Source organism: Alteromonas antoniana (assembly GCF_019249295.1).
Taxonomy (GTDB): domain Bacteria; phylum Pseudomonadota; class Gammaproteobacteria; order Enterobacterales; family Alteromonadaceae; genus Alteromonas; species Alteromonas antoniana.
In genome coordinates this window covers 1-115,343 of record NZ_JAESDH010000002.1, presented here as the reverse complement: position 1 = coordinate 115,343, position 115,343 = coordinate 1, and the positions used below count along the sequence as shown (strand labels likewise).

General features: G+C 49.7%; 107 protein-coding genes and 5 tRNA genes (1 of these 112 running past the window's edge). 61 read left to right on the top strand and 51 right to left on the bottom strand.

Features of this window, described 5'->3' with window-relative positions:
- The 4 genes from rplT to thrS form a co-directional block, all read right to left on the bottom strand.
- Window positions 1–68: the beginning of a 50S ribosomal protein L20 gene (rplT, locus tag JKP77_RS01795; protein ID WP_012518092.1), read on the bottom strand. It extends 289 nt beyond the left edge of the window; the window shows 68 of its 357 coding nt (coding positions 1–68); the start codon lies at window positions 66–68; its stop codon lies off the left edge, out of view.
- 19 nt (window positions 69–87) lie between these two features.
- Entirely contained in the window at window positions 88–285 is a 198-nt protein-coding gene (gene rpmI, locus JKP77_RS01790; RefSeq protein WP_189403603.1) for a 50S ribosomal protein L35, read from the bottom strand.
- Between the two features lie 113 nt (window positions 286–398).
- Entirely contained in the window at window positions 399–938 is a 540-nt protein-coding gene (gene infC / locus JKP77_RS01785) for a translation initiation factor IF-3 (protein ID WP_218309644.1), read from the bottom strand.
- Between the two features lie 81 nt (window positions 939–1,019).
- Window positions 1,020–2,933, bottom strand: a complete 1,914-nt coding sequence (thrS, locus tag JKP77_RS01780; RefSeq protein WP_218309496.1) for a threonine--tRNA ligase — start codon at window positions 2,931–2,933, stop codon at window positions 1,020–1,022.
- Between the two features lie 313 nt (window positions 2,934–3,246).
- On the opposite strand from thrS, the gene JKP77_RS01775 reads away from it, so the two are divergent.
- Genes JKP77_RS01775 through JKP77_RS01765 form a run of 3 tightly spaced genes read left to right on the top strand, consistent with a single transcriptional unit; the run spans window position 3,247 to window position 5,895 of the window.
- Window positions 3,247–4,125, top strand: a complete 879-nt coding sequence (locus tag JKP77_RS01775) for a fructosamine kinase family protein (protein ID WP_246601036.1) — start codon at window positions 3,247–3,249, stop codon at window positions 4,123–4,125.
- An 11-nt stretch (window positions 4,126–4,136) separates the two neighbouring features.
- Complete coding sequence (locus JKP77_RS01770) at window positions 4,137–4,883, top strand: pteridine reductase (protein ID WP_218309495.1); 747 nt, start codon at window positions 4,137–4,139, stop codon at window positions 4,881–4,883.
- A complete protein-coding gene (locus JKP77_RS01765) occupies window positions 4,870–5,895 on the top strand; it encodes a DUF3080 family protein (protein ID WP_218309494.1) in 1,026 nt (341 codons plus the stop codon). The genes JKP77_RS01770 and JKP77_RS01765 overlap by 14 nt, the downstream gene beginning before the upstream one ends.
- A gap of 134 nt (window positions 5,896–6,029) precedes the next feature.
- Here JKP77_RS01765 and JKP77_RS01760 read toward each other — a convergent pair whose 3' ends face one another.
- The 3 genes from JKP77_RS01760 to JKP77_RS01750 all read right to left on the bottom strand — a co-directional run bounded on the left by JKP77_RS01760 (window position 6,030) and on the right by JKP77_RS01750 (window position 10,215).
- Entirely contained in the window at window positions 6,030–7,082 is a 1,053-nt protein-coding gene (locus JKP77_RS01760; protein ID WP_218309493.1) for a mechanosensitive ion channel family protein, read from the bottom strand.
- 182 nt (window positions 7,083–7,264) lie between these two features.
- Window positions 7,265–7,897 carry a CPBP family intramembrane glutamic endopeptidase gene (locus tag JKP77_RS01755; RefSeq protein ID WP_218309492.1) on the bottom strand — a complete coding sequence of 211 codons (633 nt, stop codon included), beginning with the start codon at window positions 7,895–7,897 and terminating at the stop codon, window positions 7,265–7,267.
- Window positions 7,898–8,310: 413 nt separating this feature from the next.
- Window positions 8,311–10,215, bottom strand: a complete 1,905-nt coding sequence (locus JKP77_RS01750) for a S9 family peptidase (protein ID WP_218309491.1) — start codon at window positions 10,213–10,215, stop codon at window positions 8,311–8,313.
- Between the two features lie 580 nt (window positions 10,216–10,795).
- Between JKP77_RS01750 and JKP77_RS01745 the strand changes: the two genes are divergently transcribed.
- From JKP77_RS01745 to JKP77_RS01715, 7 genes are all read left to right on the top strand, one after another.
- A complete protein-coding gene (locus JKP77_RS01745; RefSeq protein ID WP_218309490.1) occupies window positions 10,796–11,359 on the top strand; it encodes a DUF924 family protein in 564 nt (187 codons plus the stop codon).
- 117 nt (window positions 11,360–11,476) lie between these two features.
- Window positions 11,477–12,637, top strand: coding sequence for an amidase (locus JKP77_RS01740; protein ID WP_218309489.1), 1,161 nt, complete (start codon window positions 11,477–11,479; stop codon window positions 12,635–12,637).
- Window positions 12,634–14,223 (top strand): gamma-glutamyltransferase family protein, encoded by a 1,590-nt coding sequence (locus JKP77_RS01735; RefSeq protein ID WP_218309488.1) that lies wholly within the window; start codon window positions 12,634–12,636, stop codon window positions 14,221–14,223. The genes JKP77_RS01740 and JKP77_RS01735 overlap by 4 nt, the downstream gene beginning before the upstream one ends.
- Complete coding sequence (locus JKP77_RS01730) at window positions 14,223–15,041, top strand: sulfite exporter TauE/SafE family protein (RefSeq protein WP_218309487.1); 819 nt, start codon at window positions 14,223–14,225, stop codon at window positions 15,039–15,041. Before JKP77_RS01735 ends, JKP77_RS01730 begins: the two co-directional genes overlap by 1 nt.
- A 9-nt stretch (window positions 15,042–15,050) precedes the next feature.
- Window positions 15,051–16,268: a pyridoxal-phosphate-dependent aminotransferase family protein gene (locus JKP77_RS01725; protein WP_218309486.1), complete on the top strand. Its 1,218-nt coding sequence runs from the start codon at window positions 15,051–15,053 to the stop codon at window positions 16,266–16,268.
- A gap of 1 nt (window position 16,269) precedes the next feature.
- Entirely contained in the window at window positions 16,270–17,502 is a 1,233-nt protein-coding gene (locus JKP77_RS01720; protein WP_218309485.1) for an allantoate amidohydrolase, read from the top strand.
- A 153-nt stretch (window positions 17,503–17,655) separates the two neighbouring features.
- Window positions 17,656–18,024 (top strand): cupin domain-containing protein, encoded by a 369-nt coding sequence (locus tag JKP77_RS01715; protein WP_218309484.1) that lies wholly within the window; start codon window positions 17,656–17,658, stop codon window positions 18,022–18,024.
- 163 nt (window positions 18,025–18,187) lie between these two features.
- Here JKP77_RS01715 and JKP77_RS01710 read toward each other — a convergent pair whose 3' ends face one another.
- Window positions 18,188–19,186, bottom strand: coding sequence for an adenosine deaminase (locus JKP77_RS01710; RefSeq protein ID WP_218309483.1), 999 nt, complete (start codon window positions 19,184–19,186; stop codon window positions 18,188–18,190).
- A 288-nt stretch (window positions 19,187–19,474) separates the two neighbouring features.
- Between JKP77_RS01710 and JKP77_RS01705 the strand changes: the two genes are divergently transcribed.
- Complete coding sequence (locus JKP77_RS01705) at window positions 19,475–20,806, top strand: NCS2 family permease (protein WP_218309482.1); 1,332 nt, start codon at window positions 19,475–19,477, stop codon at window positions 20,804–20,806.
- A 67-nt stretch (window positions 20,807–20,873) separates the two neighbouring features.
- On the top strand, window positions 20,874–21,008 hold the full coding sequence (locus JKP77_RS22490) for a hypothetical protein (protein WP_274608607.1): 135 nt from the start codon (window positions 20,874–20,876) through the stop codon (window positions 21,006–21,008).
- Window positions 21,009–21,816: 808 nt separating this feature from the next.
- Here the strand turns inward: JKP77_RS22490 and JKP77_RS01700 are convergent.
- The 3 genes from JKP77_RS01700 to JKP77_RS01690 all read right to left on the bottom strand — a co-directional run bounded on the left by JKP77_RS01700 (window position 21,817) and on the right by JKP77_RS01690 (window position 23,752).
- Window positions 21,817–22,071: an outer membrane protein assembly factor BamE gene (locus JKP77_RS01700; protein WP_218309481.1), complete on the bottom strand. Its 255-nt coding sequence runs from the start codon at window positions 22,069–22,071 to the stop codon at window positions 21,817–21,819.
- A gap of 102 nt (window positions 22,072–22,173) precedes the next feature.
- On the bottom strand, window positions 22,174–23,103 hold the full coding sequence (gene puuE, locus JKP77_RS01695) for an allantoinase PuuE (RefSeq protein WP_218309480.1): 930 nt from the start codon (window positions 23,101–23,103) through the stop codon (window positions 22,174–22,176).
- Entirely contained in the window at window positions 23,096–23,752 is a 657-nt protein-coding gene (locus JKP77_RS01690; RefSeq protein WP_218309479.1) for a TetR/AcrR family transcriptional regulator, read from the bottom strand. The genes puuE and JKP77_RS01690 overlap by 8 nt, the downstream gene beginning before the upstream one ends.
- 554 nt (window positions 23,753–24,306) lie before the next feature.
- Between JKP77_RS01690 and xdhA the strand changes: the two genes are divergently transcribed.
- The 7 genes from xdhA to JKP77_RS01655 are packed head-to-tail and all read left to right on the top strand — an operon-like array spanning window position 24,307 to window position 32,270.
- Window positions 24,307–25,749 carry a xanthine dehydrogenase small subunit gene (gene xdhA / locus JKP77_RS01685; RefSeq protein ID WP_218309478.1) on the top strand — a complete coding sequence of 481 codons (1,443 nt, stop codon included), beginning with the start codon at window positions 24,307–24,309 and terminating at the stop codon, window positions 25,747–25,749.
- Complete coding sequence (gene xdhB, locus JKP77_RS01680; RefSeq protein WP_218309477.1) at window positions 25,742–28,069, top strand: xanthine dehydrogenase molybdopterin binding subunit; 2,328 nt, start codon at window positions 25,742–25,744, stop codon at window positions 28,067–28,069. Before xdhA ends, xdhB begins: the two co-directional genes overlap by 8 nt.
- Window positions 28,066–28,887, top strand: coding sequence for a xanthine dehydrogenase accessory protein XdhC (xdhC, locus tag JKP77_RS01675; RefSeq protein ID WP_218309476.1), 822 nt, complete (start codon window positions 28,066–28,068; stop codon window positions 28,885–28,887). Before xdhB ends, xdhC begins: the two co-directional genes overlap by 4 nt.
- Window positions 28,884–29,402, top strand: a complete 519-nt coding sequence (uraD, locus tag JKP77_RS01670; RefSeq protein ID WP_218309475.1) for a 2-oxo-4-hydroxy-4-carboxy-5-ureidoimidazoline decarboxylase — start codon at window positions 28,884–28,886, stop codon at window positions 29,400–29,402. The genes xdhC and uraD overlap by 4 nt, the downstream gene beginning before the upstream one ends.
- Entirely contained in the window at window positions 29,399–29,722 is a 324-nt protein-coding gene (uraH, locus tag JKP77_RS01665) for a hydroxyisourate hydrolase (RefSeq protein WP_218309474.1), read from the top strand. Before uraD ends, uraH begins: the two co-directional genes overlap by 4 nt.
- Window positions 29,722–31,029, top strand: a complete 1,308-nt coding sequence (guaD, locus tag JKP77_RS01660; protein WP_218309473.1) for a guanine deaminase — start codon at window positions 29,722–29,724, stop codon at window positions 31,027–31,029. Before uraH ends, guaD begins: the two co-directional genes overlap by 1 nt.
- The gene (locus JKP77_RS01655; RefSeq protein ID WP_218309642.1) at window positions 31,026–32,270 is read left to right on the top strand and encodes a urate hydroxylase PuuD; all 1,245 of its coding nucleotides are present in this window, start codon (window positions 31,026–31,028) and stop codon (window positions 32,268–32,270) included. Before guaD ends, JKP77_RS01655 begins: the two co-directional genes overlap by 4 nt.
- Before the next feature lie 56 nt (window positions 32,271–32,326).
- Here the strand turns inward: JKP77_RS01655 and JKP77_RS01650 are convergent, their stop codons facing one another.
- Window positions 32,327–33,640: a diguanylate cyclase gene (locus JKP77_RS01650; protein WP_218309472.1), complete on the bottom strand. Its 1,314-nt coding sequence runs from the start codon at window positions 33,638–33,640 to the stop codon at window positions 32,327–32,329.
- 99 nt (window positions 33,641–33,739) lie between these two features.
- Window positions 33,740–33,816, bottom strand: a tRNA-Val gene (locus tag JKP77_RS01645).
- A 441-nt stretch (window positions 33,817–34,257) separates the two neighbouring features.
- On the opposite strand from JKP77_RS01645, the gene JKP77_RS01640 reads away from it, so the two are divergent.
- Both JKP77_RS01640 and JKP77_RS01635 read left to right on the top strand, forming a co-directional pair.
- The gene (locus tag JKP77_RS01640) at window positions 34,258–38,430 is read left to right on the top strand and encodes a response regulator (RefSeq protein ID WP_218309471.1); all 4,173 of its coding nucleotides are present in this window, start codon (window positions 34,258–34,260) and stop codon (window positions 38,428–38,430) included.
- Window positions 38,431–38,432: 2 nt separating this feature from the next.
- Complete coding sequence (locus tag JKP77_RS01635; protein ID WP_218309470.1) at window positions 38,433–40,262, top strand: two-component system response regulator; 1,830 nt, start codon at window positions 38,433–38,435, stop codon at window positions 40,260–40,262.
- On the opposite strand, the gene JKP77_RS01630 is transcribed toward JKP77_RS01635, so the two are convergent.
- Together JKP77_RS01630 and JKP77_RS01625 are read right to left on the bottom strand one after the other, a co-directional pair.
- Window positions 40,237–41,292 carry a patatin-like phospholipase family protein gene (locus tag JKP77_RS01630; protein WP_218309641.1) on the bottom strand — a complete coding sequence of 352 codons (1,056 nt, stop codon included), beginning with the start codon at window positions 41,290–41,292 and terminating at the stop codon, window positions 40,237–40,239. The two genes, JKP77_RS01635 and JKP77_RS01630, sit on opposite strands and share 26 nt — an antisense overlap.
- A 154-nt stretch (window positions 41,293–41,446) precedes the next feature.
- On the bottom strand, window positions 41,447–41,818 hold the full coding sequence (locus tag JKP77_RS01625; RefSeq protein WP_218309469.1) for a VOC family protein: 372 nt from the start codon (window positions 41,816–41,818) through the stop codon (window positions 41,447–41,449).
- Between the two features lie 302 nt (window positions 41,819–42,120).
- Here JKP77_RS01625 and JKP77_RS01620 point away from each other — a divergent pair, with 302 nt between their 5' ends.
- Window positions 42,121–42,504 (top strand): ACT domain-containing protein, encoded by a 384-nt coding sequence (locus tag JKP77_RS01620; protein WP_218309468.1) that lies wholly within the window; start codon window positions 42,121–42,123, stop codon window positions 42,502–42,504.
- A gap of 4 nt (window positions 42,505–42,508) precedes the next feature.
- A complete protein-coding gene (locus JKP77_RS01615; RefSeq protein ID WP_218309467.1) occupies window positions 42,509–43,015 on the top strand; it encodes a PTS glucose transporter subunit IIA in 507 nt (168 codons plus the stop codon).
- 48 nt (window positions 43,016–43,063) lie between these two features.
- Here the strand turns inward: JKP77_RS01615 and JKP77_RS01610 are convergent, their stop codons facing one another.
- A complete protein-coding gene (locus JKP77_RS01610; protein WP_218309466.1) occupies window positions 43,064–43,495 on the bottom strand; it encodes an OsmC family protein in 432 nt (143 codons plus the stop codon).
- A 280-nt stretch (window positions 43,496–43,775) separates the two neighbouring features.
- Between JKP77_RS01610 and JKP77_RS01605 the strand changes: the two genes are divergently transcribed.
- Genes JKP77_RS01605 through JKP77_RS01590 form a run of 4 tightly spaced genes read left to right on the top strand, consistent with a single transcriptional unit; the run spans window position 43,776 to window position 46,075 of the window.
- Complete coding sequence (locus JKP77_RS01605; protein WP_218309465.1) at window positions 43,776–44,120, top strand: ArsC family reductase; 345 nt, start codon at window positions 43,776–43,778, stop codon at window positions 44,118–44,120.
- The gene (gene dapE, locus JKP77_RS01600; protein WP_218309464.1) at window positions 44,120–45,250 is read left to right on the top strand and encodes a succinyl-diaminopimelate desuccinylase; all 1,131 of its coding nucleotides are present in this window, start codon (window positions 44,120–44,122) and stop codon (window positions 45,248–45,250) included. Before JKP77_RS01605 ends, dapE begins: the two co-directional genes overlap by 1 nt.
- Window positions 45,243–45,917, top strand: coding sequence for a M15 family metallopeptidase (locus JKP77_RS01595; RefSeq protein ID WP_218309463.1), 675 nt, complete (start codon window positions 45,243–45,245; stop codon window positions 45,915–45,917). The genes dapE and JKP77_RS01595 overlap by 8 nt, the downstream gene beginning before the upstream one ends.
- Window positions 45,914–46,075 (top strand): DUF2897 family protein, encoded by a 162-nt coding sequence (locus JKP77_RS01590; RefSeq protein WP_218309462.1) that lies wholly within the window; start codon window positions 45,914–45,916, stop codon window positions 46,073–46,075. The genes JKP77_RS01595 and JKP77_RS01590 overlap by 4 nt, the downstream gene beginning before the upstream one ends.
- 250 nt (window positions 46,076–46,325) lie before the next feature.
- Here the strand turns inward: JKP77_RS01590 and JKP77_RS01585 are convergent, their stop codons facing one another.
- The 4 genes from JKP77_RS01585 to JKP77_RS01570 all read right to left on the bottom strand — a co-directional run bounded on the left by JKP77_RS01585 (window position 46,326) and on the right by JKP77_RS01570 (window position 49,701).
- On the bottom strand, window positions 46,326–46,652 hold the full coding sequence (locus JKP77_RS01585) for a heavy metal-binding domain-containing protein (RefSeq protein ID WP_218309461.1): 327 nt from the start codon (window positions 46,650–46,652) through the stop codon (window positions 46,326–46,328).
- Between the two features lie 61 nt (window positions 46,653–46,713).
- Entirely contained in the window at window positions 46,714–47,118 is a 405-nt protein-coding gene (locus JKP77_RS01580) for an HIT domain-containing protein (protein WP_218309460.1), read from the bottom strand.
- Window positions 47,111–48,148, bottom strand: a complete 1,038-nt coding sequence (astE, locus tag JKP77_RS01575; protein WP_218309459.1) for a succinylglutamate desuccinylase — start codon at window positions 48,146–48,148, stop codon at window positions 47,111–47,113. Before astE ends, JKP77_RS01580 begins: the two co-directional genes overlap by 8 nt.
- 242 nt (window positions 48,149–48,390) lie before the next feature.
- Complete coding sequence (locus JKP77_RS01570) at window positions 48,391–49,701, bottom strand: putative bifunctional diguanylate cyclase/phosphodiesterase (protein ID WP_218309458.1); 1,311 nt, start codon at window positions 49,699–49,701, stop codon at window positions 48,391–48,393.
- Between the two features lie 326 nt (window positions 49,702–50,027).
- Here JKP77_RS01570 and betB point away from each other — a divergent pair, with 326 nt between their 5' ends.
- The 3 genes from betB (at window position 50,028) to JKP77_RS01555 (ending at window position 53,996) form a co-directional block, all read left to right on the top strand.
- Window positions 50,028–51,491: a betaine-aldehyde dehydrogenase gene (betB, locus tag JKP77_RS01565; RefSeq protein WP_218309457.1), complete on the top strand. Its 1,464-nt coding sequence runs from the start codon at window positions 50,028–50,030 to the stop codon at window positions 51,489–51,491.
- Between the two features lie 10 nt (window positions 51,492–51,501).
- Window positions 51,502–53,166, top strand: coding sequence for a choline dehydrogenase (gene betA / locus JKP77_RS01560; protein ID WP_218309456.1), 1,665 nt, complete (start codon window positions 51,502–51,504; stop codon window positions 53,164–53,166).
- Between the two features lie 128 nt (window positions 53,167–53,294).
- Window positions 53,295–53,996, top strand: coding sequence for a TorF family putative porin (locus JKP77_RS01555; protein WP_420840028.1), 702 nt, complete (start codon window positions 53,295–53,297; stop codon window positions 53,994–53,996).
- Between the two features lie 50 nt (window positions 53,997–54,046).
- On the opposite strand, the gene JKP77_RS01550 is transcribed toward JKP77_RS01555, so the two are convergent.
- The 10 genes from JKP77_RS01550 to seqA all read right to left on the bottom strand — a co-directional run bounded on the left by JKP77_RS01550 (window position 54,047) and on the right by seqA (window position 65,846).
- Entirely contained in the window at window positions 54,047–55,330 is a 1,284-nt protein-coding gene (locus tag JKP77_RS01550) for a sensor histidine kinase (protein WP_218309454.1), read from the bottom strand.
- Window positions 55,272–55,952, bottom strand: coding sequence for a response regulator transcription factor (locus JKP77_RS01545; RefSeq protein ID WP_218309453.1), 681 nt, complete (start codon window positions 55,950–55,952; stop codon window positions 55,272–55,274). Before JKP77_RS01545 ends, JKP77_RS01550 begins: the two co-directional genes overlap by 59 nt.
- A 55-nt stretch (window positions 55,953–56,007) precedes the next feature.
- The gene (locus JKP77_RS01540; RefSeq protein WP_218309452.1) at window positions 56,008–56,367 is read right to left on the bottom strand and encodes a YgiW/YdeI family stress tolerance OB fold protein; all 360 of its coding nucleotides are present in this window, start codon (window positions 56,365–56,367) and stop codon (window positions 56,008–56,010) included.
- Window positions 56,368–56,470: 103 nt separating this feature from the next.
- Window positions 56,471–57,565, bottom strand: coding sequence for a threonine aldolase family protein (locus tag JKP77_RS01535; RefSeq protein ID WP_218309451.1), 1,095 nt, complete (start codon window positions 57,563–57,565; stop codon window positions 56,471–56,473).
- Window positions 57,566–57,570: 5 nt separating this feature from the next.
- Window positions 57,571–57,822, bottom strand: coding sequence for a hypothetical protein (locus JKP77_RS01530; protein WP_218309450.1), 252 nt, complete (start codon window positions 57,820–57,822; stop codon window positions 57,571–57,573).
- Between the two features lie 157 nt (window positions 57,823–57,979).
- On the bottom strand, window positions 57,980–58,618 hold the full coding sequence (locus tag JKP77_RS01525) for a hypothetical protein (protein WP_218309449.1): 639 nt from the start codon (window positions 58,616–58,618) through the stop codon (window positions 57,980–57,982).
- Between the two features lie 169 nt (window positions 58,619–58,787).
- Window positions 58,788–60,458 (bottom strand): acyl-CoA dehydrogenase family protein, encoded by a 1,671-nt coding sequence (locus JKP77_RS01520; protein ID WP_218309448.1) that lies wholly within the window; start codon window positions 60,456–60,458, stop codon window positions 58,788–58,790.
- A gap of 349 nt (window positions 60,459–60,807) precedes the next feature.
- Entirely contained in the window at window positions 60,808–63,288 is a 2,481-nt protein-coding gene (locus JKP77_RS01515; RefSeq protein WP_218309447.1) for a glycogen/starch/alpha-glucan phosphorylase, read from the bottom strand.
- A gap of 231 nt (window positions 63,289–63,519) precedes the next feature.
- Complete coding sequence (pgm, locus tag JKP77_RS01510) at window positions 63,520–65,172, bottom strand: phosphoglucomutase (alpha-D-glucose-1,6-bisphosphate-dependent) (RefSeq protein WP_218309446.1); 1,653 nt, start codon at window positions 65,170–65,172, stop codon at window positions 63,520–63,522.
- Window positions 65,173–65,231: 59 nt separating this feature from the next.
- Entirely contained in the window at window positions 65,232–65,846 is a 615-nt protein-coding gene (gene seqA, locus JKP77_RS01505; RefSeq protein WP_218309445.1) for a replication initiation negative regulator SeqA, read from the bottom strand.
- A 183-nt stretch (window positions 65,847–66,029) separates the two neighbouring features.
- Between seqA and JKP77_RS01500 the strand changes: the two genes are divergently transcribed.
- From JKP77_RS01500 to JKP77_RS01490, 3 genes are read left to right on the top strand one after another with little or no spacing between them, the layout of a single operon-like run.
- On the top strand, window positions 66,030–66,947 hold the full coding sequence (locus JKP77_RS01500) for an AAA family ATPase (protein WP_218309444.1): 918 nt from the start codon (window positions 66,030–66,032) through the stop codon (window positions 66,945–66,947).
- 8 nt (window positions 66,948–66,955) lie between these two features.
- Window positions 66,956–67,927 carry a DUF58 domain-containing protein gene (locus JKP77_RS01495; protein WP_218309443.1) on the top strand — a complete coding sequence of 324 codons (972 nt, stop codon included), beginning with the start codon at window positions 66,956–66,958 and terminating at the stop codon, window positions 67,925–67,927.
- The gene (locus JKP77_RS01490) at window positions 67,924–69,975 is read left to right on the top strand and encodes a transglutaminase TgpA family protein (RefSeq protein ID WP_218309442.1); all 2,052 of its coding nucleotides are present in this window, start codon (window positions 67,924–67,926) and stop codon (window positions 69,973–69,975) included. Before JKP77_RS01495 ends, JKP77_RS01490 begins: the two co-directional genes overlap by 4 nt.
- Before the next feature lie 26 nt (window positions 69,976–70,001).
- Here JKP77_RS01490 and JKP77_RS01485 read toward each other — a convergent pair whose 3' ends face one another.
- The 6 genes from JKP77_RS01485 to JKP77_RS01460 all read right to left on the bottom strand — a co-directional run bounded on the left by JKP77_RS01485 (window position 70,002) and on the right by JKP77_RS01460 (window position 76,903).
- Window positions 70,002–71,297, bottom strand: a complete 1,296-nt coding sequence (locus JKP77_RS01485; protein ID WP_218309441.1) for an MFS transporter — start codon at window positions 71,295–71,297, stop codon at window positions 70,002–70,004.
- 334 nt (window positions 71,298–71,631) lie between these two features.
- Entirely contained in the window at window positions 71,632–73,716 is a 2,085-nt protein-coding gene (gene fusA, locus JKP77_RS01480) for an elongation factor G (RefSeq protein ID WP_218309440.1), read from the bottom strand.
- 201 nt (window positions 73,717–73,917) lie between these two features.
- Window positions 73,918–74,997, bottom strand: a complete 1,080-nt coding sequence (rlmM, locus tag JKP77_RS01475; RefSeq protein ID WP_218309439.1) for a 23S rRNA (cytidine(2498)-2'-O)-methyltransferase RlmM — start codon at window positions 74,995–74,997, stop codon at window positions 73,918–73,920.
- Complete coding sequence (locus JKP77_RS01470; protein ID WP_218309438.1) at window positions 74,990–75,379, bottom strand: DUF423 domain-containing protein; 390 nt, start codon at window positions 75,377–75,379, stop codon at window positions 74,990–74,992. Before JKP77_RS01470 ends, rlmM begins: the two co-directional genes overlap by 8 nt.
- On the bottom strand, window positions 75,379–76,014 hold the full coding sequence (locus JKP77_RS01465) for an alpha/beta family hydrolase (RefSeq protein ID WP_420840021.1): 636 nt from the start codon (window positions 76,012–76,014) through the stop codon (window positions 75,379–75,381). The genes JKP77_RS01470 and JKP77_RS01465 overlap by 1 nt, the downstream gene beginning before the upstream one ends.
- Window positions 76,004–76,903 (bottom strand): transcriptional regulator GcvA, encoded by a 900-nt coding sequence (locus JKP77_RS01460; protein ID WP_218309437.1) that lies wholly within the window; start codon window positions 76,901–76,903, stop codon window positions 76,004–76,006. The genes JKP77_RS01465 and JKP77_RS01460 overlap by 11 nt, the downstream gene beginning before the upstream one ends.
- A 220-nt stretch (window positions 76,904–77,123) precedes the next feature.
- On the opposite strand from JKP77_RS01460, the gene JKP77_RS01455 reads away from it, so the two are divergent.
- Window positions 77,124–77,405: a hypothetical protein gene (locus JKP77_RS01455; RefSeq protein WP_218309436.1), complete on the top strand. Its 282-nt coding sequence runs from the start codon at window positions 77,124–77,126 to the stop codon at window positions 77,403–77,405.
- A 62-nt stretch (window positions 77,406–77,467) separates the two neighbouring features.
- Here the strand turns inward: JKP77_RS01455 and kdsA are convergent, their stop codons facing one another.
- From kdsA to hemA, 6 genes are read right to left on the bottom strand one after another with little or no spacing between them, the layout of a single operon-like run.
- Entirely contained in the window at window positions 77,468–78,322 is an 855-nt protein-coding gene (gene kdsA / locus JKP77_RS01450; protein ID WP_218309435.1) for a 3-deoxy-8-phosphooctulonate synthase, read from the bottom strand.
- Between the two features lie 21 nt (window positions 78,323–78,343).
- Window positions 78,344–78,718, bottom strand: a complete 375-nt coding sequence (locus tag JKP77_RS01445) for a SirB2 family protein (RefSeq protein WP_218309434.1) — start codon at window positions 78,716–78,718, stop codon at window positions 78,344–78,346.
- Between the two features lie 26 nt (window positions 78,719–78,744).
- Window positions 78,745–80,295, bottom strand: a complete 1,551-nt coding sequence (locus JKP77_RS01440; protein WP_218309433.1) for a response regulator — start codon at window positions 80,293–80,295, stop codon at window positions 78,745–78,747.
- A 55-nt stretch (window positions 80,296–80,350) separates the two neighbouring features.
- A complete protein-coding gene (prmC, locus tag JKP77_RS01435; protein WP_218309432.1) occupies window positions 80,351–81,193 on the bottom strand; it encodes a peptide chain release factor N(5)-glutamine methyltransferase in 843 nt (280 codons plus the stop codon).
- Window positions 81,194–81,195: 2 nt separating this feature from the next.
- Window positions 81,196–82,281 carry a peptide chain release factor 1 gene (gene prfA / locus JKP77_RS01430; RefSeq protein ID WP_218309431.1) on the bottom strand — a complete coding sequence of 362 codons (1,086 nt, stop codon included), beginning with the start codon at window positions 82,279–82,281 and terminating at the stop codon, window positions 81,196–81,198.
- Window positions 82,282–82,289: 8 nt separating this feature from the next.
- Window positions 82,290–83,564, bottom strand: a complete 1,275-nt coding sequence (gene hemA, locus JKP77_RS01425) for a glutamyl-tRNA reductase (RefSeq protein ID WP_218309430.1) — start codon at window positions 83,562–83,564, stop codon at window positions 82,290–82,292.
- A 59-nt stretch (window positions 83,565–83,623) separates the two neighbouring features.
- On the opposite strand from hemA, the gene lolB reads away from it, so the two are divergent.
- From lolB to JKP77_RS01380, 9 genes are all read left to right on the top strand, one after another.
- Window positions 83,624–84,289, top strand: coding sequence for a lipoprotein insertase outer membrane protein LolB (gene lolB / locus JKP77_RS01420; protein ID WP_218309429.1), 666 nt, complete (start codon window positions 83,624–83,626; stop codon window positions 84,287–84,289).
- The gene (gene ispE / locus JKP77_RS01415) at window positions 84,274–85,155 is read left to right on the top strand and encodes a 4-(cytidine 5'-diphospho)-2-C-methyl-D-erythritol kinase (RefSeq protein WP_218309428.1); all 882 of its coding nucleotides are present in this window, start codon (window positions 84,274–84,276) and stop codon (window positions 85,153–85,155) included. The genes lolB and ispE overlap by 16 nt, the downstream gene beginning before the upstream one ends.
- A 5-nt stretch (window positions 85,156–85,160) precedes the next feature.
- Window positions 85,161–85,236: transfer RNA gene (locus tag JKP77_RS01410), tRNA-Gln, on the top strand.
- 40 nt (window positions 85,237–85,276) lie between these two features.
- Window positions 85,277–86,215: a ribose-phosphate pyrophosphokinase gene (locus JKP77_RS01405; protein ID WP_246601042.1), complete on the top strand. Its 939-nt coding sequence runs from the start codon at window positions 85,277–85,279 to the stop codon at window positions 86,213–86,215.
- A 510-nt stretch (window positions 86,216–86,725) separates the two neighbouring features.
- On the top strand, window positions 86,726–87,100 hold the full coding sequence (locus tag JKP77_RS01400) for a PadR family transcriptional regulator (RefSeq protein WP_218309426.1): 375 nt from the start codon (window positions 86,726–86,728) through the stop codon (window positions 87,098–87,100).
- Window positions 87,093–87,674: an HAAS signaling domain-containing protein gene (locus tag JKP77_RS01395; protein ID WP_218309425.1), complete on the top strand. Its 582-nt coding sequence runs from the start codon at window positions 87,093–87,095 to the stop codon at window positions 87,672–87,674. Before JKP77_RS01400 ends, JKP77_RS01395 begins: the two co-directional genes overlap by 8 nt.
- The gene (locus JKP77_RS01390; RefSeq protein ID WP_218309424.1) at window positions 87,667–88,836 is read left to right on the top strand and encodes a metallophosphoesterase; all 1,170 of its coding nucleotides are present in this window, start codon (window positions 87,667–87,669) and stop codon (window positions 88,834–88,836) included. The genes JKP77_RS01395 and JKP77_RS01390 overlap by 8 nt, the downstream gene beginning before the upstream one ends.
- Window positions 88,837–89,144: 308 nt before the next feature.
- Entirely contained in the window at window positions 89,145–89,552 is a 408-nt protein-coding gene (locus JKP77_RS01385; RefSeq protein WP_218309423.1) for a ribose-phosphate pyrophosphokinase, read from the top strand.
- Between the two features lie 66 nt (window positions 89,553–89,618).
- Window positions 89,619–90,014, top strand: a complete 396-nt coding sequence (locus JKP77_RS01380; RefSeq protein ID WP_218309422.1) for a septal ring lytic transglycosylase RlpA family protein — start codon at window positions 89,619–89,621, stop codon at window positions 90,012–90,014.
- Between the two features lie 247 nt (window positions 90,015–90,261).
- On the opposite strand, the gene JKP77_RS01375 is transcribed toward JKP77_RS01380, so the two are convergent.
- From JKP77_RS01375 to JKP77_RS01360, 4 genes are all read right to left on the bottom strand, one after another.
- A complete protein-coding gene (locus JKP77_RS01375) occupies window positions 90,262–91,842 on the bottom strand; it encodes a M48 family metalloprotease (protein ID WP_218309421.1) in 1,581 nt (526 codons plus the stop codon).
- Window position 91,843: 1 nt separating this feature from the next.
- On the bottom strand, window positions 91,844–92,221 hold the full coding sequence (locus tag JKP77_RS01370; protein ID WP_218309420.1) for a hypothetical protein: 378 nt from the start codon (window positions 92,219–92,221) through the stop codon (window positions 91,844–91,846).
- Window positions 92,218–93,573, bottom strand: a complete 1,356-nt coding sequence (locus JKP77_RS01365) for a CHASE2 domain-containing protein (RefSeq protein WP_218309419.1) — start codon at window positions 93,571–93,573, stop codon at window positions 92,218–92,220. The genes JKP77_RS01370 and JKP77_RS01365 overlap by 4 nt, the downstream gene beginning before the upstream one ends.
- Before the next feature lie 175 nt (window positions 93,574–93,748).
- Entirely contained in the window at window positions 93,749–95,134 is a 1,386-nt protein-coding gene (locus JKP77_RS01360; protein WP_218309418.1) for an amidohydrolase family protein, read from the bottom strand.
- 356 nt (window positions 95,135–95,490) lie between these two features.
- Here JKP77_RS01360 and JKP77_RS01355 point away from each other — a divergent pair, with 356 nt between their 5' ends.
- The 9 genes from JKP77_RS01355 to JKP77_RS01315 all read left to right on the top strand — a co-directional run bounded on the left by JKP77_RS01355 (window position 95,491) and on the right by JKP77_RS01315 (window position 101,398).
- On the top strand, window positions 95,491–96,174 hold the full coding sequence (locus tag JKP77_RS01355; protein WP_218309417.1) for a 50S ribosomal protein L25/general stress protein Ctc: 684 nt from the start codon (window positions 95,491–95,493) through the stop codon (window positions 96,172–96,174).
- A gap of 5 nt (window positions 96,175–96,179) precedes the next feature.
- Window positions 96,180–96,767 (top strand): aminoacyl-tRNA hydrolase, encoded by a 588-nt coding sequence (gene pth, locus JKP77_RS01350; protein ID WP_218309416.1) that lies wholly within the window; start codon window positions 96,180–96,182, stop codon window positions 96,765–96,767.
- 32 nt (window positions 96,768–96,799) lie between these two features.
- Window positions 96,800–97,891: a redox-regulated ATPase YchF gene (ychF, locus tag JKP77_RS01345; RefSeq protein ID WP_218309415.1), complete on the top strand. Its 1,092-nt coding sequence runs from the start codon at window positions 96,800–96,802 to the stop codon at window positions 97,889–97,891.
- Window positions 97,892–98,126: 235 nt separating this feature from the next.
- Entirely contained in the window at window positions 98,127–98,348 is a 222-nt protein-coding gene (locus tag JKP77_RS01340; RefSeq protein ID WP_218309414.1) for a hypothetical protein, read from the top strand.
- A 19-nt stretch (window positions 98,349–98,367) separates the two neighbouring features.
- The gene (locus JKP77_RS01335; RefSeq protein ID WP_246601035.1) at window positions 98,368–99,258 is read left to right on the top strand and encodes a peptidylprolyl isomerase; all 891 of its coding nucleotides are present in this window, start codon (window positions 98,368–98,370) and stop codon (window positions 99,256–99,258) included.
- A 152-nt stretch (window positions 99,259–99,410) separates the two neighbouring features.
- A tRNA-Met gene (locus tag JKP77_RS01330) sits at window positions 99,411–99,487 on the top strand.
- Window positions 99,488–99,534: 47 nt separating this feature from the next.
- Window positions 99,535–99,619: transfer RNA gene (locus JKP77_RS01325), tRNA-Leu, on the top strand.
- Between the two features lie 4 nt (window positions 99,620–99,623).
- Window positions 99,624–99,699 (top strand) — tRNA-Gln (locus JKP77_RS01320).
- Window positions 99,700–99,994: 295 nt separating this feature from the next.
- Window positions 99,995–101,398: an alanine/glycine:cation symporter family protein gene (locus JKP77_RS01315; RefSeq protein ID WP_218309413.1), complete on the top strand. Its 1,404-nt coding sequence runs from the start codon at window positions 99,995–99,997 to the stop codon at window positions 101,396–101,398.
- Window positions 101,399–101,705: 307 nt separating this feature from the next.
- On the opposite strand, the gene JKP77_RS01310 is transcribed toward JKP77_RS01315, so the two are convergent.
- Both JKP77_RS01310 and JKP77_RS01305 read right to left on the bottom strand, forming a co-directional pair.
- Window positions 101,706–101,885, bottom strand: coding sequence for a hypothetical protein (locus tag JKP77_RS01310; protein WP_218309412.1), 180 nt, complete (start codon window positions 101,883–101,885; stop codon window positions 101,706–101,708).
- Window positions 101,873–103,066, bottom strand: a complete 1,194-nt coding sequence (locus JKP77_RS01305; RefSeq protein ID WP_218309411.1) for an FAD-dependent monooxygenase — start codon at window positions 103,064–103,066, stop codon at window positions 101,873–101,875. Before JKP77_RS01305 ends, JKP77_RS01310 begins: the two co-directional genes overlap by 13 nt.
- 373 nt (window positions 103,067–103,439) lie before the next feature.
- On the opposite strand from JKP77_RS01305, the gene miaB reads away from it, so the two are divergent.
- The 7 genes from miaB (at window position 103,440) to JKP77_RS01270 (ending at window position 110,885) form a co-directional block, all read left to right on the top strand.
- Entirely contained in the window at window positions 103,440–104,876 is a 1,437-nt protein-coding gene (miaB, locus tag JKP77_RS01300) for a tRNA (N6-isopentenyl adenosine(37)-C2)-methylthiotransferase MiaB (RefSeq protein WP_218309410.1), read from the top strand.
- Between the two features lie 29 nt (window positions 104,877–104,905).
- Window positions 104,906–105,979 carry a PhoH family protein gene (locus tag JKP77_RS01295; RefSeq protein WP_218309409.1) on the top strand — a complete coding sequence of 358 codons (1,074 nt, stop codon included), beginning with the start codon at window positions 104,906–104,908 and terminating at the stop codon, window positions 105,977–105,979.
- On the top strand, window positions 105,976–106,437 hold the full coding sequence (gene ybeY, locus JKP77_RS01290) for an rRNA maturation RNase YbeY (protein WP_218309408.1): 462 nt from the start codon (window positions 105,976–105,978) through the stop codon (window positions 106,435–106,437). Before JKP77_RS01295 ends, ybeY begins: the two co-directional genes overlap by 4 nt.
- A 33-nt stretch (window positions 106,438–106,470) precedes the next feature.
- Window positions 106,471–107,328, top strand: coding sequence for a CNNM family magnesium/cobalt transport protein CorC (gene corC, locus JKP77_RS01285; RefSeq protein WP_218309407.1), 858 nt, complete (start codon window positions 106,471–106,473; stop codon window positions 107,326–107,328).
- Between the two features lie 6 nt (window positions 107,329–107,334).
- Window positions 107,335–108,840, top strand: a complete 1,506-nt coding sequence (lnt, locus tag JKP77_RS01280) for an apolipoprotein N-acyltransferase (protein WP_420840027.1) — start codon at window positions 107,335–107,337, stop codon at window positions 108,838–108,840.
- A 202-nt stretch (window positions 108,841–109,042) separates the two neighbouring features.
- Window positions 109,043–110,314, top strand: a complete 1,272-nt coding sequence (locus JKP77_RS01275; RefSeq protein WP_218309406.1) for a Xaa-Pro dipeptidase — start codon at window positions 109,043–109,045, stop codon at window positions 110,312–110,314.
- 142 nt (window positions 110,315–110,456) lie between these two features.
- Window positions 110,457–110,885, top strand: coding sequence for an Hsp20 family protein (locus JKP77_RS01270; RefSeq protein ID WP_218309405.1), 429 nt, complete (start codon window positions 110,457–110,459; stop codon window positions 110,883–110,885).
- 74 nt (window positions 110,886–110,959) lie between these two features.
- On the opposite strand, the gene JKP77_RS01265 is transcribed toward JKP77_RS01270, so the two are convergent.
- A complete protein-coding gene (locus JKP77_RS01265) occupies window positions 110,960–111,949 on the bottom strand; it encodes a hypothetical protein (RefSeq protein ID WP_218309404.1) in 990 nt (329 codons plus the stop codon).
- Complete coding sequence (locus tag JKP77_RS01260; protein WP_218309403.1) at window positions 111,949–112,953, bottom strand: hypothetical protein; 1,005 nt, start codon at window positions 112,951–112,953, stop codon at window positions 111,949–111,951. Before JKP77_RS01260 ends, JKP77_RS01265 begins: the two co-directional genes overlap by 1 nt.
- A gap of 303 nt (window positions 112,954–113,256) precedes the next feature.
- Between JKP77_RS01260 and JKP77_RS01255 the strand changes: the two genes are divergently transcribed.
- Together JKP77_RS01255 and tnpA are read left to right on the top strand one after the other, a co-directional pair.
- Window positions 113,257–113,706 carry an Hsp20 family protein gene (locus JKP77_RS01255; protein ID WP_218309402.1) on the top strand — a complete coding sequence of 150 codons (450 nt, stop codon included), beginning with the start codon at window positions 113,257–113,259 and terminating at the stop codon, window positions 113,704–113,706.
- A 125-nt stretch (window positions 113,707–113,831) separates the two neighbouring features.
- Window positions 113,832–114,260, top strand: coding sequence for an IS200/IS605 family transposase (gene tnpA / locus JKP77_RS22720; protein ID WP_218309401.1), 429 nt, complete (start codon window positions 113,832–113,834; stop codon window positions 114,258–114,260).
- Between the two features lie 31 nt (window positions 114,261–114,291).
- Here the strand turns inward: tnpA and JKP77_RS01245 are convergent, their stop codons facing one another.
- Window positions 114,292–114,939, bottom strand: a complete 648-nt coding sequence (locus JKP77_RS01245; RefSeq protein ID WP_218309400.1) for an RDD family protein — start codon at window positions 114,937–114,939, stop codon at window positions 114,292–114,294.
- Window positions 114,940–115,343: the final 404 nt, after the last annotated feature.

The window sequence follows — 115,343 nt, the reverse complement described above, 5'->3', positions numbered from 1 at the left end:
CCTTTTGCCTGCTTGAGGACTTTTTTGTGACGTGCACGTGCAATCGTGCCGCGTTTTACTCGAGCCATTAATCAGTCTCCCTAAGTCTTAAACGTAAGGCAACATGCGCTGAACCAATTTGGTATCGGCGTCATGAACCAGTTTTTTGCCACGAAGGTGACGTTTACGCTTAGTACTCTTCTTGGTCAGAATGTGACGCAAGTGAGACTGTTTGCTCTTAAAGCGGCCAGAACCTGTTTTCTTAAAACGTTTGGCGGCACCGCTTACAGTTTTCATTTTAGGCATTGCTAAAACTCCGCATTGTTAATATCGACCCGGGTGTGCAGCACCGTAGGCCGGTTAATGTTTGCAGCAGGGTGTTTCAAAGGTGCAGAATCTCTGAAAACTTTAGACCACTACTACTTCTTGTTTGGGGCGAGCACCATGATCATCTGACGGCCTTCCACACGACGTGGGAAAGACTCGCAAGTGGCAACGTCTTCCAAATCGCCTTTAACGCGATTCAAAAGTTCGATACCGATCTCTTGGTGCGCCATTTCACGACCGCGGAAGCGGATTGTGACTTTGGCTTTATCACCACCTTCTAGAAAGCGACGCAGGTTGCGCAGTTTTACCTGGTAATCGCCTTCATCAGTGCCAGGGCGAAATTTAATCTCCTTGACCTGAATTTGCTTCTGTTTTTTCTTCTGCTCTTTCTGAGCTTTACTTTTCTCGAAGAGGAATTTGCCATAGTCCATAACTTTACAGACTGGCGGCTCGGCATTCGGACTGATTTCTACCAGATCCAAGCTGGCAGCTTCTGCTGTTTGAATTGCTTCAGCGAGCGAGACAACACCTGCCTGTTCACCTTCAGCATCGATTAATCGAACTTCGGTGGCTTTAATTTCGTCGTTAATGCGGGCTTTACTGCCCTGAGCCTTATTGTTAGCGCCTTTAATGTGCTATTCCTCCAAAAACTAAAATCTCGTGCCTGCCCGTATCCCACCGGGCAAGCGCTGTGTGAGCGAAATCGCTCAACTTTAAATTACTTTATCGGCAACTTCTTTTTCAGCCAAAGCGATGAAGTCTTCTAGCGGCATACTGCCCATATCTTCACCACGGCGAGAGCGCACGGAAACTTGTCCGGCATCTCTTTCTTTGTCACCGACCACCAACATGTACGGAACACGCTTTAAGGTGTGCTCGCGGATTTTAAAGCCTATCTTCTCATTTCTCAAGTCAGACTTTGCTCTAAACCCTAATTCTTGCAGTTTTTGTACACATTTGTTGGCATATTCGGCCTGACTGTCGGTAATATTCATCACCACTATCTGCTGAGGCGCTAACCACAGCGGGAAGAAACCGGCATATTCTTCCGTCAGAATACCGATAAAGCGCTCCAGTGAACCCAGCACCGCACGGTGAATCATTACCGGCACTTTGCGCTCGCCGTCTTCAGCTACATAGGTAGAACCTAAGCGGCCTGGCATTGAAAAATCAGCCTGAACCGTACCGCATTGCCATGCACGATCTAAACAATCATACAGGGTAAATTCGATTTTGGGTCCATAAAATGCACCTTCACCCGGCAAATACTGGAATTCTATGCCTTTACTGTCCAGTGCATCGGCCAGCGCTTTTTCGGCCTTGTCCCAAATTTCATCACTGCCGACACGTTTTTCAGGTCGGGTTGACAGTTTTACCGCAATTTTCTCAAATCCAAATGCTTTGTAGGCATCGTAAATCATATCGATACAGCTACACACCTCATCCATCATCTGTTCTTCGGTACAGAAAATGTGGGCATCATCCTGGGTAAACCCACGCACGCGCATTAAACCGTGAAGCGCACCCGACGGCTCGTTACGGTGACAACAACCGAACTCAGCCATACGCAGAGGCAGGTCGCGATAAGATTTCAGTCCCTGATTGAAAATTTGCACATGACCCGGACAGTTCATTGGCTTAATTGCATATTCCCGCTTTTCCGATTCGGTCGTGAACATGTTCTCAGCATATTTGTCCCAGTGCCCGGAACGCTCCCACAGCACACGGTCCATCATCAGCGGGCCTTTCACTTCATCATACTGATATTTACGCAGCATCTGACGAACGAACTTTTCCAGCTCGGTATAAATCGACCAGCCGTCGTTATGCCAGAACACCATACCCGGCGCTTCTTCCTGCCAGTGAAACAGATCCAGCGTCTTACCAATTTTACGGTGATCACGCTTCTCCGCTTCTTCAAGACGGTTTAGGTAAGCTTTCAGTTGTTTCTTGTCAGCCCAGGCAGTGCCGTAAATGCGCTGCAGCATTTTGTTTTCACTGTTACCGCGCCAGTAGGCACCGGCAACTTTCATCAGTTTAAAGTGATGACAAAACTTCATGTTAGGCACGTGCGGGCCGCGACACATGTCGGTGTATTCTTCGTGATGATACAGGCCGGGCTTGTCGTCCTGGCTGATATTTTCGTCGAGGATTTCGACTTTATATGGCTCGTGACGGTCAACAAAGGTTTCCCGCGCTTCCTGCCAGCTGACTTTTTTCTTAACTACGTCGTAGTTAGTTTTCGCCAGCTCCAGCATGCGCTTTTCCAGCTTTTGTAAATCTTCCTGACTCAGGCTGTGCTCCATATCGACATCATAATAGAAGCCGTTGTCGATAGTCGGGCCAATCGCCATTTTCGCATCAGGCCATAGCTGTTTGATAGCGTGACCAATCAGGTGCGCACAGCTGTGGCGGATAATCTCCAGACCTTCCTCGTCCTTGGCAGTAATAATTTGCAGCGCTGCGTCCTGCTCGATCAGGTCTACCGCATCGACAAGTTCACCGTTCACTTTACCCGCGATGGTCGCTTTTGCGAGACCGGGACCGATGTCAGAGGCAACATCCATTACAGAGACGGCATGGTCGAAAGCGCGCTGGCTTCCGTCAGGAAGAGTAATTACAGGCATGTTCATTCCTTTACAGTGGTGACGCCTACTCTGCGCCACTTGTTTATCAAATCTATAAATGAAAAAGACACCATGGCGGTGTCCGATGGGTGAAGACAATACCAATGTCTGTCACAGGAGTCGGATTATAACGGCTATACAGTGACTTGCAATGCTCACTTTTGTGCGCTGAGTAACAATGCTACCTTTTATAACACGAGGCGTATCAGGAAAGCGGAACTGACACCGGCATGTTCAGCTAACATAATTCATCTTATGCCGCTCGCAATGCGCGAATTATTGACCATACTTCACTAAGATGAGTTTACGACATATGACGATGTGGCATTTCATCAGCGATCACATTTCTGAGGCCACCGGCAACGTATTTGTTTGCCAGCGGCGCACTGCTGCGCACGGCGGAGATACTCACGAGTGCTTTGTCATCCGCGATGACAGCCGACGTTTTTTTGTCAAAGTCAGAAAAGATGATGCTACCCGCCCCTTGCATTGTGAAATGGAGGGATTGCAGGCACTGGAATCAACCGACACGGTAATCACTCCCCATGTGGTCTGCTATGGTATCACGGAAGACAAACCTGACGGCTTCGAGTATCTGGTGCTGAATCATATCCGGTTTATCGACACCCCGTCAGACTGGCACACCATGGGTGCTCAGCTGGCCAAACTGCATCAGGTATCCCAGACGCAATTTGGCTGGTCAGCGGACAATTTTATTGGCGCCAGTGTGCAGACAAATACCTGGCATAGCGACTGGGCGACATTTTACGCTGAGTACCGCATTGGAAGCATGCTCGAGCGGCTGGCAATGAAAGGTCACAAACTGACCCAAGCCGACATTTTCGTGACCAAAGTTCAACAATTCCTTTCCTCGCACCACCCTGCCCCTTCGCTGGTTCACGGTGATCTCTGGTCCGGTAATGCCGGCTTTTGCAAAAAAGGCCCGGTGCTGTTTGATCCGGCTGTTTATGTGGGCGACCGCGAGACGGATATCTCAATGACCCGTTTATTTGGCGGCTTTGGGCCGTCTTTCTATGAAGGCTATAACGCTGTTTTTCCTCTTGATGCGTCCTACCCGACGCGAGAAAACCTCTATCAGCTTTATCACGTACTGAATCACGCATTACTTTTTACCGGGGCCTACTTGTCGCAGGCAAAATCTGCGATCATGGCACTGGAAAAACAGTTTTAACGGGACGATTCATGACTGACAAGCCGGTTGCACTGGTAACAGGTGCAGCAAAACGTATTGGTGCAGCGATTGCTCAGGCGCTGCATGCCAGTGGATACAATGTGGTGATCCACTATGGCACATCCGAACAGGATGCTTTTTCTCTGGCAGCAAAGCTTAATGCACAGCGTCCGGATTCGGCCGTTACCGTGCAAGGCGACTTGCGTAATCACAATGATATTCAGCATCTTGCAAAAACGGCGCAGGAAGCCTGGCAACGACTGGATGTTCTGGTTAACAACGCGTCGTCCTTTTACCCCACCCCGGTTGGCGATATTACGCTTGATGACTGGACATCGCTGGTTGGCAGCAACCTTCAGGGGCCGCTGTTTCTGTCACAGTCACTGGCTGACTCACTGAAACAGTCCGGTGGTTGCATCGTGAATATGGTCGATATGCACATTGCCCGGCCACTTAAGCAGCACAGTGTGTATTGCCTGGCAAAAAATGGCCTGGCGAGCCTGACAAAATCGCTGGCTGCAGAATTAGCGCCTCAAGTCCGGGTTAACGGTATCGGTCCCGGCGCCATTCTATGGCCCGAGCGGGAGCTAAGTGATGCTGATAAAAAGCAAATGCTGGACAGTATTCCGCTTAACCGGTTAGGCACGCCCGAGGATATTGCGCAAACGGCATTGTTTTTAATCAACGCCCCTTACATCACCGGCCAAATCCTGTTTGTGGATGGCGGGCGAAGTATTTACACCCATGCCAGCGCATAACCCCCTCACTTTGTGGAATGTACTCTGGCTGATGTTACTCGGTGGCTGCAGCCAGCCCGATGTGCCAGATTCCATTGAAGAGTATCAGGCGAGACTGACGCGGGTTCTGGATATTACGCCAGTAACCCTGCCCTCACCCGCGCCGCTGAACTTTCCTTCACGAGAAAGTCTGCATGTGGATGTACCGTCAATGAATATCAATCTGCGTGAGTTTTATGCGTTGCAGGACTGCGAGATTGGCACTCTGGTCGCCGAGCGTAATACCGCACTGGGGCGAACCCCTCACCCATCCCAGCGCTTTCGCTATGAAACGCGACTTATTAATGCATTAGATGCGTGCATCGACGTGCTGAACAACGAGAAGCCTGAACTGGCAGAGAAACTGGCTGAATGGAAGCAGCAAAAGCTGCAGCAACGGGATACCGTGTGGGCTAATCTAATCACAACCTCTGAGGCGATGCGACTGGCGATGACTCTACCACGGGGTTGGATCCAGCAAGATCTCAATCCGGATGCAGGTGCGGCGGTAAATGCCATTGGCTATCTTAATAAATTGAAAAGCACGCTTTCACTTTCTGTAAACGAGCTGGATGAGCAACTTAAGCAAATTGAGTCCTCCCGATTACCTGCGCGGCTGTGGATGACGCAGGATTACCTGCAGGTAACGCTGACTGAACTGACCGCATCGCTGGCCGAGCCGCTAAACGCAGTGAGCTGTCCTGAAGGGCGAGCTTCTGACGACGCTAAAATACTAAGGAATGTATTTTATTTGTTTTTTATTGAGCAAATCCAGCCGGTAGGCAGCAACATCAACCAGTACTATTATCAGATTCAACCCGTACTCACGCAGTGGCAAACCGATCCCTCACTCAGCGAATCATTTAACGTCTTTCTGAAAGAGCGCGAACTAAAATTTACGGCGTACCAGAAAGCGGTCAGTGACCACGTTACCCTCTGGCAGCGGTTTCTGAAACGCTGCAACCTCTCACCGACAGCGCCTGCCGCCAGCTAACGTTTCTGGTTTCTTATGCCTGCAGCGACATGACGAATTCAGGCGGTATATGGCGACCTGACGCCTCATGGCGAAAAGCAAACAATGGGGGAAGAGCTTAACAGCTCCCCCTCACCGCATAATGAAGCGCTAGTTCAAAGTATGTTTTCACCGGCCTCTGGGTCTCGGGATTCAGCAGCTTGTTTGCGGATGTTGTCGTTTTCGCTGGACACATCGTCATGCGCGGCATCTGACGATGTGTCAATATCAGACGCGGCAGTGCGGGGTGATGCAGCCGGTACGACTGTTTCTTTTTTCGCTTCTGGCGCATCGTCTGATGGGCTATGAATAATCGGTACTCCCTGTGGAAAAATGACTTCACGGGCGTCATCCGGCATACTGATCCCGGCTTCCGTAAACGCCGAAACGATATCCCGCATCAACACGGAGGCCATTTTTAAAACGCTTATCTGCTCTGCATTAACCCAGAAATACACTTTTAAATTCAGTGTGGACGACCCCAGCTCGTGAACCAATACCTGCGGTTCAGGATCATCCAGTACATCGGGATGAGAATCGAGACGCTGTCTGGCCAGTGACTGCGCTACCTTGGCATCGCAGTCATAGCCCACGCCGATAACAAAGTGTCCGCGCATTTTCGGGTTGGCGGTGAGGTTTTTTATCACGCCCTTGTAAATTGTCGCGTTAGGAATTTGAATATGATTGCCGTCGAAATCCACCAGCGTAGTGGCTCTGGAAGTGACTTTTTGCACCACGCCCAGGAAGTCGTTTATTTGCACAACATCTCCGAGTCGAAAAGGACGCTGTACCGTTAGCAAGAGACTGGAGATAAAATTCTCAGCGATATCACGAAACGCAAATCCCAGGATCAGTCCTATTACCCCGGTACCGCTTATGACCGCAACCGCAAACTCTGTTAGTCCAGCCAGTTTCAGAAAAACATAGACGCCAAGCAGGATAAGCAAAATACTCACACTTCTGCGACTTACTGAGCGGATAAGGTCACTTTGCGTTACATAGTTGAACGGACGGAGTATTATCCGCGATAGCGGCCCGGCCAGCAGCACCAGCGTTATCAATATAACCAGCCCCAGTCCCAATGCCGGTAACCGGGCCAGTGCGGCCTCATAAAATGCACTTACTCCCTGCGTAAGCTCGCTCACGGCCCCCGCCGTAGACTCTTCCATAACACTCTCCTGAATTTCCGTGTGTTAACCTGCCAGACTTACCTGTGCTCAATACGTTTTATAAAGCGTACCGGGTTCATTGCCGCCAGCATAATTCATCCTTAGGCCGCGCCGAGTGATGTTCTGTAGCCAATAGCGTGAAAACGCTGCGAAAAAGACGTTAATAGTGTCACCAATCAACCTCAGGCAGGTGTTGAAATCACAAGATAGGAACCTAAGCCGATGGTGAAAACAAAACTCCCCCACAGCGCGTGTTCGATAACCACTACCGGTGTAGATTGACTTTGCATGTAGCGATACCCGAAAATGCCACCGCCAATCCAGGAGATCACTACCGCTATCCAGTTCCCGTAAACCAGATGTGCAAGACCGAATACAAAGGTGCTTAACGCCCAGCGCGCATAACGCGAGGGCAATATGCGTTTATAGCGATGAAAAAAGTAAGTTCTGAAAATAATTTCCTGAGGAATAACCGATACCAGCGGATAAATTAGCAATGTCGTTACCCACATCCAGGGTTCGTTAAGCGGCCAGTGAAGAAAAATTTCGGGCTTTACCAGATAAACCAGCAACGCTAATAAGCATGCCCACGGAATAAATAACTTAAGCGCATCATTAATATGCTGACGCCAGGCTTCCCAATGCCAAAGGCGAATGCGCTTAAACTGCTTATCGGCAAGTAACAATGCCAGGCATAACAACCCGACAGCGCCAAGCAGAGGCATCAAAAAACTACCCAGCTGTTTCGCCCAAACCATGACTGCCACCGGTGCCAGAAAAAACAGCCCGATCAATTCTGCCCAAAGTTTTGCCACCCGCTACTCCACTTTCATGACTGGTATATGACATTTAGATGAATTTCATTATGAAAGTGTAGTGCCAATGTGCAAAAAACAGGCAATAAATGTAAAGCGCACATGGCTTGCACTCTGCCTGAATCGGGATGCACGCGTTCAGGAAGCGAGTGACGTCGGAGTGTCGCTAAAGGGAGAGTGTTGTCAGCTTACATAAACCGTTTGGGACGTGCGCGGGATGAAAAGCATTGCGCATATTCACATCCGCCGCGTGCATTACTGGCAAAAAATACACGTTAACGGCAACGGGGGGCACAACTTACAGACGTAAAGAGGCAGTATTACACTGTGTCCCCCATGCTGCCTGACCAGCAGGAAACCGGGAGCGCGAGGCATATGCATCTCACTCTCCCGGTTTCGCTGATTCCAGTCGATTATGGGGTGGTTTTCAGGTGCGTATTTAAGAAATCAAGGTACGCATTCTGTGCCACGATGCGATTGGATTTTTTTCGGAATCCATGTCCCTCGTCGTCAAACAGCACATACTCTACAGGCACATCATTTTCGCGTATTGCTTCTACCATTTCATCACTTTCCACTTGCAGCACGCGGGGATCATTTGCACCCTGCACTACCAGAACAGGTTGCGTTATCTTGTCAGCATGAAACAGCGGAGAGATTCGATACAAGCGCGCTTCGTCTGTTGCCGGGTCACCCATTTCCGCATACAGATATTCTCTGAAGCTCTCCCACCACGGCGGAATGCTTTTTAACGTGCGTACCCAGTTGGTCACACCAAATATATTAATACCGACGTCAAATTCCTGCGTGAAGGCCATTGCTGCCATGGTAAGGTAACCACCATAACTGCCGCCCATGACACCAATTTCGCTGGCATTGACCCACGGCAACGACGTCAGATAGCGTTTGGCATAAACGATATCCTGTAAATCATCTTCACCATGACGTTGATCGTCCAGGTGAAAAAAGGTTTTCCCATAACCTGAAGAACCACGGTTATTAACAGCGAAAATCGCATACCCGTGATTCACCAGATGCTGAATAAGCGCGCTGTAGCCTGCGCGGGACTGGCCGCCAGGTCCACCATGAATGAGGATCACGGCGGGCACCGGGTTAACCCGGTTTGCCTGATGCGGCTTATACAACAATCCCGGAATTGTGACTTCGTCAAAGCTGGAAAAGCGCACGACTTCACTGGCTACCAGGTTAGCAGGTTCGATGGCCGGGTTAAGGGTATCAGTTAACCGTTTCAGCTCACCGCCAAACTGATAGCTATATAAATTAGCAGGGGCCGTATCGGACCTGAGGTAAAACACCATCGTGTTTTCATCGGACGTAAACGTAACACCAGAAATATCACCTGCAGGTAGATTCGGTACCATCACCGGAGACTGCTGTTGTATGTCGACGATAGCGATTTCGGTGCGCGCATCGGCGTTTAGTCCGGTAACGAGGTAGCGGCCATTCTCTGAATAATTGTAAAAAGTAACGTCCCACTCATCGGAATACGCGAGTGTTTTCGTACCATCCTCAATATCATATTCCCATGCTTCGACAAATTCGGTTCCTGCGTTGGTCCCATAGATTAGCGCTGAAGAGTCGGGGGTAAAGGTATATACAGTGTGACTGGCTTGCTGCGGTTCGTCTGTCAGCAATACAGGGGTAGCATGACGACGATTCAGTTCAAGCAGGTAGAGGTCGTCATCAGTATTGCTTAATGATTTTACCAGCGTCAGGTAACGACCATCCGGGCTAACCTCCATTAGCGAGAGCGCCTCTGTATTTTCATATATGCGCGTACGTTGGTAGCTATCAACCTCATACCGATACAAATCGAAGGCTTTGGGATCGCGCTCGTTAGTGGCAATGAAGAAATGGCGGTTGTCGCGTTGCCACCCCAAAAACATGGCTTTCACCTTGTCGCCGGGGGTCAGGTCTGTCACCGTGCCGTCGGGGGTCTGAACATAAATATGCGTTAATTCGTTGCCACCCTGATCCGCGGAAAACAGAAACCTGTCATCGGCCGGAAACCAGGATAGACCGCGGTAAGCATCGGTTTCAGAAAAGGTCAATTGCGAGGGAGCGCTGCCATCAATAGGGTAACGATAAACGTTAAACACGCCGGATTTATCTGATGTCACCAGTACCGCACTGTCATCAAAGCTAATGTCATTCCCCGATACCGATTCATTATCAAAAAACGTTTCTGCGGAATATGCCGGGATGGGTTGCTCCTGTTCGAGCACAACTTCCGGTGTTGGCGCCGACTGACATGCAGCCAGCAGCACTGCTACAGCCAGTAATAATAATGCACGCATAGTTTGTCACTCCCTGAGTAATTTGCGATGGCCATCTCTTAAAAAATAAGTAAACAGCGTTTCAGTCTGATAAAAACAGTTCTGTTCACATTTTCCTTAGCGTAGCCAGTTACACAGAAAAATGCACCTGTCCGGGCATTATTTGGCAAACTACCCCCTATATTTTTGCAGGGCCCGCTGAGCAAAATGGTCATAATTTACACAGAATTGTATGTCCCGGTCTCGCCTGCAGGTTGAACTATCTTCTGAATTTGTAGTATTAATCGTTAAGTCATTCTTTTTCCTGCCGATATAGATTGAACATTTTTTCACCTGCTGAGACTATACGTAGTGTCCGACGTGAACGCTGTAACTGAGGAATGACACTGCATCACGCAAATGCCCTGACGGACAACCAGTGCGCGATGCAGATGGCGTCCCTTTATGTGAGCGTCTTCAGGCAGTCACCGGCTTCAGCTTTGACGCGTTGCTGCGATTACCAGTAATGCAAAAAGCCATGTTCGCATAACGGCACAATGTCACTGGGTCAGCCGCTTATTGACAGATTTGTGTACGAATTGGAAGAAGGAAGAAGACAGAGATGGAGAATATTCACGTTCCCATGGAAGATGCCAGCCAGGTGCTCTCATTCTGGTTTGAAGAGCTGACCGAAGAGGACTGGTTTGGTGCAGATCCGAACGTTGATGCCATGATCGCTTCTCAGTTTGGTGGGCTGCACAAAGCCGCGTCGCGCTGTGAGCTTTGGCCGTGGCGGGCAACAGCCCACGGCAGGCTTGCCGAAATTATTTTGCTTGATCAGTTTTCACGCAATATCTATCGCAACAAACCCGCGGCTTTTAAACAGGACGCCGCTGCACTTTGTCTGGCTCAGGAAGCCGTGAGCGTGAATGCAGACGCCTCCCTGACCCCCACAGAAAAAGCTTTTCTCTACATGCCTTTCATGCACAGTGAGTCAGCGGCTGTCCATGATGTAGCCATGCAGCTTTTTGCGGTCTCAGGCCTGGAAACCCAACTTGAGTTCGAGCGTCGCCATCGCGACATTATTTTACGGTTTGGGCGGTATCCTCATCGAAATGAGATTATAGGCAGAGCATCAACAGACGAAGAGCTGCAGTTTCTCGCCACGTCAGAATTTTCATTTTAAAGGCCACAAAAAGACTGACCACACGGTCAGGTTTTAACGTAATACCCCCCAGTTTTACTTGACTTGAAGGTACAACGGGTGTTTCATTGGTAAACCTGTTTTCTCCAGAGATTTGCCGTGACTTCACCTTTTATACAGCGTGAACCGTTTCCCTATGCCGTGTCCCCAAGATCGGACTCGTTGGCAGGCCTTCGGCTGGCGGTAAAAGATCTGTTTGCGATAAAAGGCATGCCGACGACGGCAGGCAACCCAACCTGGAGTCAAACACACGCGATTCCTCAGGCAACGTCCTCTGTCGTTGAAACCCTGCTTGCACATGGCGCCAGCTATGTGGGTAAAACCGTTACTGACGAGCTGGCCTACAGTCTGAATGGACAGAACAAACACTATGGTACACCGGTTAATCCGGTCACACCCGACAGGCTGCCTGGTGGTTCCTCTTCAGGCTCAGCAGTGGCCGTGGCCGCAAATGAAGCAGACATTGGCCTGGGAACTGACACCGGCGGTTCAATTCGGGTACCGGCAAGCTACAACCGCCTGTTTGGCTTACGCACTACGCACGACCTGATTGCTCGGGACAACATGGTGGCCCTGGCTCCCTCCTTTGATACGGTTGGCGTGATGACGCGGGATTTGTCAACATTAGCAAGCGTCATGCAGGTGTTATGTGACACACCGGCGCCAGAGCCACTGCAGCCACATCTGACGCTTGCAGACTCCTTGCTCGATTGCTGTGACCACGCCGACCTCATTCGGCAGTGGTCAGACAGACTGGATAGTAGTTCGCTTTTACACGACATGTCACTGGACGCTGCTGCACTGGATGTTGCCGAGACCTTTCGGATCTTGCAGGGCGCAGAAATACGCGACGAGCATGGCGAGTGGCTCAGTGTAAATCAACCCGATATTGCTGAGGATATTCAACAACGGATTGATGCCAGTATGCGCATCACAATACAACAACAACAGCGTGCGAAAAGCACGCAACAGCAAATCGCAGAAAGTCTCGAAAAGGTATTGTCGCAAACAGACGCGATCATTATACCGACGACGCCGGGCATCGCCCCGCGGCTGGATGCACCAGCGGGCTCAATGGTAGCGTACCGACAGCAACTGCTTTCGCTGACGGCGTTTGCCGGGCTAGCCGGACTCCCGCAACTGCATTTGCCACTTTTTACTCTACACAACGCCCCATGCGGCCTGTCTCTGATTGGAAAAAAAGGCAGTGATCTTGCACTAATCAGCTACGCCCGCTGGCTTATGGAATACACACAATGAAGCAACAAATTGGATTTACTGCACCTCATTACGCCGCCTCTCAGGTAGGACAGAATATATTACAACGCGGTGGCACCGCGATTGAAGCCATGGTCGCCGCCGCAGCCTCTATTGCGGTGGAATACCCGCATATGAATGGACTGGGCGGAGACGGCTTTTGGCTGATCAGTGAACCGGGTAAGACGCCGGTAACCATCGACGCTGCAGGCGTGGCAGCGAAGCAGGCAACACCAGAATTTTACGCCGGGATGGAAGCGATCCCCAGTCGCGGTGGAAAAGCCGCACTGACTATGGCAGGTGCGGTATCTGGCTGGCAAAAAGCGCTGGATATCAGTCATCGCTGGCAGTCAGGCATTCCGCTAACCGAATTACTGGACACCGCAATCAGTCAGGCGAACTGGGGAATTGAAGTTACCCAAAGCTTATCTGATGCCAGTATCAAAACCTTTGATGAACTGGGCGCACAAGACGCCTTTTCGCCTTTTCTGATCAAAGGGAAAGCACTCAAAAAAGGGAAAATTTTAAAACTACAGACGTTGTCAGCATCCCTGCAGCGGTTAGCGGAAACTGGATTAGATGATTTTTATCGCGGCGATCTCGCGACCATGCTGGCCAAAGATCTTGCGGATGCCGGGTCACCCATTACCCTGAGCGATTTTCATGATTATCAGGCCCGCGCCGGCGAACCGCTGCAAGTAACAACCGGTGCCGGGACGCTGTTTAATCTTGGCGCGCCTACTCAGGGTGTGGCATCGCTACTCATTTTGGCGCTTTACGATCGCGTTAAACATCTGGGTACGTCAGATGCCGATATGGTGCATTTGCTCATTGAGTGCACCAAACAGGCGTTTATTGCCAGAAATCAACGCGTGACGGACCCGGGGCGCTTATCAGGCCGGCTCTCGGCCTTGCTTGATGAAGATTCGCTGGATGCCATGACTGCCCATATCGCAATTGATAAGGCACAACCCTGGCCGCATGTAGCGAAACCCGGCGACACCATCTGGATGGGTGCCTGTGATGCCAAAGGCAGAATGGTCAGTTACATTCAGTCACTTTACTGGGAATTCGGCAGCGGGATTGTCAGCCCTTCCACAGGCATTGTATGGAACAACCGCGGCACCTCATTTTCCCTTGATCCGGCCGACTTACAAGCACTGGAGCCCGGGCGTGCCCCCTTCCACACACTCAACCCCGCGTTTGCGGAGCTTAGCGACGGACGTAGAATGAGTTACGGCACCATGGGGGGAGAAGGACAGCCGCAAACGCAGGCCGCCATTTTTGTCAGACATATCTATCACAACCAGCCACTGGAAAAAGCCATCACGCTCGGACGCTGGCTACTGGGCCGGACCTGGGGCGATCAAAGCCACAACCTGAAAGTAGAACGGGATCTGGCTGAATATGTTGGTGACGCACTTCGGGAGCGGGGCCACGATATGGTTGTGGTTGACCCCTGTAACGAATTAATGGGTCACGCCGGTGCGGTAGTGCGCCATCCTGACGGTGCCGTTGAAGCAGCCACCGATCCGCGTAGCGACGGTAAAGCTTTCTTCGAAAGCATTAGCAACGTGGAGGGTCGTTAATGGAGTGGATAGCCAATAATCTGACCACGGTTCTCTCTCTCATCGGAACCGGCGTGTTTGCCGGCTTGCTGGCTGGATTACTGGGCGTTGGCGGTGGGATTGTGATTGTACCGGTGCTGTACTTTCTGTTTCAGGCATTGGGAGTCTCTGCTGACACCGCCATGGTTGTCGCCACGGCTACCTCGCTGGCCACCATTGTTCCTACCTCTGTCAGCTCTATTCGTGCTCATCACAGTAAAGGGAATGTCGATTTTGCCCTGCTCAAAGCCTGGGCGCTGTTCATTCTTATTGGTGTGCTCGCAGGCAGCGTTATTGTCACCCGCATCGATGGCAACTATCTCACCATCTTATTTGGTGTTATTGCCACGTTATCTGCACTGAATATGCTGATTGGCAAAAAAGACGCCTTATTCACTTCGTTGCCCGGCAAAGTCGGGCAGCGAGTTATCGCCACTGCTATTGGCCTGTTCAGCTCGCTGGTAGGTATCGGGGGCGGCACACTTACCGTCCCCACTCTGACATTTTGTAACTATCCGGCGCACCGTGCGGTAGGCACCGCTGCCGCTGTGGGCCTGATCATTTCACTGCCAGCGGCACTGACGCTGCTGGTAGCTGGCAGCACGCCGCCAGATGCACCGCCGGGTACATACGGGTTTGTCAATCTCATCGGATTTATCTGTATTGTACCGCTAACGGTGCTCTTTGCCCCGCTTGGCGCCTCACTGGCTGCAAAGCTGGACGCGGCCATGCTGAAAAAGGTCTTTGCTGTTGTTCTTATTATCACTGGTCTGCGCATGCTTGTGCAGGCTGCACTTTAGGAGTTAATCATGTCGTCGTTATCCCCTCCACCACGCCTGCTCATGGGACCGGGTCCCATCAACTGCTATCCGCGCGTGCTGTCAGCCATGTCGACGCAATTGGTTGGCCAGTACGATCCGGTGATGACAGGTTACATGAATGAGGTAATGGCGCTGTACCGCAAGGTGTTTCATACGTCAAATCAGCAAACCCTGCTTGTCGACGGTACATCCCGCGCGGGTATTGAAGCGGTGATGGTATCTGCCATTGAGCCGGGCGATAAAGTTCTGGTACCCATTTTTGGTCGTTTCGGGCATTTGCTGGCAGAAATTGCTGAGCGTGCCGATGCGGAAGTTCACACCATTGAGGTGCCTTGGGGGGAGGTATTCGAGCCTGAGCAGATTGAACACGCAATCAAAAAAGTGCAGCCCAAACTGCTGGCCATTGTACAGGGTGATACGTCCACAACCATGCTGCAGCCATTAGCTGACATAGGTGATTTGTGCCGCAAGCATGATGTGTTGTTCTACTGCGATGCCACCGCGTCAATTGGCGGAAACCCGCTTGAAACGGACAACTGGCATCTTGATGCGGTTTCGGTTGGCCTGCAGAAGTGTCTGGGCGGTCCGTCAGGAAGTGCACCAATTACATTAAGCCAGCGGTTTGTTGATACCGTGCGACGCCGACACCATGTGGAGGCCGGCATTCGCGACGCACACCATGAGGATGCGCCGGGCCCCAGAATACGCTCTAACTATTTTGATTTGGGTATGATCATGGATTACTGGGGCGAAGAGCGCCTGAATCATCATACCGAGGCTGCCAGCATGCTTTACTGTGCAAGAGAATGCGCCATTACACTGCTGGATGAAGGCCATGACAACGTGATCCGCCGTCACAAGCTGGCCGGAGACGCCATGTTAGCGGGAGTGCAGGCAATGGGTCTCACGCCGTTTGGTGATCTCAGGTATAAAATGCACAATGTCGTGGGTGTCTATATTCCCGACAACATAGACGGTGAAGCCATACGCCATCAGCTTCTACACGACTTCAATATTGAAATTGGCACGAGCTTCGGTCCCCTTAAAGGTAAAATCTGGCGTATCGGCACCATGGGCTACAATGCCAGAAAGGATGCTGTGTACCATACCCTTCAGTCACTTGAGACTGTATTGCGACGCGCGGGGTTCGGTGTAGACGCTGGCGCGGCTGTTGACGCCGCTCTTTCCGCTTACAGTGGAGCCTGAGGTGAGCAATTATGATGATGCAGCAGCGCTCACGATGGCACGCCTGGAAATGCTTGGGTCGGTATCCCAGAGTGATAAATTTCTAGACCGGCGCTATCTGTCAGAACAGCACCGTCAGGCCAACCAGCTCACGGCAAACTGGATGAATGAGGCGGGAATGGGCACCTGGCAGGATGCGGCAGGTAATATTTGGGGACGGCTCGAATCGGCTGTACCGGAAGCGCCACGACTTATCTTTGGGAGTCATCTGGACACTGTACCCAATGGCGGTAAATATGACGGCATGCTGGGCGTACTGGCACCGGTTACCATCGCCGCATTACTGAAAGGAGAGCGCCACGCTCTCCCCTTTCACCTGGATGTGGTCGGCTTCGGTGATGAGGAAGGCACGCGCTTTGGCAGTACGCTGTTAGGCAGTCGCGCACTAACCGGTAAGTGGCCGGACGACTGGCGTCGCATGAAAGATGCAGATGGCATTGCATTGGAAGAAGCGATGCAGCAGTTTGGGCTGGATTTCGATAAGGTATCCCAGGCGGCAATTTCCGGGAATAACGTGCTGGCCTATCTGGAGCTGCATATCGAACAAGGGCCGGTTCTCGAAAAACACAACTTGCCGGTAGGAACAGTAACCGGCATTGCCGGTGCCAGACGTCTGGCGTTTGAAGTGACTGGAATGGCTGGACACGCCGGAACCGTGCCGATGGAAATGCGACAGGACGCGCTTTGCGCCGCGTCAGCGATGGTATTATGCATTCAACAAACTGTCAGGCAGTACACGGGCGTGGTGGCTACGGTTGGCAGCATGACAGTCAAACCTAATGCGGTAAACGTGATCCCCGGCCAGGCTAATTTCACACTGGATATCCGAAGCGATGACAACCACCGGCGTGATACCGCGCTTGAGCATATCCTGCATGAGCTAAACAATCTGGCAATGCAGCATGGCGTTACGCTTTCTCACCACGTTACCCATGACGCTGGCGCAGTTCAATGCGCACCGCATCTTCAGGAAGCCCTAATGGAAGCGACCAGTGCTTGTGGCATAACGCCCTTCTCTCTGCCTTCCGGCGCCGGGCATGATGCGATGGCAATGGCAGATATTGGCCCGGTAGCGATGCTTTTTACACGCTGTAAGGGAGGTATAAGTCATCACCCACTTGAGTCCATCACCCAGGACGATGTCGCAGCCAGCCTGGCAGTGCTGCATCACATGGTAAAACACTTAAGGTTTTAGAGCCTGTTTATATTTGGCCGTTATGTATGTTGGATGCTAAATCTCGTACATTGGCGATTGTCTGGCCAACACTGGGCGACGATATAAGCATTGAACAAAGATAAACAGGCTTTAGGTTGTTCAGCAAAGTTCGTTTTAATTCAGGATGCGCAATTGAAAATTCCACGTATTTATCATGACAATGATGGCAAAAGCCACTTTGGCTATGCAGACATTCCGCTTGCAGACGGTGGCCCTATCGGGCTGCTTTCAGAAAAATTTGCCGCAGACAAAATCATTTTCCGCGAAACGCCTGCAGATTACGATTTTAAATGGCACACCGCACCGGCCAGGCAATTAATGTTCATTATCAAAGGACGCGCTGAGTTTACCGTCTCTAATGGTGAGCGGCGCATTTTCGGTACTGGTGATGTCGTATTGCTTGAAGATACCGAGGGCGAAGGACATTGCTCAAAGGCACTGGATAATCAAATACGTCACTCCATTTTTGTGACGCTGGCTGCCGACACCCGGATTGCGTAACCCGGGATCTGGCGGTAGCCGCCAACCTCAAAACAGCAGGTTCGCTGCACATCAACGCCGCTGCGAGATAGTAACGCATTCACTGTCAGCGCGCGGCTGTGACTCTGCGATCAACGCTTTTTCTACTTCTTTTGTTCCCCAGCTCAACCGCCGGCGTTGAGCGTCAGATTGCCTGCACCTTGTCTATCCAGCGCTGCTTCTCGACTGCGGGTAGAAAACTGCCTTTAAACCCATTGATAACCAGCGCTTTCATTTGTGCTTCGTTCATATCAAGAGCTTGCTCTAAGGCGTGAAAGTTGTCATTCAGATAGCCGCCGAAGTAAGTGGGATCATCAGAATTCACCGTAACCAGCAATCCGGCTTCCTGCAGTTGCAGAATATTGTGGTGTTTCATGTCGTCGATAACGCAAAGTTTCAGGTTACTTAGCGGGCATACTGTTAACGGAATTTGTTGCTGCTTGATCAGCGCCATCAAAGCGTCATCTTCCTGGCAACGCACGCCGTGATCGATCCGGTCAACCTTCAGCAAATTTATTGCCTGCCAGATATATTCCGGTGGCCCTTCCTCACCCGCGTGAGCAACTACTTTGAAGCCAAGAGAACGGACTTTGTCGAATACCGCTGTGAATTTTTCCGGTGGATGACCGACCTCTGCACTATCCAGTCCAAACGCGGTAATATGCTGATACCAGGGTTCGGCCTCGTTCAGGGTCTGAAACGCCGCGTCCTGTGACATATCGCGCAAAAATGACAGGATCAGATACCCTGTGATCCCCCACTGCGCTTTTGCCTCATTTATCGCGCGCAGAAACCCTGGCATGAAGACGTCAAAACCAACCCCTCGCTCTGTATGGGTTTGCGGATCAAACATCATTTCAGTGTGCACGATGTGCTGGTCATGGCATTTTGCCAGATACGCTATCATTAACTGATAAAAATCATCTTCATCGCGAAGCACATCTGCGCCCTGATAATACAAATCCAGAAAGCTCTGAAGATCCTCAAAACGATAAGCGGCTTCAATATCTTCAACACTCTCATAGGGCAACGTAACACCGTGCTTGCTGGCAAGCTGCCACATCAGTGTCGGGCTCAGCGTTCCCTCTATATGCAGATGAAGCTCTGCTTTTGGCATCCTCGATAATAACGATTTTAGCGACATATTCCCTCTCCTGACCGCAGGTAATGCACAATAATAATGCAGAATCACCAGCGAGGTGCAATTAGTGTACTCTGGGCAGCAGACTCGAAGCAGGGTAAGCTAAGGCTTGCCGGCGTGATGCCCCTGATGACAGTAGCGGAACTACCGGTACATGGCATAAAGTACGTGGTTATCTTTGACATTGTTACAGTAATAGCACAAAACACACCAACAATCTGACTACATGGTCAGCTTATTGCTACTTTCACGCCACATAATAATAACGAAACGAGTTCTGAGACAACATCTATGCTGAATCATTATCTGGAGCGTTGGTTTAAGCTTGAGGCTCACGGCACAACAATCAAAACAGAGTGCATTGCCGGACTGACAACCTTTGCCGCCATGTCATACATATTGGTCGTCAATCCCGGTATTTTAGGCTTAAGTGGTATGCCGGTAGCAGGCTTGATCACCGTCACAGCGCTGGCGGCCTGCATCGGAACGTTGCTGATGGCGGCAATGACCAACTACCCTATCGCGCTGGCACCGGGTATGGGCCTTAACGCTTTTTTCGCCTACACCATCTGCATGACGCGGGACATACCCTGGGACGCCGCGCTGGGGATCGTTTTCTGGAATGGCGTATTGTTTCTGCTTCTGACGCTAACCGGAATAAGGACAAAAGTTGCTGAGGCGATACCGGCTGAGCTGAAAATCGGCGTTCAGTGTGGTATCGGGTTATTTATCGCGTTTATCGGGTTAAAAAATGCCGGGCTGGTTGTCGATCACCCTGCCACATTCGTGACGCTGGGGGATCTGTCTGACCCAGCGGTGCTACTGGCGCTGGCAGGTATTCTTTTTACTATTGTCATGGTGATGAAAAAAGTAACCGGAGGGATTTTGCTATCGATTGTGTTGTTAACCGCTGTCGGGGCTTTTATTCCTACTGAAAGTGGTACGCTAACCCCCACACCAGACGCGATTATAGGCATGCCTGAGCCCATTTCAGATACCTTTTTTGCCATGGATATCTGGTACCCTATCGCGCATTTTTCACAAACCTGGGACCTGATATTTGCGCTGATGTTTGTCAATATGTTCGACACTATTGGCACTCTCATTGGTGTTTCGCGCCGCGCTAACCTGCTTACGCCATCAGGCAAACTTCCCAAAATCGGTAGTGCGATGACAGCGGATGCCACTGCCAGTATCGCTGGCGCAGCATTAGGTACCTCTCCGGTTACCAGTTATGTAGAGAGCGCAGCTGGCGCATCTGCCGGGGGAAGGACAGGCCTGACAGCTATCGTGGTGGCGCTGTGTTTTGTTGCTGCACTGTTTCTGACGCCGCTGATGAAAGTGATACCCTTGATGGCAACCACGCCTGCGCTTCTGATGGTAGGGATTTTGATGATGGACTCGATCCGACAGCTTGACTTCGATGATGTTGGTGCCCTGGCCACCGCCTCTGTGGCGCTACTGGCGATGCCGCTCACATTCAGCATTTCAGAGGGTATCGCGCTGGGCTTCATCACCTATGTGGGCGTAATGATGGGGACAGGGCGCTATCGTCACGTCAGCGCTATCACCTATGCACTGGCCGTGGTATTTTTACTCAGATACATTTTTGATTTGAAGTAATCTGGCATCTGACAACTGGTCAGGGGCGATAGACTTATTTGCTTATTTCCCCCAGCTTCACGCCACTATGGCTGAAATTCACATTTATCGTTACGATGCAGGAATTGGTGAAGAAGGGTACGAGCACAGAATTATTCGCATTTATCTGAAGGAGAAAGAAAAATGGATTTATTATCAGGCGATTACAATGCGTCCGTACTAGAGAGTGTTGACCTTTGTTCATATTTCATGCAGTCGGTCAGTTTTGCATCAGACAATCGCGAATGAGCGTAGTTTAGTGGGTCTAAATAAGCGAATTTGTGAGCAGTATGATGCAAAACTGGCCACTGCCCGAAGGGTTGGGACTAAAATGGCTGCTAACTGCGTTGTCGCTGACTTATTTGGATTGCCAAACGGCGTCAACGACGCCTTGTTTTCAACCATTTTAGTCACCAACATAAATTATGAACAAAGGTCAACACTCTCTAGGTTGGTCAATGATCATCTGCGGTCTGGTCACAGGCTTGCTGAACGGTTTGATTGCCAGAAACCTGTCGGAGTCACCTCGAAAAGGTATAATACCAACCCGTGAGGGTGTGTGCTCACTCAGCGCGTGAATTTTTGCACTTTTGACAAGCCAATTTTGTGAAGGTTTAGTGGGGCTATATCGAACCAAATTGGCGCAGCTCATAAGTGTAAAAAGCCGCGCCCGAAGGGAGAAAGAGGAATGTCGCTACTCTTCGTTACATCGACTTGAAAGGCACAAGCATTCCTTCATCAATGTGCCTCGATTAGCGACATTCCTCTTCCTCTGAGCTGATCACACACCCCCACGGGTTGGTATATTTTTGGGACTGGGGGTTGGTTTTTTCTTGTCGTTACTTGCCCCGCTTTTTCTGCTATTCAGGCTCTACGTAGTCAAGCGTAAACAACACATGTAGCCTGTAGCTAAAAGCCTGAGTGTTGCTCAGGCTTTTAAACCGCAATGGGACATAACAGATAAAAAGTAACGCGTGGACAAAAGACGGGATTTACAAACCGTCGTATGAAAACCCAATCGCTTTATCCGCCATAAACACGACTTTTACGTTCTTGCCATTTTCATCACCCCACAGACAACTCACCGTGCCCATACTTTTACTGCAGTTATCAGCTGTGCCAATAACCGCTTCTACCTCGGCCTGGCTCATGCCGGTTTCCAGCTTGTCATAGTTTTCTTTGTTAAGTTTTGAACAACCCGCAAGAAGCAGTGCGCCCAGTGCCAGAGTGATAATACGATTTTTCATGCTGTCTCCTGATGTTAAACAGTTCGCCTCAGATAACACATACCTATGCAAACCCGCTGACGTTGATAAATGCTATTAACAATGTCCTTCAACCGCGACGTGTCAAAGGCTATCCCCTGCGTCAGCCGGGAAATGCGCTTTCCAGTGGCGTGCGATGTCTTCACGTGTCGCAACCCACACGTTATCAACGCCCTGAATATACTCGATAAACCGCTTTAGTGCAGCCAGCCTCGCCGGACGTCCAACAATGCGACAGTGAAGGCCGATAGAGAGCATCTTAGGCTGAGTTGCTCCTTCATCGTACAGAACATCAAAGGCATCCTTTAAATACTGAAAGAACTGCTCACCACTGTTAAACCCCTGCGGCGTGGCAAATCGCATATCGTTAGTATCCAGCGTATAGGGCACCATTAGCAGCGGCTTTCCATAATGTTTATCGTAGTAAGGTAAATCGTCAGCGTAAGAGTCAGCGCAATACAGAATGTCGTCACGCTCGGCAATGAGCTTGAGCGTATTGGGGCTGGTGCGCCCGGTATACCAGCCGGCAGGCTTGCTGCCAGTCAGTGACTGATGCAGTAAGATGGCGTCATCAATTTGTTTACGCTCTTCGTCAATCTCCATATCCTGATAATGGATCCAACGCATGGCATGACTGGCAATCTCCCAGCCAGCTTCTTTCATTGCCTGTACGGCATCAGGATGGCGCTGCATCGCCATGGTCACACCAAATACCGTCAGCGGTAACCGCTTTTCAGTGAACAGACGATGAAGTCGCCAGAACCCGGCGCGAGAACCATATTCATAAATCGACTCCATACTGAGGTGGCGGTCAGGGTACGCCTGAGCGCCAATGATCTCAGATAAGAAGATTTCCGAGTGGCTGTCACCATGCAACACGCAGTTTTCACCGCCCTCTTCAAAATTCAGCACAAACTGAACGGCGATGCGCGCACCATTAGGCCATTTTGGATCAGGCGGGGTTTCGCCATAGCCAATTAAGTCCCTTGGATAAGAAGAGGTGGATTCATGCATTGTCTGATTTCCTGTATGCCTCGGGAACCTGCAGTCCACAACCCGCCAGTACAAGATGGACCAGTTCACTGGTTGCCTCATTAAAATCGGCTTTCAGCATTTTCCCTCCGCGAAGCCGCGTTATCTGGGCAGAAAAATCCGCATAGTGCTGAGTACTGGCCCAGATAGTAAACAGCAGGTATTCCGGAGACACTGCCTTCATCTTACCGCGGTCAATCCAGGCCTGAATAATATCCGTGCGGCCGCGCATCCAGGTGGCATGATCCTGATCGAAATACCCGGTGAGATTAGGAGCCCCGTTGAGGATTTCCAGTGCAAAAATCTTTGACGCCAGAGGCCGTGTTCGTGACAACTCCATTTTCTCTGCAATGTAACTGGCCAGAACCTGTGCAGGATCATCTTCTACCGTCGCCTGATCAAAATGCGAATTCCACAGCGCCAGGGTTTCCTGTAACACCGCCATGTAGAGTTCCTGCTTGGTTTTGAAATAATACAGAATATTGGTTTTCGGTAATCCCGCTTCGTCAGCAATTTGTTGAACAGAAGTGCCTTTAAAGCCATTCTGTGCAAAAGATTTTTCAGCAGCGGATAAAATCAGCGAACGGTTTTTAGCGCCGATACCGGCGTCGGCTACGCGTTGTGTTGTCATGAGTACGTCTTATTCCTTTTTAATCACAACTCAGTCGAAATGCTCGATCATGCCTCAGGCTGTGCATGAACACGTCTGGGCAGTTTCCCTAGGCGGTCGTCGTTCTGCAGGTGGCATGACTTGCACAATTTACGCACTTCATGGCTTGCCCACTTAATGGTCCTGGCCTGCTCTGGACGTTTAATCCGCACGTTTCCGCTCTGAAAATACGGCCAGAAACGACACCTGCTTTTTTATTCTGAGTAAATAGTGCCACACTGATAGTGAGTAACAAGTGATTAATTGCATCGCGGCACACATCATCGTACACGAAGTACGCCACCCTGATGTTTTGTATCACGGTACAGTCGACATGTCGTGATGGCACCAACTATGCTGCTGACTCGACGACAGCGTGAAAAACCGGGTAGCGTTAATACCCGTGACAATAATGTCGCTGTGGCACAGTTATTTCATAGTTTACACCAAAAACCTGACCACATAGTCTACTTTTACTCAAGGATTCCAGATATAGTAATGGACAGATTTAATTTTCAGCGTTGCGAGACAATATCATGATCCGCTTTTTACTCAACCGGGAACCCGTACAGTTAACCCCGGCATCGGCCGACATGACCGTACTGCAGTTTCTGCGCGAGCACCGTCACCTGACCGGAACCAAAGAAGGTTGTGCTGCGGGTGACTGTGGCGCGTGTACGGTGGTGGTTGCACAGCCCGATGCTGAACAAAAAGCATTGACGTATCATACAATAAACAGCTGTATCGCCCTGATGTCCGCGGTCCATAACAAACAGTTGATCACCGTAGAGCACTTGTCGTCTACCTCACTGCACCCCGTACAGCAAGCCATGGTAGATAACCACGGTTCTCAATGCGGCTTTTGCACCCCTGGTTTTATCATGTCCATGTTCGCGTTGTATCACCAGAATTGCCAGCCAGAGCGTGAGGAAATTAACAACGCGTTGTCCGGTAACCTGTGTCGGTGTACTGGTTACCGCCCTATCATAGATGCAGCCAAAGCGGTCTGCAGTCAGCCACCTGCGGATGTATTCACTGAGCAGCACGATGAGGTGTTAGCCACGTTACTTGCCATGCGCAATGAAGAAAATAGCAGCAATGATTGTCCTCTGATAATGCCTGAAGACAGAAATGCCCTTGCGAAGGCCATTGCCAGGTATCCCGGGGCGCCCCTGATAGCGGGTGGAACTGACCTGTCACTGGAAATAACCCAACGCTATAAAGCCATGCCCGTCATTATCAGCCTCAGCCGGGTGAAAGAACTCACGCAGTGCACTAATAATGGGCAAACGCTGCATATCGGTGCGGCGCTCAGCCTCTCTGAAACAAAAGATGCTCTGTTAGATGCCTTCCCTGCGCTGGCTGAGTTGTTTAACCGGTTTGCCTCCGTGCCTATTCGTAACCAGGCCACGCTGGGCGGAAATGTAGCCAATGCCTCTCCCATAGGCGACATGCCTCCGGTGCTGCTGGCTCTGGACGCCACCATTCACGTAGACAACGGTGATCGCACTCGCGATATTCGCGCCAGAGACTTTTTTACCGGCTACCGACAGACTCAGCTTGAGCCCGGCGAATGGATTTCACATATTGCCATCCCGCTGTTACGCGAGTCACAGCGCATGGCGGCGTACAAAATATCCAAGCGTCATGAAGACGACATTTCCGCCGTCTGTGCCGTGTGGGTAGCCGACATTATTGAAGGGCGTATTACTTCACTTCGCTCCGGGTTTGGGGGAGTAGCTGCAACGCCTGTTTACAGCAGTACACTGGAGGACGTAATGCGGGGCCAGAAGTGGCAGAGCGCAGAAGCATTAACACTGGGAAAACAGTTACTTGAAAAAGCGTTTACGCCAATTGATGATGTCCGGGCCTCGGCGGCCTATCGCAATACGTTACTGGCCAACCTGTGGCACCGGTTCTGGCTCGAAAACCAGCCTGACGCTGCAAAAATAGCCACACGGGTGGTGACTCATGCGTAAGCTTACTGACAGGATCAAGCAGGACAACCGTAACGGTGCAGTGCATTCTCCAGCCCCACATGAAAGTGCGGTAAGGCAAGTCAGCGGCACTGCGCGTTACGTGGACGACATGCCAGAGCCCCGCGGTACCCGTTATGTCGCTATTGGTACCAGCGAATGTGCAGCCGGCCTCATTAAAAGCATTGACCTCAGCGAGGTCCGCAATGCACCGGGGGTCATCGACGTTATTACTGTCACTGACGTGCCGGGTAAGCGGGATATCGGTCCGGTTTTCGCAGGCGATCCCGTACTTGCAGACGAAGAGATCAAGTTTTTTGGCCAGCCCGTGTTCGCAGTTCTTGCCGAAAGTGTGACTCTGGCGCGGCGCGCAGCAGCAAAAGCAAAAATAACGGTAACGGAAACCACACCCCACCTTAGCGTAGCCAGTGCGTTATCCGCTGAGTCATTTGTTCGCCCGACGCACACCATGGCGCAATCACCACTGGGTGACTTACCCTCTCCCGCGCATACGCTGTCAGGTGCGCTGGATATTGGTGGACAGGAGCATATGTATCTTGAAGGACAGGTGTCTCTCGCCCTGCCCGACGAAGAAGACCGTATGCTGATATACACCTCCAGCCAGCATCCCAGTGAGGTACAAAAACTGGTGGCTGAAGTACTTGATACTACGTTGAATAAAGTCACCGTCGATATGCGCCGCATGGGCGGCGGTTTTGGCGGGAAAGAAACCCAGGCGGCACAGTGGGCCTGTATTGCGGCTATCTTTGCGGCGCGCAACGGCTGTCCGGTAAAATGTCGGTTGCCCCGCCAGCAAGATATGCACGTGACTGGTAAGCGACATCCTTTCGAAAATCGCTTTGAAGTCAGTACTGATGAAAAAGGCCGGATCCTCAACGCTTTTGTCGAAGTTAACGGCAATTGCGGGCACTCGCCGGATTTGTCTGAAGCCATCGTCGACCGGGCTATGTTTCATGCCGACAACGCTTATTTTCTCGGCAACAGTCGCATCGTCGGGCATCGCCTGAAAACCCACTTTGTCTCGCACACAGCGTACCGTGGATTTGGCGGCCCGCAAGGTATGATTATGGCTGAAGCCATAATGGATGCCATCGCCCGCAAAACGGGGCAGGATCCACTTTCCGTGAGAAAGCACAATCTTTACTCGCCCACCAATGGCACCACTACACCCTATGGTATGGAGGTGGGTAATAACTTTCTGCTGGATATGATCCCGCAACTTGAGACTGAAAGTGAGTACTGGTCACGTCGCGAGGCTATCACAGCGTTTAATCAACGCAGCCCGGTGATTAAAAAAGGGCTGGCGATGACACCAGTGAAATTCGGCATTTCTTTTACCGCCAAACATCTTAATCAGGCTGGCGCATTAGTGCATATTTATACCGATGGCACCATACAGGTGAACCACGGCGGCACAGAAATGGGTCAGGGACTGCATACGAAAGTGGCGCAAATTGTGGCCAACGAGTTTGGCGTGGGTCTGGGAAGTATTGAGGTAACATCCACTCGTACAGACAAAGTCCCGAATACCTCTCCGACTGCCGCGTCAAGCGGCACAGATTTAAACGGCAAAGCCGCACAAAATGCGTCTCAGGAAATACGCCGGCGCCTGGCAGAATTTTATGCCTCGGATGTTGGCGGCGATCCACAAAATGTCGTTTTTGCCGATGGCAAAGCCATTCAGGGTGAACACAGTATCGACTTTGTAGCGCTGGTCCAGGCTGCCTACATGAACCGGGTGTCACTGTCGGCTTCCGGTTTCTATAAAACCCCGAAAATATTTTATGACCGTGAGACGGGCACTGGCAGACCGTTTTTCTACTTTGCTTACGGGGTTGCAGCCAGCGAAGTGTCAATTGATACCCTCACCGGTGAATACACGGTCGATCGGGTAGATATATTGCACGATGTTGGCAACAGTCTGAATCCGGCTATTGATATTGGTCAGATTGAGGGTGGCTTTATTCAGGGCATGGGATGGCTGACAACAGAAGACTTGCGCTGGAACGATAAGGGCAAACTGATAAGCGAGAATATGGCCACCTATAAAATTCCGGCTATCGGTGACACGCCGGACATTTTCAATGTTTCATTATTCCAGCGTCCCAACGATGAAGATGCCATTTACCATTCTAAGGCCGTGGGAGAGCCGCCATTTATGCTTGCGATCTCCGTCTGGTGTGCACTGAAAGATGCTATTTCCAGTCTCAGCGGCTATACCGTAGACCCGGCGCTGGATACACCGGCAACACCAGAACGGGTGTTAAACGCGGTTATGGCCATGCGTCAGGAGGGACTATGAAGCCTCAACGCTGGTTTGACTCCGTCAGTGCCTGTCAGCAACGGGGAGAACGCTATGCGTTGGTTACCGTGCTCTCTGTAGCAGGGTCAGCGCCACGCGATGCTGGCACAAAAATGGTCATCACCGGCGCGGAAACCTTTGACACCATCGGTGGTGGTCACCTTGAGTATGCCGTCACCAACACGGCGCGTGAGTACTTGGCGGGCAACAACACACTTACCACCATCACAGATTATCCGCTATCGGGTAAGCTCGGTCAGTGCTGCGGTGGGGCTGTGCAAATCCTCTATGAAGTGTTTTGTGATCATGTACAGCACATCGCCGTATTTGGTGCAGGTCACGTGGCACAGTCGCTGGTCCCTATCCTTGCACAGTTACCTTTACAAATTCACTGGATTGACAGCCGGTCCGAACTGCTTGAGGGGACAGAGATGCCTCCCAATGTCCGGTGCGTAGTGGATGACGAGCCAGAGTATGTCTGCAGCACCCTGCCCAAGAATACCTGGCTGCTTATTCTTACACACAATCACCAGCTTGATTTCGCCATTGTGGAAAAAGCGCTACAGGCAAGACATTTTCCATTTGTCGGGATGATAGGTTCAGACACTAAAGCCCGGCGCTTCAACACACGCCTTGCCCGTAAAGGTTACAGCGAGGAGCAACGCGCCTGTCTGATAAGCCCTGTTGGCGACACCCGTATTCCAGGCAAGCGCCCGGTTGAGGTGGCCATTTCTATCAGTGCACAAATCGTTCAGCGCCTTCATGCACCAGAAACAGCGCCAACGGCATCAATCAGTAAAGAGCTTCAGAACGTATGACATTAACAGAATTAAACAATGCGACAGCCAGCGAGGCCTATACATTTTTTGAACAAGCCTGCGCCGCGACGGCCTGGATAAGGCAGATGGTCGAAAGCCGCCCGTTTGCCAGTGAGTCCGCTGTATCGGAATCGGCCGTTTCACACTGGAGCCGGATGAGCGAGAAAGATTATCTTGAAGCCTTCGACGCCCACCCCATGATTGGCGATGTGTCGACATTGCGTAAAAAGTTCGCCAATACACAGACCATGGCCAGCGCTGAACAGGCTGGTACCGCTCAGGCCAGTGAAGACACGTTAAAGTCGCTGCATGCCCTCAATCATGCCTATCTCAAACGCCATGGTTTTATTTTCATTATTTGCGCCAGTGGCCTCAGCGCAGAGGAAATGCTGACGGCCCTGCAAGCTCGCATTGATAACAATCGAGAGGAAGAAATCCGCATCGCTGCAGAACAACAGCTGGCGATCACGTTGCTGCGGCTTAAACGCGCTTTACCTGATAAGGATCCAGAATGAATACGCTTTCCAGTCATGTACTAGATACGACGCTGGGACGTCCCGCAAGTGGACTTCCGCTTACCCTCACGCTGCCAAACGGTGATACCTTAACCGGCATTACCGATGAGGACGGCCGGTTCAACAGCTGGGGGCAATCGTCGTTTCCTGCCGGGCAGTACCTGTTACGTTTTCATTGCGCCGGGTATCTGCAAGAAAAACACGGCAACACATTTTATCCGCATATAGATATTCATTTTGTGCTCGAACAGGACGGCGGTCACTATCATGTGCCACTGCTGATCTCGCCGTTTGGCTTTAGCAGTTATCGGGGTAGTTAGTGCACAAGCAGTTATTCAGGGCAAACGTTGCCCACTTCCCCAAGGCTACGCACTCGCCGCAAACCGACATTGTCGTTTATCATGACGGCGCACTTGTCGTTGAGGGCGAAAAAATCATCGCGATTGGTGACTACCATCAGTTGGTTGCTAAGCACAGCGACGCTTCGGTATACGATCACAAGGGCAAGTGGCTGCTTCCCGGTTTTATCGACAGTCACTTACATTACCCGCAAACTGAAGTCATGGGACGCTTTGGCGAGCAATTACTGAACTGGCTGGAGAATTACACATTTCCCACGGAAGAAAAGTTCAGTCAGCCGCCGTATGCACAACAAATGGCGAAGCTGTTTTTAGGGGAATGCCTGAAAAATGGCACGACTACCGGACTGGTTTTCTCTACAGTACATAAAGACGCTACCGATACGCTCTTTCGTACGGCCAGCGAAATTGATATGGCGCTGGTTGCGGGCAAAGTGTGTATGGACCGCAATTGTCCGCCGGCGTTACAGGATACCGCTGAGTCGGCCCAGCAAGACAGTGTTGAATTGATATCGCGCTGGCATAACAACGGCCGAAACCGCTATGCCCTCACCCCGCGCTTCGCCCCCACCTCTACTCAGGCCCAAATGGCAGCGCTTGGCGAAGTCGCAAGCGACTATCCGGACGTGTTCATCCAGACCCATTTATCTGAAAATCTCGATGAAATTGACTGGGTATTGTCCTTATATCCAGACTGTAAGGGCTATCTGGATGTGTATGATAAGTACGATATGGTGCGTCCGCGGGCAGTTTTCGGGCACTGTATTCATATGCGCGACGACGAGTGGGAGCGCATGGCACAAGCCGGTGCTACTGCTGCGTTTTGCCCCAGTTCAAACCTGTTTTTGGGAAGTGGACTGTTCGATTTGGACGCCGCTCGCCACCATGGCGTTACCGTAACACTGGCGACAGATGTCGGTGCCGGCACCAGCTTTAACATGCTAAAAACATACGGCGAAGCTTATAAAGTGTGCCAGCTGAAGCGATCCCCTTTCTCCCCGCTTGAGGGGCTCTATATGATGACTCAGGGTGCGGCCGTCGCACATCAGCTTGATGCTGATATCGGCAACCTCAACCCAGGGAGTTATGCAGATTTTGTATTACTTGAACCGCGTTATAACGAGCTTACCACCCTGCGCCTGCAGGACACTGAAAGTTTGCAGGATATGCTGTTTGCGATGAGTATTCTGGGTGATGAACGCGCTATTGAACAAACATGGATTGCGGGGCGTTGCCGCTATCATAAAGACAAAGGAGTACTGTTCTGATGTGGACGGACTGGTTATCGCTGTTTATACGCTGGTTTCATGTGATTGCCGGCGTCGCCTGGATCGGTGCCTCATTTTATTTCATCTGGCTGGATAACAATTTGCGTACCCCGCCCGACTGGAAAAAAGACAAAGGCATCAAAGGTGACTTGTGGGCCGTGCACGGTGGTGGCTTTTATGAAGTTGGCAAATACACCTATGGACCGGAAACCATTCCTGAGCCCCTTCACTGGTTTAAGTGGGAAGCCTACACCACCTGGTTGAGCGGTTTCGCTCTGTTGATACTGGTTTACTATTTTGGCGCCTCGGCTTATCTGATAGACCCTTCCGTTGCCGCCCTGACGGAATCAGAAGCCGTGATGCTTGGTCTGGGCACTATTTTTGGCGGGTTGGCTTTATACGAGCTCGCCTGCCGCAGTCCGCTGGCACGATCTCCGCTTGCTTTCGCTATTGCGCTCACGCTCATGATTTGCGTGGTGACATACCTGACAACACAGTGGTTTAGTGGCCGGGGCGCTTATATACACGTTGGCGCGCTCATCGGCACTATTATGGCAGGTAATGTGTTTTTAAATATCATTCCTGCGCAAAAGAAAATGGTGGCTGCCGTTGCCCGCAAAGAAGAGATAGACCCAGCCTGGGGCGCAGGCGCAAAATTGCGCTCGGTGCACAATAATTATTTCACCCTGCCGCTGCTGTTTATCATGATCTCAAATCATTACCCGATGACGTATCAGCACGAGATGAACTGGCTGGTACTGATTCTGATCATGGCGATATCTGCCTGGATCCGTCACTTCTTCAATTTGAAGCACACCGGCACAGTAAAACCGTCAATATTGATAAGCGGTGCGGTAGCGATGCTTGCGCTGGCCGTATGGGTGTCATGGCCACAGTCAGCCCCGGAAACCGCCGCCTCTTCTTCCGCCGCGCAATCGGATAGCGGAACATCTGCACAGCAGGCCACTGTAGAGGTGTTAACTCAACCCCAGGTTATGCAACTCATCACCACACATTGTCAGGGATGCCACTCGCGTACTCCCACTGACGACGTTTTTAAAGTGGCGCCGGTAGGTGTGGTGCTGGATACCTGGGAAGATATAGAGCGTCAGGCACCACAAATCGTACGCCGAACAGCCATTACCAAAGACATGCCGTTCATGAATAAGACAAAAATGACAAACGAAGAGCGCATGGCGCTGTATCATTGGTATCAGAGCTGGTCTGCGAAAGACGAATAAGGGTGGCGGTTTTCCCGCGGCAGCAGCAGTGGGTGCGGGAAAATATAAACGGGGCTCTATTTCTGTTTTTGCTTGTTTTGATTGTGCTGTTGATGGCGGCGCTTTTCCTCATACATTTGATTATCAGCCTCATCTATCCACTGCTGCGCATTGTGTAGCGCATCATGCCAGACTGCGAGGCCAACGCTAAACTTAAGTGTGATGCTTGTATAAGGCGTCAATTCAACCTTGAGCGGCTTTCGTAGCAGCCGCTCATGGAACCGCTCTGCTTCCTGCTCGTTAGTGTCCGACAACAACACAATAAATTCATCACCACCATAACGGCCAATTTTATCTGACGCCCGAAGCATACTTTTTACGCTCTGGGAGAATTGTAACAGCGCAGAGTCACCCGCCTGATGACCATGCTTGTCGTTAATTGTTTTGAAATCATCGAGATCGATAAACAGCAGCACTGATTGTGCCGGTTTGCGGTGTAGTCGCTTAACTTCACTTTCTATCTGGTTAATGATTTCCCGCCGGTTATACAGCTCGGTTAGCCCATCAATCCGCGATAACGTCTCCAGTCGCCGGTTTGCATCCAGCAAGGCCTGATATAACTGTTTGTCTCTGCTGATATCTTCTGCCATTCCAAGCAGGTAAAGAGCTTCGCCATGATCGTCTTTTAAAGTATTCCCCCGATCACGGATATATCTGACATCGCCATCATCCCTTACGATTCGATACTCGATGTCCCACTCGCTCAGAGTATCACTGGCATAGTGGCGTGAAACGCGCAGCCGGTCTTCCGAATGCACGTAAAAGGTAAAACTTTTCGGCTTAGTTAGCAGCTCAGACAGTGGCCTTCCCCATATCTGATGGTAACCTTCATTCACATAATGCATCTGCTCTAATTTTGGCGATGCAACCCAGATGACGGTGTGATCAGACAATGACGACACTATCTGGCGAAACAGCTTTTCTGTTTCGTACAATTGCATGACTTTTCGCTTTCGGGCATCAATATCTTCAATTACCGAAATAAAAAAATCAGGCTTACCTTCTTTGTCTCGCACCAGTGAAACCGTCAGTTTGGCCCAGATGAGCGAGCCATTTTTATGGATGTATTGCTTTTCCATAACATAGCTATCACATTCACCGGCAAGTAACCGGGTAACATTCAGAATATCTTCTGTGAGATGGCTGGAGTGAGTCAGATCCTGAAAAGTCATCCCTACCAGTTCATTCTGACTGTAGCCGACAAAGTGGCAAAATCGGTGGTTTACCCGAAGAAACCTGCCAGTCGGCCTGACGTGCGCAAGCCCGACGGCACACTGCTCAAAAGTTTCAACAAAAGGATTAATGTCTAACGCAGCTGCGTCTGATGACATGAATAATTCAACTCCTTTGAATGTTAACGTCATTTTCGTAAGTCAAGTGTAGACGCTCAACGAGAATATTTCGCGTTGATTTTCAAAGAAAAATAAAGATGGTGCGTCTACCCTGACTCGAACAGGGGACCTCTACCATGTCAAGGTAGCGCTCTAACCAACTGAGCTATAGACGCATTGAGGGGAATGCTGTGTCCTGAAGACGGCGCGTATAATAGCCGCGCAAATAGCAAGGTGCAAGAAGATTTTATCTTCCCGGTGTTTTTTGCTCACTTACTGCTCAGATACCGGGAAGTAGTCGTAATTTTGTGCAAAAACGCGCATAGTATTACTAGTTTTATCAGGGCCTGCTAATTTTTGGTGTATGCCTTTCGTGCAAACCGAGCACATTTAAAACAAGTCTCGTTGAATGTGGTTTGGTATTACCGGATGAATGACGAGCAACGCCGGGCTGCGTTTTTTCACTTTATGCCGAGGCATCGCCCGTTTAACCAGAGCAACCATACTGCGCGTACGCTGCCCTGACTGAATCGTAAACAACGCTCTGCAAAAACAAAAATTAAAGGTCAACAGGCCCTGGCAGCAGAACGCCGCCACAGGCAATGTAGTATCAGAAGATGGCTTCAGACTCAAAACCGACAAACAGTGCAATTGATACGATACCGCTCAAATCAGGTCTTATTCCTCCTGTTGTAAGTGCGCTACTGCTTATCGTTTTACTCTCTCTTTTTTGTTTGTTGGCGTTGCAACAAGTACGTGAACACACTGAGACTGAAGTAGAGCGCAGTCTGAATGCGGTCCTCGATACGACAATTCGTGAGTTTCGATCCTGGAAAGAACAGCAACACAATTTTCACTCACAGCTAGCCAATGATGATGACTTCATCTGGTCAGTAAACGCCCTGATAACCCGTGATCCTGATAATACATCTGACTCCCCCCCGAAAAACCAGATCGAACAGATTCTGGACGATACGCGAACGCCAGGTACAAGCTATACCGCCATCTCTGTTCTGTCACCCGACGGAACTGTGATTTTTTCATCAACTGAGTTGTCAGGCTGGATAAATACGCAATTGGCTTCAGTCCCAGAGCGGTATTCACAACAGACAGAAAGCTTCATTGTCAACGACACCGCCGGTCAGCGTCCGCCACTGCTGTTTTTTATGGAGCCTGTGTTTTATCGTCAGTCCGAGCTGATTGCATTTCTGGTTGTCCGGTATGAAGATCCTTTTGCCCGCTTTGCCGAGTCCGGCCAGTTCGGGCGCACAGGTAATAGTTTCTTTATTAATGCAGACGGTTTTCAACTCTCTGAGAATCGTTTTACTCAGCAACAACGTAAAATATCGCCACCTTATTCACGCCTGACAATGACCATCGATGAGAACGGCGAAAAAGCACTGACGTATGCCGTCACGTCTGCCATCGACAACAACAGCAACGGCAGTACCACACCTTATGACGGCCATCGGGGAGAGCCGGTTGTGGGAGCCTGGCGCTCTATAGATGGTATTAGCGTGTTTGTTATCAGTGAAATGGATGCAGTAGAGGCGCTGGCTCCATTTTACAGTTCCCGCTTTTATCTGATTATGCTTACCGTTGTGTCTTTGCTGTTATCACTTACGTTGGGTCTTTATGTTTGGATACTGAACCAGCGTCATACTAAAACGCTGCGGCAAGCAGCGCGAAAGCTAAAAGAAAACGTTGCTCAGCGTACTTATGAACTGCAACAGGCGAATAAGGAATATAACGATCAACAGATATTGTTACGAAGTATTCTGAATACCATCCCCGACCCGGTATTTTGCAAAAAACAGGATGGCACTTATATCGCGGTCAATGACGCTTTCGCGGTATTACACGATGTTACCCCCGACACGATAGAGGGGCGAAAGGAATCCGATTTCTACCCAGCGTCAGAATTAGAAGCGTTCTCCAGAGATGACAACGCATTGCTTGCGTCTAATGAGAAAAAGCGGGTTGAGCGCTGGTTAAAGAGCTTTTCCGGCAAAGAGCGTTATTTTGAGACGCTTAAAGTACCGGTCCGGTTTCCGGAGATGGACGAGACCGCCATTCTGGGAATTTCCCGTGACATTACCGAACTCAAGGCGCAGCAGGTGCAATTGGCTGAAGCGAAAGAGCTGGCAGAAAAAGCGTCAGAAAATGCCCGTGAGAAAGAGCAACGATTTCGCACGTTGGTGGGGAATGTGCCTGGTGTGGTTTACCGAACCCGGCTTGCTGATCACTGGCATATGGAGTTTGTTTCCGAGCACATTGAAAGACTGACAGGTTTTCCGCCATCGGATTTTATTTCGCCCGCAAAACGCGATCTTTTCTCGCTGGTCCATTCGAAAGACAAAAAACGGGTACGACAGGCAATTTCAAAGACCATTGACGGCCAGCCTTTCTTTTCCGTGCAGTATCGGATCCTGGATAAGGACAATAACCTGCACTGGGTTGAAGAAAGTGGGCAGCTGCTGAATGAGGATACTGACAACTACATTGATGGTGTAATCCTCGATATTACGGATAACAAAAACCTCGAACTGGAACTGGAAAAAGCGTCCCGTCTCGCCGAACAGGCAAACAAAGCCAAAAGCGAATTTTTAGCCAGAATGTCCCACGAGATCCGCACCCCCATGAACGGGGTTATTGGCATGTTGTCATTACTAACAGACACCTCGTTGGATGATTTGCAACGGCATCGTATTGATGTCGCACGACAAAGTGCGGATGCCTTACTTAGTGTAATAAACGATATTCTGGACTTTTCCAAAGTCGAAGCCGGTAAACTGGTGATAGAACACATCGACTTTAATCTACGCCAGCAGATCGAGGACGTGGCTCAGGCTCTGGCTATCAAAGCTGATGAAAGAGAGATAGAGCTGGTGGTGGACGTGACCGACATTAAGTCGTCTATGGTCAAAGGCGATCCCGGCCGGTTGCGCCAGATCCTGATGAACCTAATCAGCAACGCCATTAAATTTACCCATCAGGGTCAGGTCACTGTGGAAGCCAGCCTGAAGCAGGCGTGCTCAGGCCTGCGTCTGGACTGCAAGGTTTCTGATACCGGCGTCGGCATCGACACCAATAAACTCGCGACCCTGTTCGATCCGTTTTCTCAGGTTGATGCCTCGATTACCCGTCAATACGGTGGCACTGGATTAGGGCTGTCTATTTCTAAAAAGTTGTGTGAACTGATGGGCGGCGACATTGATGTCAGCAGCACTCCTGGACACGGCAGTTGCTTTGCATTCAGTATTGCGCTGCAGGAAAGTCAGAAGGCGCAGCAGGTACTTCCCGCGATCAGTATCAAAGACTGGAACATTTGTGTAGTTGACGATAACGCAACCAACCGTGAAGTATTGCAGGCACATCTCACTCAATGGGGCGCGAAGGTACAAAGCTTTGCGTCACCGCTGCAGGCACTGGAAACCTTAAAAGCGCACTCTCCCTCCCCTGACCTGCTTATTACAGATATGCACATGCCAGAACTCAGTGGTGTAGAGATCGCCACAGCGTTGAGAGATCATGGTGACCATCAGGCAATGAAAGTGCTGGTGCTGACATCGGTGTCTCAAAGCGTAAATACCAAAGCATTCAGACAGGCAGGTATCAGTGGATGCCTGATGAAGCCGGTAAAAACTCAGGACCTGTTCGACGCGCTGGCGTTAATTGACGTTCACCACCAGCACGACGCCGCGCCAGCATTCGTAAACGAAAATACGCTGATGAGTATCTCGCGTCCTGAGCAGCACAAACAGAGTTGGCCAAACTACTACCGCATCGTGGTTGTCGAAGATAACCCGGTAAATGCCATGGTTGCTGTTGGAATGCTTGAAAAGCTCGGACTTAATGCTGAAACGGCTGAAAATGGTCTGGCGCTGCTCACATTGCTAAACAGCGCGCCAGCACATCAACCTGTAACGCTGGTACTAATGGATGTACAGATGCCGGTAATGGATGGTTTCGAAACAACACGGCGGATCCGCGAGGGAGCCGCAGGAGAGCATTACCGAAAAATACCGATTGTTGCTATCACTGCCAATGCGTTAAAAGGCGACCGGGAACGCTGCCTGGCTGCAGGCATGCAAAATTATGTAGCCAAACCCATCCGAGAACCGGAGTTACTGGACGCCCTGATACATGGTTTCTCTCTGGTTCCTGAAGCATTGCTTGCCGGTGTCACCGAACCCACACGCTCACCGCATGAACATAAAGCTGCGTCACTGAACCTGCCCGCGACGTTAGCATCTATAGATTGGGAAGCGTCCCCCCCTGCACTGGCAGACCAGCCACAGCTATATCTACGCAGCCTTGCTGTGTTTGTTAAAACGTATGAAAACAGTCGTCGTCAACACTGGCAGCGCTTCCGCCAGTCTCCGGAGAATAATGACTTTGCCGACTTTGTTCACGCACTTAGAGGCAGCAGTGGCAATATGGGCTTTACTCAGCTTTATCAGTGTTTGAAACACATACCGGCTTCACCAGACAAAAACGTTGTGGATGATGTGTTTCGTCTTCTCGATGAGGCTATCGAAGACGCTGCCGCCATCATAAAGCAAAATCAAACTTCGGAACGCGACAGCCACGAGAACAGCAGAGATATCGACAGTGTAATTGCAGAAATTATTCCCATGCTTGAACAAAGTGAGTGGCTTCCTGAGGATCTTTTAAACGAATTACGCATGCACAGTAACCAAAAAGATGGGAAATCACTTAGCTCTGTTGTAGATTGTATCGAATCATTTAATTACGAACGCGCACTGGACATACTTCGAAGGCAGTAACCATGGACGATAACATACAGGCAACGATACTGGCAGTAGATGACGAACCCAGTAATTTAAATATTATTGCAGGTTATCTGAAGTCAATGCCTATCAAATTGCTGGTTGCAAACAGTGGTGAAAAAGCACTGACTGTAACCCAGTCCACAATGCCGGACATGATCCTGATGGATATTCGTATGCCCGGGATGTCTGGTATAGAAGTGTGCCGACAACTAAAATCGTCCCCCAAAACCGCTGACATTCCTGTGATTTTTCTGACCGCCAGCGACGGCGATGTGTCTGAATCGTTTGCTGCCGGTGGCGTAGACTACCTTGTTAAACCCGTGAAAAGCGAAGAGTTAATAGCCCGGGTGAATACCCATTTAAAAATTCGCAAGCTGGTAAAATCGCTGGCGCAAGCTAACAGTTTGCTGGAGGGGGTAAACGAGTCGCTTGAGGCGAAGGTTCAGGAAAGAACCCGCGAGCTGGTTGCGCTGAACCGAAATCTGCGTCGGGAAGTTGATGAACGTCGACGTTTACAGGATAAGATTACTTACCTGTCAGAACATGATTTCATTACCCGGATGCTCAACCGGAACGCTATGGAGAGCGAACTGGACATTGCGCTTGATGGCGTTGGCGAAAGTAGCAGCACCCGACACTACCTTCTGTTTATCGACCTTGATCAGTTTAAGGTTATCAACGATACCTGTGGTCACATTGCCGGCGATGAGCTGTTGCGTCAGGTAGCAGATACGCTGCGTGCCGTCACCGATAAACAAGACGTTTGCGCCCGTATGGGCGGTGACGAATTTGCCATCCTGTTTTCTTCTGAAGATATGGGCCTGGCAATCGCGAAAACACGAGCGGTTAAGACAGCACTTGAGCAACAGGAGTTTACCTGGCAGGAAGAGCAGTTTCAGCATACCGTGAGTGTGGCGCTGGTTGAAATTGATAACAGTATCGACTCGGTGTCTCATTTGCTAAGTATTGCAGAGCGGACCTGTTATTACTCGAAAATCAAGGGCGGCGGAGAGATTTCGGTATTTAATGCCTCTCGCGAGCTGATTGAAAAATCGCAGAAACAGGCAAAACAAGTTCCTATTATCCGACAGGCAATTGCAGAAAACCGGTTGGAATTGCACGCACAACGGATACTCTCACTTCACGACGCCAGCGAAAAAAAAGCAGAAATTCTGGTTCGTATGAAAAACGAAGATGGCTCTCTGAAACTTCCGGGTCAGTTTATTCCGGTCGCTGAGCGCTTTCATCTTATCGACAGTATTGATCGCTGGGTATTGAGTCATTTGTGCCAGTGGCTGGCAAAAAATCCAACAGACGCCTCTTTTTGTGTGAACCTGTCCGGCGACTTTATAGCCAAAGACAGTGCCTGTGAGTTTATCACTAACCTCCTTCGTGAATACCGCATTCCAAAGGGGCAATTGTGCTTTGAAATTACCGAAACCTCAGCAATTGCTAATATCGATACGACGGTGCGCTTCGTGAATACACTGCATCAGACAGGTTGTGAATTCGCGCTTGATGACTTTGGCACCGGCACTTCATCGTACGAATATCTCAAAAAGCTCGCCATAGACTACGTGAAAATTGATGGCATGTTTGTCAGAGACATTGATAAAGATCCGATAAACCGCAAAATGGTGGAATCCATTGCTGCTATCGCCTCAGCCAAGGGCATCAAAGTAGTTGCCGAATGTGTGGAAAACGACGCTGCAAAAGCTATTCTTTCGGATATCGGCGTTGACTATATTCAGGGGTTCTGCGAACACCGACCAGAGCCACTACCAGGGCTATGCAGTCAGTTTAAGATGCAGCAGGAACATGCATAGTCTCGAAAGGCAGAGGCTTAATTACATCCATCACTTTTCCGGTTCGCACCAGCTTGAAAAAGTAGTCGCCCAATGCGTCTGACTCCTGAAGTACGTTTTGCCAATATGCGATCCGGCTTTTATCATCGAGCACTTCGAAATCCTTTCGGTCCGGGATTTTTCCATAGGGTAATCGCGATACAAAGTCAGCCGACGGTACCAGCATAACCGTATTGTGGTAACTACTGGCATGCGGCATTCGACGTTTAAGCCCTTTATCAAACCAACCCGGAATTGGTTTTGGATAAAAATGGGGATACAGGATCAGGCCGTTTGTAGGTCCGAAGCTGAGGTCGAAATGGTAGTCAATTATTCCGCCATCCCGGTACGTTCCCCGGGGGGCATTCATCACGCGAGAAACACCTTCCAGCACCATAGGGATAGAGCCCGACCCTAACAGGGCTGACTCAAGATTGCCGATATCCAGCTCAATGTACTCTGTGCGAAGCTGATAGGGATCTTGCACTTTAAAGTTACAACACGGCGCGCTGAAGACAGAACGGGTATAAAAGTGCGACAGCCGCTTTCTTGACATCGCATTGGCGGCAGCGCTCATCGCCAGGCCACCAAGCTGTGTAAGACGATTCTCACTTTGCATTGGACCGTGACAGCGCGCCACGATAATGTGCGCCTTAAACCGTGTGTTGGTGATGATATCGACGCCCCCGGAGGGCCCGAGTAAATCTGTAATAAGCGCTTTTGCTTTCTGCGTAATTTCAAAGCGAGTTGGCTTTTTCGAATACACCATTGTCGAATAGTATTCTGCCAGCCGGTTGATTGCAGCCAGGGGATCCCGTTGTGTTGCGCATGCTGCACGGAAAGCACCGGCCGATGAGCCGATAACGTGCAAGGTATCTCGCCGGTAAGCGAACCATTCTGGGAATAATACTCTGTCGAGCCCTGCTAAGGTGAACCACTTCGGACCACCGGAAGCACCGACAAAATAGTCGAACTGTCCTTCATGAAAGCCATCTTGCCTGAGCTTTTCCATCGCGCCGGGGCCAGCGTATATTTCTAGTGGAGGGGTCAACGTTTCATACCCATGTTATTGAAATTTTTTGCTAATTTATCAGTTGCCCGGAAGATTGCAATCAGGTCTGTGAATGTCTGAACTTAAGGACAGGTAATAGGGCCGTGAAAACCGCTCAGGCAACCGGCTTTGACGAGGCGTAAAGCGCACAATGGTTTCCAGCAGGATCTTTTATCAGGCAATATTCGGCGTCACCAAATGCCCGGATCTCGCCCACCTGCTCTCCTCCTCTGGTAACCACAGCGTCTAAAGACGGTGCCAGCTCGTTCACAGTGAAATACGGTATCCAGCCTGCCGGAAGTGAGGTGTTAGGTCCTCGCCGATGGCAAATACCACCGGCTGGTGAGCCATCAGGCTTAAGCATAACGAAATCAACGTAATCCCCCATCTCAACCGTTTGACGTCGCCAGCCCATGACATCGGCGTAAAACTGACTCACTTTGTCGGCATCTTCCACAGTCATATCCAGCCACATTGCGTTTTCCACTCTCGGCTCCTTAAAAAAATCAGAATGAACCCGTTTCTGTCAATAGCCCCACAGCGGATTCTATTGATAGAATTTGATATTTCAGTGTAGACAAAAGCGCTGGAAAATGCTTGTGATTAACTTGATCTTATCCACTGACCATTGTTTAACCAAATTATTAAACCCTTATTTATCAGCAAATTAGCTGTCATCCCCAAACTACTCAACAAACTTATCCACAGATTAAGTGGATAACACGTAGCACTTACCAACAGATAGTGATTTAATGATCGAACATTGACTCATGGAACGATTTTTCGCTTATGCCAAAACAAACACTTAGCATACTGCCCCAGCAATTCGTCATTCACAGTCTGGATGCAGACGCTGATATTCCGACGTCGGTGCTCGCAAGTCCGCTTTTTTTTCTTGGCAAAACAGCGGATGAGTTATCCATTGTTGTCCCCTCTGATATTCCTGTTCGCTCACTGGAATCCGACCCGCAATGGCGGGCACTTGAATTATTAGGTCCGCTACATCTTTCCATGGTGGGAATAATGGCTCAGATTGGCGCCGTGCTGGCTGACGCCAAAGTGGCCATTTTTGTCGTCTCGACATTCGAAACCGATTTTTTTCTGGTTAAAGATAAAAAGCTGAAAGCTGCCACTGATGCGCTGCGAAAACACGGTTACACCGTAAACGACTGACATCATGCTTCCGGCTACCTTTTTACCCGATACCCCACCGGAGTCCGTGCGACTTGAGATTGCGGTAATGACACCGGTATCCGGTAAACGGGATGATTTAACATCGCATGACGACGCCCTTGTCAGCCGCGGTGTTTATGGGCCGGGGCAGCTTATTTACACGTCATCCCACCTTCTGTGCTCGCCGGTAACCGGTAAAATTAACGATTGCGATGTGTTGTCATATTCGTTTGTGGTGACCAGTAAAAAGGGGCTTAAAATTCGGGTGTGCTACGGTAGCGATATGACGCGGTACATGGGAGAGAAGTGTGAGTTTCTTAAGCGCGCTAACGACGATGTGACGGCTGGAGACCCGGTGTTGCAACTCAATACTGCCTGGCTTCGACAACAACAGGTAACGCCAGTGTGCATCGTAAGTGTAATGAATGCCTCAGCGCTGAAGGCGTTGCAACCGGCCCGGACGAGCCAGGTAACCGCGCCTCACGATATCTTGTTTACGGCTTACGCCTGATAGGCAGACTGCACAGAAACGGCAGTATGCGCATCAGGACAAAACGGGTTAATTGCTGAAATCATATTTTAACGAGATCTCTGCATTCAGCAGTTTTGAAATCGGACAATTTTCTTTGGCGTCATTCGCAATCGCGTCAAACTCCCGCTCTTCAATACCTGCGACTTTTGCATTCAGCGACAGTGCGGAAGCCGTTACGGTAAATCCATCACCGTCTTTTTCCAGCGTAACTTCAGCATCAACATTTAATTCGCCGCTGTCGTATCCCGCATCTGCCAGTGCGAATGACAGCGCCATGGCGTAACAACTGGCGTGTGCTCCGGCAATCATTTCCTCAGGGTTGGTACCGGGCTTATCTTCAAACCGGGTGTTAAATCCGTAAGGCTGCTCCGAGAGCGCACCACTGCCCAGGCTTACCTGCCCTTTGCCGTCTTTACCAAGTGGTTGATAACGTGCTGAAGCTGTTTTTACTATAGCCATTGAATATCTCCTTAGTGACTTACCTGTTTACCGGATGACTGACCAAGATAGTTAGCAAAGCACCCGAGAATAATGTGTTAACGGTAATAATAAGAACAAATGCACAAGTCATGCCTGCCCTGGATAATCGTCCACACCACGTCACTGACGGCGATCAGAGGCGTTTTTATTTCAGCACCGGTTTACTCACTGTAAGCGTTACACGTAGCCTGTACCTTTTGCATCCGTTTCCACCAAAAGATAGACTGATAACAATAATGAAGAAGGAATCAGAAATACTATGACAACGATGTACGGCATCCCAAATTGCGACACAATAAAAAAAGCCAAAAAGTGGCTGGAGGCCAATGACATTGCTTTTCAATTTCATGACTACAGAAAAGATGGCGTAGATGCAGACTGGCTCGAACAAGCTGCAGAGGCACTTGGCTGGGAGAACCTGCTGAATAAACGCGGAACCACCTACCGCCAGTTATCTGAAGAGCAGAAAGCGGGTATGGACCAGACGAAAGCCTTGGCCCTGCTTCGCGAATACCCTGCAATGATCAAACGACCAGTGCTTGAACACAACAGCTCACTTCACCTTGGCTTTAAGCCCGGGCAGTACGAGGACATTTTTTCCTGATGCAAGATGTAATTGAAATCGCAACCTATCTGATAAACCAGCGCTCAGTAACGCCAGATGACGCTGGGTGCCAGGATTTTATGAAAAACTGGCTGGGTGAGCTGGGTTTTAATAATGAAACCATGGTGTTTGAAGATACCACAAACCTCTGGTCGCGACGGGGCAAAACCGGTCCGGTATTTTGTTTTGCCGGTCATACCGATGTGGTTCCCAGCGGACCGGAAGAGGCCTGGCAAACGCCGCCTTTTACCGCCACCGAATGCAACGGTAATCTGCATGGACGTGGTGCAGCTGACATGAAGGGCTCACTCGCCGCCATGCTGGTAGCAACCAGACGCTTTGTGGAAGACTACTCGGATCACCGCGGAAGCATTGCTTTTCTTATCACCAGTGACGAGGAAGGTCCGTTTATTAACGGCACGACACGCGTGATTGATACGCTGGAAGATCGCAATGAAAAAATCACCTGGTGTGTGGTTGGCGAGCCTTCCAGTACCGATTTTGTCGGCGATATTGTGAAAAACGGGCGTCGGGGATCGTTAACCGGGGATCTTACCGTCCATGGTGTTCAGGGCCATGTCGCCTACCCTCACCTGGCTGAAAATCCGGTGCACGCAGGTGCAAGTGCGCTGGCTGAGCTTGCCGGCGCGCACTGGGATAATGGCAACGACTTTTTTCCACCTACCAGCTTTCAGATCTCCAATATCCATGCCGGCACCGGCGCAGGAAATGTGATCCCGGGGAAAATGCATGTTTGCTTTAATTTCCGTTTTTCTACCGAGGTGACCGATCAGTTACTGATTGACCGCGTTACTCACATTCTGGATTCACATCATCTTAATTACGACATCAAATGGACGTTTAACGGTCAGCCCTTTCTGACAGACAAAGGGGAATTACTGAAAGCCACCGAGGCTGCGATTGAGTCGGTGAACGGTAAGCCGACGACACTGTCGACCGCCGGCGGGACCTCCGATGGGCGGTTCATCGCCCCGACCGGCGCTGAAGTTATTGAACTGGGCCCGGTGAATGCGACTATTCATAAAGTCGATGAGCATGTTTGCATGGAAGACTTGCGAAAGCTGGAACGAATGTACTACGGCATTCTCAAAGGGCTGTTGCATGACTGATGAAGACTGGCTTGGCCAGGCGAATCATTACCTGACAGATGCCGGTAATGGCCACCGTCTGCATCCGGAAACGCTGGCAGCATTTCTCGCCATGCAGGATGCTGCCGCTGCGGCAGGTATTGATTGTCAGCTGGTCTCCGCGTATCGCAGCTTTGATCGTCAGCGTCAAATCTGGAATAAAAAGTGGCGTGGAGAAATGCCATTGTATGACGCCGACGGTCAGCTACTGAATTCGCAAACCCTCAGCGCAAAAGATAAACTGACGGCTATTCTTACCTGGTCGGCTATGCCCGGCGGGAGCAGACATCACTGGGGGACCGATATTGATGTTTATGATCGCGCCAGTGTAAAAGCCAGTAACCATTCTTTTGAACTGGTAGATAGTGAATATTGCGAAGGCGGCCCCTGTGCAACCTTGTCCGCATGGCTTGATGATAATGCAAAAAAGTTTGGCTTTTATCGCCCCTTTAGTGAATTCAGAGGCGGCGTAGCCACCGAGCGCTGGCACCTCAGCCACAACGTCAGTGCATTGCCATTCGAACAGCTGCGCAACAAAGCGGCGTTGGAAAACGCACTGGAGAGTGCCAGCCTGGAAGGCAAGCAGACGCTTATTGATGCTCTGCCACAATTGTATTCACGTTATGTACTCAATGAGGGAATATCATGAGCCTTACCTGGATAATCATTATCGTTGTCTTAGTTTTGGGTGTAATACTGAGCAATATCATGCTGCTTAAATACAGCAAAAGGTTTAAAACACCAAAAGGGTTTACGCCGAAAGACGATCCTTACAAAGACAGGGATGATGAAAAAGACGGCTGGTAAGTCTGTTTGGGGCTATAGCATTGGAAAGCCGAACGTACACCGGGTGGCCGCCCAGCTTCCTTTTGCTTAGATATGCGGGCCTTCGCCTTAGTAAAGCGATAATATTAGGCAATAACATCAGCAGATAGCTCTATTGCGCACACGCAGGCAGGTGCGCATGGCCGCCCAAGACGTTACCGGTTATTTGCTGTAGTAACGTCTTTGACAGCACTACCCTGTTCACTCTGTGTCGACGTGGTAAAAACTGCGTTTAGCAGTCAACAGCGCGAACTGCCGTGCCGCTGATACTCACCATCAACATACTGCCTTTTTCGCCAATGACTTCATAATCAATATCAATACCTACCACAGCGTTCGCGCCCATTGCTCTGGCTTCGTGTTCGAGTTCGGTAAAGGCAAGTTTTCTTGCATTCGTCAGCTCATCTTCATATGAACCGGAACGCCCACCGACGATATCCCGAATAGAAGCGAATAAATCTTTAAACAGGTTGGCACCCATCACCGCTTCGCCTACAACGATGCCGTAATACTGCTCAATTTTCTTGCCTTCCAGATTGGGGGTTGTGGTAATGATCATGTTTTTATCCTTTTTAATTGCTACTGTGCGAGCAGTAGTCTGTCGTTCAATAGAGCAAACGTTAAATTCCTAGTTTTTCAGCAAGCTGCTGGCATAACAGCACTTTCTGATCCTGTGGATACGGCACCGCAGGCTGTCGTCCCCAGACAGGGGCAGGCCATGCCACATCATTTTTATACCGGGCGACATGGTGAAGATGAAGCTGACTCACCACGTTGCCTAATGCAGCGATATTCAGCTTATCCGGCTGACATAGCTCACGAAGTGCCATCGACACCTGACGGGACTCCTCCCATAACCGGGTCTGATCCTCCTGGCTTAAATCCAGTATTTCTGTCAGGCCCTCGAGTTGCGGTACCAGAATCACCCACGGAAACTGACTGTCATTCATTAACAATACTTCGCAAAGCGGTAGCAGCCCTACCCGACACGTATCGTTTGCAAGCCTCTCGTCTAGTTTAAACATCAGGATTATCCAGAGTTGTCGGTACAACTGTCAGTAATGCGCGCTGGCCAAGTGCAACATTCGCATTCGGAAACACAATCGCTTCGCCGTCGAATTGCGCCTCATAACGTGCGCCTGACTCTGTCGCCAGCACCGTGCCTTTGGCATAGTCAGTAAAGTTCGGTGTATCATCCGCAAAGTGCAGGGCAAAATCGTCCTGATGCTTATTTATAACCTGATTCACGCGGTAAATATCCAGTGTAGATAAGTCGACATCAGGCGCGAACTCTTTTTCTGTAACCAGTTTTGTCAGCGCCTGTTTCGCGTCTTCAAAACGTGACATATCGTTCTCCCCGAACGGCTGTACTTTTCCTAGCTCGACGGTAAAAGCATGTGCTTGATGCTGATGAGAAGAGTAATAGCTGAAGGTGGTGGTGGCGCTTTCTGAAAGTAATATGGTTTTCACACCGCAGGCGGCCAGAAACGCCAGTTGCCCTTTACTGTGACGACGTTCGTGTAAGTAGGGATAAACCGCAAATTTTTCATTCTTGGAAGCACGGATAGCAGTATGCAGGTCATAATGGAACCGGGGAGCGTCAGCCGGTGCACTCGCGTAAAACGCCGATACTGCCTGCTCTAGCTGCTTTGCTCTGACCCGCTCGTCATTTATCAGGCCGTCGCCGTCTGAATGTGCGCCACTGAACAAACGGTTCATATTCTCTTGCACAAAGCGTTTACCGATATCCATTGCCGGCAGGTTGCCAAACAAAAACAATACCCGATGACTGGCTTGCAACTTACCGGTTAACAGGCGCTGCACCATTTCATCGCAGATTTCTATGGGTGCGGTTTCGTTCCCATGCACGCCGCACGAGTAAATGATCTGCTTGGTATCCGCATCGACCTTCTCCGGAGTAAAAGAAATGATCCCCGGCGCAGTCACTGCTGCGTGGGTACCGTTATCCAGAGTAAATTCAGAAATACCGGAGAGCGCGTCCGGACGATGACGGGAAAGAGAAAGAAATTCTCCGTTTTCTATGGGCTGAGTCACGTATTACATCACCTGTAGTAACTAATATCTTGGCCACAAGTCTACCGCCTAAAAGAAAAATTACCACCAGAGCAGTTACCTCTTGCCCGAACCGGCCACGCAGGAGATGTGCAAGAAGTAAAGAATCAATGACAGCGTGATTATACCAGAGAAGAGGCATTGGGTGATTTGCAGGCAAAGAAGAAAAACTATATCAACGAAGGCCCACTTCTATGACAGCGCGAGTGAGCGATCAGGAGTGTTTAACCGGTCGCTTTTCGCATTGGTGACTCGCCCACAATAATCTCCTGACTGGCCAGAACCTGAAATTCGTCCAGCGGGATCGCGCGAGAAAACAAGTAGCCTTGCCCGATATTGATACCCAGTTCGCGCAAAATATGCAGCTGCTCCAGAGTTTCAATACCTTCTGCAATCACTTCACAGCCCTTGGAATGGCCAATGATCCGGGCTGCTTCGATAATCGCCCGGTTTACGTCGCTACTGGTTAGCTCCATCACAAACACTTTGTCGATTTTGAGAGCATTAATATCCAGTTCGCGAATATAAGCAAGATTGGAGTACCCTTTACCAAAGTCATCCACTGAGATTTCAACTCCAAGCGCGCGGAGCTCAGACAACTGCTTTTTCGCCATCAGCGAATTCGACAGAGCTACGTCTTCGGTAAGTTCCAGTTCAATTCGGGAAAGTGCAATGTCGTAGCTTTGACCAAGTAATTTCAGTGTTGGTATCAGCTTGCTATCATACAATTGCGTGGGAGAGATATTCACAGACAAGGTCAGGTTAAAGCCATTGGCATCTAACTGAACCATGCTCCGGAAAGCTTGCTCGAACGTCCAGTAAGCGAGTTCGTTCATCATATTGTAGGATTCCGCAGCTTCAATCAGCGGGCCGGGAAACAGCACGCCATCCAGCGGATGATTCCATCGCAACAAACATTCAGCACCGACAATGTTTAAGGTTTGCAAATCCACCTGAGGCTGAAAATATAATTCCAGCTCATTGTGCGAAAGCGCGCGCTTTAAGTCGGCTTTTAACGCCAGGCTTCTGCCGGTTTCGGCTTTATCTTCCATACCCAGCAGAAAAAAGTTTTCGTATTTGTTTTCTTTGGCCTGCTTCAGTGCCGCTTCTGCCCGCGACACAAAACGCGTAATACTGAATGCATCGCACTCGCCGTATACGCCGCCAACATTAAAATCTGCAATAAACGCATGATCTTCATAATGCATAGGCGTTTTAAAATGTTCAATCAGGTGTTCAAACAGGTTTTGTAGTTGAGTAGCGGAGTGTTTACCCGGAAGGATCAGCCCGAAGACATCGCCGCTTATCCTGCCGAAATGTGCAGAATGTGGAAACAATCTGATGATTCGGTTGGCAATTTCCAGCAAGAAGCGGTCACCTACCTGAAAGCCGAGACTGGATGTCACATCAGAGAAGCGAACAACATCGATAAGCAGCAATGACAAATGTGAATGCTGCTTCGCAGTGTTATCGACAGTGTCGATAAACGCGTATCGATTTGGGATTGTCGCCAGTGTCTGGTGCAATCGGCTCATAGCATGCGTTACCTCTTAAACAAGCAAGCTAATGTCGTTTCAGTTTACGGATTATAAAACCACGGGGCTTCACGCTTAGCAACAGTTAATTCGTATAACTTCAGATACCTGCGTGCTTTTCCGACATTTAGCTGCATTGTTGCGCGAGTTATCGCCACTACGCCAATGCGCGCCCGTCTGCTCTGAGGGTTACAAAATATTAACCCAAAGCAGTCCATTTTCCTTCGCCTTGAGTATGAATACCAACATCACCTATTGATTGTATGAATACAGCAACAAAATTGCGGTTGTTGTATAAAAATCGTCAACCAAACTGGAGGCGCAGAATGTCAGTAAAAAGGGTCTTAAATATCGTCAATGGAGAGGAACTCCCGAACCGGTCCGGAGACACGTTTTCAGTGACAAACCCAGCCACGGGTCAGGTTGAATTTGAAGTAGAAGTTGCTGACGATTATATCAGAGAGGAAGTACTGGAAAGTGCAAAGAACGCGTTTAAAGTCTGGTCTGCCACCCCCGCCAAAGAGCGGGCAAGAATTTTACACAAAGCGGTCGCACTGTTACGCGAACACAATGACGAGTTGGCAATGGTGGAAGTGCTTGATACCGGAAAGCCACTTCAGGAAGCGATAGAAGTTGATGTTGCCACCGGGGCTGACGTTATTGAGTTTTTTGCATCGCTTGCGCCTACCCAAGTAGGTCAGCAGCAAAGCGTTGACGGTGACTTTTATTACACCCGAAAGGAACCTTTGGGTATTTGTGCAGGAATAGGGGCATGGAACTACCCGCTCCAGATCGCATGCTGGAAATCTGCCCCGGCGTTAGCAGCGGGCAATGTCATGATTTTTAAACCCTCAGAAGAGACTCCCTGCGGTGCCGTTGAACTGGCCAAAATATTTATCAAGGCTGGTGTTCCGCGAGGTGTATTCAATGTGGTTCACGGTGAAGCCGATACTGGCCAATGGCTGACATCTCATCCTGAGATAGAAAAAATCTCTTTCACCGGCGAAGTCGGCACAGGCAAAAAAGTCATGGAAAGTGCAGCTGGTACGCTCAAAGAAGTCACCATGGAACTGGGCGGAAAATCGCCGCTGTTAGTGTTTGAGGATACCGACATTGAAGAAGCGGTATCTGCAGCCATGCTGGGTAACTTTTATACTCAGGGTGAGGTATGCACCAACTGCACCCGTGTGTTTGTGCATAACGATATTTATGACACCTTTATGGATACCCTGCTCAAACGCACTCGTGAGAACATTGTCGCCGGTGACCCAACCGATATGAAAACCAACCTGGGAACACTGATTTCTGAGCAGCATCTGGAACTGGTGATGGGCTACATAGAAAAAGGTAAGCAAGAAGGTGCCACGTTGGCAGCCGGAGGTAATCGACTGACGCCTGAGTCCGCACCTGACGGCTACTTTGTCGAGCCCACCATATTTACTGATTGCACAGACGACATGACCATATGTCGAGAGGAAATATTCGGCCCGGTTATGAGCGTGTTGACGTTCACTGATGAAGCCGAGGCCATTCGCCGTGCTAATGCTACTCCGGTGGGACTGGCTGCTGGCGTAATGACCAAAGATATCCGCCGGGCGCACCGGGTGATCCACCAGCTTCAGGCTGGTATTTGCTGGGTGAACAGTTGGGGGGCCTCACCCGCTGAGATGCCGGTCGGAGGGTATAAGCTTTCCGGCGTGGGACGGGAAAATGGTATCGAAACGCTGGATCAGTACACCCAGACCAAATCGGTTTATGTGGGTATGCAGAAACTGGAAAGCCCGTTTTAAGGAGAATTCCATGAAGCATTTTGATTACATTATTGTCGGCGCCGGCTCAGCAGGGTGTGTACTGGCAAATCGTCTTAGCGAAGACAGCAATAATAACGTGTTGCTGCTTGAGACCGGAGGGAGTGATAAAAGCATTTTCATTCAAATGCCAACAGCCCTCTCCATTCCAATGAACACCGACAAGTACGCCTGGCAGTTTTACACCGAGGAAGAGCCCTATCTGGACAACCGCAAAATGCATTGTCCACGCGGTAAGGTACTTGGCGGCTCATCATCAATAAACGGCATGGTGTACGTTCGCGGTCATGCCTGCGACTTTGACGAATGGGAAGAGTCTGGCGCGAAGAACTGGGGCTATCAACATTGCCTTCCTTATTTCAAGCGTGCAGAAAGCTGGTATCTGGGTGGCAACACCTATCGCGGTGATGATGGTCCGCTGGGCGTTAACAACGGTAATGAAATGGAAAACCCGCTTTACCGCGCGTTTATTGATGCCGGGAAACAAGCAGGTTATCCCATCACCGATGACTACAATGCCAAGCAGCAGGAAGGCTTTGGCCCTATGCATATGACGGTGAAAGGCGGCAAGCGATGCTCTGCGTCCCGCGCCTATCTTGATCCAATTAAAGATCGCAGTAACCTGACTATTCTTACCCATGTGATGGTTGAAAAAGTGCTGCTGGAAGACAAGAAAGCGGTAGGTGTGCAGTATCGGCAGAAGGACGAGCTTCACGATGCTATGGCCAGCAATAAAGTCATTTTAAGTGCTGGCTCGATTGGCTCTCCCCAGTTGCTGCAACTCTCCGGCATTGGTGATGAAAATCATCTGCGCGAGGTCGGCATCGAGCCCAAACATCATTTACCCGGCGTCGGACAAAATCTGCAGGATCATCTGGAATTCTATTTCCAGTTCCGCTGTAAAAAGCCCATCACCATTAATGGGAAACTGGATATCTTTTCTAAAGGGCTGATTGGTGCCCGCTGGCTGTTGTTTAAAGACGGACTGGGTGCGAGCAACCATTTTGAATCCTGCGCCTTTATCCGCTCTAAAGACGGTGTGAAATGGCCCGATCTTCAGTATCACTTTTTACCGGCTGCTATCCGCTACGACGGTAAAAGCGCCGTAAAAGGCCATGGTTTTCAGGTTCATATCGGGCACAACAAACCGAAAAGCCGGGGCCGGGTAAAAATTACCTCAACCGATCCCAGCAAGGCGCCGTCCATCCTGTTTAATTACCTGCAGCATGAAGATGATATTGAAGGTTTTCGTGCCTGCGTGCGCCTGACGCGGGAAATTATTCAGCAATCTGCCTTCGATGAATACCGCGGTGAAGAAATACAGCCTGGTAAAAGTGTGCAGTCTGATGAAGAAATTGATGCCTTTGTTCGCGAGGCTGTCGAAAGTGCGTATCACCCTTCCTGTACCTGCAAAATGGGGGAAGATGATATGGCAGTCGTCGATTCTGAGACTCGGGTCAGAGGTATCGAAAACCTGCATGTTGTCGACTCCTCAATCTTTCCGACCATACCTAACGGCAACCTTAATGCTCCGACCATCATGGTGGCAGAAAAAGCTGCCGACATGATATTAGGCAAGCCAGCGTTAACAGAGGCAAATGTTCAGGTAGCTATTGATGCGCAGTGGCAGGAACAACAGCGCTCCGAAATAATTTAAAGGGCGCAGGGAATGTTTACAGTGGGAAAATAAAGGCCAATGCCCGGTTATACACACTGTGAGCTATAGTCTATACAGCAAACGACAGGCACAAGCATGACAAAGGTCAACAGACCCCAGGAGCCATGATGAAGAAATACTATGCATACGGTGCAGCACTGGTGCTGCTAAGCGCAGCCCCCGCTGCTAACGCTGACTGGTCAGTGACCGTTACAGGCGCTACGGACTATATGTTCAACGGTGTCAGCCAGACAAACAACGATCCCGCATTTCAGGCATCACTGGATTATGCCGCTGATAACGGCGTTTACGCGGGCATGTGGACGTCCAACGTAGATTACGGCGACGATGCTGATCAGGAACTGGATGGCTATTTTGGCCACTTTGTGCAGCTCTCTGACAGCCTCAGTCTGGACTACGGAATAGCCTACTACAGTTATCATGGCGGCAATGACAGCAGCGCGCTGAATTATGGCGAAGCTTATAGCAAGTTCGCATACACGTGGGCGCAAGGTACATCGGAGGCAAATTTCTGGTACGCGTGGGATTATTTCGGTACCGGTGCCGGACATACCATTGTGGAAGTGGCCCATACTATCTCGCTGGCAGAAAACCATGCGTTGCGTTTCAGCGCTGACAGCTCTAATTCGCTGGATGGGGACAAGTACATGTGGGACGTGGACGGTACCTCGTACCAGCATTATAAGGTTGCCTGGCTAACCAGTTGGATGGGTTTTGATATTGAGGTAGCGGCGGAAAATACCACACTTGATATTGATACTGCTGATGAGAGGATCGTACTGGCGGTGAGTCGTACCTTTGCGTTCTAATACAACTCGACAGAACGCTGCGCCCGGTAGTCGCGCGCAGCGTTTTACTCTCAATTAGCGCAAGGATGTTTTTTTAAGAAACGAATCTGCGTTACAAACTGCTCTTCAGATTGTTCCCATCGATAGTCCCACATTAATTTTTCACAAATACGCTCTACGATAATTAGCCCATAGCCATACCCTGATTGCTTGTCTGCATCTGCATCAATATCATTCACTACCTGCAACTGATTGCTCGTTAATGACACTGTCACATGTGAGTCAGAATACTCCAAGGCATTACGCAACAGGTTTCGGCACAGCACGACAACAAATTCCTTTGGTACACGCAGAGATACTGTCGAGGTGCAGTTCAACTGCACCTCGACGTTCTGCGAGCGCGTCAGTGGCGTAAGTTTGGTTAACTGGTGCATGACTACTTCGCTGATATCTACTGCTTCCAAGTGTGCTGTTTTCAGTGAGTCCTGCCCCAGTACCAGAAAGGTTTTTATTAATTCATCAATATCCTCACTTGCTGAGTGGATCCTTTTAACTGCCCTGACAGCAGGCTCAGGAAGTGATGTCGGGTCAAGCTGACCGAGCAAGTCCGCAGAGCCTCTCAGGGTCATCAAAGGCGTGCGAATTTCATGTGCAGCGAAGCGAGTAAAATCCTGCTCGCGAATAAGATACTGCTGAATTTGGCGTTTTCCTTCTAATAACGCTTCTTCGATTTCCGCCAGTTCGCTATATTCTGAATCTACGGAAAAGCTTGCCTGATTAGGTGCTACCAATGGCACTTTTGCCACAACGCGTTTTAACGGTGAAGAAAGCTGTCTGTACAGATAAAACATCAGTGCACTCACGCAGATACTGACTAACAATGCCAGAGAAAACGAAAGTAAGTGCAATTGACTTTCATATTCGTCCAGAAAGTCGTCTGCATCGTCTTTAAATATCAGGTAGTACAGCCCGTCACCATCCGGGGACGCTGCAACCTTGAAATGCTTGTCCTCTGGTCCAAGCTGATGCTCGTAAAACCCCGGTTCAGTATAGCCGGATAGCCACCGGGGCAATTGCCTTTTGCTCCAGTAAATATCAAATTGAATGGGATTCGGCAATTGCCCCTGCTCCCCGAATCGCCGAAAACTCTGCTCGTACATTCGGGCTTCTGCATCCAGCCAATAGCGCAAACTGATCGATTCCATTTGCTCTTCAGCGACGTAGGCAATACCGAACAGCAATGAAATAAAGATGATACTGACAATTGAAACCAGTATTGACAGGCGCTTAGTAAGACTAGGCCGAACTTTCGACAATTCTGTACCCTCGCCCGACTTCAGTGATGATCTCCACATTAGCAGCATGTCTCTTCAGCGTTTTACGTAAATTGTATAAATGACTTCGAAAAGCATCACTGTCAGGCACATTCTCCGCCCAGATAGTGTTAATCAGAGAATCCTTTGAAACAAAGTTTGGTGATGCGCTGAGTAACAGTTTGAGGATCTGATGTTGGGTAACGGGCAAACTAAATCTCTCGCTGTCTGTTTCGGCATATTCTTCATCAACGTAGTAACGTAGTGATCCCAAATGAATTACGGCGTTCTGCGCTGTACCGTTGCATCGTTTTTTAATGGCATCAATACGAACTTCCAGTTCAGGCAACGCAAAGGGTTTTGTCAGATAGTCATCGCCCCCCGCAGCAAAGCCTGCAAGTTTATCTTCCAGGGAGTCTCTGGCCGTTAAGAAGATTATTGGTGTCGTTAAGTGAAGTTGCTGACGTATAGCTTTTGCGGTCTCGGTTCCGGAAAGTCTTGGCATCATCACGTCCAGAATAATTAAATCGAAGCGTGCTTGTTCAAGAAACGTAATTGCCCATTTGCCATTGTAAGCACAATCCACTACGTGTCCTTTAAGAACAAGGTAATCACACACGGTTTCAAGGACCTGAGGATCATCTTCAACCAAAAGTATATGCATAATACATCCCTGCGCGCCCTGCCCTTAGGACAGAGCGCTTAACGCACGAGTAACGCTATTGCGAAATAATTGTTACCGAATCCACATCAATTTCGGGTGACTCCATAAAGTCTTTCTCAAACTCCCCGGTAATCCGAATTGTTGCAGATTCATCAAACGACTGTTGAGGGAAATCTTCACTTTCAATTTCCACCCGGATTTCAGACTTTCCGTCAGTGAATATGTACTTTTCACTGCCCACTTTACGGATGAGATTTCCTTCCAGTTGTACGTAATCATCGTCGCTTCCGGATCCCAGAAGGGATTCAATATCGGTGAATTTTGACCCGTTACTCCCCGTGAACTGCGCCAGCGATGCTCCGGCAAAGGTTAATCCCGTGGTAACTACGGCTGCACATAGCAATACATGTTTCATTTTCACGCTCCTTAATTCAGGTTATGTCGTTCAGGGGCTATTTAACCAGAGACACCGTGAAGTCAACGTGAAGCAGAAGATAGACTGACTTAACCCGAAAGTATCAGCAAAGTAACGCCTGAATATGCTGCACCCAAAACGATGGCGGATGCTGTACTGCCTGATCGCCCACAGACACCTCACATATACAGCTGTCTGATGTACCTGAGCGTGGTAATGGCAGTGCCATAATGCCGGTTCTCTCAGCGTAATCACAAAGCCGGGTAGTCAATGTCTCTGCCGGCACCGGCAGCGCAATATGAAACATGGCTGCCTGCGGTTTGGACGGAATAAGCGTAAATCCCGCCTTGCTTAACGCGCTACTGAGAAGGTCAGTATACGTAATGTATTCGTTCATTTGCGGCAGGTGATGCCTTAGCCCTGCTCTGGCGGCCAACACGTCAGGATACTGGGTGATAGGGTTACCACCAGCGCGTCGGGCCCAGATTTTTGCATCACGGATCAATGTCTCAGAACCCAGCAATGCTGCGCCAATGATGCCGCCCAGATCTTTGTAAAAACTTACATAAATACTGTCGAAAAACCTGGCAATCTCAGCCAGATCACGTCCATAGTACGATACGGCCTGCCAGATACGTGCTCCATCCAGATGCATAGCGACGTCGTGTTCATCGCACCATTGTCGCAGCGCACGCAATGTGGCTAAGGATGGCATTGCTCCCCCAATTTCGCGCATGGGCGATTCCACAATAATGGCGGCCAGTGTATCTGGTTGCAGCGCCACGACATCTTCAGGCTGGGTGACGCGCTGCGCCTGGCCAAATTGCTGAACCGAAATCCCCCATAAGGCCTCAATCGCATTATGTTCGTGTAGCAGCAGATGCGATGTCGGATGCAAACCCACGTGGCTGCGCCCCGAATATTCGCTGTAACACTTAACGGCGACACATTGCGCTAGTGTCCCGGTAGGCAGAAACACGCAGGCAGGCATACCGAACAGCGTTTGTAACTCAGACTCAAATTGCGCCAGTACCCCACCCTTTCCATAGGTATCACGCTCATCGTTATCGCCAGCCAGATCACTGAGCCTGGCGAGTTCCTCTTTTATACTGGCTTGTTCATGTCGGTGGATGACCGCACGGGCACGCTTCTGTAACTGCGCATAACGGCTGCGCAAGGTCTCTGGAATGGTATTCATAATGGTTACTTCATATGGACTTTGCCACCCACCATTTTATAGGCAGGGGTGCCCCGGATCATGGTTTCTCTGGCGAAAGTTTGTCCGCACCCCGGACACTGACAAGGCGTTGTGGTGTGATCCTCGACAATCCGTTCAATAAAACACTTCACCAGCGCTCCTTTTCCGCCTTTGCGATACTTAAATAATGGCGCTTTACACTGCTGACAGGAAATCTGAACGGTACGGACCGGACCCTTTTTTCTTGGTTTAGACATAAGCTCCGCAATGATGAATTACCCAGGGAAAGTGCGAATAAGTCTATGGTCGCTCAGGCTCACAGCCAAGTGACTACTCTCTGCATAAGCACTGAACAAAGATAAACAGGCTCTAGTGTTATGGTAATCATTTTCTTCCCGGTTGACGAGGAACCCCTTATTCGCCGGATATTGCATTGTAGAAGCGTGTCGACACACCTTCACTTTTTGCCACTACCCCTTGCTGACTTAATGTCAGGTTATCTTCTGCAAAGATACGTGCTCTGGTGTCGGTCAGGAAGGTCACAATTTGACTATCTTCAGCCCCCTGCGCCTTTAGCGTGTTGGCATACTCCCGGGCCTGGCCCAGTTCGAACATTTCTGACAGCTGTTTAATCTGGCTGAGTTTGTTGTTAAGACCTGAGGCCTTATCCAGATATTGCTGTAATCGGTCTATCCCGGCTGAAGGCTCTGTCTGCTCATCCTGATTCACTGTCCAGTTTCCGTTTTCGCGGGAAAATGAAATCTCGCCGGAAATACCAAGCCGACCGGCAACATCCTGCAGGTCTGTGAACACATTTCCTTTGATATGCTCCAGTAAATTGCCGATCCGGTTAAGCGACACACTGGTATCCCCAGAGGCAATTTTCTCTACCGTTTGTTCGATGCCCTCATCAGATTGCAGCACCGTCAGGCTTCTGATATCGGACGCCATCTCTGCGCCCCTGGGGCGGGAAGCCAGCTCACTCAGGGTGTTCTTTGATTTTTCAGGATCACCGATATAGTCAAGCAGCGAGGGTGTATTGGATACATACATAACAGGCAATGTCCGTACAAGAATAACGAAATAGTCACTTATTCCTTCGCTGTCGCAAAAAGTGAGCCGATTTTTACTAGAGAGTGCTGACCTTTGTTCATTATTTATGTTGGTGACTAAAATGGTTGAAAACAAGACGTCGTTGACGCCGTTTGGCAATTTCCTGTGTTTACGCGTGGTTATCTTTCTGTACGTCTGGCATCGCCCTTTTGACGATGGCAGCAATATCTATATCATCGGGCAACGTACCATACTGATGAAAAGTGTCAGCAAGACGTGAACGGACAAAGGCTTCGGCAATTAATCTATCGCCATATACCAACAGGGTTGAACACTGCCAGCAAAGTGCCAGTTGCTCCATAAGTTGCCTGGCCCGTATCTCGACATTATCGCGACGGGCGAGCGCCTTCTGGAGCTTCGCCAGCGCGCTGTCGTACAGCGGATGCTTTCCGGACGCTTGCTCCAGCTCACTTAACAGCGCTTTTAACGTCTCTGGCTCACGATGCAGAACTCTGAGTAAATCCAGACACTGAACATTACCCGATCCTTCCCAAATCGCATTGACGGGTGCTTCACGGTAAAGCCGGCTGGTGATGTTTTCTTCCACGTAACCGACTCCGCCAATACATTCCATCGCTTCATAGGTATGCTGAACGGCGCGCTTGCAGATCCAGTATTTGCCGATAGCAGTAGAACTTCGAATTAATGCGGCCTCGTGGCTGTCGTTACTGTTATCCAGCGCTTTTGCAATCCGCAAACTGATGGCAAGTGCTGCCTCCGCCTCAATGGCTAAATCTGCCAGTACATTCAGCATCAGAGGTTGTTCATGCAGGTTTTTACCGAATACGGCGCGACCGGACGTATGCCATATGGCCTCTTTCACCGCCTGCGCCATCAGCGCACTGGAGCCCAGCATACAGTCATAGCGGGTGAGTGCGACCATTTGAATAATAGTGGCTATGCCCCGTCCTTCTTCACCGAGCAACCAGCCATGGGCACCACGAAACTCAATTTCTGAACTGGCGTTAGATTTATTCCCCAATTTGTTTTTCAGGCGTTGAATATGAACGGGGTTTTTGCTGCCATCCTCGCGCCAGCGGGGAACCAGAAAGCAGGATATATTGTCACTGGCCTGGGCCAGCACCAGAAACGCGTCGCACATTGGCGCGCTGCAAAACCATTTGTGACCGGTCAGGCTATAGCGTTGCCCCGGCCCGGCAATATCAACGGGTGTAGCAACAGTGGTGTTCGCCCTGACATCGCTTCCGCCCTGCTTTTCCGTCATCGCCATACCGATGGTAACGCCGTTTTTTTCAAACCATGGCTTATTGCTGCCGTCGTACTCCCTTGCAAGCACTTTAGGTAACCAGGTTTTTGCAATATCCGGCTGCACCGAAAGCGCAGGAACGGAGGCAAACGTCATGGTTAACGGACAACCTGAACCGGGGTCAGCATGGCTGTGTAGAAAGGCAATCGCGCCACGAACCACATGCGCCCCCGGTTTATCTTCGGTCCAGGGCAAACTGCAGTGACCATGCTCCACCGCATGCTGCATGAGCTGATGATACGCGGGGTGGTAATCGACCTGATCGATGCGGTGACCAAACCGGTCGTGAGGCTGAAATTCCGGCAAGTGTTTATTAGCAAGAAAACCTGCGGTTTGAAGTTCATGACCAATTCCGCGCCCGAAACCGGTGAGACTGTCCTGCCCCCAGTCACCACCAAATGTGCTTACCCAGTATTGTAAAACACTGTCAGCACTGTAGGCATTATAGTGCTCCAGCGGCTGCGGCTGGTTAAAAACCTCATGGGTTTCCCCTGAATTCTGCGTGTTCGCCATGCGATTATCATCTCCCGCATTAAGTGGTCAGACCTTGTTGTTACCATAGCGTAAACCGCGTGTTACATCCACTGTATACAGGGCGGATAAACACCCTCTCGCGTCTGCCTGGATCACCGCAGCACTGTATTTGTGATGCGGCTCATTTAAAAAGATGGGGTTTAGTATTGCTGGCATACGTAAGAGATGCGGGAATAGTATTCTGGAACAGATGCCCGATGTGAGTAACGCACGACGCTCCTTACAGCGAATGGTGATGCCGCGTCAGACTGTCTTTGGGATCATACCCGCTCTCAGCACAAAAAAAGCCCGGACAACGCCGGGCTTTTGGGGGGAATTAACAGGTAGATTACTTCGCATCCACCGGGCAGTTTTGCAACTTCCAGATTCGCTCGACATAATCTTTAATCGAGCGGTCTGACGTAAACTTACCCATTTTCGCTGTATTGATTATGGCCATACGTGCCCAGCGAGCTTTATCGCGATACGCTTCGTCAACTTTGATCTGAGCATCAGAGTACGCACGATAATCTGCCAGCACCATGTATGGGTCGCCATTGTCCAGCAGGCTTTGCTTGATAGAAACCAGCGCACCCGGTTTGCCAGGCGTAAAGTAATCGGTTTCCAGCCAGTCCAGCACAGCTTTGATTTCCGGATCCCGGTAATAGTAGTCGTGTGGGTTATAGCCACTGGCACGCAGCGCATCCACTTCTTCTACTGTCATACCGAAAATGAAAATATTGTCGTCACCGACTTCTTCGGCAATTTCTATGTTCGCACCATCCAGCGTACCAATGGTTAGCGCCCCGTTTAATGCCAGCTTCATGTTGCCGGTGCCTGACGCCTCCTTCCCTGCCGTACTGATCTGCTCAGAAACGTCAGATGCCGGAATCATTTTCTCGGCCAGCGACACCCGGTAATTTGGCAAGAACACGACTTTCAGTTTCTTGTTTACACGGTTATCGTTGTTGATCTTATCTGCCACCTTATTAATGGCATAGATAATATCTTTCGCCAGCTTGTAGCCCGGAGCAGCCTTCGCACCAAAAATAAAGACGCGGGGGTGCATGTCGTAATCCGGGTTTTCCAGTAACCGGCGATACAGCGCCATAATGTGCAACAGGTTAAGGTGCTGACGTTTGTACTCATGCAGTCGTTTGATTTGCACGTCGAAAATCGCGTTGGTATCTACCTCAATACCCAGCGATTGCTTAATTTCATCAGCCAGCAGTTGTTTATTTTCCTGCTTCACCTGCATAAATTGTTTCTGGAACGTTTTGTTATCCGCGTGTTTAGCAAGACCTTCAAGCTTATAAAGATCTTTTGGCCAGTCGTCACCGATTTTTTTGTCGATGAGTTTAGACAACGACGGATTACATGCCTTCAGCCAGCGACGAGGCGTGATGCCATTGGTTACGTTAGTGAGCTTACCCGGCCATAGTTCGTCGAACTCAGGAAACAGGTTTTGTTTCACCAGCTTGGAGTGAATTTCTGCCACGCCGTTGACAGCAAACGAGCCAATCACAGACAGGTGCCCCATGCGCACCATCTTTTCATTACCTTCTTCAATGATAGACAGCTTGGCTTTTACGGCATTATCGCCTGGCCACTTTTTATCTACCAGCGACATGAAGCGATGATTGATTTCGTAAATGATCTCCAGGTGGCGCGGCAGGATCTTCTCAATCATGCGGGCCGGCCATTTTTCCAGCGCTTCGGGTAATAATGTATGGTTTGTATACGCAAAGACCTTTGTACAGATACCCCATGCCGTATCCCAGTCTAGCTCAGCGCGATCAACTAAAATACGCATTAACTCGGGAATAGCGATGGCCGGATGCGTGTCATTGAGTTGCACAACAACCTGCTCGGGGAAACGGCTCCAGTCATCACCGTGTGCACGTTTATAGCGACGGATAATGTCTTTCAATGAACATGAGCAAAAGAAGTACTGCTGAATCAGTCGCAACTCTTTCCCAGCTTCGGTTTCATCGTTCGGATACAAGACTTTAGAGATGGTTTCGGCCTGCACGTTTTCGCGCTGCGCATCCACATAACCACCGGCATTAAATACATCCCAGTTGAAATAACCTGAGGCTTCACTTTGCCAAAGACGCAGCACGTTGACGGTTTTGCCTTCATACCCGACAACCGGGATATCCCACGGTACCCCTTTCACAATCAGGCCCGGGTGCCATTCTTTCTGGATACGGCCGTTTTCACCGTACTTGGTTTCTACATAGCCATACAGGGATACTTCCTGAATAGATTCTGGACGGCAAATTTCCCAAGGATTACCGTAGTCACGCCAGCTGTCAGGGCGTTCGATCTGTGCGCCGCTTTTAATTTCCTGGCGGAACAAACCGTGCTCATAATGGAGGCCATAACCGATAGCAGGCAGCTCCATGGTCGCCAGAGAGTCAATAAAGCATGCGGCCAGGCGTCCCAGACCACCGTTCCCCAGCGCCATATCCGGCTCTTCTTCCATCACATCAGACAATTCAACGCCCAGCTCTTTTAATGCGTCACTGGCAACATCAAACAGGCCAAAGTTTTGCAGATTGTTAGACAGCAAGCGGCCCATCAAAAACTCTGCAGAGAAATAGTGCACCGCGCGGGTATCATTCAGGTAATGGGTTTTTTGTGTTTTGCGCAGTCCTTCGAGCACCTGCTCCTGAATAGCTGCGCACGTGGCTTTCCACCAGGCATGGTTATTGGCTTTGTTTTCGTCGGTGCCAAGCGTGCAATGTAAATGCTTGACGACAGCAGCTTTAAAATCAGCTTTGTTGATTTTTTCGGCGGACATTGCCTTCGTCACTTTCGCGTTCATAGTGGTATCTCACGGTTGAAAGTGCAGGCAAACGGAGGGTGCCGTCTGCCGCACAAATTACGTAATAAAATTACATCTTATTCGACGACATGACAGCAATATAGCAGCGTTAAAACAAACTTTTTGTAAAAGTTTTGTTAAAAGTAGAACTTTTTGCATGAAAACGTATGCAAAACCCCATTTATTAACATTAATTTTACATTTATCTTGTCTTTTAATTACATTTGGATTTTATTTGATGATCTTACCAACCAGCGATTCGGCCTCTTTCAACAATTCTTGTAAGTGGCTTTCACCGTTAAAGCTCTCAGCATAGATTTTATAAATCTGTTCGGTACCTGAAGGACGAGCCGCAAACCAACCATTTTCTGTAGAGACTTTTACTCCACCTATGGCAGCATTGTTACCCGGTGCATGTGTCTGCACAGAGACGATAGCCTCACCGGCCAGTGTATCACTGGTGACCACGGAGGCATCCATGGCTGACAGTTTGTCTTTTTCTTCCAGAGTTGCAGCAACATCTACCCGCGTGTAACACGGGGAACCAAACTTTTCGGTAAGCGCTGCATAATGCTCACCGGGATCTTTGCCGGTTACAGCAAGGATCTCTGCTGCCAGCAAACACATAATGAAGCCGTCTTTGTCAGTGGCCCAGGTTTGTGCATCACGCTGCAGGAAGATACCCCCCGCACTCTCCTCTCCCGCGAAGCCTATTTCGCTGTCCGACAATCCCTGAACAAACCATTTAAAGCCAACTGGCATTTCTGCCACGTCTTTATTCAGGTCAGCCGCTACTCTGTCTATCATGCTGCTGGATACCAGGGTCTTACCCACTTTCAGCGACTGTGGCCATTGTGTGCGGTGCTGATAGAGGTAATGTATCGCCACAGCGAGGTAGTGGTTTGGGTTCATCAGCCCGGCGCTTTTGCACACGATGCCGTGACGGTCAAAATCCGGGTCATTGCCCCAGGCAAGATCAAACTCATCTTTAAGTTCAATGAGTCCGGCCATAGCGTAAGCCGAGGAACAATCCATTCTTAGTTTGCCGTCTTTATCCCGACGCATAAAACCAAACTGAGGATCGACACTGTCGTTAACAACGGTAATATCCAGCCCGTATTTTTTCGCGATGACAGACCAGTATCCCACGCCAGCACCGCCCAGTGGATCTGTGCCTAGCTTAAGACCGGCTTTGGCAATAGCCTCCATATCAACAACCTGAGCCAGGTCATCGATATACGCCTCCATGAAATCCTCTTCTTTGCACAAGCCACTGTCTTTGGCTTTGCGCAGATCCATGCGTTTCACATCCCGATTGTCATCAGCAATGAGCGCATTGGCCCGGTCCTGAATAACCTTAGTCACGTCGCTGTCGGCTGGTCCACCGTGTGGCGGATTATATTTAAACCCGCCGTCTGAGGGTGGATTGTGCGACGGCGTAATAACAATACCGTCTGCGAAAGCTTCAGTACGTCCGCGGTTGTAACGAATGATAGTGCGTGAAATTACCGGCGTGGGTGTATAGCCACGGCTTTCATTGTCGCTACGCTGAATAACCACATTAATACCATTGGCGGTTAACACTTCAATCGCCGTACTCAAGGCAGGTTCTGACAACGCATGGGTATCTTTGCCGATAAACACTGGACCGGTAATCTGCTGATGTACGCGATACTCTGCCAGCGCCTGACAAATTGCGCTGATGTGCATATCGTTAAAGGTGACCGATGCTGATGTGCCGCGGTGTCCTGATGTCCCGAAGGTCACTGCCTCTGCCGCTACGCCAGGCTGTGGGCGATAGCTGTAGTACTGGCTAACCAGTTCAGCCACATTAATGAGTTGTTCCGGCGCGGCGGGTTGACCCGCCTCAGGGTGTAAAGCCATGAGTATTCCTTACAGTAAAAGTGGTTATTCCGGCAGGTCCGTCGCTACTTTACGTAACGTTATCTCCCTTCCGGAGCAAAACGCGACGTTACCGTTTGCGCTACAGACGCATCGTATCCGAGTTTCTGCAATACCTGCTCCAACATCGCAATTTTCTTTGCGGTGTTGTTATTCGTTACCACCCAGTACGGGCTGTCAGGGATTGCCTTGGGATTAGTACTTGAGCCGTTACTGAGCAGCGCTTCTTTTGACGTTGCAAAATACGTACGGTTTTTTCCCTTTATTTGTTCTACTGCGTCAAACGCTTGTGGATTGAGCTTATGCAGCTGCGCCAACACAAATAAGAACTGATCGACACGTTTGGTAAAGGTCGCCAGCGCTTCAGTTGTCACGTTCTCAAGAATATCTGCAGCATTTTCTGGTGAGACTGGCGTAACCATATCGCTGACGTTGGAAGGCGCTACCGATGCGTCGGTGTTCAGTTCGGCGTCGACAATAGCGGCTGGAACTTCATCAGTCACCTCTGAGCCCGCATCACTGCGCGGTGTTCTTACAGGTGCTGGCGACTCAGGCATCAGCAATCGGCGCAATATATCCGATGCATTTTCGCCAATATGCTTAGTCTGGCTGGCGATAAAGGCATACAAATCGTCATCAATTTCAATGATTTTCATAACTACTTCCTTTTTAAGATGCCCCATTATAGACAACCCTAACGCGTCTCGCAGCACTTTATCCTGTCTGATTTTTAACCAGAAATTTCTCGTATTAACCTATACTTAGGTATCAGACGTATCACCTAACAATGCTAATGAGTTGATATTATTTATAAATCATTGTCATCTGGGGCCTTTATCATGAGATCCGACTTTCAGGCAGTCATCGACGCACTGGGAACACAGGTAATCGGAAAAACACAACAGCTGAAGCTGGCGGTTACCTGCCTGCTCGCCAATGGCCATTTACTTATCGAAGATTTACCCGGGATGGGGAAAACCACCCTGTCGCATGCACTGGCAAGTGTCTTCGGACTCGACTTTTCCCGCATACAGTTCACTTCTGACTTGCTGCCGTCTGACATGCTTGGCGTGAATATTTTCGATTCTCATCAAAAGCAATTTCAGTTCAGGCCGGGCCCGGTATTCAACCAGTTGGTTCTGGCGGATGAAATTAACCGTGCCAGCCCGAAAACGCAAAGTGCATTACTTGAAGCCATGGAAGAGCAGCAAGTCAGTATTGACGGCACAACGCACCAGCTCCCTTCGCCGTTTTTTGTTATCGGCACGCAGAACCCGGGTTACCAGTCCGGCACATACCCTTTACCGGAATCGCAACTGGACCGCTTTCTGATGCGCATCTCGCTGGGATATCCGGGGTGGGAAGCAGAACGTGCGATGCTGAAATCAGGCAGTGAGCGGGTGAAAACCTCTCTGGACACTCACATCCCAACAAACGTGTTGCTTGAGCATCAGTCAGCAGTCAATGACGTGCACTGCAGTGACAGTGTCATCAGTTATATTTTAAGACTGGTAGTGCACAGCCGCGAAGATGCCGGGTATCCAAACCCGCTGTCCCCCAGAGCCAGTAAGGCAATACTGCAGGCGGCACGGGCGTGGGCATTTCTGCATGACCGCGACTATGTAGTACCGGAAGATGTTCAGGCCGTCTTTACCGCCGTGACCGAACACCGGCTTCGCGCTCAACAGGATTCTCACTTTGAGGACGATGTATTAAGCCAGCGACTGCTTGATAGCGTCGATCCACTGGCGGCCTGATTGAAAGCATGACCGCATTATCCCGGGCTCTGCAGCGACGTACCCTTAAGTGGCTGGAAAAACGCATTCCCGCCAGTCAGCGTTTTGCACTGGATCTGAAGTCAGTCTTCATTTTCCCGTCATTGTTTGGCTGGGGCTTTATTGTGGTTTGTGGCAGTTTGTTCATTCTCGGCACGAACTATCAGAATAACCTTATGCTGCTGCTGTGTTATTTTTTGTTGTCGCTGATGCTGATTACGCTGTTTGTCAGCTATCAGAACTTTGCCAAATTACATGTACGTGCCTTGCCTGTTACGCCGGTGTATGCAGGAAATCATGCCTCGCTGACGTTACAGTGTCAGCAACCAGGCAAGCCAAAATTGTCAGATGGTCTTTTCACCGTGACATGGTGGCAACAGGCTGACGGAATCACCTGTGAGCTTGCTGAGCACAACGGGCATCTTACATTACCTTATTTCACCACCAACAGAGGCCTTTATCCTCTGCCAAGGGTAACGCTGAGTAATGAATATCCGCTGGGTCTTTTCCGCTGCTGGACACATCTCGACTTTAACCAGACGCTGGTCGTGTACCCAACCCCGATCCCCTGCAAGATTGCTTTTCAGGAAGAAGGCCACGACGAGGGCAGCAACACCACGGAACAGGCCGGACACGATGATTTTTTCGCCCTCAGAAGCTACATTCCCGGCGAGCCTGTCCACCGCGTGGCCTGGAAACATGTGGCGAAAGGCGGCGACTGGGTAAGCAAAGAGTTTAGTCAGCAGCAGGCAAAAATGGGCTACCTGAGTTTACCGGCTACCGACGATCTCGAAACGGCGTTAAGCAAACTGGCATTTCAGGTTATCACACTGAGTGAGCAACGAATCGCCTTTGGCCTCAAACTGGGTCGGCAAACGATTGAACCTGACTCAGGCGATAATCATAAACATCGCTGTTTAACTGCGCTTGCCCGCTATGCACCGGTAGGAGCAATAGCATGACGGCGCCGCGTCTTCCCATAGCCGGGCATCGCGCCAGTCTGATCCTGGCCATGCTGTTTTTTATTGTCAGTCTTAGCCTGTACAGTCCGTTACAAATCTGGGTGCTTATTCTGTCTGGTTGCGCGGCGCTGGTGCGGGTAGCACTTTATCTGGGATGGTATAACCATGCCCCCAGCAGTCGCACGGTAAATCTGCTGGCACTACTATGTGGTGTAACGCTGGCCTGGTTTAGTCTGGATTTGGGCTTGTTACTGTCCATGATAAATCTGCTGGTGATGGCCTGCTCTCTTAAGCTCATGCTGATGACCCGCAAGAAAGATTTCTTACAGATGTTTGCCAGCAGTCTGTTTCTGATAGGCTGCGGATTTATTTTTAGTCAGTCGATGAGCGCCACGGCATTTTATCTTGCTATGCAGGTGGGCTTACTGGTCGCACTGGCATCATTATTTTCGCCGGGCATGCCCTTGCTGCGGCAATTACGAAAACTTGGCGTCATGTCGCTACAGGCATTACCCATTGCCATCGTACTGTTTCTTATTCTGCCGCAACTTCCCCCCTTATGGAAAATGCCAACGGCAAAAAGCGCTACCACAGGACTGTCAGATACGGTTACACCAGGCGATATCGCAAGCCTTTCGCAGTCTGATGAGCTGGCATTTAACGCCACCTTTGAAAGTGCCCTGCCTGCGGCGCAGGATCGCTACTGGCGGGCCATAACCATGGAGCACTTTGACGGCAAAAGCTGGTCCGTCAGCGATACCCGTCGAGAAATTCGTGCACAATACAAACTGTTTGGTCAGGAATTTACTCCGCAGACAACGGGGCCGTTTTATGACTACCAGGTGATAGCAGAAGCTACCGGTAAATCCTGGCTCTACGGTATAGATGTTGCCGTCGCACACACGCAGGCAAGCCGGGACTACATCTGGCAAAGTTCAGACTACCAGTTGATTGCCTCACAACCGCTCATGAGTAAGCGCGCCTACCGCCTGCGCTCTTTTCCCCGGACGCCGCTAAATCAGACACTGCTGAATATGGATACGCGATTAAACCTTCAGTTACCTGGCAGCGGTAACCCGGCAACCCGGGAGTGGGCGGCGGAACTGAGAAAGCAGTATCCGGATGATCGCGCATTTATCCGCCAGGTAATGAACTTCTTTGTAGAGCAGGAATTTCGCTACACCTTAAACCCCGATCCCATGCCACTTAACCCGGTTGATACGTTTCTGTTTGACAGGCAGGCCGGCTTTTGTACGCACTATGCCAGCGCAATGGCCTATGTGCTCAGGCTGGCGGGCATACCCGCCAGACTCGTTACCGGCTATCATGGCGGAGAGGAGCTGAAAGACAATGTACTGAGTGTCAGGCAATACGATGCGCATGCATGGATAGAGGCAATGTTGGGTGAACAAGGATGGGTACGTTTCGATCCTACCAGTATCGTATCGCCGGCGCGGGTGAGTTTTGGCTTGCAGCAAGCCCTTGAAGAAAGTGGAGAGTCACTTTCTGAGTCACCATTCAGCGGCCTGTATTCGTTGCCAATGATGGACTCATTGCGCTTATTTATGGCAAATGCAGATTATCTGTGGAGCCGCTGGGTTCTGGGTTTTGACGCCGCAAGCCGGGAAAACCTGCTTGAGCGTATACTCGGTGAAATCACCCTATGGCGTCTGACTGTATTTTTCCTGTCGGTGGTGGCGGGGATTGCCTTGATACTGGCCCTTTACTTTCTACCCCGCTGGCAGGCAAACGACACAACAACCCACCGCAAACTGGTAAACCGTGCTGAGAAAGTGCTGGTGCGCCACACCGGTATGGCCAGAAATGCGCGCTCGCTGCGGGAGTATGAAAAAGCCCTCGCTCCTCATATGCCAAATGAGGCCACAGTAGCGCTACATCAGATTATCAGTGGGTTTGAGACGCTGGAGTACGCGCCGGGTAGACGCGCGCATTCGGTGTCAGACGAGATGAAAACGGCGTTAAAGACGCTTCGGCGTTCTCTTTCCGGCAAAGACGGCGCTGCAGCGTCAAAAGCCCGCCGGGGCTGATTGCCCGGCACTCAAACGAGAACGCACTACGTTTGCGTTGGCTCATCCTGTTCAGCCGCAGCATCAGCATGCTCATCAACAACCAGTAACTGGTCCTGCGCTGTGGCCTCTTCGATTCTGGGATCCATTGCCGCAGCCAGCGGCGAGGTCGTAATATCAGACGCACTCACCACATAATCGGCGTGCTCAGGTTTCTCTGCCTTTTGCCTGTAATTAATGACTGACAGTACGCCAAACATCAGCATGCAAAGCAGTGAGGTAGCTCCGTAGAGCGCGGTATGACCTAAGTGCACCATGACCTGTGCCAGTAACGCTGAACCCAAACCTGCCCCGGCACCGAAGGCCACCAGCAACGCGGAAGATACCCCCACGCGATCTTCGTCAGATACCCGCGAATTCGCAAGTGCAGAAGAGAGTGGATACAGAGTAAAGGCGAATAAGCCAAAAATAAACGTCAGCACCAGCATCGCTTGCTGGGAAAGGGGTAAAATGAAAAGCGCGCCACACACCACGACAAGAATGACGGCATTGGAGCGTATCAGTACACTGCGGCGCACGCGATCAGATAAGATCCCCATCGGCCACTGTGCCACCAACCCGGCAAAAATCGTCACAGACATAAACGTTGCGATACCCGATGCATCAAACCCTGCCTGGCTGGCAAACAGGGGTGCCAGACCATAAAAACTGCCGTTGATAATACCTGCAAATAACACTGCGGTTAACGACTGCGGGATCAACGTGAAATAGCTGAAAAATCCAACCTCCATCGGTTTCAGAGGTTTTGGGTGAATACGCCGGGTGAGCGAAATGGGCACGATACCTACGGCGATGGCGAAGCACACCAGAAACAATGGCGCGTAGCCCAACTCCGGGAATTGCGCTAATGCCAGTTGACCAAGAACGGTGCCAAGGTAGGACGTGATCATATACAGTGAAAACACCCGACCACGGTGTTCATGGCTGGCCTGCTCATTCAACCAGCTTTCCAGCACCATGAAGTTGCACATCATGCCGATACCAACAATCAGTCGCAGCGCTAACCACAGTGAAAGATTATCCGACACTCCATGTAACGCGACGCAGGCAGTCACCATTGCTGTACAAGCCCCAAAGGATCGTATGTGGCCGACAGACTTTATGAGGTAGTAACCCAGTTTCGAGCCAAGCAACAACCCTACGTAGTAACACGAGGTCAGCAACCCTACCCAGAATGTAGATACGTCCTTTTGCCCGAGATACAGCGCAAGGTAGGTAGTAAGTAACCCCGTTCCCCCGACAAGAAAAAGGTTGGTAAGATATAAAGAGAAAAACGCCCGCAACCGTCTGACCTGTTTAAAAAGTATAAAAAACCAAAGGGTAAGAGAAATTTCATTTTTCGCAAAGACAAATTCACGTGGATTTGGCAATGAAAAGCGAATGATTTGCTAATAGACGCCATACAGCGGATAAGGTAAGTGCATGTCGCTTTACACTAGTTTGTCTGAGAGCGTTGCTGTAGGAAGACACGTATTTCAGGATCAAAAGATAATATGAATTAGCATGCCCATCAGATGCTCACTGGTTCTGAGGACATTACTGCGTCCCCAGTGCTTTGTGACAAACACGCACAAAAAAGCCCGCATGATGCGGGCTTTTGAATCACTTAAGAAAAGCTTATTTCTTTTCTTTACGTGCTTTTACTTCTTCGATTACTTTATCAGCAACGTTCTGAGGACATGCTGAGTAGTGGCTGAACTCCATAGAGAACTGACCACGACCTGATGTCATCGTACGCAGGTGACCGATGTAACCAAACATCTCTGACAGAGGTACGTCAGCTTTAATACGCACGCCTGTTGCGCCAGCTTCCTGATCTTTGATCATGCCGCGACGACGGTTAAGGTCACCGATTACATCACCAACGTGATCTTCAGGAGTGAACACGTCAACTTTCATCACTGGCTCAAGTAATTGAGGACCAGCTTTAGGCATAGACTGACGGAATGCGCCTTTCGCTGCAATTTCGAACGCGATAGCTGATGAGTCAACAGCGTGGAATGCACCATCGAACAGTTCAACTTCCACGTCCAGTACAGGGAAGCCTGCAACCGGACCTTCTTCCATCATGCCCTTGAAGCCTTTTTCGATGGCCGGGAAGAATTCTTTTGGTACGTTACCACCAACAACAGAAGAGGTGAACGTGAAACCTGAATTCTGCTCGCCTGGCTTGATGCGGTAATCAATCTTACCGAACTGACCAGAACCACCAGACTGCTTCTTGTGCGTGTAGCTGTCTTCAACTTGCTGCGTGATAGTTTCACGGTAAGCAACCTGAGGCTGACCTACAACCAGTTCAACACCGTAGGTACGCTTAAGGATGTCAACTTTGATATCCAGGTGAAGCTCACCCATACCTTTAAGGATGGTTTCGCCAGAATCTTCATCTGTTTCAACGCGGAAAGAAGGATCTTCTGCAACCATTTTACCGATAGCGATACCCATCTTCTCTGAACCACCTTTATCTTTAGGTGCAACAGCAATCGAGATTACCGGCTCAGGGAATACCATCGCTTCAAGGGTACAAGGATGTTTAGGATCACACAGTGTGTGACCAGTCTGAACATTCTTCATACCTACAATCGCGATGATGTCACCAGCTTGTGCAGAGCTTAATTCGTTACGCTCATCTGCCTGCATTTCAACCATACGGCCAACGCGCTCAGTTTTACCTGTCGCAGAGTTAAGAATGGTGTCACCTTTCTTCAATTTACCAGAGTAAATACGTACGAAAGTCAGTGCACCAAAACGGTCGTCCATGATCTTAAATGCCAGAGCGCGTAAAGGCTCGTCTGCAGAAACGATAGCGTGCTCGCCAGTTTCGTTACCTTCTTCGTCTGTCAGAGGCTGAGGGTCAACTTCTGTAGGCGAAGGCAAGTAGTCAACAACAGCGTCCAATACCAGTTGAACACCTTTGTTCTTAAACGCAGAACCACAGAATGTTGGGAAAAATGCCAGGTCACGTGTACCTTTGCGGATACAACGTTTGAGGTCTTCAATAGAAGGCTCTTCGCCGTCCATGTAAGCCATCATCAGGTCGTCGTCCTGCTCAACCGCAGTCTCAACCAGCATTTCATGGTATTCATTAACTTTGTCTACCATGTCAGCAGGTACGTCTTTAACTTCGTAGTTTTCAGGAAGTCCTGTGTCGTCCCAGACGTACGCTTTCTTCTCAAGTACATCTACAACACCCACGAAATCATCTTCAATACCGATTGGAAGGGTCATTACCAGTGGCGTCGCGCCCAGTACTTTCTTAACCTGACCGACAACACGGTAGAAGTCTGCACCCATACGGTCCAGCTTGTTCACGAAGATAATACGAGATACTTCTGATTCGTTAGCATAGCGCCAGTTAGTTTCTGACTGCGGCTCAACACCACCAGAACCACAGAATACACCGATACCACCGTCCAGTACTTTCAGTGAACGGTATACTTCAACGGTGAAGTCAACGTGTCCGGGAGTGTCAATTACGTTAAAACGGTGATTTTTCCACTCACAGGTTACAGCAGCTGACTGGATGGTAATACCACGCTCCGCTTCCTGCTCCATGAAGTCAGTTGTTGACTCACCATCATGTACTTCACCGGTTTTGTGGATTTTACCGGTAAGTTTCAAAATACGTTCTGTCGTGGTTGTTTTCCCCGCATCTACGTGCGCGAAAATACCAATGTTTCTGTAAAGAGATAAGTCTGCCATTAGTTCACTTTCGTTGGTTCAGAGTAAAAAAACGGCGGGATTATAAAGGATCTTAGTACCAGATTTACACCTTTTTCCGCAGAAAGAATAAAACTTATCCAGCGGATCCGCGCCACATTTCAATATAATTCTTTTATTTCAACAACTTGAGCGATTCGAAGAAGATATTCTTAAATCGGGTTGTCTGATAGGGAGAATGACCTATTCGTGTCGAACTACCGTAACGGTAATTTCATCGCGGTCATGATACAGGTGTCTGGCCCGAAGGTTAAATGCAATTTTCGCCTGTGTCATTCTTTGCGTTAATAATGTGAGCGCATCGACAACCGTGTCGTACCTTTTTTTCATCGGCAATTTCAAATTGAATATCGCGTGGTCGGCAAGCTGCTTTACCAGCCAGTCGCCCATTAGCCGGGCAACCCGGTCAGGTTGCTCAATCATATCACAAACCAGTAAGTCTACCCGGCCATACTCAGGACGATAGGTAAATCCATCCTCGGCAAAATGCGCCACCTGTCCTGTTTTCATTAAACTATCAGCGATTAACCCGTTATCTACTGCCTCTACGTACATCTCCCGCTGCACCAGCTGATACGTCCAGCCTCCCGGGCATGCGCCAAGATCCACGGCGCGTCCCCCTGCACGCAGCACCTGTTCGCGCTGATGCGCATCCAGCATCGTCACAATGGCTTCTTCCAGTTTAAGTGTCGAGCGGCTCGGTGCGTCAGTCGGAAATTTTAAGCGGTGAATGCCCATTGGTGCGGGGTTTCGGCTTTGCGGCAGGCTGTAGCCAATTTTGCAGGTATCGAAGTTCGTGAAAAATACGTGGATAAACGGTTTGTTATCCGATTCTTTCTTAGTCAGAAGGCCGGCGCCGCGAAGCGACTGGCGTAACGGCACCACAAATTTACGACAAAACTTTGCCAGCTGTTTGCCATCCTCTGTATCGGCATATTCTACCAGCACATTGCCTGACATCCCGATGGTTTCTTTTATATCGCGCACGGTTTCCAGAATAGGCGTGATACGATCCTGCTTATCCAACGCGTCATGGGTTTGCGTGACGGCAATTAACTGGCGGGGAAATATTGTATCTGCAACCACCAGCGTACTGGCCAGTTTGTGAAGATCCTCTTGCTGGAAGAGCGGAAAGCTGACGTAGCCGGAATCAGACTGCAACATCGGATAGCCATAAACCCCTCGTTGTGCTGTAGCAGCGGTAAGCTCAGCAGCGGTGTCATTCTCATAACCTGCGCGGCAGTATGCCAGTAACTCAGTCATGGTGAACACCTGCGCCGGTATGTCTGGCGGCCCCGACTAATAATAAAACCCACCCCACCATGAAAGCGACGCCCCCCATAGGGGTAACCGGGCCGAACCACTTATTGCCGGTGAAAACCAGTAAATACAGGCTGCCACTGAACAGCACAATGCCAACACCAAACGCAATAGCAACGCGCCGCAACCAGGGCCTTGCGACCACGCTGGTCAAGGCAGGTAACACCAGCATCGCCAGCCCGTGATACATCTGATAGCGCACTGCAATATCAAAGGTATTCAGTTCGCTGGCTGACAATACGCCTTTGAGGCCGTGCGCCCCAAATGCACCAAGCATAACAGCAGTTAGCGCGCTGAACGCCGCTACTACAACCACAGTTTGCATTAATGACTCCGCTTTTTAATAAATGCCTGCGCAATGTTACAGGCTTGCTCAATATGATGCTCGTGAGTAAAACCACTTTTTTTACGTGGTTTCAGACTGTGATCGCCGTCTTCCAGAAAATGGCACTTCACCTGTACACCAAGGTCATAGCCCTGAATATCCGCTCTCGTGCCAAAGGTGTCACGCTCCCCCTGAATGATACAAACAGGCGTGGTAATAGCTCCGAGATGGTCAGTGCGGGTTTTCTCTGGTTTACCCGGCGGGTGAAAGGGATAGCCAAAGACCACCACGCCGTTAATGTCGAGCTCATCGGCGATAAGCGTTGCCATACGTCCGCCCATCGACTTACCGCCGATAAACGTCGGCAATGCGCTGCGGGTGTCATCGATATGTTGCTTCAGCGCTTTAAAGTGAGACTGCAATTTATCGGCTTTATCTGGCGGGCGCCGTTTGCCCGTCTCTGTGATAGTCTGCATATAGGGAAAGTCGAACAACACAACTTCAATGTGCACGGCGGATAAACGGCGGGCCACGTCCTGCATGAAGTCAGATTGCTTTCCTGCACCTGCACCGTGACCCAGTATCAATCTGGCTACCGGTGCGTCGGACTCAATCACGTCGGTATCAAACATCATCCTGCTCCTCTTCTACCAGTTTCAAAATCCATTCTCTGAAAGCGGCTATTTTACCCAGTTCAGCCTGCGCTTCATCACAAACCAGATAAAACGCATCACGACTCTCTACTTTTTCTTCGAACGGCATAATTAACCGACCGGCATCTAACTCCGGTCTGGCCAGGATCGTGTTTCCCAACGCGATGCCCTGCCCCAGCGCTGCGGCCTGAAGCACCAGCATCGAATGGCTGAACACTGGCCCCTGATTTACGTTGACACCAGCAACGCCCACTTGTTTCAGCCAGTTTTTCCACGCCGCCCGGCTGGAGTCATGAAGTAACACATGATGGCGCAAGTCAGAAAGCTGCATTAACGGCTTCGGCCCGTTAAACAGCATAGGAGAACATAGCGGTGTCAGAAACTCGGTATGGAGCTTATCGGCCTGTAGTCCGCTCCATCGTCCTTTGCCATAATAAATCCCCACATCCACATCATCATCAAGAAACCCTTCGTCAAAATCGACGGCTTTGATCCGCACATCAATATCCGGTTGTTCCAGGCTAAACTTGGAAATCCGCGGTACCAGCCACTGACTGGCAAAACTGGGCGGCATTGCGACGGTAATCGCCCCCTTGCTGCCTTTTGCCAGCAACCTTTCTGTAGCTTCCTGCAAATTCTTGAAAATGTCCTTTAGCTCAAGAAAATAAGCCTGCCCTTCTTCGGTCAGAAGTAATGTCCGGTTGCGACGGATGAATAATTTCATGGATAAGAAATCTTCGAGCGCTTTGATTTGATGGCTGACCGCCGCCTGCGTCACAAAGAGTTCATCCGCTGCGCGGGTGAAGCTTAAGTGGCGAGCAGCGGCTTCAAAGGCTTTCAGGGCATTTAAAGGGGGTAATCTGCGATGCATACTTACATTCATTCCCAGCGTGATAGTTCGGTGACAAATTCATTAGTTATTCTAATGCAAGTGACCTACTTTTACTCGTTTTATTTTCACATCAACAGTGTTTACTATTTGCACGCATTAAGAATTCAGGTTTTTAAAACATACACTTACAGACCATGAATTGTTAAATGTTTTTACAAATACGAAACGAATTTTAAATTAATTATATTAGGTGTGAAAAATGAGAAAGTTACTTTTATCCAGTGTTTCTGTTATGGCATTTGCCACTGCTGCCACCCAAGCTGCAGTTCAGCCTCAGGAATTGCCTGCTGCTGAGCTGGTAAAGTCTGCACAGCAAGCGATTTCATTAGACGACATTATTCCTGCTAATCAGGTGGCAACCCTGGTACGTGAGCAAGCTGTCACCACGCTGGCAGAAGAATCGCAGCTAAGACTGGCGAAAGGTTTGTTTGCCATGAATGAGAAGAAAGCCACTGAAGCCCGCAAGGAGCGCAGCGAGTAACACCTTCTCACACCTGATACGAATACTGGCGGTGCTCGCCGCCAGTATCCGCCATCAGCCTGTTACTGATTACTGGTATCCAGCGGTTCAAATCCTTTTACCAATTCATCCAATGCTTTCATTTGTGCCAGATAAGGCTCAAGCTTGGACAGCGGTAACGCACACGGACCATCGCATTTCGCTTCATCCGGATTCGGATGCGCCTCAATAAACAACCCAGCTAACCCAAGTGCCATACCACTGCGCGCGAGTTGTGCTGCCTGCGCTCGTCTGCCATCGGCTGAAGTGGCTCTGCCACCTGGCATCTGCAAGGCATGTGTGGCATCAAAAATTACCGGTGCATAGGCTTTCATGGCGTCCATCCCCAGCATATCGACAACCAGGTTGTTATATCCAAAGCAGCTGCCTCGTTCACACAGGATCACATTTTCATTACCCGCCTCGGCCAGCTTACCTATAATGTGACGCATTTCATGCGGAGCAAGAAACTGGGGCTTTTTCACATTAATTACCGCGCCGGTTTGCGCCATCGCCACTACCAGATCAGTCTGGCGGGCAAGAAATGCCGGAAGCTGAATAACATCAACCACTTCTGCAACCGGTGCAGCCTGATAAGGTTCATGCACGTCGGTGATCACCGGCACATTAAAGGTGTTTTTAATCTCTTCAAATATGGCCAGCCCCTTTTCCATTCCAGGACCACGATACGATGACACCGAAGAACGATTGGCTTTATCAAAAGACGCCTTAAACACGTACGGAATACCCAGCTTTTGCGTCACTTCAACATAGTGTTCTGCAATGCGCATTGCCAGATCGCGTGATTCCAGCACGTTCATGCCGCCAAAAAGTACAAAGGGATTGTCGTTGGCAACGGCAATGTCACCAACCTGAATAGCATTTGTAGAAACAGTCATACAGTATTTTATTCTCTTAAATCAGAAAAACAGGGGTTGTTTGGTTATCGCAACTTTAGCCGTTGCCGCCAGCACACCCAACGCCAGTAAAAAGGTAATCCAGCGCACCGGGGCGGTTTTGGCCTTTTTCAGCGCGATTAGCCCCAACACAATGTAAGCAATGACACCGATAAGTTTGAAGGTAAGCCATGCCTGCGCGAAAGGATATTGAGACAGGAGGACACACAACCACACTGCACTGGCTAAGAGTATGGTATCGATAACGTGCGGGACGATTTTAAGCCACTTGCGCTGCAGCGCCGCCGGATCCATCTGAACCCAGATAAATCGTAGGATGAAGAGCAAAATGCTCAGCGCAACTGCCGTAAGGTGCAGGTGTTTAGCCATCATGTACATCGGTAATTCCTTATTGTATTTTTGTTTTATTCTTCGTCAGGGTGTGCACGCTGGATCTCGATAAACGCATCGATATGCTCAATCACAATGTCCACCAAACGCGGCTCGAAATGCCCCCCCCGCTCTATCTTCAGCGTGTCGATGACTTTTTCCATCGGCCAGGCTGACTTATACGGTCGTTTGTTGTACAGGGCATCAAATACATCCACAAGCGTAGCGATGCGACTTTCAATACGAACTTCATCTTTCTTTAGCCCGTCCGGATAGCCTTTGCCATCCCATCTTTCATGATGCTGACGAGCCAGCGTAGCAGCCAGTTGAATGGTTGGCTGGCTTGAATCTTTAAGGATCTGGTAACCAAACTCTGCATGCTGGCGAATGGCATATTTTTCGTCATCCGTCAGCGGTTCAGTCTTTTCCAGTATCTGCGCAGGCACGCGCGTGTTGCCCACATCGTGTAAAGGCACCGCAAGCCGAAGCAACGTTCGTTCGCTCTCGGTCAGACCAAGCTCCACAGCCAACAGGTCAGCCATTTTAACCATGCGCAATATATGCTGACTGCTCGGACTGTCACATTCCATTGCCTTTCCAAGCCGTTCAATAATTTCCCGCTGCGTGGCCTCGATTTCACTGGTCATCAATACATTTTCAAAGGCGATCTGGACGTTGTCAGAAAATAACTTCACCAATCGCTTGTCAGTGTCACCAATCCGACGGGGGAGCCCAGACATGTACAACAGCGAGCCCTTACGTGACTTACTGTCGCAGTACGCTACGACATGATCTTCCGCATAAACAATGGTTTTATCCTGCAGCGCTCTGCGGCACAGCTCATATTCTTCGGGTGTTACAGCTTCGCGCAGAGGAATCCCCTCTTTACCGGAATACTCGCCATTTCCGGCAAAAACATAGAGCTCCTCAGGATCATGTTCATTGATGGGCTGGGGTATCGCCACGGTTGACGTGATATAAGCGGCATCCTGCGAACACCCCAATATGGAAGACAGCTGCTGGATGATTCCCTGCATGAATTTCTCTAAGGAGCGAGTGGAAAACATGTCTGCCGAGGCATCAATGATCTTCTCCAGACCTTTGCGGTTCTCTTCAATGACGATGATGTCCCGATACGAGCGCAAGGCGGCAATAATCACAGTGAACAGCTTTTGTGCTGTCAGCTCGGTCTTCGATTTGTAGTCGTTGATGTCGTAATTGATAATGACATCTTTTTCCGGCGCCTGACCAGGTTGGCCGGTACGCAGTATAATGCGGGTAAAATGGTTATCCAGGTCATTGCGCACATACTCTGCCACTTTCAGCCCGGCATCATCGGTCTCCATAACCACATCCAGCAACACCACGGCAATATCGGTATGCTCGCGAAACAGCTTTTTCGCTTCTGCTCCACTGTATGCACTGATGAAGTCCAGCGTTTTGCCATTAAGTACAAAATCGCTGAGGGCCAGCTTGGTGACAGCATGGACTTCCGGTTCGTCATCGACAACCAGTACTTTCCACGAGCCGAGTTGCTCAGACGGTTCTTCTTCTTCGTCGTCGGCGAACAACAAGTCGTCATTCATATGCGTGATCCTTTGTTACCGCATTAACTCAATTGTGATAGTACTGTATAAGGGATTATTCGCAAGTCTGCAGACGTCCAACCGACACTCTGTCGAGTCCGGCGAGATCCACAAGGGTTTGTGTTTGTGCAAAACCATGACGTTGCAGGAGGTCTCTCACAGCGTCGCCCTGGGTGTATCCGTGCTCAATCAGCAACCAGCCACCATTGGATAAATACCCTGGCGCCTGCGCAATAATGATCCGGATATCATCCAGCCCATCGGCACCGGAAGTCAGCGCACTCTGGGGTTCAAACCGCACATCACCTTCTTGTAGCCACGGACTTTGCTGCTCTACATAGGGTGGATTCGACACTATCATTTCGAAGCGACCGTGAAGGTTGTCAAACCACGAAGACTGCACAAAAGAGGCATTTGTAATGCCATTATCAGATGCGTTCCGCGTTGCCAGCGTCACCGCCTCATCAAGCAAATCACAGCCAATCACTTCACAGTCGCGACGTTCGCTGGCAATGGCGAGGGCTATCGCGCCGGTGCCAGTGCCCAAATCGCAGACGCGCTGGTTGCCCGGAGGCAAACGCGATAATGCGGCTTCTACTAACACTTCGGTGTCAGGCCGGGGGATCAAAGTAGAAGGTGATGTGCGCAGCGTCAGGCTCCAGAAATCCCGATAGCCCAATATATAGGCAACCGGCTCTCCCTCGCTACGGCGCTCGACGAAGTGCTGGAACTTCACCCATTGTTCGTCAGACAGCGGTTTATCGGGCCAGGTGTATAACCAGGTCAGATTTTGTTCTGCCGCCGATGCCAGCAGTATTCTGGCATCGACCGCAGGATCTTCTTGCGTGGTCAGCCGGGTCAGTGCCCAGGCCAGTGCATCATTTACCGTTAAAGACACAATTATTCATCAGATAACGATGCCAGCAGATCGGCCTGATGCTCCTGCAAAATGGGCTCCATCAATTGCTGTAAATCGCCTTCTATCACTTCGTCAAGACGATAAATTGTCAGGTTGATACGATGGTCAGTCACCCTGCCCTGCGGGAAATTATAGGTGCGGATACGCTCAGAGCGGTCGCCACTTCCCACCAGACTTTTACGGGTAGACGCTTCTTCGGCTGCGCGCTTTTCCTCTTCAATCTGGTTAAGGCGTGCCTGTAATACAGACATCGCTTTCGCACGGTTTTTATGCTGAGAGCGCTCGTCCTGACATTCAACAACCAGACCAGTAGGTAAGTGAGTGATACGAATAGCGGAGTCCGTTTTGTTAACGTGCTGTCCACCCGCACCAGATGCGCGGAACGTATCAATTCGCAAATCTGCCGGATTGATCTCTATCGCTTCGGACTCGGGCACCTCCGGCAACACAGCCACGGTGCAGGCTGACGTATGAATACGCCCCTGGGATTCGGTTTCCGGAACCCGCTGAACACGATGACCGCCAGACTCAAATTTTAAGATACCGTAGACACCATCGCCGGATATGTTAGCGATAACTTCTTTAAAACCACCGTGCTCACCTTCGTTAGCGCTTACCAGTTCAACACGCCAGCCGCGGGTTTCAGCATACCGGCTGTACATACGAAATAAGTCGCCAGCGAAAATAGCTGCTTCGTCACCACCTGCGCCAGCCCGGATCTCAAGGAAACAGTTATGGTCGTCGTTAGGATCTTTGGGCAGCAACAACAGTTGCAGCTCTGTTTCCAGACGCTCGATTTCTGATTTAGCGTCTTTAATTTCTTCCTGCGCCATTTCGCGCATTTCTGCGTCATCTTCGTTCAGCATTTCCTGAGCAGACTCAAGATTCCCCACCGCCTGCTTATACCGGTTAAAACCGGCAACCACATCTTCCAGCTGACTGAACTCTTTAGACAGGTTACGAAACTTGTCCTGGTTACCAATAATGTCAGGATCGCCGAGCAGTGCCTGGACTTCTTCAAAACGCTCTGAGAGGTTTTCGAGTTTTGTGACGACCGAGTCTTTCATTCTTTTTATTAGCCTTCTTGATTGTCGCTGCCAGTGCTAAGCGAGAGGTGCTCGGCCAGCCACTGTGTCAGCGCGGTATTATCTTCTGCTGCAGCCTTTCGCAGCGCTTTCGTTGGCGCGTGCATCAACGCATTCGTCAACTTATAAGCCAGCTCGTGAATAACCTCTTCTGCCGGTTTCCCTTCAGCAAGCTGGTTGCGCGCCTTTTCTGTCAGCTCATCGCGCTGAGTCATGCCGCGTTCACGGTATTGCTTCACTAAATCGATAGATTGCTGAGCCTGCTTCCAGTTTAGGAAGTCGACCATCTGCAGCGCAATTAGCTTTTCAGCTTCCTGTGCCGCCTGCTCGCGGCTGGCCATGTTCTGCTCAACAATATGTTGTAAATCATCTACGGTATAAAGGTAGGCGTCACCCAGCTCATTCACCTGCTCTTCAATATCACGGGGAACCGCCAGATCCACCAGGAACATGGGCGTGTTGCGGCGCTGTCTGAGGGCATCTTCCACCATACCCTTGCCTATTAAGGGTAGCTGACTGGCGGTAGAACTGATGACAATATCAAACTCTTTCAGGTGCGTCGGCAACTGCGATAGTGTTAACACATCCGCGCCAAGTTGCGAGGCCAGCGTTTCAGCGCGGGCCACGGTACGATTGGCCACCGCCAGTCGCTTTACGCCCTGCTCTTTTAAATGCTGCGCTACAAGTTCGATGGTCTCACCGGCACCCACCAGAAGTACCGAGCGTTTCGGAAGTTCGGCAAATATATGCTTGGCCAGTTGCACTGCAGCGTAGGCGACAGACACCGCATTGGCACCAATCTCAGTTTCGCTGCGCACACGCTTGGCAACAGAGAAGGTATGTTGGAATAATCGCTCGAACTCGGCACTTACCATGCCGGAATGCCGGGCATCGCCAAAAGCTTGTTTGATTTGCCCAAGAATTTGCGGCTCGCCCAGGATCAGCGAATCCAGGCCGCTGGCTACCCGCATTATATGCTTAACCGCTTCATCCTGCTCAAAGGTATAACTGTTGTTGGCAATTTCATCTTTCACCACATGGTGAAAATCGGCCAGCCAGGACAACAGACAAGGCGGGTTGTCTTTATCTACATTGACGTACAGCTCAGTGCGGTTGCAGGTAGATACAATCACCGACTCTTCAACGCCACTTAAAGATTTCAGCGACGACAACGCCGCGACCAGCGAATCGGGCGTAAAGGCCACTTTTTCGCGAAGTGCAACTGGTGCTGTTTTGTGGTTAATCCCGAGGGCGAGTAAGGTCATTAAGTTTTGTGCTGGCAACGTCGGAGCGGCATTGTACGAAAAACCCAAAATGATTGAAAGTGCTGGTGAATCTGTGTTCCTATAAAGGCCACCGCATTCTTGATATCAGACCCCAGCTGTTCATGCTCTTACGCTTTCTTTTTTTATTTATCATTTCCAGCCTGATGCTGGGCTGTGCCACCCGGCCTGAAGGTCCGAAAGGTAATGTGGATTTACCCGCGCAGGTAGAAAAACTTCGCAGTATCACGTCCTGGAATATCAAAGGTAAAATGGCTTTGAGAGAAAATGGCGAAGCCGTCAGTGCTACGCTGCGCTGGTCGGTAGATAACGATGCCCTGGCATTTCGTCTGACCAATTTTTTAGGTGTTACGCTGGTAGATATGCAATCCAATGGGTTGCAGGCCACCCTGGAGGCCGACGGTGAAACCTATACCGATACGGACCCCTCGCGACTGATTTACCGGGTCACCGGCTGGGATATCCCGCTGGATAAACTATTAAACTGGGTAAAAGGTGTGCCCGGCGAGAGAGACACCTATACCCTGACAGAGAACGGCCTGCTCGACACGTTAATGCCAAACTGCTTTCGTTGTCGCCAGTGGCAGGTACAGTACGGCGCATACCAGAATGTAGATGGCGTCTGGTTGCCCGGTGCGCTGACATTAAACCAGAAAGACACACAAAACTTTATAAAAATCCGAATTAACACATGGCAAACGCAGTAACCTCCCCCGATTGGTGGCCCAGCCCCGCCAAACTCAATCTGTTTTTACACATTCTTGGTAAGCAGGAAAATGGCTATCATTCTTTACAATCGCTGTTTCAGATGCTGGATCACGGTGACAAACTCGCTTTTAACGTCACAAATGATAACGCGGTAACCATGTATGAGCCGCTGCCCGGCGTCCCAGATAGTGAAAATTTAATCATTCGTGCAGCCAACTTATTGAAGCCACATGCAGAGCGTAAATCGGCCGGAGCCCTCATCACACTTGAAAAAGTGTTGCCCATGGGCGGCGGGATCGGCGGGGGCTCCTCCAACGCTGCCACGACACTGGTTGCCCTGAATCACTTATGGAATTGCGGCCTGAGTGACGGTGAACTGGCAGAACTTGGACTCAGCCTGGGTGCTGATGTGCCAATTTTTGTTTACGGTAAAACGGCTTTTGCGCAAGGTGTCGGTGAAGATATTACGCCCTGCGCGCAACCAGAATACTGGTATCTGGTTGTAAACCCGGGTATTCATATCAGTACTGCCGAGGTCTTCAGCGCGCCTGACCTGCCCCGCGACACCCCTGCTATGCTCTGGGATGATTATCACTATGAGCGAACCCGCAACGATTGTCAGGAAATTGTCTGTAATCGCTATCCTGAAGTTGCAAAATTATTACAGTGGTTGGTACACTACGCACCGTCGCGGATGACGGGCACAGGCGCATGTGTTTTCGCTACCTTTACCGACCAAAATTTAGCCAGACAGATACAGGCAATGCTACCCGCTCCATGGCAAAGTTTTGTGGCTAAAGGTGTGAATCAGTCGCCACTAAAACAAAAACTACAAGAAGTGAACGCCACATCGGACACGAAGTAAATTATTGGGGTATAGCCAAGTTGGTAAGGCAGCGGGTTTTGATCCCGCCATTCGTAGGTTCGAGTCCTGCTACCCCAGCCACCTCTTTTATCAACGCACTGAGGAAACACTTGTGCCAGATATGAAGCTCTTTGCAGGTAACGCCGTACCAGAACTTGCCCAGAAAGTCGCCGATCGCCTCTACACCAAACTTGGAAACGCCAGCGTCGGTCGCTTCAGTGACGGTGAAATCAGCGTCGAAATTCATGAAAACGTCCGTGGTTCGGACGTTTTTATTATCCAGTCCACATGCGCACCTACTAACGACAATCTGATGGAACTGATTGTGATGATCGACGCTCTGCGTCGTGCATCGGCAGGTCGAATTACCGCGGTAATTCCTTATTTTGGCTACGCTCGTCAGGACAGACGTGTACGCTCAGCGCGTGTTCCGATTACTGCGAAAGTCGTCGCCGACTTCTTGTCTAACGTCGGCGTTGACCGCGTACTAACCATCGATTTGCACGCCGAGCAGATTCAGGGCTTCTTTGATGTGCCGGTAGATAATGCCTTTGGTACGCCAATTTTGCTGGCAGACATGGTTCGCCGTGACTTTGCTGACCCGGTTGTGGTGTCGCCTGACATTGGCGGTGTTGTTCGCGCTCGTGCAACGGCAAAACTGCTAAACGATGCCGACCTTGCCATTATCGATAAACGTCGTCCGAAAGCGAACGTAGCACAGGTGATGAACATCATCGGTGACGTTAAAGATCGCGACTGTATTATCGTGGATGACATGATTGATACCGGCGGTACGCTGGCGAAAGCGGCTGAAGCCCTGAAAGCCCATGGCGCCCGTAATGTGTATGCCTACGCAACCCACGCTATTTTCTCAGGCAACGCGGTAAACAACTTAAAAGAGTCAATGATTGATGAAATCATCGTGACCGACTCGATTCCACTTAGCCCGGAAATGAAAGGCACCGGTAAAGTAAAACAGCTTACCCTGTCTGAAATGCTGGCAGAGACCATTCGTCGCATCAGCAACGAAGAGTCTATTTCGGCGATGTTCGAATACTAATCGGATACGAATTCGAGAGAAGGCAGCGTTATCGCTGCCTTTTTTGTATTCAGATTTCACGTTGTAGCGGTATCCTGCAATAGGAAAGCCAACAGGTTATCCGCCATTTTTGTTCACCGAACCGGTCTGAATTCGACGGTCAACCTTAAGACGATGGCACCCCAACAAACAACGATATTATGGCTTCGCTCATCAGCTAACGAAAAATCGTGGTCACACGCTTCACCCAATAATGTCACAGCTGAACGTTTCCCGCGCACCTGCGCTTCGTAAGACTTATCTAAATCACCTGCCGACAAAGTAATCGGGCTCTTCGCTCTGCTCATCAGTAACATTGCGTTCAGCCTGTTGAATAGAGTGCGTCACGTAAAATCGCATTAGGCCTCGCAGTAATACTTCCTTACATATCAATTTTGTTACGTCTTAACATTGTACTTGTTACCTCATACGAGCCTTGCTATAACCTAATACTATGTAATGCATAGTATTAGGTTATAGCAAGGTTGAGAGATGCCTGAGAATAAGAATGAGAGCGTAAAGTGGGATGCGCAATTAAGAAAAGGAACGCTTGAGCTGGCAGTGTTGGCGGCAATACACAAGCGCGCCATGTACGGCTTAGAGATGCTTAATTACTTTCACCTTTTTGACACCATGCAAATTACCGAAGGCACCCTATATCCTCTGTTAGACAGGTTAAAGCGAGAGCGATTACTAGCAGCCTCATGGCAACAGGAAGGTGAGCAACGCCCTCGAAAATATTACTCCCTTACCAAGGAAGGACACCAAAAGCTTAATGAGTTAAAAGCACGTTGGCTGCGTTCAGTCGAAGACTTACAGCAGCTTCTGAACTCACCGACAATTGAAGAAGGTCATCACTATGAGTGAAAGGAAACAAATCAGAAATTACCTCAATAATCTCAGCCGCTACCTGAGTCCGTTGCAAGACATTGAAGCACAGGAAGTGGTTAAAGAAATTGAGTCGCACATTTACGATGTCATTGATGACGTTGAAGTAAAAGGCGGTGTCGCCGACGTAGAAGCGATTTTAGACAGATTTGGCCCTCCCAGAGAACTTGCCCAACAGTATATCGGGCACATCCAGCAGGGCACTCCCCCTCCGGAGGGGTTTAAAGCCATCAGTATCGTAAAGAAAGGGTTATCACGAACGGTATATCTGGGGTTAATGTGCTTTGGTTATTTTATCGGGATAGCATGTATTGCACTGGGTTTCGCCAATTTATTATTGCCTGGAAGTATCGGCATATGGTCCGAAGCCAATGGCAACACCGTTGTAATTGGAATGCTGGATAACCCCGTCCTTGTGCAGGAAACCGTTGGCGTGGTTCAGGGACTATGGCTGTCTCCTGTTGCGCTTATTCTCGGTTACCTTATATTACTGATGACGCACAAAGTGCTGAAGTTCGTGCGTCAATTTTCGATCGGTCAGCATTATGTTTAAGTATCTGCTTCGTCCGTTGGGCTATTTTCTGATTGTGTCGTTAGTTCTACTCACTATTGCCGCAATTCTGGGCTTTTCGCAACACGCATCAATCAGTTTAGGCGACGCGCCACTGGCCTATAAAGTAGGCGACGACGGTCCGTATGCATTTTATGAAAACGGCGCGCTAAAGGTAAGTTATATAAGAGGTAGCAGAGACGAAGGTTTCCACGTTGAAACGCAAGAATATGCAGTAAATGACGCGGTCGCCGCTGAGGTCTACTTTCCGTTGGATGACAGCAGATTCAACATCAAGATTTCGCCTTTGAGTGACAACGAGAACGCGCTATATCAAACAAGCTCTCCCATCCTTGCCGTCAGTGATTTAGAAGGCAATTACAAGGCATTCAGAGATTTTCTTATTGCCAATAAAGTGATCAGCGCCGATCTTCAGTGGATTTACGGTGACAGCCATTTGGTCCTTGTTGGTGACATGGTAGACAGAGGCTTTTCTACCACACAGCTACTGTGGTTTATCTATAAGCTGGAACAGGAAGCACAGCAAGCTGGCGGAAAAGTACACTATATCGTGGGTAATCACGAAATAAAGAACATGCAGGGTAACGTCAGGTCCGCTGCCAACAAATATATCGCTATCGCAGGATTTTTAAGAAAATCGTCGTCCGACTTGCTGGGAAAAGATGCATTTCTGGGACAGTGGCTTGCGACCAAAAATACGATAGAGCGCATTAATGGATATTTGTTTGTTCACGGCGGTATTCACCCTGACATTGTCAAAAATGACATTTCTATTGCAGAAATAAATTCACTGAACAGAGAGTATTACAGGCATATGTATTACCCCGGCCTGGCGGATGAGAAAACCTCCCTTGTCATATCAACGCAGACAGGCCCTGCCTGGTACAGGGGCTATTTCAAAGAAGACAATACAGAAGAAACGTTGCGCAATACGCTGATGTTTTATCAAGCGAAATCGGTAATCGTTGGACATACAATCCAATTCAACGTGAATAGCCAATATAAAAACAAACTTTTTGCGATTGATGTAAAGCATCCAAATGATTACAGAACCAGCTTACCGTTTAAAAGTTCAGAAGGGTTACTCATCAACAATGATAAGTTTTATCGCGTATTGGATGATGGAGAAAAAATTGAGTTGTAAACGGGTTCACGTCGGGGGAGCGTGTCAGGCAACGTGATAAGTGTAGGTCACGTTCACCTGAAGAATGACCGCCTAAAGTAGCAAGGGTCATTCAACCGTTTTGCCAACTGCGTTAATTACCTCTAATGATATTTAATGACGTCACATCGTCTTAAGCGGCGTCATAAACAATTCATGTTGCGTTCAGTGGAAATGCGCAAACTTATATGTACGTGATAACGTAGTGTCGTAAATTGGTATTACCCACTTAATGTAATGTATGCTCAACAGGCGATTACGTCAGGGTAAGCATAAGTAAAGGAATCACTATGAAGTACAACGTTTTAACAATCATACTGGCTACATTCGTACTGAGTGCGTGTGACGAAGATGACAAAGCCGACTCAGCCCCAACTGCTCTGCAGACAGAGTCAGGTGCCGTTGAAACCACCGAAATAAAGGAGGAAGAGGCCATGGAGAAAAGTCAGACAATTACCGGCAGTATTGTTTATAAAGATATGGAGGGTGGTTTTTACGCACTGGTCAGTGACAATGGTGAGCACTACACCCTTCAGGGCCTGGACAAAAAATATCACCAGAATGGTCTGGTTGTGAAAGTTACCGGCCAACCTATGCCTGACGTCATGACCATCACGATGTTTGGTACCGTGTTCAAAGTCGCTGACGTTGAGATTATCAGCGATGCGATGGTAAAACCGATCAATCCGACGCACTAACGTTTTCGTCTGCCCGCGGAGAGCGGTAAGCATCGCCCTCCGCACTTTTTCAGGAAGCCTGTTATCATGTCGTTTTTGTCACTTCGCCCGGCGGCTCTTTATCTGGCAGTGTTTTTCATTGTGTCCGGATGTAGCTCGGTTCCGGAGCGCTCGCGGCCTCAGGATGTTGGTTTTACTGAAGTCGGTGAAGCCTCTTTCTACGCAATGACCTACCAGTTCAGTACCACTGCCAGTGGTGAGCGATATAATCACTTGACCAATACCGCCGCGCACCGCACGCTGCCTTTCGGGACGCGGGTTGAAGTGGTGAACCTCGCGAATAATGAACGTACAATAGTTAAAATTAATGACCGCGGCCCTTTCGTGCAGGGGCGTATCATTGATTTATCGCGGTCTGCTTTCAGCGACATTGCCGATACGGATGATGGGATAATAAAAGTGCGGATCACTGTGCTGCCATAGCCTCTGTCGCCGCATGGTGAAAGTTACCTGATATAATTCAATTAGTTCAACGCTGGATACTGATGCATATCAGTTGCACGAAAGTGCGTTAAAAGATGTCAACATAGCACTATGCGTTTTGCCCGTTATCGTCCATTAGCGGGTAAAGTGGATGCGCTTTTCAACAACGGTAAAAAAAGCCCCCAACAATCGGCTATTCAACTATTGGGGGCCACGTCATTACAGTGCCTTTCAGAGAAGTTTACGTTTAACCAAATTGCTCTTTTAATATCGCGCAGTCTGCTTTGAGACTGTCGTATTTTTCACATTTCTCAAGGCTGTCTAAGGCTTCATCCTGTTTCCCCTGGTTAGCCAGGGCAATGGATTTTTGGATCAAAAACATACTCTCGCTACCAAATACTTCTTCTGCACTTTCAATAGTAGTTAGCGCACCATCAAAGTCTTTGGTATCAAAAAGCTGCTGAATACGCACTTCATACAGCGAAGGAGAAGCATCCTGCCAACGTTCAATTAATGCCAGATTCTTATTCGCACGCACGTAATCGCCCTGTGCTTTTCTGACGTTATACATCACCTCTCGAAGATAAGGGTGATTTTTAACTCTGGGGGTAAGAGACTGCATCGCCAGACGCTCGGCATTCTGAGTATCGTTTGATGCCAGCGCATTGGCGGCTTCAAATGCGCGGCGATAGCTTGTCAGCACCTCCGTTACTTCAGCGGACGACTTCACCTCCTGCCAGGATGCTACGTTCACGCGACGGCGAATTTCCGGACGGTAGTTCTTCAGGGTATATTCTTTCAGGTTGCCCTGACGTTCCTCCGGCGAAATATGCGTCTGCTGGAAAAACTCGGTTACAGCACCTAACCCCGCCGACAACCCCTGAGCAAGAAAGGTATCAACTTCTGTCGACAATGCGCCAAAATCACCGCCCTGCAGGGCTGCTGTCATTGCTGTTTTTTTCTGGTCCCAGAATTTAGATAGCATTCCCTGCTGCTTGCCCTGAAAGTCTTTCAGGCGTTCCAGTACATGATCGTTTGCGCGAGGCGAGTAGCCGGCGCGGACAGCAAGATCAAACCCCAGTAAATCCGCTTCATCCTCCTGCTTACGCTTCCAGGCCGTATTCCAGACACTGTCTGACACGGTCTGAATTACCGCGTTGTAAATCATGGCCTGAGAGATATTCTCGCTACTTTGCTCAGACGGGGTGTACTGCAGCGAGCGACGCCCGCCGGCTTTCACAACGTCGTAGTCGCGCACGACATTTGCCATCACTACGGCCTTGGCAACATAGTCGACATTTTTCTTATTTTCCTGCACCACGGCATCACGTTCATGGTGACGCATCAGAATGTGGCTGACTTCATGGGAGATCAGCAACGCCAGTTCGTCTTCGCTTTCAATATTCGCAAGTGCCCCCATCGGGATACTTACCATACCAAAGGCGTCTGCATATGGGGCAAAGTTCTGCGAGTGTACAACCTGTACCTGCACATTAACCGGAGTTCCGTCCCATTGCGCAAGAATGTTATCGAGGATGGTATTCAAATAGGCGTTTAGTTCTGGAGCATGCACGACATGCGAGGTGCGCACTTGCTCGGCGGGAATGTCCATGCCGGAGTAACTGATAACCCGCCCTTCGCCGGACAGCTTATCTTCCCGGTTTTTATATTCAGCAACGGTTGGCTGATCGATAAAGGTGCCGTCAAAACTGGAGTGCGTATCGTTTCCCGCTAAATTGCTCACCGCATCCACGGCACCATCCAGGGTGCTCTTACAGCCTGATATTGACAGTAATGCTGCCAGCAGGCAGAAATAAGTGACTTTCATATCAGCTCTCCTTTTCACAACGACCACCAAACCCCATAGTACCGGTTTCATGGCGATCTACCTCACCCGTCTCAGCCAGTTTATGGCATGGCAAATCAACTACTTTGCCCTGGTTAAGCTTTAAGAAGTAAACGTCCAGCCACACAGGCTCGCCAGCCTTGTTGTTAATTTTTACCAGATCCAGCGTTTTATTGTGCTCCAGCACCACGATTTCTGGCTTAGGCAAAGCTGCAACGGGCACTTCTGAAATGACCTTACCGTTACTGTCCAGCGTTTCTATGTTCTCCGTATTAAAACCCAGTATCTTTAGTTCTTCAGACTGTGCGGTACCTGCCATAACTGCTAACAGAACCGCGAGAACCCACGTTGATGTCTTCATGGTTGTTTTTCCTTGTTATAAAGCGTCTTAAAATGGTTGGTTAGTTTTTTTACCGGCTCGAAGAGCCTTATTTGTACTGCGAAAATAGTGAGGATCAGTATCAGTTGCGCCACCCAGTTGATGGGCTGATAGTTCAGCACGAAAGAAAACACGATAACGGTTATTAGTAATGCCGCCATGATGAGTAATGCCGAACGCACAATGGCCTGTAACTGCTGTCGGTGAACAGGCTGCCCGCTTTCTGTGTATTGTTTTACCCGCTCACGCCAGAAGAAAACCAGAATAAAAAAGAGACAATCTGCGATATCCGCGATATCGACATTGCCTATGATTTCCGGCGACGGTCTGTAATACCGATGCTGATAGGTTTGCAAATTGTCTAACGCCATTGCATGCAGATACACCCCAGCAATAAGGCCGTGGACGGGAGAATACACTTCATCCCTGGCGCCCTGAATCAGCGCACCAACCATTACGGTTTTGCCGGTTATTGCTTCGCGTAGTACCGCGATATCCTCTGGATCGCTGGCTTCAAGATGCGACGCAGGTATTGTTGTAGTGTAAGGACAATTCTGACGCCACGACGGCACCAGTTTCCAGAAGATTTCTGACAGGGTGACTTTAAAAGCGGTTACCGGAAAGCTTTCAACGTCAGTACAGTGACTGTTATCGGTAAGCTTTGACTGTAATTCAGACAGCGCTGCGCCCCACTGCACGTAAACCGGTGGCGGCGTGTCCTGCTGCGCCAGACAGCGTTCTTTGGATGACTGACAATACAACTGATGAATTGCAAATGCAGGCGTTGGCAAGTTGCCTACCGACGGCGGATAGTAGTGCTCTTGTCCGTCCCACTGCACCTTAACCGGTTTTACATGTTGAAATAGCGTTGCATTGTCAAACTCAGTTTCGTTCGCCAGCGGCACATAAATCGGCGTGCGTTCATGATAGCGTTCAAAGACATTTAACAGTGGCGCTACGTCATCGTTGCTATCGGAGCGGTCATGGGTATACAGCAAATCGATAAACAACGCTTTGGGTTCGTATCGTAATATTTGTCTGAAAATGCGCGATTGCTCGGCGTAGGAAAGTGGCCAGTGCAAACCTTTGGCATTTAAAAAACTGTCATCAATGAAAACCACTGCAACATCTTGTTGTCCGGTATCCGGATAACTCACGGCATGTAAGCGGTTTAAAATGTCTGATGACGCTTTGTCTGTGGCGGTGGTAATGTGGAATGGATCCAGCACCAGTATAAATATCAGCAGCGCCGCCCTCAGGACGACACCAATGCGCCCCCAAAATCGGCTCTCAGCAACACTGATACATAGCAGGAATAGCGGTTTGATGATCACAATCCTTTGTTTTGAGCACCAGAGTAATCCATCACTAGCACTTTTTTATTATGTCTCTATTTTTAGACACCCCTGTTTACTTTGTCAACAACTACAGATCTCCTATCCGGGTATTTAACGACGTGAACACAAGGATATGCCGGTATCATCTGCACCAGCATATCCCTGCAAGTGATTACATGCGCATAGTTTCAGGTAAGGCCGATTCAACCACGTTACCGCCCTGCTTATAAACAGTGCCGCCTTTCATCACGAAATCGACATCCTGTAACAGGTTGATGTAACGCAGCACATCGCCATGTACACCGATAATATCGGCGGTTTTGCCTTTGCTCACGGTACCGAATTTATCCTGTACGCCCATCATCACTGCCGGCCAGTAAGTGGCCGCGCGAATCGTATCCATCGGTGTCATGCCCATTTCTTCTACCCACACAGCAAGCTCGTTCCAGGTACTCTGGCAGTGAAACTTCATGGGTATACCACTGTCTGTGCCTACCAGAAGCACGACGCCAGCTTCTTTAAGCTGCTGGAATTTTCTTTTCAGGGTTGGCTTGCGAAGCGGTGTCAGCTGAGTGTACTCCAGCTGGCCCGGGGCCTGAATAGAACCTTTGATATCTGCAATCGTGTCGTCTTTGAGGCCACGGTGCCAGCAGGTGGCATCCAGTTTCTCCGGATTCGCAACCGTTTTGTCAAAATTCCACAATCCTTCAATGGTCGGCGTCCAGTAAAGCGGACCACCCGCTACCCGCCCCGTTGCAGTGCGCTCTTTGAGCTTTTCCATCACGTCGGCGGGATATTCCGGCGCGGTCGTTAACCCGGTATGCTCGAAATTGTCTATGCCAATTTCCAGCCCCACTCTGATTTCATCAGGCCGGTGAGAGTGCCCTACTACGATTAGGTCTCGTTTATGCGCCTGCTCGACAATTTTCTTCGCCACATTCAGCGGCATCTTGTCATGGTCGATGAGCTTAATAATATCCACACCGGCATCGGCCAGCTTATTCACTTTGGCAACCGCTTCTCGCTCGGTCTTGACGCCCCAGCGAAAGTTTTCGGTGCCAGGGTACGCTTCAGCCTGAAGAAACGGACCGGAGATATAGACGTTAGGGCCCGGCAGACTGCCCTCTTCAATAGCCTGCTTTAATTCCACTGACTCTTTCAGTGGCGCGCCTAAATCACGGGTACTGGTAATACCGGCCAGCAATAGCTGTACAGCACTGGAAGGCATAATTTCGTCACCCAGCCTGTCTACATATGCCACGTCCCAGTGTTTGTAATCCGCGTGACCGTTTAACATCAGGTGCGCGTGGTTCTCCCAGAGACCGGGCATCAAATCCATGCCTTCTGTACTGACCACGGTGTAGTCGTCAGGCACGGTTAATGCGCTTTGTGTACCGACTTCCTGGATTACTCCATCCTCAATCAGAATAACGCTGTCGGCGATAGGTTGATGGCCGAAGCCGTCTATTAGTCGTCCACCAACCAGTGCGGTTTTCTCAGCGCTGGCAGACGTCGACAAAACCAGCAGGCTCATCGACAAAAACGTACGTAATTTCATGTTCACTCCCTGGGGCACTAATCGCGTAAACAAGGGTATTGTTTACGCAGACGTAAGCCTGTCATTATTGTTATCATTAAAGCGATATGCTCTACCGCTGATTCACTATACTGTGCGGTGACAATTTATACAGGAGACGTCCGACAGAAAACGGGGTTCCTCCGACAAATGACATTCCTTACCGGCTTTATGCATTCCCCGCAATTCGCGTTTGTATCTTGCGTATGGTGGTGGTAGAATTCGCCGCCCTTGAAATTCGGGGTCTCTGTAATTGCCGATTGCATTACAGTGTAGTAGTGAGTTTTTGGTCGCGAAAATTCACAGTGTTTAACTTATATAACTTTTTGGAGACAGCAATGGCTGGATCAATTTATCTTTTGGATGCCTCTGTCCGCACTGACATGGGGAAAGGTGCGAGCCGCCGCCTGCGTCGTGAAGACAAAGTACCTGGTATCCTGTACGGTGGCGACGAAGCGCCAGTAGCACTGACATTTGATCACAACAAGATCAACAACTCTGCAGATTACGAAGCATTCTACTCACACGTTCTTACTCTGAACATCGAAGGTAAGAAAGTAGAAGCGCTGGTTAAAGACATGCAGCGTCACCCGTACAAGCCGAAAATCACTCACATCGATTTTCAGCGCGTAATCGCGGGCGAAGAGCTACACACTAACGTACCTCTGCACTTCATCAACGAAGACCAGTGTGAAGCCGTTAAGAACGACGGTGGTATCGCTGAGCACCACGTGAACGAAATCGAAATCACGTGTCTGCCTAAAGATCTTCCTGAGTACATCGAAGTAGACATGGCTGGCGTTGAAATGGGTCAAACCGTTCACCTGTCAGACATCACTCTGCCTAAAGGTATCAGTTCAGTTGAACTGGCGAAAGACGACGAAACTCACGACCTGGCGGTTGTGACTGTTAAGCCTGCGCCTAAGACACCTGTAATCGATGCAGAAGAAGCAGAAGCAGCGGCAGCGAAAGCTGAGAAAGAAGCTGAAGAAGCAGATAAAGAAGAAGGCGACAAGGAATAATCAGCTTGGCTGATATCCGCCTTATCGTGGGCCTGGGTAATCCGGGCCCCGAATATGACCCCACCCGACACAATGCCGGCGAATGGTATCTCAACCAACTTGCCGACACTTATAACACCCCGTTAAAACCTGAAAGCAAATTCTTTGGCAAAACTGCACGTATTACGATAGCAGGCCAGGATGTACGCTTGCTGTATCCAACTACCTTTATGAATAAAAGCGGTCAGGCCGTGGCTGCCATGGCTAACTTTTATCGCATTGAACCAGAGCAAATTCTGGTTGCATTCGATGAGTTGGATTTACCGCCGGGTGTTGCCAAATTTAAACTGGGCGGAAGCTCCAGTCAGAATGGCGTAAGGGACATTGTGTCGAAGCTGGGTAACAACAAAGATTTTCTGCGCTTGCGCATTGGTATCGGTCATCCGGGCCATAAGAGCAAAGTGACGGGACATGTTTTAGGCAAGCCCTCCCCGTCAGAAAAACAGGCAATGGAAGACGCGATCGACGAAGCCGTCAGATGCACTGACATCCTGTTTAAAAACGATCTTAAGCAAGCACAAAACCGGCTGCACGCTTTTAAAGCCGAGGCCTGATTAAACCAAATAGCGTACAAGGTATCATCACCATGGGTTTTAAATGTGGTATTGTCGGCCTGCCGAATGTCGGTAAATCGACCCTTTTCAATGCATTGACCAAAGCGGGCATCGAAGCGGCTAACTTCCCTTTCTGTACTATCGAGCCCAATACAGGCGTGGTACCGGTTCCTGACTTACGTCTGGACAAACTGGCAGCCATTGTGAATCCGCAGCGTGTGATCCCGACCACCATGGAGTTCGTTGACATCGCCGGACTGGTTGAGGGCGCGTCAAAAGGCGAAGGCCTGGGCAACAAATTCCTGGCGAATATCCGCGAAACAGACGCGATTGGTCACGTAGTTCGCTGTTTTGACAATGACAACATCGTGCACGTTGCTGGCAAAGTCAGCCCGCAGGATGATATCGACGTAATCAATACCGAACTGGCGCTGGCCGATTTAGAGACCACTGAAAAAGCCCTTATCCGTGTGGGTAAGCGCGCTAAAGGCGGCGATTCTGAAGCGAAGTTTGAATTAAAAGTACTGGAAAAGATCAAACCGCATCTGGACGAAGGTCTGTTGCTGCGTTCGCTTGCGTTAAGCAAAGAAGAGCTTGCTGCGATTAGCTATATGAATATGCTGACGCTGAAGCCAACTATGTATATCGCTAATGTCAACGAAGACGGTTTTGAAAATAATCCATACCTGGACAAAGTCAAAGCGATTGCAGAAGGCGAAAATGCCGTTGTGGTTGCAGTTTGCGCTGCTATCGAGTCTGAAATTGCCGAGCTGGATGATGACGAGCGTGACGAGTTTATGCAGGACATGGGCTTAGAAGAGCCAGGTCTTAACCGCGTTATTCGTGCCGGTTACAACCTGCTGACGCTGCAGACGTACTTTACGGCTGGCGTAAAAGAGGTTCGCGCCTGGACATTCCCCGAAGGCTCTACTGCGCCGCAGGCAGCAGGTAAGATCCACACTGATTTTGAAAAAGGCTTCATCCGTGCCGAAATCGTCAGCTATGACGATTATATTCAGTTCAACGGCGAATCTGGCGCGAAGGATGCCGGTAAATGGCGCCTGGAAGGCAAAGACTACATCGTGAAAGACGGTGACGTGATTCACTTCCGTTTTAACGTCTGATTACTCTTCCCTGTTTTATTCAAAAAGTCCCGCACGCTAACGCCTGCGGGACTTTTTTTCCCTCTGCCACTGCCCTTTTCGCCCGGTTCTTTTATTTTCCTTTTCACCTGAATTGAAACCCGACGCCCTCAGTAAACAGTAAGACGATAGCTGATTGGACCAACGCAAATACCTTTGCGTGTTGCCCCAAGATGCGCCAGAATAAATTTCATACCGACATGATTGGGGTATTGAAATGCTGCGTATGTTGCTAAACGTATTACAAAAAAAGCGGGAACGCCGGGTTCGTGAGCGTGTTTCTCAGGCGGTAGCGCGAAACGAAAATGTTGTCGACCTTGTACCTGCACTAACCGAGAAAAGGGAAGAGGAAACAAAATACAATGTGGTTAACCTCACTTCCTGTGGCTTGCTAAGAAAGCGCAAAGATTTTTCGTACCGCTCTACTCCTCATTTTTAATTATTTTCAGGAAGAAAATATGAAGTATATAACGAATATGGCAGGCCTACTGCTGTCGTTAGTCCTGTTTAGCCCTCACGTTGCAGCAACGGACCTTGCTGAAGAAAGCACGGACGAACACTGGTTTGTGCCGTCTTCGGAAAATCTGGTATACCTGAAGACAGATACCGGCGATGTGATCATAATGCTTTCTGCAGACACTGCACCTACGCATAAAGAGCGCTTTATTGACCTGGTGAAAGACGGCTTTTTTGATAATCAGCATTTCTACCGGGTTATCGAAGGGTTTGTCGCGCAAGGTGGCAGCAATGAGGAAAACCAGCCCTTTGCACTCGCGTCACCAATGAAATCCGAGTTTTTTAAATCCCCTATCCCAGAAGATACTGTGGTTGTCGAACCCAATGCTATTCACGCCCCACAAACCGGGTTTCTGAATGGTATGCCTGTGGGTACCGATACTGCCAACAACCAGTTATGGCATGTTCACTGCCCGGGCACGGTCGCGTTTGCACGAGATACGGGCAAAGATACCGCGACCACAGAGTTTTATGTTGTACTTGGACAGTCGCCCCGTCATCTGGATAAAAACATGTCAGTGATTGGCCGGGTATTGTCTGGCATGGAACATCTTCAGCAGCTTCCACGCGGAAATCGCGACAATGGGGGTGTTATCAGTGCCCCTGGCAAGAAGAGCAGAATACTGTCTGCCCGTTTAGGTAGTGCGCTACCAGAGGAAAAGCAACGGATTTTTCGCATTCAGAGAGGCTCTCACCCTGATTACCTGCAAAAAGTGGCAAATGCCCGTACGTTAGATAACGCTTTTTTTCACGATAAGTCGCTCACTCCGCGCACCATCGATGTGTGTTACTACCAGACAAAAGTCGAGGAAATTACAGGAAACTCACGCTGATACTGATTAAAAGCGCATCAATTAGTGCGCTTTTTAGCCCTTGCGGGTTACATATTAGGCACTTAAATAAATGTGTAAAAAAAGGGGTTGACGGTGCGAACTCATATCAGCATAATACGCGCCACTTCCTGAGAGGGAAGAAAAACAACGGAGGCTACGTAGCTCAGCTGGTTAGAGCACATCACTCATAATGATGGGGTCGCAAGTTCGAATCTCGCCGTAGCCACCATTTCACACTAACCCAGTTAATGGGTTTTTTATTGTGTGAAAGCCAAGGCGGAAGTGGTGGAATTGGTAGACACGCTGGATTTAGGTTCCAGTGCTTCACGGCGTGAGAGTTCAAGTCTCTCCTTCCGCACCACCGTTGGGGTATAGCCAAGTTGGTAAGGCAGCGGGTTTTGATCCCGCCATTCGTAGGTTCGAGTCCTGCTACCCCAGCCATATTGAAAAAACCGGTCTTAAGGCCGGTTTTTTTGTTTCTGCTTCCTGCTCACGCTTTCTTTATATTATCACCGCATCGTATTCAGCCTGCGCGACGAGCAAGGTAACCCGTTGCCAGCTATTCTCCTTCGCGATGCCAATCCCCTCTTTCACACGCGGCCGGTCTGTGTGATGCTGACTAACAAAGTACGATGAATTCCTGTTGATGACGGCAGGATAGACTTCCATACGTCTAAACACGTGCTATGATAACGGCCAGCCAGTAGGGTTAAGAACAACGATAAAAGGAAACACCGTGGTTAACGATTTGGTATCAGCGGTCAACAATGTGTTGTGGGGCGACGGGCAAGTACTCATTGTGATGCTGCTTGTGTGTGGTGTGTGGTTCACGGTGAAGTTAAAAGGCGTGCAGTTACGTCATTTCACTCACATGTTCGCGCTTATGAAAAACAGTAATACGGCCACCCGTGAAGGGATCAGTTCTTTCCAGGCGCTGTGTACCAGTTTGTCTGCTCGTGTGGGTACCGGAAACCTGGCAGGGGTCGCGGTTGCCATCTCGCTTGGTGGCGCTGGCGCTATTTTCTGGATGTGGATGATTGCGTTGCTTGGCATGGCAACCGGGTTCGCCGAAAGCGTGCTTGGGCAGCTTTATAAAGTCAAAGATGAGAACGGCGAGTTTCGCGGTGGTCCTGCGTATTACATTAAGCAAGGGTTGAACAAAACCTGGCTGGCAGTGGCATTCTCGCTGTGTCTCTTTTTCGGCTATGGTTTTGTATTCAGTGCCGTGCAGGCCAATACCATTACCGATGCGTTAAATAATGCATATCAAATTCCGGATACCTGGTCAGGCCTTGCCATCATTGTGCTGGCGGCCTTAATTGTGGTTGGCGGGCTGCGTGGCATAGCCCGTTTCGCAGAATTTGTCGTTCCCTTTATGGGGATTGGCTATGTACTGGTTGCGCTTGCTATCACCTTTATGAACATTGACGCCGTTCCGGCAATGTTGTGGGATATCATCACCAAAGCCTTTGGTCTGCAGGAGGCCGGTGCGGGAGCACTGGGGGCTGCAATCAAAAATGGTATTCAGCGCGGACTGTATTCCAATGAAGCGGGTTCCGGTTCTGTACCCCATGCCGCAGCCAGTGCCGCGCCTAACCCAAACCATCCGGTTTCTCAGGGCTATATCCAGATGCTCGGCGTATTCTTAGATACCATGATCCTGTGTACCGCCACAGCGTTTATTATTCTGCTGGCTGGTGGCTCAGCTTCTGAGCAAATGGAAGGCATTCGCCTTACTCAGTCAGCCATGAGTGAACACCTCGGCACCGGCGGAACCGATTTTGTTGCCGCTGCCATCTGTTTGTTTGCGTTCACCTCAGTTGTCGCTAACTACGCGTATGGTGAAAGTAACCTGCACATGTTCAAACTGGATAACCGGCCAGGCCGCGCAGCCTATACTGTTGGTTATCTGGGCATGATTTTCTGGGGCGCGCAGGCAGCGCTGCCTGAAGTGTGGGCAATGGCGGATATGGCCCTTGGACTGATGACGGTGATTAATATTACCGCGATTGTCTGGCTGACCCCCACCATGGTGTCCATCAGCAAGGATTATTTTGCCAAACACGATAAGGGTGAGCGGCCGGAATACAAAACCGGTGACTGTGAAATTCAGGGAAAGTCAGAAGACGGAATTTGGTAACAGGGCCAGGTGCTTGATGCGAGCGTAAAATGAGCCGCATGAGCATACTTGCATTAAGGCCTGAGCCACTGATGAGGGCCTTCTCCCGGCTCAGGTGGGCCGAGCAGAAATAGTCGGCGATAAATCAAAAAAAGCGTGCTCAGGCACGCTTTTTTGATGTTTGCTGCTAATGTCCGACGCCATGCTGTAGCTGCTCGGCTGTTTAACTGGAAATGCAATGTGACGAACCGTCGATTTAGCATGTAGCTTGTTTACCGCGACACTGTCCTGTGCACTCCCGCTGTTTTACGGTTATCCTTTCTGGCTTTTATCCTTGCAGCATTAACCTGATCAACTGCGCAACCAGCAGGATCCCCATCAAAGGCCAGATCCATTTCGCCCATTTCGCAGCATCTTCATTGCTGATACGCATTTTCGAGCGTTCAATCAGCGGCACGACAATAAATAACGCGCCAAACAAGACTGCCAACAGTATTAAAACTTCCATTGATTTAACCCCAGAGCATATTTGAGTACTTCCCGTTTAGCCGGTTTTACTTTATCAGCCACGGTGAGTAATTGATTTCTTATCCATTTAAGTGGGCCCGAATTGTTACTAAACAAGAGGTAGAAGCTGTCCATGCCCGCCATCATCAATGCGTTATCGCGCTGTCTGGGCTTCTCGTATTTCGCTTTTAGCGCTCGATAAAAGGCCAGCTGACTGATATCTGTGTTGCCGGCTGTCAAAGCCAGTAGCGATTCAATATCCCGGAAGCCAAGGTTAACCCCCTGCCCGGCCAGCGGATTTATTGTGTGAGCCGCATCACCTGCCAATATCACAGAGGGCGTCACATAGGCACTGGCATGAGATCGCGTCAGTGGGAACGCGGCTTTTCCCTGTATGGTGAAGTCATTGTTGCCAGCCATCAGCCGGTCCGGGAATGCGCTGAGTATTCTTGCTTTCAGCGCCTCATTGGAGAGCCCTTTTAGCTCAGCGACTGTGTTGGCATCATCGTACCAAATCAAAGATGCAAAATTGTCATACATCGGCAAAAACGCGCGAGGCCCACTGGGATAGAACCGCTGCCAGGTAACGGCCTCTACGGGTTGGTGCATCTTTACCGTCACTCCCAGCGCCTGTTGCTCGTATTGCCAGCCACTGGTGCCAATATCAGCTGCCATCCTGACGGCCGAACGCGCGCCATCGGCACCGACCACCCACTGCGCTTCGACGGTAGTGCCATCAGCTAAGGTCAGCGTGCTGGCATCCCCCGCGTTGAAATCAAAGCTGGCCACCGGGCTTTGGGTATACCAGGTAACGTTGTCGTAACCTTTTAGTGCCTCATAACAGCCAAGCTGCAATATACGGTTTTCAACAAAATAGCCTAGCTGGGGCAAATTCACAGACTCGGCCGAAAACACGGTTTCACTTCCTTCGTCCTCCCACACCGCCAGACCAGTGTAAGGTTTTACCCGCATGGCTTCGATATGTTTCCATGCTCCCAGCGCACGCAATATATCTACCGAATGTTCACTGATTGCAGAAACCCGCAAATCCGGTCCGGAGTTCGATTCAAATGGCGCTGGCACCGTGGTTTCAACCAGAGCAATGTGATAGCCCTGCTGCGCCAGTCCCAGTGCCAGCGATGCACCCACCATACCACCGCCGTTAATACAAAAATCGTACATGCCTTCTCCTATTCCTTCACGGCATTATGACCCAAACCATTGCCTGCTGCCATGACGTAGCGCAAAGTGGGATACGTTACACCTGATGAATTCGTTTTGTGTTAATGACAGATGACGAAATCCGTTCGCTTAAGTCTGAACAGATTATCATTTCAGTTCACTCACGGGTGCACGGGAAAGCGTACAGTCAGAAGCAGATTTAGCCTATCTCCCTCTGGGCAAAGCGCTCTGAAACGGGTAAAATGTGCGGCTATTTTGAACATCCACCAGCCATCTTCGGAATTCGCACAGTCAGGTGCCCCGCCAGGCTTCTTATCATGAAGTCAGTGTAAGGCTAAAACGCTGGTGCAAACACACAGGTTATCAAGTAGTTATGACCCAAAAGCTGTATATCAAAACCTGGGGCTGCCAAATGAACGAGTACGACTCGGAAAAAATGGCAGACCTACTGGATTCGACACATGGCTATAGCCAGGCCGAAGCGCCGGAAGATGCCGATGTTATCCTGCTTAACACCTGCTCTATCCGTGAAAAAGCACAGGAAAAAGTATTTCACCAACTGGGCCGCTGGAAAAACCTGAAGCAAACCAAACCCGACCTGATTATTGGTGTGGGTGGTTGCGTAGCATCTCAGGAAGGTGAACTTATTCGCCAGCGTGCGCCTTTCGTTGACTTGGTTTTCGGTCCACAAACGTTGCACCGTCTGCCAGAGATGATTAACCAGTTAAAAGGTGGTGAAAAGTCCGTTGTTGATGTCAGCTTTCCGGAAATTGAGAAGTTCGACCGTCTGCCAGAGCCGCGTGCTGAAGGCCCTACTGCGTTTGTCTCTATTATGGAAGGGTGTTCCAAGTATTGCAGCTTCTGCGTGGTGCCTTACACCCGTGGTGAAGAAGTTAGCCGTCCGGCAGATGATGTCATTCTGGAAATTGCACAGCTGGCGCAACAAGGCGTTCGTGAAGTGAATCTGTTAGGACAGAACGTGAACGCTTACCGTGGCGAAAACCATGACGGCAGTATCTGCCGCTTCTCAGAGTTGCTGGAGCTGGTTGCTGCTATCGACGGTATTGATCGCATCCGTTATACCACCTCGCATCCGGTGGAATTCACCGATGACATTATTGATGCCTATGCGTCAATTCCAGAGCTGGTTGATCATCTGCATCTGCCGGTGCAAAGCGGTTCAGATCGTATTTTAAATCTGATGAAGCGCGGCCATACGGCGTTGGAGTACAAATCCACCATTCGTCGCCTGCGTAAAGTACGCCCGAATATCAGCATGTCCAGTGACTTTATCATTGGCTTCCCTGGCGAGACCGATGCCGATTTTGAAGCCACTATGGATTTGATTCAGGCCATTGATTATGACCTGAGCTTCAGCTTCATTTACAGCGCGCGACCGGGAACCCCCGCAGCGGATGCGGTAGATGATGTTAGTGAAGATACTAAAAAGCAGCGCTTATATTTGTTGCAGCAACGTATTAATCAACAGGCACTGCGTATCGCCCGCAATATGGTAGGTACCGAGCAGCGTATTCTGGTTGAAGGTCCGTCGAAGAAAAACCCGATGGAGCTACAGGGTCGTACAGAGAATAACCGCGTCGTAAACTTTGAAGGGACACCAGACATGATTGGCGAATTTGTCGACGTGAAAGTGACCGATGTGTTTACCAACTCATTGCGCGGTGATGTGGTTCGCCGTGAGAAAGACATGGGGTTGCGTGTCGCCGTTTCGCCCCAATCTATTATGGCTAAGCACCAGCATGAACAACCCGACGCCACTGGCGTGGGTCAGTTTGTGCCAACAGCATAAATTTTTTTAAAAGTGAGGATATCAGTAACTTGAGTACTTTGGTCAGCAACGAAATTATTTTAGAACCAGAAGATCACAAAAGACTTTCCAGCCTGTGTGGGCCATTTGACGATAACATCAAACAGATTGAACGTCGTCTTGGTGTGGAGATCACATACCGTAACAATGCCTTTAAGGTGTTGGGTGAACCACAGCAGGCCAGTGGTGCCTCCGAGCTGCTCAAATTACTGTATATCGAAACACAACCGGTCAAGGGCGTCATTCCTGACCTGGATTCCGAGCAGGTGCATCTGGCGATTCAGGAAGCTCACTGCCTTGAGCGTGCCGAAGCCGGCCACTATGCCAAAGATGTGCATATCCGCACCAAGCGTGGCGTAATCAAGCCGCGCAATCCTAATCAGTCGCAATACGTTGATAACATCATCAATCACGACATCACCTTCGGCATTGGCCCTGCTGGTACCGGGAAAACGTACCTTGCCGTTGCCTGTGCTGTCGATGCGCTGGAGCGACAGGAAGTGCGTCGTATTCTGCTGACTCGTCCGGCGGTAGAAGCGGGCGAAAAGCTGGGATTTCTGCCCGGCGATCTCTCGCAAAAAGTCGACCCTTATCTGCGCCCGCTTTATGACGCCCTGTTTGAGATGCTGGGTTTCGAAAAAGTGGAAAAACTGATGGAGCGCAACGTCATTGAAGTGGCACCGCTTGCTTACATGCGCGGCCGCACACTTAACGATGCGTTTATCATTTTAGATGAGAGTCAGAACACGACCACCGAACAGATGAAGATGTTCCTGACGCGGATCGGTTTTAACTCAAAAGCAGTGATTACCGGCGATATCACGCAGGTTGATTTACCGCGCGGTGTGCGTTCAGGACTTCGTCACAGCATCGATGTGCTTAAAACAGTAAACGATATTTCCTTTAACTTCTTCAATGCGACTGACGTGGTCCGTCACCCCGTTGTAGCGCGAATTGTTCAGGCCTATGAAACCCATGACGCTGAACAGGAAAAAATTCGCAAAGCCAAAAAAGAAGAAGCGATGCGACAAGCGAACGAACAGTCATCGCAAGCGGATAACACAGATAAGAGCGATAAATCATGACCGCACAGGTCGATTATCAGTGCGCTTGTGAAACCGAACAACTTATTCCCGATGAAGCTCAGGTCACGGCCTGGGCTTCTCGCGTCTATGAGACGCAAGGCATAAGCGATCAGGAAGTCACTGTTCGCTTCGTTGATGAAGAAGAATCTCAGGCACTGAATTATCAGTTCCGTGGCAAAGACAAGCCCACCAATGTACTCTCTTTTCCCTTTGAATGTCCGCCTGATATTCCGGTAAATTTACTGGGCGACCTGGTGGTTTGCGTGCCGGTTATTCACCGCGAGGCCGCAGAACAGGGAAAAAACGTAGTGCATCACTATGCCCATATGATTGTGCATGGTATTTTGCATCTGCTGGGTTATGACCATCAAAACGATGAAGACGCGGAAGAAATGGAAAGCCGCGAAATTCATATTTTGTCTCAATTAGAGATTGACGATCCTTATCAGGAACATTAACTTGGTTTTTGGACACAAGAAATTACGGAAATTATGAGCGACGACAATCCCCACTCTACCAACGGCTCCCCGGGACGAAGTTGGTTAGACAAACTAAAACTGACATTCACCGGCGAGCCGCAAAGCAAGCAAGACCTGGTTGAAGTGATTACAGAAGCCGAGCAACGCGAACTTATTGATCCGCAAACGCGGGAAATGATAGAAGGCGTAATCGGCGTCAATGAAATGCGGGTTCGGGACATCATGATCCCTCGCGCTCAAATGACCACCATCGACATCGAGCAAAATGTGGAAGAATTTCTGCCCGTTATGCTGGAGTCTGCCCACTCCCGTTTTCCTGTTATCAGCGAAGACAAAGACCACATTGAAGGGATATTGCTGGCAAAAGACTTGCTAAGCTATGCCTTTAACCCTGAAAGAGAATTCCAGCTGCGCGATATACTGCGCCCTGCCGTGATTGTCCCGGAAAGTAAACGAGTGGATGTGCTGCTAAAAGAGTTTCGACAGCAGCGCTATCACATGGCAATCGTAGTGGATGAATACGGCGGTGTTTCCGGCCTTGTTACCATTGAAGATATTCTGGAAATCATTGTGGGTGAGATTGAGGATGAGTACGATACCGAAGAAGACGGTACCGACGATATCCGTCCTCTCAACAAATCCACCTACTCGGTGAAGGCGCTTACGCCAGTGGAAGAGTTTAACAGCTTTTTTGAAACCAGTTTCAGTGAAGAAGAAGCTGACACCATCGGCGGTATTGTGCTGAAAGCATTCGGGCACATGCCCTCCACCAATGATGAAATCACCATCGGTGATATTCAGTTTAAAATCACCCATTCAGACAAGCGCCGCCTGGTGCAACTTAAGGTTTCTGTTCCGTCACTGGAGTAATTGACGCTGAAAGCACTGACCTCCCCGTTACTACTTTTACTTAGTGGCGCCAGCCTTACGCTGGCGTTTTCTCCGTTTGGTCTCTGGCCAGTTGCGCTGATTGCGTTGGCTCTGGGGATAAGACAGGTTGCGAAAGCGCCAGGCAATGGCTTCAAAGCCGGTTGGTTATTCGGGCTCGGCTGGTTTGGCGCCGGGATCAGCTGGGTGCACGTCAGCATTGCCGACTTCGGCGGTTTACCTCTGGTTGCGTCAGTGGCATTAATGGCGCTGCTGTGTGGCTACCTGGCTCTGTATCCAGCTCTCGCACTGTGGGTAAACAAAAAAGTCTTTCCTGTTGGCGTGTGGCCGCTCACCTTGCCACTTCTGTGGTTTGTTACAGAGTGGCTAAGAAGCTGGGTTCTCACCGGATTTCCGTGGCTGTCTCTGGGATATAGTCAGTTAGACAGCCCGCTGCTGGGCTGGTTTCCGGTCATCGGCGAAACCGGCGTTACCGCACTGCTCGTCTGTCTTGGGGCATTGCTCGCATTTAGTCACACGCGCTCGCGCATGCTGTTTAGTGCGTTTGCCGTGGTTATTGCTTATGTCAGTGGCTGGGTGGCCAGTCAACATGACTGGGTTACGCCTCATAAAACGTATGATGTGGCGATGGTACAGGGAAATATTAAGCAGTCTCTGCGCTGGGTGCCGGAGCAGGATGTACCCACCATGCAAAAATATCAGAGGCTGACTGAAGGGCTATGGGACAACGATCTTATCATTTGGCCTGAAGCAGCCATCCCCAAGCTGGAGTATCTGGCGCAGGAATTTATTCTGGAAATGGATAGCCGTGCCGCACAGGAAGACAGCGCACTTATCACCGGCGTGGTAAATTATAACTTCGAGTCTGAAAAAGCCTGGAACAACCTTCTGGTGCTGGGTAAACAACATGCCGATGACGACAAGGGGCATTACCGGTATTCTCATAACAACCGCTACGCCAAACATCATCTGTTACCCGTGGGTGAGTTTGTTCCCTTTGAGGATTTCCTGCGACCGCTCGCGCCGCTTTTTGATCTTCCCATGTCGTCTTTTTCCCGTGGTGACTTTGTACAGAAAAACCTGTCCGCAAACGGCATACATCTGGCACCGGCACTGTGTTTTGAAATTGCGTTTCCACGCCAGGTCCTGGCCAACGTTCATGATGATACCGACATGATTATCACCGTAAGCAACGATGCCTGGTTTGGTCGCTCACATGGTCCGGCGCAGCATTTACAAATTGCCCGGGCACGCGCCGCTGAAACCGGCCGGCCAGTAGTTCGCGCAACCAACAATGGTATTACGGCGTTCATTGACCACCAGGGCAACATTACCTCCCAACTGGAACAGTTTGTCGCCGGCAGTATAGAAGCACCGGTTGTCGCTATGCGCGGTATAACACCCTACCGTTACTTTGGTGATTTTCTGGCACTGTGCATGACGCTGGCCGCATTTATCGCAGGACTATGGCTTACGCGCCGGAACACAAAATAATCGCGCATTTCACAGCGTTTGCCGCAACGACTCCCCTTTTTCTGCTGACGTTGATACAGTAGAAATTAATTGCCTCTGCTGCGGCCGCTCAAGCAGGGGCCGCTATCCTTTTAAGTACGCACAGACCAGTATGCTGATGGCAGACACTACTGTGATGTGAGCGCGTCAAAATAAAAAACTATCAATACCTCAAGGGAATAACATGAAACGACTAACACTGTTGCTACTATGCTCTGTGATCACCAGCGCCTTTGCCGCGCCTAAGGTAATAACCGCAGACAGAATGATAGATGTAGAAAACGGCAAGCTAATAAAAAATGCGGTTGTCGTGGTTGATGGTAACCGCATTCAGGCAGCAGGGGTGCAAGGCCGGATAACAATTCCTGAGGATGCCGAGAGGGTTGACCTGGGTGACGCGACGCTTATGCCCGGTCTTATGGATATGCATGTCCACCTGACCAGCGATGCGACCAAACACGGATACAAGCGTTTGTCGGTGTCACTGCCGCGGGCAGCCATTACTGGTGTAAAACATGCCGAAGATACGCTGATGGCCGGCTTCACTACCGTCAGAAACGTGGGCGCGCCAGGTTTCGCTGATGTCGCCCTGCGCGATGCCATTAATGCCGGAGATGTTGCCGGTCCACGGATGTTTGTTGCGGGCCCTTCCCTGGGCGTGACGGGTGGTCACTGCGACAGCAATCTGCTTCCCTACGAGTATGAACAGTACAGCGAAGGTGTCGCTGATGGCCCGTGGGAAGTACGTAAAGCCGTTCGTCGGAATATCAAATACGGTGCGACGGTGATCAAGTTCTGCGCCACGGGCGGCGTGCTCTCAAAAGGTACTAAGGTAGGCGCCCAGCAGTACACACTGGAGGAAATGGAAGCGTTAGTCGCTGAAGCTCATCTGCGAGGCCTCACCGTGGCGACGCACGCGCATGGTACCAGCGGCATTAAAGACGCGATCCGCGCCGGGGTAGACTCGGTGGAACATGTGAGTCTGCTGGATGATGAAGCCATCACACTGGCACTTGAGAATGGCACGTACTTTTCGATGGATATTTACGTTACCGAATACATTCTGGGCGAAGGAGAAAAAGCCGGTATTCTTGAAGAAAGCCTGAACAAAGAACGTATAGTGGGTAAACGTCAGCGCGAGAACTTTGAAAAAGCCGTGAAAGCGGGTGTGAAAATGGTATTCGGCTCAGATGCAGGTGTCTATCCTCATGGCGATAACGGCAAGCAGTTTGCCCGCATGGTGAAATTCGGGATGACACCAATTCAGGCCATTCAGGCCGCAACCATTCATCCGGCCACGTTACTCAAGCAACAGGAAACCCTGGGCAGCCTGTCTGAAGGTAAATTTGCCGATATGGTTGCCGTCCCCGGTAACCCATTGGAAGATATGCAAAAAATGGAAGATATCCGTTTTGTAATGAAGGACGGTCAAATCGTAAAAACGCTGGCAATGTAAAATTTTTTAAAATATTTACTTGAAATAACGCTACCTATCCTCACTTCTATGTTGTCGGTGCTGAAGAATCAGGCCGACAACATCGCCGCCGACTATCGGGGCATCATTAATTTACATATTGCTTAATTTTGAGGATATGACTATGCGTAATATCGATCTGTCTCCACTTTACCGTTCATTTATTGGTTCTGATCACCTGGCTAATCTTGTCGATGCAGCCTCCCGGACCGAAAAGCAAAGCACTTACCCGCCTTACAATATTGAGTTACTCGGCGAAGATAACTACCGCATCACTATGGCAGTAGCAGGCTTCAGCCAGGATCATATTTCAATCGAGGTACAGGAAAACACCCTGACTGTTGCGGGTAAAGTAGAAACACCTGAGAGTGACAAGAAACGTGAGTTTCTGCATAAGGGGATTTCCGAGCGTAATTTTGAACGCAAATTCCAGTTAGGCGATCATGTTGAAGTCACAGGCGCAGACATGAAAAATGGCCTGCTGCACATTGATCTTAAGCGAGTCATACCAGAGGCGAAAAAGCCGCAAATGATTGAGATCGGGAAAGCATAATCTCAGTCCCCTAGCCTGCTTGGAACAGGCTCAGGTCTTCCCGGACACGAAAACGGCGCCAACTGGCGCCGTTTTCATATCAGCTTCATGGCTTCAATGATATTTTCTACCACCGCGCCAATTGCCCATGACGCCGGAATAGACAGTAATATCAATGAGGTTTTAATACCCTGAGGAATATCAACAGGCCACTCAGACACGGCGGTGATTTCCTGTTTTGCATTTATCAGCGCGCTCAGTCTGCGCAACCTTTCCGGATCGTCAGTTAACCTTCTCTGCGATTGGCTGTTTTCGTTAAATAAGGCTTTGATAGAATCATTGATCCGCGATACCGCCATGTCCTTTTTGTGTGAAATAACCGATTGGATGCGGGTAACCGGCCAGAACAAAAAGCACATCAACAGAATGAAAACCGTGGCAACGATGATCCTGTCAATCCAGGGCACCTCCCGCCCCAGCCAGAAAAGAGGTACAAGACACAACCCAATAGCGCTGATAATGGCGTTGGTTATCACCAGATCCGAAAGATGGATCAGCTTTTCAATACCAAAGAGATCGATTAGACGGGTGTTCAGGAAATGCGTTAACACGAACCGGGTGATAAAAATCAGCTCATAGATGACTAAAAAAATAAGCCCCCAAAAGAAAAAGGCGATAAAGCATAAATATAACTCCAGCGCTCCGGAGTCTGCACGAAGCAGGTTTTCCGTCAGCAAATAGACGCTGGTCATCACCAGTGAAAATACTACAGCTCCCCGCTTCCCGAATGTAACGCCCCTGTCCAACATGGCTTCCATTTGCGCAGGCGACATAGATACCTGATTACGTTTTAAAAATGTACGCAAGCAGGCGCGCCAGCGCTGATTCAGATGAAAGTGTGAAAACAGCAAAAACCCTGTCATCAACGGTAATGCGATTGCGCCATTTCTCATTCGCAGACCGTTTGGCTGCGTCAGTGTACCAGCGTCGAATGCCCCGAGCAGGAAGGCAAAAAATACCATAACGCACGACAGCCCTAGTGACATCAGCGGGTAGCGCGCCTGTGAAAAACTCAGAAAGCGCATTACATGACCTGCTTCATAAGCTGTGCAACCACGCCCGACCCCGTCCAGGACACCAGCGGTAATATCATGAGCGCCAGAATTTTTATGGTGGACGGAAAGTTCATGGGCCAGACGGGCGCATTACTGATTTCTTTTCGTACTGTCAGCAAGTCAGAAATAAATTGCAGTCGCTCTGTATTATCAACTAATCGCCGGTCGTCTTTTTGCGGGGCAGATGCGGTATCAAGCTGTACTTTCAGCGTATCGTTTATCCTCGACAGCGTCATCTCTCTGCGTGCGCTGACGATTTTACTCATTTCGATAACGGGCTGGATCAGTATCAACAGGATCACCAGAGAAAATACCAGCATCAGCAACGCGTCTGCCAGCGGCAGCGTAATGAACAAGGCGTTTAATCCGAAAATGGTCAGCAAAAGTGAGGCGACAAGAAAGTTTGTGACGACCAGGTGGCAAACAGGTCGCAGCCGCTCAATCTCAAACAACCTGACACGAAAGTATTGGTTCAGGTGCTTACGAAGAAATTTCAGAGTTAATACATTGGCTGTCAGTACATGAAGGATACTCAGCCACAACGGAAAAGCCTGCATTAATAAAATAATACGAATTGGTTGTTCGCTTAAGGTGTCAGTGATGCCCTGAGAGATGAGATACGCTGATGACAATATCAGCGCAGCCATCACCAGTGCCCACCGCAACTGTTCAACGCGACTGACCAGAAGCCTTGTTATCCATGATTGTATTCTGGCCAGGCTGTTGCGACGTCGATGGCTGATAACCGCAGCAAGATACCGGGCGGCTTTAACCACGTTAATGCGATACCCCCACCAGGCCATGGCCGTGAGTACAGGCACGACAAATGCCGCGCCGGCATCCCGTGCAGCCATAGAGTCAGGCGGGTGCGAAAAAGAGATGAACCCCAGCAATGAATTTATTACCAGAAGTAGTACGCCATAAAAAACCGGCGCTGCTGCGAGTTGTCTGATGTTGCTACTGTACTTCTGCAAACTGCGTCCTTTCAGTTTTTGGCTGCTCCTATTAAAGACCATGGTCAAAAAACAGGCAAGTTTTTGCTTACTTTCCCATTTGACCAACATAAACGAATTACAACCGAAGTCAGTGTTTTGTCGATACAGGTGATGTGATGTAGAAAAAAAATTAGTTTTTTTACCGTTTGAGGCTTGAAAACAGATTGCGTGAATATATATATCAGTTGTCGGCGCTGAATGGTCAGGTCGACAAATAAAATCAGAGTCGCCAGCAAACTGGGGCTCGTTAATCACATATTGCTTTATTTTGAGGATATGACTATGCGTACTATCGATCTATCTCCACTTTACCGTTCTTTCATTGGTTCAGACCATCTTGCATCGCTTGTTGATGCAGCCACTCGTGCAGAGAAGCAAAGCTCTTACCCTCCTTACAATATTGAGTTGTTAGGTGAGGATAGATACCGCGTAACCATGGCGGTTGCAGGCTTCAGCAAAGATGACGTCACCATTGAAGTTCAGGAAAACACGCTGACCGTAACTGGTAAAAAGGCCGGAGACGACAAAGAGTCGGCTACAGAGCGTAAATATCTACACAAAGGTATTTCTGAAAGAAACTTTGAGCGAAAGTTCCAGTTAGGCGATCATGTAAAAGTGCTGGCAGCTGACATGGAACATGGCTTACTGCACATCGATATGGAGCGAGTCATTCCTGAAGCGAAGAAACCACGTCAGATTGAAATTGGTTCTCGCTTAATTGAAAACAAATAACCTTTAGACAGGTTAATGAAAAACGGCGCCTCTGGCGCCGTTTTTTTATGTAGTCGGTCGCGAAGCGACAGAACACCACGGGTTTACCCGTGGATGAATGAGTCCGAGGCCTGTATGCTACGGAGATGGAAGTTCGCGTCTCATCACATGGTCTCTATAGACTTCAATATCACGTAGTCTGGGTTACGAAATACAGGCGTCGGATACTGAAGCCTTTCGTCGTGGAGTATTTGCGCAAAGTGTTGCCGAAGCTGCTGCGAAGTATGCCCGGCGTAACGATAGAGCGGATGGGCTTCGACAATGATCATTTACACATGCTGATGGTCATCCCCCCTAAATATTCAATAGCGGAAGTGATGGGAAAACTTAAAGCCCAATCCGCGTCAAATATGAGAAAGACGTTCAAGTGGTTATCGAAGGTGTATTGGAACGAGAATATCGTTTGGTCGCCGGGCTACTTCGTGAGCAGCGTAGGCTTAGACGAGCACACAATACGGAACTACGTTGAGCATCAAGGTCGGAAGGATTCAGATCAGCTCCAAATGGAGCTGTAACAGATAGAACCCCGGGCATGCCCGGGGGAGTCTATTCCTTTATCACTACCGTGCCCGCAATATAATCGTGAATAGCCCGTCGCTTTTGGTTAGTCAGCATAGAAATGACTTCCAGCAGATGCCAGGCCAGCAAAGTCCATGTAAACATCATCAACCCCATCTCCAGCCAACCAGAAACATTCGTGATAAAGCCCGACTGCAGTAACAGGGCAACAATTATGATGACCAGTGTGGACATAATTGGCACGCAGTCGCGCAGCGCGGCCTGTGTAAACGTGATCGCAGACTCGGTTTTTTCATCCAGCACCTTGACCCCTGTCGCCATTTTTCCAAGAGTCTGACCATACAGGCCATGCAAGATAACGGCATAGGCGATAAGAATGGCACTGTCTATCCACCAGAACCAAGATGACTCTCTGAACCCGGTCAGCAAGGAAAGTATCCCCAGGCCAACGGCAGTTATCAGCGAGTCGACGATGATCGCCCCTACTCTTGGACCAAACGTTTTGTATTTATCCAGGGGATCGGTTTCGTCACTGCGTTGTTGCTCGTCGTGACTATAAGTATTCAGTAATCTATCAAGCTGTGCTGCCCTTTCAGGATATAGCGTGTGATCAACAGATTCTCTGGCCTCAATCAGTTCATCAAATGTGTAGCGGGAATAATTCGGTGTGTCCACGGAATCTCCATATACTCTTATTGTTTTTCCTTTTAAGACAAGGTTGATAATAAGTGCTTTACGCAGCGTTAGTAAATAGTAAACCGGTGTTTGCGATACACATGCCGACAATAGTGATGATGTATGGTGAAGCGCGGTTACGGGATGGCTTTAGAGGGTGAGCTCGGGGGCAGCTACTCATCAAACCTGGAGTAATGGGATGGTGTGGCTAGCCATGGGCAGAAAAAATACCCAGTATTAATGACGACGGTAATAAACGTTCTTAAGACACAGCAGCAAAACAAGGTAATAGAGGATTAGTCACAACGCTATCTGACCGCCTGCTATGTACGCAGGCTGTGTGAAAACTATTGATCACCTTTTGGTCTAAGTATGCGTTTTATATGATCAATCTGTCTTAGCTA

Bases quoted from the DNA above. Each gene is read 5' to 3' on its own strand.
- rpmI (WP_189403603.1), bottom strand. From the start codon at position 285: ATGCCTAAAATGAAAACTGTAAGCGGTGCCGCCAAACGTTTTAAGAAA.
- thrS (WP_218309496.1), bottom strand. From the start codon at position 2,933: ATGCCTGTAATTACTCTTCCTGACGGAAGCCAGCGCGCTTTCGACCAT.
- JKP77_RS01775 (WP_246601036.1), top strand. From the start codon at position 3,247: ATGACGATGTGGCATTTCATCAGCGATCACATTTCTGAGGCCACCGGC.
- JKP77_RS01770 (WP_218309495.1), top strand. From the start codon at position 4,137: ATGACTGACAAGCCGGTTGCACTGGTAACAGGTGCAGCAAAACGTATT.
- JKP77_RS01765 (WP_218309494.1), top strand. From the start codon at position 4,870: ATGCCAGCGCATAACCCCCTCACTTTGTGGAATGTACTCTGGCTGATG.
- JKP77_RS01760 (WP_218309493.1), bottom strand. From the start codon at position 7,082: ATGGAAGAGTCTACGGCGGGGGCCGTGAGCGAGCTTACGCAGGGAGTA.
- JKP77_RS01750 (WP_218309491.1), bottom strand. From the start codon at position 10,215: ATGCGTGCATTATTATTACTGGCTGTAGCAGTGCTGCTGGCTGCATGT.
- JKP77_RS01745 (WP_218309490.1), top strand. From the start codon at position 10,796: ATGGAGAATATTCACGTTCCCATGGAAGATGCCAGCCAGGTGCTCTCA.
- JKP77_RS01735 (WP_218309488.1), top strand. From the start codon at position 12,634: ATGAAGCAACAAATTGGATTTACTGCACCTCATTACGCCGCCTCTCAG.
- JKP77_RS01730 (WP_218309487.1), top strand. From the start codon at position 14,223: ATGGAGTGGATAGCCAATAATCTGACCACGGTTCTCTCTCTCATCGGA.
- JKP77_RS01725 (WP_218309486.1), top strand. From the start codon at position 15,051: ATGTCGTCGTTATCCCCTCCACCACGCCTGCTCATGGGACCGGGTCCC.
- JKP77_RS01710 (WP_218309483.1), bottom strand. From the start codon at position 19,186: ATGTCGCTAAAATCGTTATTATCGAGGATGCCAAAAGCAGAGCTTCAT.
- JKP77_RS01705 (WP_218309482.1), top strand. From the start codon at position 19,475: ATGCTGAATCATTATCTGGAGCGTTGGTTTAAGCTTGAGGCTCACGGC.
- JKP77_RS22490 (WP_274608607.1), top strand. From the start codon at position 20,874: ATGGCTGAAATTCACATTTATCGTTACGATGCAGGAATTGGTGAAGAA.
- JKP77_RS01700 (WP_218309481.1), bottom strand. From the start codon at position 22,071: ATGAAAAATCGTATTATCACTCTGGCACTGGGCGCACTGCTTCTTGCG.
- puuE (WP_218309480.1), bottom strand. From the start codon at position 23,103: ATGCATGAATCCACCTCTTCTTATCCAAGGGACTTAATTGGCTATGGC.
- JKP77_RS01690 (WP_218309479.1), bottom strand. From the start codon at position 23,752: ATGACAACACAACGCGTAGCCGACGCCGGTATCGGCGCTAAAAACCGT.
- xdhA (WP_218309478.1), top strand. From the start codon at position 24,307: ATGATCCGCTTTTTACTCAACCGGGAACCCGTACAGTTAACCCCGGCA.
- xdhB (WP_218309477.1), top strand. From the start codon at position 25,742: ATGCGTAAGCTTACTGACAGGATCAAGCAGGACAACCGTAACGGTGCA.
- xdhC (WP_218309476.1), top strand. From the start codon at position 28,066: ATGAAGCCTCAACGCTGGTTTGACTCCGTCAGTGCCTGTCAGCAACGG.
- uraD (WP_218309475.1), top strand. From the start codon at position 28,884: ATGACATTAACAGAATTAAACAATGCGACAGCCAGCGAGGCCTATACA.
- uraH (WP_218309474.1), top strand. From the start codon at position 29,399: ATGAATACGCTTTCCAGTCATGTACTAGATACGACGCTGGGACGTCCC.
- JKP77_RS01650 (WP_218309472.1), bottom strand. From the start codon at position 33,640: ATGTCATCAGACGCAGCTGCGTTAGACATTAATCCTTTTGTTGAAACT.
- JKP77_RS01640 (WP_218309471.1), top strand. From the start codon at position 34,258: ATGGCTTCAGACTCAAAACCGACAAACAGTGCAATTGATACGATACCG.
- JKP77_RS01635 (WP_218309470.1), top strand. From the start codon at position 38,433: ATGGACGATAACATACAGGCAACGATACTGGCAGTAGATGACGAACCC.
- JKP77_RS01630 (WP_218309641.1), bottom strand. From the start codon at position 41,292: ATGGAAAAGCTCAGGCAAGATGGCTTTCATGAAGGACAGTTCGACTAT.
- JKP77_RS01620 (WP_218309468.1), top strand. From the start codon at position 42,121: ATGCCAAAACAAACACTTAGCATACTGCCCCAGCAATTCGTCATTCAC.
- JKP77_RS01615 (WP_218309467.1), top strand. From the start codon at position 42,509: ATGCTTCCGGCTACCTTTTTACCCGATACCCCACCGGAGTCCGTGCGA.
- JKP77_RS01610 (WP_218309466.1), bottom strand. From the start codon at position 43,495: ATGGCTATAGTAAAAACAGCTTCAGCACGTTATCAACCACTTGGTAAA.
- JKP77_RS01605 (WP_218309465.1), top strand. From the start codon at position 43,776: ATGACAACGATGTACGGCATCCCAAATTGCGACACAATAAAAAAAGCC.
- dapE (WP_218309464.1), top strand. From the start codon at position 44,120: ATGCAAGATGTAATTGAAATCGCAACCTATCTGATAAACCAGCGCTCA.
- JKP77_RS01595 (WP_218309463.1), top strand. From the start codon at position 45,243: ATGACTGATGAAGACTGGCTTGGCCAGGCGAATCATTACCTGACAGAT.
- JKP77_RS01590 (WP_218309462.1), top strand. From the start codon at position 45,914: ATGAGCCTTACCTGGATAATCATTATCGTTGTCTTAGTTTTGGGTGTA.
- JKP77_RS01585 (WP_218309461.1), bottom strand. From the start codon at position 46,652: ATGATCATTACCACAACCCCCAATCTGGAAGGCAAGAAAATTGAGCAG.
- JKP77_RS01580 (WP_218309460.1), bottom strand. From the start codon at position 47,118: ATGTTTAAACTAGACGAGAGGCTTGCAAACGATACGTGTCGGGTAGGG.
- JKP77_RS01570 (WP_218309458.1), bottom strand. From the start codon at position 49,701: ATGAGCCGATTGCACCAGACACTGGCGACAATCCCAAATCGATACGCG.
- betB (WP_218309457.1), top strand. From the start codon at position 50,028: ATGTCAGTAAAAAGGGTCTTAAATATCGTCAATGGAGAGGAACTCCCG.
- betA (WP_218309456.1), top strand. From the start codon at position 51,502: ATGAAGCATTTTGATTACATTATTGTCGGCGCCGGCTCAGCAGGGTGT.
- JKP77_RS01555 (WP_420840028.1), top strand. From the start codon at position 53,295: ATGAAGAAATACTATGCATACGGTGCAGCACTGGTGCTGCTAAGCGCA.
- JKP77_RS01550 (WP_218309454.1), bottom strand. From the start codon at position 55,330: ATGTGGAGATCATCACTGAAGTCGGGCGAGGGTACAGAATTGTCGAAA.
- JKP77_RS01545 (WP_218309453.1), bottom strand. From the start codon at position 55,952: ATGCATATACTTTTGGTTGAAGATGATCCTCAGGTCCTTGAAACCGTG.
- JKP77_RS01540 (WP_218309452.1), bottom strand. From the start codon at position 56,367: ATGAAACATGTATTGCTATGTGCAGCCGTAGTTACCACGGGATTAACC.
- JKP77_RS01535 (WP_218309451.1), bottom strand. From the start codon at position 57,565: ATGAATACCATTCCAGAGACCTTGCGCAGCCGTTATGCGCAGTTACAG.
- JKP77_RS01530 (WP_218309450.1), bottom strand. From the start codon at position 57,822: ATGTCTAAACCAAGAAAAAAGGGTCCGGTCCGTACCGTTCAGATTTCC.
- JKP77_RS01525 (WP_218309449.1), bottom strand. From the start codon at position 58,618: ATGTATGTATCCAATACACCCTCGCTGCTTGACTATATCGGTGATCCT.
- JKP77_RS01520 (WP_218309448.1), bottom strand. From the start codon at position 60,458: ATGGCGAACACGCAGAATTCAGGGGAAACCCATGAGGTTTTTAACCAG.
- JKP77_RS01515 (WP_218309447.1), bottom strand. From the start codon at position 63,288: ATGAACGCGAAAGTGACGAAGGCAATGTCCGCCGAAAAAATCAACAAA.
- pgm (WP_218309446.1), bottom strand. From the start codon at position 65,172: ATGGCTTTACACCCTGAGGCGGGTCAACCCGCCGCGCCGGAACAACTC.
- seqA (WP_218309445.1), bottom strand. From the start codon at position 65,846: ATGAAAATCATTGAAATTGATGACGATTTGTATGCCTTTATCGCCAGC.
- JKP77_RS01500 (WP_218309444.1), top strand. From the start codon at position 66,030: ATGAGATCCGACTTTCAGGCAGTCATCGACGCACTGGGAACACAGGTA.
- JKP77_RS01495 (WP_218309443.1), top strand. From the start codon at position 66,956: ATGACCGCATTATCCCGGGCTCTGCAGCGACGTACCCTTAAGTGGCTG.
- JKP77_RS01490 (WP_218309442.1), top strand. From the start codon at position 67,924: ATGACGGCGCCGCGTCTTCCCATAGCCGGGCATCGCGCCAGTCTGATC.
- fusA (WP_218309440.1), bottom strand. From the start codon at position 73,716: ATGGCAGACTTATCTCTTTACAGAAACATTGGTATTTTCGCGCACGTA.
- rlmM (WP_218309439.1), bottom strand. From the start codon at position 74,997: ATGACTGAGTTACTGGCATACTGCCGCGCAGGTTATGAGAATGACACC.
- JKP77_RS01470 (WP_218309438.1), bottom strand. From the start codon at position 75,379: ATGCAAACTGTGGTTGTAGTAGCGGCGTTCAGCGCGCTAACTGCTGTT.
- JKP77_RS01465 (WP_420840021.1), bottom strand. From the start codon at position 76,014: ATGATGTTTGATACCGACGTGATTGAGTCCGACGCACCGGTAGCCAGA.
- JKP77_RS01460 (WP_218309437.1), bottom strand. From the start codon at position 76,903: ATGCATCGCAGATTACCCCCTTTAAATGCCCTGAAAGCCTTTGAAGCC.
- JKP77_RS01455 (WP_218309436.1), top strand. From the start codon at position 77,124: ATGAGAAAGTTACTTTTATCCAGTGTTTCTGTTATGGCATTTGCCACT.
- kdsA (WP_218309435.1), bottom strand. From the start codon at position 78,322: ATGACTGTTTCTACAAATGCTATTCAGGTTGGTGACATTGCCGTTGCC.
- JKP77_RS01445 (WP_218309434.1), bottom strand. From the start codon at position 78,718: ATGTACATGATGGCTAAACACCTGCACCTTACGGCAGTTGCGCTGAGC.
- JKP77_RS01440 (WP_218309433.1), bottom strand. From the start codon at position 80,295: ATGAATGACGACTTGTTGTTCGCCGACGACGAAGAAGAAGAACCGTCT.
- prfA (WP_218309431.1), bottom strand. From the start codon at position 82,281: ATGAAAGACTCGGTCGTCACAAAACTCGAAAACCTCTCAGAGCGTTTT.
- hemA (WP_218309430.1), bottom strand. From the start codon at position 83,564: ATGACCTTACTCGCCCTCGGGATTAACCACAAAACAGCACCAGTTGCA.
- ispE (WP_218309428.1), top strand. From the start codon at position 84,274: ATGGCAAACGCAGTAACCTCCCCCGATTGGTGGCCCAGCCCCGCCAAA.
- JKP77_RS01405 (WP_246601042.1), top strand. From the start codon at position 85,277: ATGAAGCTCTTTGCAGGTAACGCCGTACCAGAACTTGCCCAGAAAGTC.
- JKP77_RS01400 (WP_218309426.1), top strand. From the start codon at position 86,726: ATGCCTGAGAATAAGAATGAGAGCGTAAAGTGGGATGCGCAATTAAGA.
- JKP77_RS01395 (WP_218309425.1), top strand. From the start codon at position 87,093: ATGAGTGAAAGGAAACAAATCAGAAATTACCTCAATAATCTCAGCCGC.
- JKP77_RS01390 (WP_218309424.1), top strand. From the start codon at position 87,667: ATGTTTAAGTATCTGCTTCGTCCGTTGGGCTATTTTCTGATTGTGTCG.
- JKP77_RS01385 (WP_218309423.1), top strand. From the start codon at position 89,145: ATGAAGTACAACGTTTTAACAATCATACTGGCTACATTCGTACTGAGT.
- JKP77_RS01380 (WP_218309422.1), top strand. From the start codon at position 89,619: ATGTCGTTTTTGTCACTTCGCCCGGCGGCTCTTTATCTGGCAGTGTTT.
- JKP77_RS01375 (WP_218309421.1), bottom strand. From the start codon at position 91,842: ATGAAAGTCACTTATTTCTGCCTGCTGGCAGCATTACTGTCAATATCA.
- JKP77_RS01370 (WP_218309420.1), bottom strand. From the start codon at position 92,221: ATGAAGACATCAACGTGGGTTCTCGCGGTTCTGTTAGCAGTTATGGCA.
- JKP77_RS01360 (WP_218309418.1), bottom strand. From the start codon at position 95,134: ATGAAATTACGTACGTTTTTGTCGATGAGCCTGCTGGTTTTGTCGACG.
- JKP77_RS01355 (WP_218309417.1), top strand. From the start codon at position 95,491: ATGGCTGGATCAATTTATCTTTTGGATGCCTCTGTCCGCACTGACATG.
- ychF (WP_218309415.1), top strand. From the start codon at position 96,800: ATGGGTTTTAAATGTGGTATTGTCGGCCTGCCGAATGTCGGTAAATCG.
- JKP77_RS01340 (WP_218309414.1), top strand. From the start codon at position 98,127: ATGCTGCGTATGTTGCTAAACGTATTACAAAAAAAGCGGGAACGCCGG.
- JKP77_RS01335 (WP_246601035.1), top strand. From the start codon at position 98,368: ATGAAGTATATAACGAATATGGCAGGCCTACTGCTGTCGTTAGTCCTG.
- JKP77_RS01310 (WP_218309412.1), bottom strand. From the start codon at position 101,885: ATGGAAGTTTTAATACTGTTGGCAGTCTTGTTTGGCGCGTTATTTATT.
- JKP77_RS01305 (WP_218309411.1), bottom strand. From the start codon at position 103,066: ATGTACGATTTTTGTATTAACGGCGGTGGTATGGTGGGTGCATCGCTG.
- miaB (WP_218309410.1), top strand. From the start codon at position 103,440: ATGACCCAAAAGCTGTATATCAAAACCTGGGGCTGCCAAATGAACGAG.
- ybeY (WP_218309408.1), top strand. From the start codon at position 105,976: ATGACCGCACAGGTCGATTATCAGTGCGCTTGTGAAACCGAACAACTT.
- corC (WP_218309407.1), top strand. From the start codon at position 106,471: ATGAGCGACGACAATCCCCACTCTACCAACGGCTCCCCGGGACGAAGT.
- JKP77_RS01275 (WP_218309406.1), top strand. From the start codon at position 109,043: ATGAAACGACTAACACTGTTGCTACTATGCTCTGTGATCACCAGCGCC.
- JKP77_RS01270 (WP_218309405.1), top strand. From the start codon at position 110,457: ATGCGTAATATCGATCTGTCTCCACTTTACCGTTCATTTATTGGTTCT.
- JKP77_RS01265 (WP_218309404.1), bottom strand. From the start codon at position 111,949: ATGCGCTTTCTGAGTTTTTCACAGGCGCGCTACCCGCTGATGTCACTA.
- JKP77_RS01255 (WP_218309402.1), top strand. From the start codon at position 113,257: ATGCGTACTATCGATCTATCTCCACTTTACCGTTCTTTCATTGGTTCA.
- tnpA (WP_218309401.1), top strand. From the start codon at position 113,832: ATGGAAGTTCGCGTCTCATCACATGGTCTCTATAGACTTCAATATCAC.